The organism is Pedobacter sp. UYEF25, assembly GCF_054061655.1.
Genome location: NZ_JBSSEL010000007.1, coordinates 57,672 through 173,014 on the forward strand (window position 1 = coordinate 57,672; position 115,343 = coordinate 173,014).

Genomic DNA, 115,343 nt, shown 5'->3' on the forward strand with positions numbered 1-115,343 from the left:
TTGCGAACTAAAACAGGTATTATGTTAGGTTTAGGAGAAACAGAACAAGATGTATTTGAGGCCATGGAAGATTTAGTAGAAAATGGCGTTCATATTTTAACACTCGGACAATATCTACAACCAACAAAAAACCATCATCCTGTGGTAGACTGGATTCATCCTGATACATTTGCCATGTATAAAGAGGTTGGACTACAAAAAGGATTCAAATACGTAGAAAGCGGCCCTTTAGTGAGATCCTCTTATCACGCAGAAAAACACCTCTTCCATATCGACGGAATTTCCTAACTTTAGATTTTTGAGAACTTTTGATAGATTTTATTATCAGCGAGTTAGCTTGAAACAATACCATAACTTTTTTGTTAACTAAAAAGCTTACATACCTAATTAGTGAATTCTTTAAAAAAAACCATCCCCACCGAGTCAGAGCTCGTAATGGCACTCCAAGAGAGAAATCCCGAGGTGCTTAAGACAATATACGCCATGTATTCTGGTTCCCTCTATGGCGTAATTTCTCGTATCATAGTCCATGCTGAAGTCGCAGAAGATGTTTTGCAAGAAACCTTTGTAAAAATATGGCAGTCATCGTCCCAATACGATAGCAATAAAGGTCGTCTATTTACCTGGATGATGAACATTGCGCGTAATTTATCTATTGATAAACTCCGATCTAAAGATTTTAAGAATTCTTCCAAAAACCAAGATATTGAAAATAACGTAGGTTATATTGACAATCACAACAAGGTAACCTTTAATCCGGATACACTGGGTTTAAAGCAACTTGTAGAAAATCTGAAGCCTGATTTGCAGGCTGTTTTAAATCTGGTATACTACAATGGCTACACTCACGTAGAAACTGCAGAAAAACTAGCACTACCTCTAGGTACGGTTAAAACAAGGGTGAGATTGGCAATTATTGAACTTAGAAAGAATTTTAATTGAGCGTGGAAAATATAAAAGCATATATCGAAACCGGAGTACTTGAACAATATGTTCTTGGAGATTTGTCTCCAGGAGAAATGGTACAAGTAGAGACAATGGCTGTACAGCATAAGGAAATTAGAGATGAACTGGATGCTATAGAACAATCTTTAGAAAGATTTGCCAACAAAAATGCTGTTCAGCCTCCTGCAGATGTAGAAAAGAAATTATTTTTGAAACTTGGACTTAACGAATATTTAGTTGAGCAAGTTGAGGATTTTGCCGCGCCGAAGGAGCCTAAGACTGTCCCGCTAAAAGCAAGTAATACGCACGTTAGGTTATTGAGATTTGCCTTGGCAGCTTGCGTTGCGTTGTTGGTTGTTAGTGTGGCTGCGTTGTTTGTAACCTACAATAAATTAACTAATGCGCATGAACAAATTGCATCCTTAAATCAAAACAATCAAAAGTTTGCAGCTACAGTTAGTCAATTAGAATTTAAGAATGATGGTTTAAGCCAGGCCGTTGCGGTAAATTCTAGTAAAGATTGGGCCACTATTCGATTGGCCGGGGTAAAAGAGACTCCTTCAGCCAATATGGATGTGTATTGGAATAGGCAGAAAAAAGAAGTCGTAATTAATTATACAGCGATGAGTTTGCCTATTACTGATAAAGCACATCAATATCAGCTTTGGGCCTTGGTGAATGGAAAGCCTGTTAGTTTAGGTGTTTTTGGTGGGAAAGATGAACCGCAACATGCCACGTTAAAGATGGAGGGTATAGAGATTGCCCAAGCGTTTGCGGTAACTTTAGAGCCTATGGGTGGAAGCACATCGCCAACCATGGAAAAAATGATAGTTATGGGAAGTGTTTAAGATTTTTTAAAACAATAAAGTTTCTAAGGAATTAAATCCGAACTCCTCGAATAAAAAAGCTCTTGGTAAATTCAAGAGTTTTTTTGTTCGAGGTTTTTTTTTGAAAAATTAGGCCTGTTGTAATTTTCTAACCATTGACAGTATTATCTTTTTCGGAACGAATTTTACCATGTGCATCGCAAATCTCTGGCCGAATCCAAGCCCGGCCAAAACATTTAATTTTCCCAGCAGCATACCATTATAACCTTGTTCTGCCACTCTTTTAGCAGTCGCAGTTTTACTAAACATAACTGTTTTATCCATTCCAGAACGTTCGCCGAAGTTGCTTTCTGTGGCGCCGGGCATTAAATTTGTTACCGTAATTTTGGTATCGTGTAGTTCTTCGGCAATTGCATTACTAAAAGAAGTAACGTAGGCTTTGGTTGCAAAATAAACAGCCTGTCCCGGACCCGGCATTAAGCTAGCTGTAGAAGAAACATTTAGAATCCTACCTTCGTTGCGCGCTACGAAATCAACTAAAAAATAATGTGTTAGCTCTGTTAAAGTAAGCACATTGACTCCAACCATAGCTGAATCCTGAAGTATATCACGATCAGAAAATTTACCCATACCACCAAATCCTGCATTGTTAATTAAATAGTCCACCTTAATTTTAGCAGCTATCACTTCTTCATAAACTTCTTTTGCTGCGCCAATTATCGAGAGGTCTTTTTCAATAACGAAAACTTTAATAGTGTATTTCTCCTCCAACGTTGCTTTTAAAGCATTTAATTTTTCTTTACCTCTTGCAACAATAACAAGATCGCCCCCTCGAGATGCATGTATTTTAGCAAATTCTTTACCAATGCCGCTACTTGCCCCTGTAACTAATGCTGTCTTTTTCATCTTTATTTTTGAGTGATATACCTTAAATACTGGCGAGTTTTCTAATTTCTTTTGGAACGCTCTTTGCAACTGCAGAAGCCGAAACGACGAAGCTTTTTTTGCATAGAACGTCTCCTGCTTTTCCGTGAACATAACAGCCCATAATTGCTGATTGTTTAGCATTATAGCCCTGGGCGATAAATGCAGCAATTATTCCAGTTAAAATGTCTCCCATTCCACCTTGTGCCATAGCAGGATTGCCTGTCGGATTTATATGCGCAGTTCCATCTGGTAAACAAACAAAAGTAAACTGGTTCTTTAGCACGATAACCACGTTTAAATCGGCGGCTTTTTGTTTGGCAGTTTTAACCCGCGCCCACCAACTTTCATGTTCACCAAACAACCTGTCGAATTCTTTTACATGTGGAGTGATTACCGAATTTGCCGGAATCTTTGCCAACCATTCCTTTTCAGCTGCAAGCATATTTAAAGCGTCTGCGTCTATAACCATTGGCTTCTGTAAAGCAAATAAACGCTCCACTAGCTGTGTATTTTCTACAGAGACACCTAATCCAGGTCCAACAGCAATCACTTGATATTTGCTTGGGTCATCCACGCTAGTATATTCGTCTCGAGGCATCGCCATCACCTCCGGCAGCATCGTATTTAAAGCGGTAAGGCCGCTGTACGGGATGCAAGCTGTCGTGAGCCCTGCTCCTGCATTTAAACAAGCAGTGGAACATAACAAAGCAGCACCTAGGGTATTTTCATTCCCGGCGACAATTAGTACATGACCATAAGTCCCTTTATGGCTAAAAATTCTTCTCGGTTTCAACATTGATTTGATGTCCTTTCGCTCTGTTAAAAAAAAGGTCGTCGACACAGTTTTTAAGTATTTTTCGCTTAAACCAATGTCTACTGTACAAAAATATTGACTTGCGGTAACCGATTCGGGAAAGAAAAAATTAATTTTCGGACGTTGGAAACAGATGGTTTTATATGCGTTAATGCCGTTGTAATTTCTAGGCAACTCGCCATCTGCAAAAAATCCTGAGGGAATGTCAACCGAGTATATCTTGTTGGCTAGGTTATTAAGTTTACTCACCAGTAACTCAAAATCGCCCGTTAATGGTTTATTTAAACCCGAACCAAAGATGGCGTCGATAATGATCGCATTTCGATGTACGGAAAACTCATCAACGTTTGTTATGAAAAAAACATCTACATTTCTGGTTTTCAATCGTTCCAGATTGATCGTGAAATTCTCGCTTTGTTTTTCTGAAAAATCTACAACATTAACCGATATCTCGCTAAACCCTCTAGCAATAAAAGCCCTTGAAATTGCCAATCCATCACCCCCATTATTGCCTTTTCCACAAAAAACTGCAATAGGTGTATCCGTGGTTGGTCCATCTAGCAAAAACGAATCAACAAAAGCATTTGCAGCCCTCTCCATCAATTTTATAGATGTTGTGGGGACATTTAAAATGGTAAATTCATCTGCATTGCGCATCTGCGCTGATGTAAGCAAAGTTTTCATAATTGTAACGTATCTGAAAAGAATAGTAAGTACAAGGTTAACAATGAAAACCTATTTTAGATTTCTTTTTAAAAACAAATACCTCACTAAAAATTTTATAGGATTGCTTTAGATTGGGTCATTATAATCATTTTTTAATATCTTGCAGACGTACACCAACTTCAATTTTATAAACTTTCCTAGATGAAAATTTATTACTTAATTGCCCTAACTGCGCTCCTTTATACCGGTTCTAATGCGCAATCAATCATAAATGAAACCGAGCCTGGCGGAAATGAACTCGCTATCTCTAATAAGCTAATTGCCATTATTCCAGAACCTGTATCGATTGTAAAAAAACCGGGATTGTTTACGCTGCCAAGCAACGTAATTATCCATTCACCTGCATCTGTAAATCTTACGGAATGTGTCCAATTTTTAAAAGATCGAATAACTAATGCTACTGGAAGTTTCGTAGGGACGACTATTGGAAGTCAGCACGCCACTATCAATTTAATACTGAACAAACAACAGGATCCGCAACTTGGTACAGAAGGTTATAAACTAAATGTAACAACCACTACAGTAACAATTACTGCAAACCACGCTAACGGAATTTTTTATGGCATACAATCGTTTTTACAGCTTTTGCCTCCAGAAATAGAAAGCAATGAGATAGTTAAGAACATAAATTGGCAAGCACCTTGCGTATCGATCGTGGATTATCCAAAACTAGGTTGGCGTGGATTGATGTTAGATGTGTCGAGACATTTTTTTACAAAAGAGGAAGTTAAGCAATTTATTGACGGAATGGTTCGCTACAAATACAATGTTTTGCATTTGCACCTGACAGACGATGAAGGTTGGAGAATAGAAATTAAAGGATTTCCAAAATTGACCGACGTTGGTGCTTGGAATGTTAAAAAGATTGGCACATTCGGCAATTTTATTCCTCCGACAGCAGACGAACCTAAAGATTACGGAGGTTTTTATACGCAAGAAGACATTAAAGAACTGGTTGCTTATGCGCAAGAACGTTTTGTTAATATAATGCCAGAAATAGATGTACCGGGACATAGTTTAGCGGCAATTGCCTCTTATCCAGAGCTATCCTGCACCGCAGATGCCGTGAATTACAGAGTGCGCTCTGGTGAGGAAATAATGGATTGGAGCCATGGAGCACCGCCAATTGGGCTGGTAGATAACAGCCTTTGTCCGGCCAAAGAAAATACCTATGCGTTCTTAGATTCGGTCATTACACAAGTGGCAAAGCTGTTTCCTTTTGAATACATACACATGGGCGGAGACGAGGCCGCACATAATTTTTGGGAAAAAGATCCAATGATTAAAGAATTAATGAAACGCGAAGGCTTAAAAACTATTCCTCAAGTACAGGCTTATTTTGAAAAACGAGTTGAAAAAATTGTAAATGCAAAGGGCAAAAAATTTATGGGATGGGATGAGATTTTGGAAGGTGGCGTTTCACCCTCGGCATCTGTAATGAGTTGGAGGGGAAGTAAGTACGGAATAGATGCTTCTAAAGAAAAACACAATGTGGTAATGACCCCAACAGATTATTGTTATTTCGATTATATGCAGGGCGATGTAGTTACCGAACCAAAAGTTTATGCTTCATTAAGGCTGAACAAAGTGTATCAGTTTAATCCTATCCCGGAAGGCGCTGACCCAAAATATATTTTAGGAGGGCAAGCAAACTTATGGACTGAGCAGGTTTATAATCTTAGACAGGTGGAATACATGCTTTGGCCGCGTGGCTTCGCGATGGCAGAAGCTCTTTGGTCTCCGTTGGAGAAAAAAAATTGGACCTATTTTGTTGATAAGACGGAAGAGCAGTTTAAGCGATTAGATTTTAGAGAAACCAAATATTCTCCTGCCATGTTCGACCCGATTATAACTGTAAAAAAAGCAGCAGGTGGTCAACTTATGATTGATCTTGCGACGGAAGTAAACGGGCTAGACATTTATTATAGTTTTGACAATTCTACACCGGATTATTTTTATCCAAAATTTAAAGCGGCAGTTGCAGTACCTAAAGATGCGAGTTTAATGCGCATTATTACCTACCGAGGCAAAAAGCCAGTGGGTAGGCTATTAAGCATTACCGTGAACGATTTAAAGACCAGAACTAAATAACGCTTAAATAGCTTTCTAAAATTTCTAGGTAAGCCATTATTTTATGAAAATAAATTTTTGGCGCTTTAACGCGCGCTACACTATCTTTTCTCGTCAAAAAACTTAGAAAAGGGTGTCGCGATGATCGTTAACGCAATTAGAATTTGATTAAAAGAAAAATTGAAGCCAATGACCTATTTACAGGCGTTTGCCCTTCAACAGTTTGCAGCAACTTTTGAGCGAAATTTTTAAGTTTATATATTTGCCGTAGTATTCCAAACCAACTGTAATGGGAACAAATTAATTAGCTAGGTATTTGATAGCCATTTAGCTAGATGCTAGTCGATGGCTTTTATTTTTGTGACGATAAAAGTAACCAATAGTCCAAAACAGGCAATTAGCGCGTATGAATATCTGAGGTTGAACAATCCGGATACAAAGCCAATAAGTGGCGGCCCCATTAAAAACCCCAAATAGCTGATGCTGGACACCATTGCAAGCGCCATCCCAGAAGATACTTTTTTAGTATTACCGGCCACGCTATAAACCGTTGGCACAATACCCGAAACGCCAAGTCCAACGAGCATAAACCCGAAAGTTGCAGCGGGTAGATAAGGAAAAAATACAGAGATAAAAAGCCCAACAGATGCCGTGAGGCCACTGAATTGAAGTGTTTTCTTACGCCCAAATTTAGCAACAAATCTATCTCCGAAGAATCTGCCCAACGCCATCATAATCATAAAAGACGCGTAGCCCAGAATTACAATAGATTTGGGCGCCATTACTATCTTCTCAAAATAAATTCCGCTCCAATCAAACATCGCACCCTCTGTGGCCATGCTGCAAAATCCTATAATTCCTAACTGAAGCAATATGCCTTCGGGCTTTCTAAAAAACTTGGGCTTTCGCTCTGTCCTAGCTTCTCTTCCTGGAACGAGATATTTATGGTTTAGCAATATATTTATCCATATTAATACCGCAATAATCCAATAGTGGTAATAAGGTGAAATGCCTAAATTTATCATTAATAAGGCAATAAGCGCACCAGCAAAATTTGCCAAACTCCATGCGCCGTGGAAAGAGGTCATAATGGGCTTCATAAATAACTTCTCTGCCTCAATTCCTTGCGTATTTACAGAAATGTTGCACATATTTCCTATCACACCAAATAAAAACAAAAAAGCAGCCAACTGCCAATCTGCACTGGCTAAACCAAGGTTTGTAAGGGCGATGACATAAAGCGGCGCCGCGATGGTAAGTATCTTCCTACTGCCAAATTTAGTAACCAATTTCGCCGATATCGGCATGGTACATAACTGACCTGCCGGAAGTGCCAAAAGAAGCGCACCAAATTGTGCATCCGTTAAATGTAGATGTTCCTTTATTTCCGGAATGCGACTTGCCCAAGAAGCAAATGCAACGCCTTGCCCTACATAAAATAAAGAAACAGCCACCCGAATTCGGCTTATTGATACTTTTACGGGATCGGCGATGGGATTTATCAATACTATAAAGAAATTTTTTAATGAAGTAAATTTAGTAGCGAATAACTAATTAGGAGCAGTTACCAATCAGCGGTACAGATGGCCACGGATTAACTGCTGGAGTTCAAACAGATTTAAGAATGTTCATATTAAGCTTATTTAGGCATACTTCGTCGATTCAATCCTTAAGGAAGGATCTAATTGTTTCTCAGTTTGTTCGGTTACCATTCGTACGTTGCACTTGGCAATTGCTGCTGTTTTTTTCAGGATACTAAATATGTATCGCCCTATTGTCTGTTGCAGCCATCGCTGCCTCTCTAAACGCCTCGGTAAAAGTTGGATGCGCATGAGACACGCGAGCAATGTCTTCAGCCGAAGCTCTAAACTCCATGGCGAGTACCGCTTCTGCAATCATATCAGCAGCTCTCGGTCCAATCATATGAACACCCAAAATCTCATCTGTTTCTGTGTCGGCCAAAACCTTTATAAAACCGTCTGTATCCATACTTGCTTTTGCCCTGCCACTCGCCTTAAACGGAAATGAACCAGATTTATATTTAATGCCCTTTTCCTTTAACTGCTCTTCGGTTTGCCCGACCGAAGCGACCTCCGGCCAAGTGTAAACTACACCAGGAATTAGATTATAATCGATGTGGGGTTTTTGTCCGACAAGCTGTTCTGCAACCAAAGTTCCTTCATCCTCGGCTTTGTGCGCGAGCATTAGCCCATCAACCACATCTCCAATGGCATAAACACCTGGAACAGACGTTTCTAAATGTTCATTAACCGGAATTTTCCTACCTCTTTCTGTCACTATTATCCCAATTTTATCTAATCCTAAGCCATCCGTATAAGCTGTTCGTCCAACCGCAACAATACAATAATCGGCGGTAAGTTTCAATTCCTCACCCTTCGCATCGGCTGCAGTTACTGTAACTACTTTTCCCTTAACCGTAGCGCCAGTAACTTTGTGGTTCATGAAGAATTCCATGCCCAAAGATTTCTTCAATACCCGTTGGAGTTCCTTGCCCAAGCTAGCATCCATATTACTTATGATAGACGGTAAAAACTCTACAACAGAAACTTTAGTTCCCAAACGAGCGTAAACAGAACCTAGTTCTAAGCCAATTACGCCTCCGCCAATCACAACCATGGTTTTTGGCACTTCTTTAATATTTAGTGCTTCGGTCGAGGTGATAATCCTATCTTTATCTACGTTGATAAAAGGCAAAGTGGTAGGTTTAGAACCTGTAGCAATAATTACATTTTTTGCTGATAACTGTTCTGTAGATCCATCGTCTTTAGTTACTAACACAGTATTTTTATCGATAAAAGAGCCGATCCCTTGTACAGAATCTATCTTGTTCTTTTTAAACAGATAGGTAATTCCTGCGGTATTTTGCGCCACCACATCGTCTTTTCTGGCGATCATTTGTGGCATATTTACTTTTAAATTTTTAAGCTCGATGCCATGAGTGGCAAAAGTATGAGCCGCATTATGATAGTGCTCAGAAGAATCTAACAATGCCTTTGACGGAATACATCCCACATTTAAACAGGTGCCGCCAAAAGTTTTATGTTTTTCTACTACAGCTACTTTTAATCCAAGTTGTGCACAGCGAATTGCCGCTACATAACCACCCGGACCAGAACCAATAACTACCACATCGTACTGCATAATTTCTCTAATTTTACGCCGCAAAGTTAACGAAAAAACAGGCAACACAAAATAGAAGAGTAGGGAAAGCTCAAATTTATGAATGGATTAGTTAGGATGAAAGAACTACTTGTTCGACGATAAACGTTTACATCTATCTCGGCAATACCTCAAATAAGAACAATTGCTGCACCTGCGTTTTCGAAAAATTGTTATCCACACAAAAAATTAAACTCTTGTGTCCATTTGGTAAACTCGGGCCAAAAGTCATCCCCTCGAAATTATCTATATGCCTATTCAGACTATCAAAATCAAAAAGCAAGCGTTTTTTTAAAACTTTTGGTGGCTTATTCTTAAAAGATAGATTGGCCATTTGATTTTCTGCTCCTTTTGTGTCAACTATGTAAACTTTAATGAAACTATGGTCGACATTTCCTTTTGCCCAGGCCCTTTCCATCACCAATAATTTATCATCGTTAAGGGCGAGTATTTCGGAAATTCCGTTAACGTTCCAATCCATATCTACCGCTGGCTTAATGGGCAAAGCATCTAAATTATACGCATACTGGCTCGTATTTTTTTTACTCGCCACATCAAACTTTAGAATTCTAGTTAACGCTCCCGAAAATTCGAAACTTGCTTTTTCACTGTCCTCATACCGCGGTTCCTCCAAACTGACAAATAATGCCTGGTAATTGTTGGTATAACTCAATCCTTCAAAAACCGCATTTTTCCGAGGACCAGAATCAGTTTTCATAAAGTGATAACCGCGCGGTAAAGGGATAGTATCTAGAAAAAAGCCTTCACCGCTCATAAATGTTAAGGATGGTTGGACGATCACGTATCTAAAACTGAAAATCTCCTTTCTCCCTCGCTGCTCCATACAAAACTGTTTTTTCTCGGATTGTATCTAATTGATTCTGCATCAGGTTTTACCGTTTTATCTGTCCCAAGTTTTGGATAAGATTTACCATTGGGCTGGAGCAAATTCGTAACCTTTATAAACCCAACAGAATCTATCTTGTTACTCGAGATGAATATTTTTGCGGTATAAAATCGCGCCGGACTTCTTTGAGAAGGATCATCACTTATAATGTAATATTGATTTTTTTTCTCATCGTAATCTATCCCAGATAATCCACCAACAATTGTATTGTTATAATTTAGGTTGTACGGAACAACATATTCGCTCAAAAATTTAATCGAACTGATGTTATTTTTTTCACCTAGGTTAAGCCCAGCCTTTTTAAGGCTACAGGAACAGAAAGCCAGTGGCAATAGAAAAAGGGCAAAAGGTTTAGACGAATACTTTTTCAACACTTGGAATTTATTTTACAATGATAACAAAAAACCAGGTTTAAAGTATCTAGAACCATTCGCCATCTACTACTTTGCTCTTCCCACTACCTGGTAAGAAATATTATCCCCGTCAACAACCTGCTCGTAGTACACGCCATCTGGAGAAATGTACAAGGTTTCGTTTTTAATGGTAATTTCTTGGCTATCGGGAGGCAACTGCTTTACTATATCTCCAATTTGATGGGTATCAACCAAACCGTCACTTGTGTTTAAAACTCCATCCTTGCCTGCAACTACATAAACTGTTTGATTATCTGAATTAACTTTTTCGGTGTAATAAACGCCTTTATATTCGTAATAATCGGTACCGTTTATAGCTATTGATTTTGCACCAGATGGCAAGGTGGGAACATCAGCACCAACCGGAGGCACTACAACCTCATAACTGTTTTGGAATGGCCTATAAAACAACCCACCGTAATAATAATATTGTTGATCCCCATAATAGAATGGATAGTACCCGTATGGCAAAATATTCAATCTGAAACCAATAAATGGTCGATAAAAATTATAATAACCATAATATGCAGGACGATACCGATAAGATGGCCTATAATTTTGTCTATAACCCCTGTTTGAGTAACCGTAACTTGATCGCTGTACGCCATTATACGACCTACTAGATTGAATTCTCTGAGGCGCAGACCGAACCGATGGCGCTCTGGACACGCTTGCGCCACCTCGGCTACCGCCCCCTGACCTACTTGGGCGTTGTGCTGACGCATTATTATGCACTAAAAACGAAAAACTAAAAGTGAGGATTAAACCTACTATTACGGAGTTGAAAAGCCTTTTCATTGTCTTATTTATTTGCTTATAAAGACGTGATAAACCCAAAAAAGATTATAAAAATGAACACGGAATTTAAAAAAATGATAATTTAATGACTAGCCACAAATCTTTTAAAAATTTGATGGTTTATCTCCATATTAGTTTAGCATCCAAATGCATATATTTAGCAAATCTTGCAAAAAACCACATTCGATGAAGCCATTAAAAATTTTCGCACTAGCAGCTTTTACGTTAATTTCAATCCACCTTTCTGCCCAAGAAACAGATTCTGCCTATGTAAAGGCGCACTACACGAAAGTGGAAAAACAGATAACCATGCGAGATGGTATAAAGTTGTTTACCTCAATCTACATCCCCAAAGATAAAGGTGTAAAATATCCATTTCTTATTAACAGAACGCCTTATACAGTCTCACCTTATGGTGAAGAATATAAAAAAAGCTTAGGAAACTTTCCTGCAGAAATGAGGGAAGGATTTATTTTCGTTTATCAAGATGTAAGGGGAAAATGGATGAGTGAGGGAACTTTTGAGGACATTAGACCTCAAACAACCACCAAGAAAGGAACCGATGAAAGCACTGACACTTACGATACAATAGATTGGTTGGTAAAAAACGTTTCGAACAATAACGGCAAGGCGGGCATTTATGGTATTTCATATCCCGGTTTCTACTCTACTACTTCGTTGCCAAATGCCCACCCTGCATTAAAAGCAGTTTCTCCACAAGCACCCGTTACCGACTGGTTTAGAGGGGATGATTTTCATCATAAAGGTACCTTTTTTATGATGGATGCGTTTAGCTTCATGACGACATTTGGTGTTCCAAGACCAAAGCCCATCACACCAGACCAAGGGCCAAAAGGCTTTAAATTCCCAATAGAAGACAATTATAGGTTCTATTTAGAAACGGGTTCACTAAAAAATTTAAAAGACAAGTACATGGGCGATAGCATTAAGTTTATTAATGACCTATATGCGCATGCAAACTTAGACACTTTTTGGAAAGCTAGACTCATTTTACCACACTTAACCAACGTTAAACCGGCTGTTATGGTAGTGGGAGGATTTTTCGATGCGGAAGACGCTTACGGAACTTTTGCGACGTACAAAGCCATAGAAAAGCAAAACCCTACCGCTAAGAACATTCTTGTAGCGGGCCCATGGTTTCACGGGGGCTGGGTTCGTGGTACGGGAAGTAGTTTTGGAGATATCAATTTTCAACAACCGACGAGCACTTACTATCAAGAAAACATGGAATTGCCGTTCTTTAAATACTACTTGAAGAATGAAGGAGATTTCAATCCGGCAGAAGCGACCATCTTTGTTACGGGCAGCAACGAATGGAAGAAATTTAAAACTTGGCCGCCCGCTGATACAACTTCAAAAAATTTGTACCTCCAACCTCAGGGAAAAATGAGCTTTGACAAGGTTGGTAGAACCGACAGTTGGGATGAATACGTAAGTGACCCAAATCATCCAGTACCTTATCAAGAAGGTGTGCAAGCAAGACGCACCAGAGAATATATGATTGATGATCAGCGTTTTGCAGAACGCAGGCCTGATGTTATGACTTACCAGACAGCACCATTAACTGAAGACATTACTGTTACTGGACCTGTATCGGCCAATCTGTCTGTCTCTACAACCGGTACAGATGCAGATTATGTAGTAAAGTTGATAGACGTCTATCCAGAAGATACCCCTGCGCCAGATCCCAATCCAAAAAACATTATTATGGGTGGCTACGAAATGCTTGTAAGGGCAGAAATTATGCGCGGAAAATATCGCAATAGTTTCGAAAAACCTGAGCCTTTTATACCCAACCTAATTACTAAAGTTGCGTATCCACTGCCAGATGTTGCGCATACTTTTAAAAAAGGCCATAAAATTATGGTTCAAATTCAAAATTCATGGTTTCCGTTGGCAGATAGAAATCCACAGAAATTTATGGATATTTATAAGGCAGAACCATCAGATTTTCAAAAAGCAACTCAGAAAATCTATCACGATGTGTCAAACCAATCTTACATTACATTGCCGATTTTAAAATAGTCAAATGAAGTATCTAATTTTGTTGTCTGCTGCATTACTTACTAGTTTTTGTGCACAGGCGCAAATGCTAGGGAAGCATACTGAGAACACTCATGCAGACAGTTTACGTGGAACATTAACTCCATTACGGACCTGTTACGACATCAATTATTATCATTTAGATGTTAAAATAGACATCGACCAGAAATTTATTAGCGGTAGCAATGAGTTTCGATTTACAGCAACACAAGATTTCCAAAAACTACAATTTGACCTGTTTAGCAACCTGAAAGTTGAAAAAATTGTTTTCAAAGGTGAGGTGATTCCCTTTACAAGAGCGTTCGATGCTGTTTTTATAACTTTCCCAGAAATTCTTAAAGAAGGTAGTAAAAATGAGTTCATCGTATTTTATTCTGGTAATCCAATTGTTGGGAAAATGCCACCTTGGGATGGGGGATTCATTTTTAAGACAGATGCCGATGGCAATCCGTTCGTTTCTGTCGCATGCCAAGGTTTAGGAGCAAGCGTTTGGTGGCCAAATAAGGACCATCAAAGTGATGAGGTCGATAGTATGTTGATTAGTATTTCTGTCCCTGATACGTTAAATGAAATATCTAATGGGAGGTTGCGCAGCAAAGTTAAAAAAGCTGGTGGGTATACTCAACACAATTGGTTTGTTGCCAATCCAATAAACAATTATGATGTCACTTTTTATATTGGTAAATACGCACACTGGCAGGATAGTTTTGCAGGAGAAAAAGGAAACCTAAGTATCGATTATTGGGCACTGAAAAGGGATAGTGTGCAAGCTCGTCCACATTGGGATGCCGATGTGAAACGGATGCTAAAATGCTTCGAATACTGGTTTGGCCCTTATCCCTGGTATAAAGATGGCTATAAGCTTGTGGAAGCGCCACATTTGGGTATGGAGCATCAAAGCGCAGTGGCTTACGGCAATAAATTTAAAATGGGCTATTTAGGCAGAGACTTAAGCGGAACTGGTTACGGCTTATTATGGGATTTTATAACCATTCATGAAAGCGGGCATGAATGGTTTGGAAATAGCATCACTAGTAAAGATTTAGGTGATATGTGGATTCACGAAAGCTTTACCAATTATTCTGAAACGCTATTTGTAGACTATACTCAAGGTACGAAAGAAGGAAATGCTTACGTGATCGGATTAAGAAAAGGAATTAAAAACGACAAACCGATTATCGGGCCATACGGCGTAAATAAGGAAGGCTCCGGAGATATGTATAATAAGGGTGGAAATATCATTCACACCATCCGACAACTCATAGACGACGATGAAAAATTTAGGCAAATACTGCGCGGATTAAATAAAACTTTCTACCACCAGACCGTAATTAGTGCACAGATAGAGGGATATATTGCAAAGAAAAGTGGTTTGAAGTTAAGTAAGTTCTTTGATCAATATTTGAGACACAGTAAAATCCCTGTATTTGAGTATGATATAGCAAACGGATTGATGAGGTATAGATGGATCACGGATGTAAGTGGTTTTGAGATGCCAATCAAGGCAACTGTTGCAGGTGGAGAATTTACCTGGATCAACCCTACCAATAATTGGAAAACGATCAAAATTGCCTCAAACATAACAAAAAACACCTTCGAGCTTGATCCACAATTTTATGTAGATAGGAAGGAAGATTAAATATTTGGAATAATCCTGGGCTATGAATTTTGGTTAAAATGATAAACGAACAAAAATTTCATTCTCGCAGCATCATTGAAACTACCTTGGTTACGCTGCTATTGCTAGCTTTGATGGTAGCCACATTCGATGTATTAAGAGCTTTTTTCGGCATACTCACTTTTGCATTAATCTTCTCATTAAGTTTCGCTACACCCTATAAAAGAATGGTAAAACTATTGAACAATAGACGAAAATTAGCGGCAAGTATTTATGCAGTGTTGCTGATAGCTATAGTAACATTACCTTTTGTATTAATTATAACTACAATTGCAAATCACGTAAAAGAAGCTGAGGTTTTTATCTCCAATGCAAAATTAAATGGATTACCGCCTCTACCGAAATGGATTGCAAATTTACCACTTATTGGTAATCAACTTCAAAATTTTTGGGACAACGTTCCTTTCAATCCGCAAGAAACCATCGCACCTCATGCGCTACAACTAAAATCAGCGCTAAATCACGTGTTGACCGCCGGTACTGGAATGCTTGGTGCAACTATGCAACTCGTGCTGGGCATTATCATCTCCGCTTTTTTCTTGGCAAGTGGGGAAAAAATATTGTTACCTTTAAAAGCTGCTCTAAAACATCTTTTGGGGGCACGGGATGGCATCGAACTCTTAGAAGCAACTGGGCAAGCAGTAAAAGGCGTCTCTATTGGGGTGATGGGTACCGCATTTTTTGCAGCATTTATTTCTTGGATAGGTTTTGTAATTGCGGGAATTCCTTTTGCATTGGGACTCGCCGGACTTGTCTTTTTCGTAACTATCATTCAAATAGGACCGCTTTTAATATGGATTCCAGTAATTATTTGGTACTCAACTTTGGGACATACAGGCTACACTATATTTCTGATTATCTATGCAATAGGTGTTTTGATGATTGATGCTTTGGTAAAACCAATCTTAATTTCAAAAAGTGGTGGTCGTCTCCCTTTTTTGGTATTGTTTATCGGTGTTATAGGTGGTTTGACAGCTTGGGGATTTACCGGCATGTTCAAGGGCGCTATTGTAATGGCAATTGCATATACCGTCTTTACGAAATGGTTAGAAAACCGGAAAATAGAATTAGAATTACAAACAGTACATAATTTGGAAGAATAAATTAGGATGCATCATAAAATGACAACTACTTGAAAGATAAAGTCCCTTCTCTAGAACTATGTAATAGATATTTGAACATGCAAATGTGTTCTAGTTACGATGATTTGCAGAAAGTTTTAAAATCTGACTAAAACTGCACTCCAAAAACCCACATATTTTCTGTGTATTTTATGCTTTGACTAGCTTTATCTAGATCGTTAAACCCTGTGGTGTGTACTTTCAGCAAATTTGCATAACCAAGCTTAGTGGTATTTTGGATGTAAAAATGCTTCCACACATAAAACTTCAATCCCATTTTGGCAGAGAATCCATATCCTGCCACATTCCAATGATTATTTCTCCCAATCCCAAATAAGCGAACATCAGACCTCGGAACGAACATTCCGCCACCAAGACCCGTCTCTAAAGTAAGTGAGGTATTCCCTGCGGGCGCAACCCAAATATCGTCGTAGCGTTCTACCTCAATGTTTGCATAATTAAAGCCGTCGGTATGCTCATAAGTCAGTATGTCTTTATTGAGATTAATTTTTTCGCCGTTGTAGGTTCCCGCCAATTTTCCGGTAGGAGTATTGTCTTTCGAAATATTGGCGCCTATAGTGCCGTATATGGGTACTGTTTGAGGAATATCTACAACATATTTCATGTGATCCCAACCAATTGAAATGCTATAGTTATCTTTTATAAAAAACCCAAATCTAATGTCATACTGCGGCACACTAATTAAACCCGGGTTTAAATAGGCCCACGTTAATTTGGATTGCCTATCCTGCGCAACTACATCTTTTAGTTGAAAATTATAACCAGGCCCATTAAAAGAGATATCGCTTTTATCGTACCAAGAATGGTTATATCCCCAATGAAAAAAGAAATCACCTTTACGAGAAAAATTCCGTTTATGTTCAGGATTAAAGATACTTTTGGAAGAAATCGGAGCACTTTCGGCAGATTGCAAAACATTTTGGGCTTTAATCCCTTTACCGAAAAACAGCGCAAATAAAAAGAAAGGTATTTTTTTCACGGCGCAAATTCGTTAAAAACACCTGCTTTAGCAAAGTTTTATTTAGGCGACCCAATTTGTTCGTAAAAAAATGATTTTTAGACTTCAATCTTACGCACAAGCTGTTTCCTTTTTTAAGCAAAAAGTTTTTTAATTGTTGATGCAACATTTTAAAATTTGAAACGTCTCTATAAAGGATATTGGTTTTATATATAAATTTAGATAAAAACTCAAAAAAATGAAAATTATTTCTTCTTCGCTTTTGGTATTGTTGTTAGCTTCTTTGAGCTTTTTTTCAAAGGCACAGGACCAACCTCAGGTAAAAAACTTTTCTGCCATAGTGGCTGGCGGCCCGATAGATGTTGTGGTTACTTTAGGCAACTCTGAAAGCTGTAGATTTGAAGGGGATGCTGAAGCAATAGCCACATTACTTGCTCAGGTTGAAGGATCCACTCTGGTTATTCGTCCGCAAATGAGCTGGAAAAGCTGGGAACGTAAATATTCTGGTAAAAAAATAACAGCCTATGTAGCCGCAAAAAAATTGAGTAGCTTTACGATGAGCGGCTCTGGGAGTATGGAAGTTAAGGGAACGGTAAATGTAAGCGAACTTTCGGTTGTATTAAGTGGGTCCGGAAATTTAAGTCTATCTTCCAAATCAAAAAATATCAGTGCGGTATTAAGCGGCTCTGGAAAGCTCAACATCACGGGTGAAGCGAATGATGCAAGTATAACGCTAAGTGGCTCCACAATTTTTCAAGGTAAAGATTTTTCAGTAACAAATTTATCTGCCCAAATGAGTGGGTCGGGTGTTGTTAACATAGAGGTTAGCGACAATATTAACGCAGTAATCAGTGGATCTGCAAGTGTAAATTACACAGGCGACCCAACAGTTAAGCAAACCATTTTGGGTTCTGGAAAAGTTAGAAAGGTTTAAAAACCAACGTTGCAATTAAGCAACAAAGCGGCTTAAAATCATTTATGTAGGCAAAAAAGCTAGGTATTTTTCATTATTTGTGAAGATAAAGTACAGTTTGCATTATTAATTTGGCTAGTTTTGCCAAATATTAAGTCCTAACGTCTGACAAAATAAACTGTATGTACGACTATTTGGTTTTTTCTTTGACTGTTTTTACTGGCTTCTTCGCCATTATGAATCCTATCGCAAACGTGCCTATTTACTCATCGCTTGTAGAAGACGCCGATCTTAAAACAAAAAAAGACATTAATAAACGCGCCACGACGACTGCATTCATTATTGTATTTATCTTCATTGTTTTGGGAAAGTTTATTTTCGAGCTTTTCGGCATTACCATACCAGCGTTTAAAATTACCGGCGGAATTTTAGTCTTTTATGTAGGCTTTGAGATGCTTCAATCTCGAAAAGCTGGAGTGAAACAAATTAAAGAGCCAAATATTGATGAAAATATTGCCATTTCTCCATTGGCAATTCCGATTTTAGCAGGGCCTGGGACCATCGTTACTGCGATGAATTTTGTGGCAAGGGCATCATATATAGAAATTGCCATTACAATTGTTGTTTTTGCGTTAATGTGTTGGTTAAACTATATGGCTTTCAGTTTGAGCGAATATGTGGTAAAAAAAATAGGTACCAATGTGATAAAGGTGATCGGTAAAATTATGGGACTTATCATCGCAATCATAGGGACAAATATGGTCATAACAGGGTTAAAAACTGCCTTTAACATCTAATTCAAAATATAAACGGACGTAGCCAAGCAATTTAGAATTGTGGTTGATTAATTGCAAAACATTTTCCTTACAGCAAGGTTATCCTAATGCTTTGTACAATTTATTTCGGAGACAAATTATTGGTTTAGATTTCTTATCTTTGTGCAATTGGCAATAAAGTCGATCATAAAAACAAAAAACAGCGTAATATATGGCTAAATCTCAGGCGACATACAGTAAAAAAGAGAACGAAAAGAAAAGGTTGAAGAAGAAGAAGGATAAAGATGAGAAGAGAGAAGAGCGCAAAAACGACAACTTGAAAGGTTCTAAGCTGGAAGATATGATGGCCTACGTAGATGAAAATGGAAACATTTCTTCTACCCCACCAGACCCTAAAAAGAAAAAAATAATTAATACGGAAGACATTCAAATTGGTATTGCAAAGCAAGAAGATTTGATAGATGAAGATCCGATTAAAAAAGGAACAGTTACGTTCTTCAACGATAGTAAGGGTTATGGGTTTATAAGAAACTCGGACACGCAAGACAGCATTTTTGTGCACGTTAATGCATTGAAAGAACAGATAGGTGAAGGTGATAAAGTGAGCTACGAGATAGAAATGGGTCAAAAAGGGCCAACTGCTGTTCGTGTTAGCAAAACGCCCATAGTTAAAGCTGAGCCTAAACCGAGGCCGCAAGCTCAGGTACAGCCACCACTACAAACTCAACCTGCGGTTGAGCAAGACGATAAGGAGAAACCTGCTCCTAAAGATTAAATCATTAAAAAACCTTTTCAAATTGAGAAGGTTTTTTTTTCGATCAGCCACACCGTTTTATAAAACTTGATTCAGTAGCAAGTATAATTTAGCTAAGTTTGATCAGAAATTTGTTGTCGATAATGCTTGCGTTATTGGCGCACAAATATCAAAATTATCCACCGACAGTGATCGTGGTCGCGACATAGCACACCATTATTTTTAGACACAGAAAATCAGAGGCATCGAAGTGCGATTTGGTCACTTCAGACGCCTAAAGCAGCATTAATATATTTCGAAAAGCTTTAGAATCCGAGTTACTCCTCCAAATTCATACTTATAGCTGTATTCAACGTAGTCTCAAATCTATCCATCGCCAAGCTGCAGCTTTAGTCTCAGGTTTCGATTCAGATTGTCATTTTAAGCCTTTCGATGCCCTCTCATAAGTCTATTGGGCAAGTTGAGATTCAAAACAATAGGCCCTAACCATATCGGAGCAATTATTTTATGTATGTTGCTTTTCTAATAATACCAAACTTATCTAAAAGCAACTTTATATTACAGGTAGCATGCCTGGATATTAAAAATTTCTGAAAAAGCATAATCAAAAGACGTTTCATTCCTTTACACCTAGAAAGTGTACAATCAAGCTAAAGTCAATCAGCTGTTATCAAAAAAACCACTTTTAAATTTAAAAAAATTAAATAACGGTGTGGAATTTGATAGCAGCACGCATCATAACGGTACACACAAAAAAAACAAATATGAAAAAGCTAATTGCAATTGCACTGGTCACAGCGCTCGGACTGTCTACAGTTAAAGCCCAACAAGTAGATTTAAGAAAAAAGATTACGGTGAGCGGTGAAGCAGAGACCGAAGTTACCCCAGATATTATTTACATCGGAATTGCTTTAAAGGAGTATCTAAAAGACAACAGCAAGAAAAAAGTAGACCTCACTACTTTAGAGAACCAACTCTACTCTGCTATACAAAAAGCAGGAATAGCAAAGGAAAACTTAACAATTGATAACTTGAGCAGCTGGAATTATGCCACAGAAAAGAATAAAAACCCTGACTTCCTTGCCAGTAAACAATATCGGTTAAAGGTAAGCGACTTGAATAAATTTAATTCGATCATGGCATCAATCGATTCAAAAGGTATTGCAAGTACGAATATAGAAAGTTACGAATATTCTAAAACTGACAGCTTAAAAAAAGCATTGAAAATTAAAGCTCTACTAGCGGCAAAAGAAAAGGCGACTTATATGGTTGAAGCATTGGGAGGAAAGTTATGGCCAGTTATAGAAATTCAAGAAGGCAATGACAACACTCCCCAACCTGTATATAGGAATTTTATGATGAAGAGTTCAATGGCCGATGCAGAGAGCGCTCCCGAAATAGATTTTAAAAAAATAAAACTTAGCTTCACAGTTAATGTCGTTTTCGAAATAAAATAATCCGCATTTACATTGTTTTCAATAATTTTAATTCCTACCAATCTTTTGGTAGGTTTTTTGTTATGAGTTATATTTTACATTTCTAAACTTTATTTATGAAAAAATTAATTTACACCTTCGCCCTAATTTTTACTTTAGGAATTAGCGCTAATTCAGTTAATGCAACCGAGCGCACTGCTAAACCTGCTACAGAACTTACCACTGACCAACAAGCGAAATTAGACAGAATTACGAATCGCGTGGAGGAAATTAGAGAGATGGACAAATCTCAACTTAGTCGTTCAGAGAAAAGGGAATTGCGTAAAGAGCTTAAAGAGATGAAAAATCAAGCCAAAGCAATAGGTGGTGGAGTCTATCTTTCTGTTGGCGCAATTATCATTATTATTTTATTGTTGATCTTGATATTATAGAACAATTTAATTTTGCAAAAAAGCCCTCACAGAAAACTCTGTAAGGGCTTTTTTCTTATAAAATAAAGTCTAATCGATCCGATCAAAACCGGTATACTTAACGAGCACTTCAGGAATTTTTATTCCGTTTTCAGTCTGATAATTTTCCAGAATTGAGGCTACGATACGCGGCAGCGCCAGAGCACTTCCGTTTAGAGAATGAGCGAATTGGGTTCTGCCCTCTTTTCCTCTAAACCTAAGTTTTAAACGATTTGATTGAAAAGTTTCGCAATTAGAAACAGAAGACACCTCCAGCCAACGTTGTTGTGCCGCGCTCCAAACTTCCATATCATAAGTCATCGAAGCGGTAAAACCCATATCTCCGCCACACAATCTCAGCACACGATAATGTAAACCAAGCGCTAACAACAGTTCTTGCACATAACTACTCATTTGCTCAAGTGTTTCGTAACTTCTATCTGGATGCGTAATTTGCACAAGTTCCACTTTATCGAATTGATGAAGCCGATTTAATCCGCGAACATGCGCGCCGTAAGAACCAGCTTCCCGTCTAAAACATGGCGTGTAAGCAGTATTTTTTATAGGCAAATCTTCTTCTTTTAAAATGACATCTCTATATAAATTCGTAAGCGGAACCTCTGCTGTTGGTATCAAATAAAGATCATCTACCCCAACATGGTACATCTGACCTTCTTTATCGGGCAACTGCCCAGTTCCAAAACCCGATGTTGCATTGATCATGTGCGGAACTTGCATTTCTGTATATCCAGCAGCAATTGCTTTATCTAAAAAATAATTGATTAAAGCACGCTGTAGCCTGGCGCCTTTCCCTTTATAAACAGGAAAACCGGCACCAGTAATTTTAACGCCAAGCTCAAAATCGATGATGTTGTATTTTGCCGCCAATTCCCAATGGGGCAACGCAGCGTGGTTAAATTCTGCGGGACTTCCGTTTACCAAGACAACTTCGTTTTCCTCTGGCGTAGAACCTTTCGGAACTAAATCTCCAGGTAGATTTGGTAATTGAACAATCAAGTCAAATTGTGCTGTTTCTAGCGTTGCGTGTCGCTCACTTAAACTTTTAATTTGTTCTTTATACGCAGTAGTCGCTTGTTTAATAACATCGGCCTCGTCTCTCTTACCGTTCCGCATTAATTCGCCGATCTGCTTGGCAGCAACATTTGCCTCTGCGGAAATGCCATCTAACGAAGTTTGGGTAGAACGACGATCTTCATCTATTTTTAAAATTTGATCTACCAATTCGGGTTGGCTAAAATTACGAATAGCCAGCCGCTCTAAAACTTTCTCCCTATTCTCGCGGATATAATTAACTTGCAGCATTATTTTTTAATTTTTTCAAAGATAAAAAGAGTTACGTGTTATCCGTTATGAGTATGTATTTTTATAATGATACTCAAAACCAGCAATGCGTAAACCGCAACTTAATATGAATGGTAAATTATTCCTAGTACCAACGCCAATCGGCAACTTAGAAGACATGACTTTTAGGGCCATTCGTACATTAAAAGAGTGCGATTTAATTTTGGCTGAAGACACACGAACGAGCGCTCCGATGCTTAAACATTTCGAAATCGACAAGAAAGTTTTCTCACACCATCAGCACAATGAACACAAAGCCACTTCGGAGATTATTAAATTTTTAAAAGACGGACAAAAAATTGCCTTAATTTCTGATGCCGGAACACCTGCGATTTCTGATCCGGGATTTTTTCTCATCCGCGAAGCGATCAAAAACGACATAGCGATAGAATGTTTACCCGGTGCAACCGCATTTGTACCAGCATTAGTAAACTCTGGCCTACCGGCCGACGCCTTTGTTTTTGAAGGATTTTTACCAGTTAAAAAAGGGCGTCAAACGAAATTTAAAAAACTTTTAGAAGAAGACCGCACCATTATTCTTTACGAGAGTCCGCACAGGCTATTAAAAACGCTGGAAGAATTTGCACAATATTTTGGAGCAGATAGACAAGCATCCGTCAGCAGAGAATTGACCAAAATGTTTGAGGAAACTGTTCGAGGAACGTTGGAAGAAATAAAATCACATTTTGAAAACAATACTTTAAAAGGAGAATTTGTAATTTGCATTGCGGGTAAACCGAACGAGAAACATAAAAAAAGACATAGCGATATTGATGAAGACATCAGATAATAACTCGCAAATTTTACTAAACATGATTGAGATAGATAAGTTTTTGAGCGATGAGCAGGACGCCAAAGCAGTAGAAAAGATTATTGGTAAATTATCAGACCTTCTTACAACAGGCGAAGAGCTAATTTATATTGCGGTACAAAAAAAGCCTGCGGTAAACTTGCTTCCAGACAGTATTGTGGTAACCAATAAGCGTATTTTTTATTGCCAACCTAGCAATTTAGGACTTACAATGAATTTTAAGGATATTTCTTGGAAAAGCATAAAGGAGGTTTCTTTTAAAGAAGAAATTTTCGGCGCCAAATTTATTTGTGTCCCTTCACATGGCGAGAATATTGTGACAGACTACATTCCGAAAGTGCAAGCTAGAAAATTGAACCAAGCGGCAAACGAGCAGATCAACAATTACCACGACAGCCTATCACCGAAAAAAGCTGAGATAGAGCCCATGAAAGAGATTTTAGAGCCTGAAGCAGAAGTGCCTGAGTTTACACAACAGATAATCCAACAAAAAGATGAGAGCAATCTACCTTTCTTTACAGAGCCAGCAATAGAAGAGGAAGATGAGACTACCTTAAAACTAAGAAAGCTAAAAAATCTATTCGACAAACATTTGATAAGTCAGGAGGAGTACGATGCAAAAAAATCCAATATTTTAGACAATTTATAATGTCATTTATTTTCTCCTTAAGTAGCCTTAAAACTACTCCGCAGCGCAAGTTTTACCTATGAACGATAAACATAATTACTTACTCGCGTTGCTGAGCGCGTTTTTGCTGTGGTTGGGTTGGCCACCAATTCCTTATACGACTCCAATTCTGCTCATCGCGCTTGTCCCACTACTTATCGCCACAGATAACATTTCAAAAACGACTACAAGAAAAAAAGGCAAACGCGTCTTTTTAACTGCCGGATTAACCTTTTTAATTTGGAATACAGCATCAGTTTATTGGGTTTACAACGCTATAAAAGCTTATAATGGTGCAGCAGTGGCCATTCCGGTTTCACTTATTCCATTTTGCTTAGGTGCATTGTTGATGACTTTTGCGTTTTGGTTGTTTTACAGGCTTCAACAATTTGCACCAAAATACATCGCATACACAGGACTTATTTCTTTTTACATTGCGCTAGAGTACCTCCAACAAACATGGGATTTTGCGTTCCCGTGGATGACACTTGGAAATGGCTTATCTGGCATGCACCAGTTGGCGCAGTGGTATGATTATACTGGAGTTTATGGCGGTTCTCTTTGGATTTTGGCCAGCAATATTTTGGCTTTCGAAACCTACAATTACTTTAAATATGCCAATAAGATAGCTAAGGTTAAGCCGCCTTATATCTGGTTGGCCGTTGTGATTATACCTATTGGAATATCCTTAACTAAATACAATACGGCTACAGAAAAAGGCACTCCGAGCAACGTGGTAGTAGTACAGCCGAATATAGATCCTTATCAAAAACTAGAAATTATCTCTCCTGCAGATCAAATTAAGATATTAACACACCTCTCAGATTCCATCGGACAGGTAGATACCGAATATTTTATTTGGCCAGAAACAGCCATTCCGAATTATACAGATGAAGATAAAATTAGAGAGAGTTTAGATTTTTTAACGCTCCGTGATTTCCTATCTAAATACAAAAACGGAAATTTAATTACCGGAATAGAGACTGTAAAGTTTTATCAGACTAAAAAGACGGTTTCGGCAAAGCACGATGACCAAGGAAATAGATACTATGATAATTTTAATACCGCCATGCAGGTAGAGAATTCTGAAAACGTACAATTCTATCATAAATCTAAATTGGTTCCAGGGGCAGAAAAAATGCCTTTCCCTATGGTCTTCTCTTTTTTAGATGGCGTTTTTTCGCAATTAGGAGGTAGTGTTAGTGGTTGGGGTTGGCAAGAAGAACCGAGTGTGCTTTATGCGCAAAGCGGTATTGGTGCGGCTCCGGTAATCTGTTATGAAAGTTTATGGGGCGATTGGATTGGCCAACAAGTTAAACAGGGTGCACAATTTATTGCCATTATTACGAACGATGGTTGGTGGGGAAATACCTCGGGCAAAGACCAACATGCGCTGTATGCAAAGCTTAGGGCTATTGAAACGCATCGGGATATTGCGCAATCGGCAAATACCGGTATCTCTTGTTTTATCAATCAACGCGGCGACATTACACAGCGCACAAAATGGTGGACACGCACTGCCCTAAAAAGCGACATCCATTTAAACGATGAAATTACATTTTACGTAAAAAGTGGAGATCTAATTGCTAAGTTTTTCTCAATACTCTCCATTTTTCTAGCACTGGTTATCCCTTACAATACCTTTATCAAAAAGAAAAAATCTAAGGAAATATTAGGATAGTTATCCATTATGAAAACCCAAAAACACCTCCATTTTGCCGTCCTTATCTTCTTGTTGCTTTTGAATATTGGTTGCGACCAAGTTTCGAAACATATTGTACGAGATAGAATTAGCGATTACGAACACATTAGCATTATAAAAGACCATTTTACCCTAACCAAAGTGCAAAATAGCGGTGCTTTCTTAAGTTTGGGAGATGAAATGCCATATATATTTAGATTGATCATTTTAACAGGCATTCCCCTAATATTTCTTGTTTATGGCCTGTATTATCTTTTTGCAAACCGAAATCTACCTATCCCCATGCAAATTGCCTTATGCTTTTTAATCGGTGGAGGAATCGGTAATTTGTATGACCGAATTATGCATGGATCGGTAACCGATTTTATGCATATGAACTTTACCATCTTCCAAACCGGTGTATTTAATTTTGCAGATGTGTCGATTATGATTGGGGTAGGCATCCTGCTCATAAGGTCATTTTTTGGACCTAAACAACTGCCCATAAAGTCTTTAGAAAATGACTTTTAAACCTGATCGAATTAACCAATTTACATTGTACGAACAAACATTTGGTGCCTTCACTTGTTGCGTTCTTATAATCGTTGAATAAATAAAAAATAATGAAAAGAAATGCAACCGCCGTTTGGCAAGGATCTATTAAAGAAGGTAGTGGAAAAGTGTCTACCCAAAGTACGGTATTAAAAGATACGGCTTACTCTTTTAAAAGCCGTTTTGAAGAGGGTATTGGAACAAATCCTGAAGAGCTAATTGCAGCAGCGCATGCAAGTTGTTTCGCTATGAAACTTTCACTAAACATTAGTGAGGCAGGTTTTACTGCCGAAACGTTAGATGCAAAATGTGACATAAATTTAGATACCTCCAAAGGGGAAATTTCAGAATCGCACATTACTTTACAAGCCAAAGTACCGAACATTTCGAAAGAAAAATTTGATGAATTGGTGGCAGATGCCGAAAAAAATTGCCCAATTTCGAAATTGCTGAATGCCAAAATTACGGTGGATGCAACACTAGCTTAAGTATACTTTTAAAGCAATTAAAGAAAGCCGTTTCCTATTATTATGGAAGCGGCTTTTCTATTGTCAAATCTGCACATACAACTCTCAGTTATTTAGAAATCTAAATTTTGGTTTCTTATATACATGTTAAAGCAGGCTATGTTGATGCAATTTTTATTATCAAAAATTGAAAATCTGATTTGATTGATGGAATGGGTTTAGGAGAATTCTGAGAAAAGTTGAGGTTTGGGCAGGATCGAAATAAACATCTTTTGAAAACTTTTATAACTTTAGGTTTCTCGGGATTAAAACTAATTATTAAAAGAGGGAATAGTGATAGAAGTCACCGTTGCTTAGTTAACCTGTGGAAATGTTTTTTCTACTATTTTGATAATTTCAATAGTAGGTGGTATCCATTCATAGATTTTCCAATTCGCATCTTCTTTCTGCTGCTCCGCTAGGGACACTTGGTAACTATTATTCGGAGTGTATATGCTGAGTTTTTCATACGAAGTATGAACAGGAACCAGAGGAAAGAACTTTCCGTGAAACTTGTATCTTTTCATGCTTTTTAAATGATCCAAATTTGAAAAGAAACAATCGAAAATTTCACTGTTCACTTCTACAACTTTAATATTTGCATCGCTAACACAGGCTATTTCTTTTGAATAGTACCTATTGTTAAGTTTCCAGTATATCTTTCCCCTTTCAAATCCCTCGTAAACACATGGCGCGCCTACCTCCTCGCCTGGCTTAAGAAAGTATACTATTTCACAACCTACACAGAATTGTTCATAAATTATAATCGTATCAGAGCCTAGGTTTCTTATTTTCTTGTATTCTTCTCTTATAAAAGGATCTAAGTTTTTAGTAAATCTAACTTGCGCTGATGTGTTAAATGTCAAAGTAAAAAGCAGGAAAAACAGAAGTGATTTCAGGAAGGATGTTTTTGGTGTATCTACATGATGGGATACTTTAATGATTTCCATAAGTAAAGGGGGTTGTTAGAATATTTTGATTTGGCAAGACTTAGAGCAACCTAGGGTTTCTAGTGTAGATTATATCCACAGAAAGGAAAGATAATGAACAGCCTACATTACCAAAAAAGGGTGTGGTTTTCTGAGAATTCGCAAAGTATTCATTCTAAAATCCTTTATCCGCTATTTAATTATCCTCCCTTCAAATCATGTACTTTCCTACAATTGGCATCCGTCTACCCATGCCGAATGCCTTTGGAGAAACACGTAATATTGGTGGTGTTTGATAGCGCTTAAACTCTGCGCGATTTACCATCATCAGCACACGCTTCACTAACTCCGCATCAAAACCTTGCTGTATGATGGCTTCCGTACCTTTTTTCATCTCGATGTGCTGAAATAAAATTTTGTCTAAAACCTCATATTCTGGCAATGAATCAGAGTCTTTTTGGTCAGGACGAAGTTCTGCGGATGGTGGTTTGACAATCGAATTTATTGGGATGAGCACTTCATCTTTGTTGATGTATTTGGCCATTTCAAACACTTGCATTTTATATACATCACCGATTACGGCAATGGCACCGCACATATCGCCATATAATGTGCCATAACCAACGGCGCATTCACTTTTATTTGATGTATTTAGTAAAATGTACCCAAACTTATTGCTCATTGCCATTAACAAAGTTCCTCTAATACGTGCTTGAATATTTTCTTCGGTTAAGTTTTGAGGCTGATCTTTGAAAGCGTCGGAAAGCATATCATCAAAAGCATCTGCACCTTCCTTTATAGAGATTATGGTATGCTGGCACCCAAAATTCTCCACCAAGGCTAAGGCATCATCAACAGAATGATCAGAAGAATATTTAGAAGGCATTAACACTGCCATCACGTTTTCTGCACCGAGCGCTTTACACGCCAATGCACAAACCACGGCAGAATCTATTCCTCCAGACAAACCCAAAACTGCCTTTTTAAAACCCGACTTCTTGAAATAATCTGAAATTCCCAACACGAGCGCATCATGTATTTGGGCGATATCGCTAGGTCTTACAATATTCGGTATCGATTGTTTGTTTTCGAGTAAATTATCAAAATTGAATACTTCTAAATCTTCCTCGAAATACTTCATCTCTTTTTGCACCACTCCCGCAGCATTAATCAACATCGAACCACCATCAAAAATTAACTCTGTCTGTGCGCCAATCTGATTTACATAATAAATAGCCAAATTATACTTCTTTGCATTATCACTAAGCACCTTCATTCTATTTTCATCGTGCAAATAAGAAAAAGGAGAAGCGGCAATATTGATCATCAAATCTGGCTTTTCCTCCATGAGCACGTCCATTGGATTTGCGACATAAAGTGGATTGTCGTTGATGTTCCAAAGATCCTCACAAATGGTTAAGGCAATTTTTTTACCCATAAACTCAATACATCTAAAGTCGATTGCAGGCTCGAAATACCTGTACTCATCAAAAACATCATAGGTTGGTAACAGCGCTTTCTTTACGATTTGCTTTACCACTCCATCCTCGATAAAATAAGCAGCGTTGTATAAATCTTTCCCCTCCCTCACCGGATTTTTAATCGGCAAACCAACAATACAGGCTATCCCTTCACAATGCGCCGCGATTTCTGTCACTGCTTTTTCGCACAGCGCAATAAATTCGTCGAATTCTAAAAAATCTCTAGGCGGATAACCCGATACGGCCAACTCTGCAAAAACAACAAGGTCAGAAGCTTTGGATTTCGCACGCGCAATAGCGTCGACTATCTTCCTTGTATTCTGTTCGAAGTTACCTACGTGATAATTGAGTTGGGCCAAGGCTATTTTCATGCGAAATGAGGAATTTTTAATTTAAAGAAGTTAATTATCTAAGTTTGTAAGATATGGCATATCGTATAAAACCACTGCAAATTTATCTAATTTTTTTATGCTCTAGTGCACTTTTATCTTGTAATGACACAAGCAGGCCAGATGTAAGCAAAATAGCAGTTGATGTAAAAATTGACCGCTTTGATAAAGATCTGGCGCATGGAGCAGCAAGAAATCTAATATCAACTGACACACTTTTAAGCAAGAAATATGGCGTTTTCTATGACGACTATATCCATAAAATTGTAGGAAATCCATCAAGCCAAGGCATCGAAGTATTAGGTTTGCTATATAAGGATAAGGCATACAAAGACTTAAGCGAAGAAGTTGATAGTGTATTTCCGAATTTAAACGCTCAAGAAAAAGAGCTTACGGAAACTTTTAAATACATCAAGTACTATTACCCAAAAGCAAAAGTCCCCCATTTTGTCGCGTTCGTTTCGGGCTTTTCCTATCAAATACCCATCGGTGATAAATATTATGGAATTGGGTTAGATATGTTTTTGGGCAAAAACAGCAAGTTTTATCGCGGAATTGTTGAAAGCGTCCCAATGTATTTATCTGCGCAATTTACGCCAGAAAATATCGTACCACGGGTAGCAACTACTTACGCACATGAAGAACTTTTTCGAGAACCCGATGAAAATAAAACGTTGCTGTCTAAAATGATTTTTCAGGGGAAAATTTTATACTTTTTAGAAAAAGTATTGCCCAGGCGTGTCGGCGATTCGACGCTTTTGGGTTATACCCAAAAGCAATATGATTGGGCAAAACATTTTGAGGGCGATATTTGGGCATATATGCTACAGAATAATTTGCTATACGAATCTGATTATCAAAAAATACAGGTTTACCTTTCTGAGGGACCATTTACACCAGGTTTGGGAGAGAATAGAGAATCGGCACCAAAATTGGGCGTGTTTATGGGATTACAAATTGTGAAAAAATACATGACGGAAAATCCCAAGACTAACCTAGAAAAATTAATGGCCGATAACGATGCGCAAAGCATGCTGCAGGAGTCGAAATATAAACCGAAACAGCAATAGTTTAAGGGTTAAAAAAACTACTTTACAAAAAATTCAGCGAGAAAATATGAAAATAGGAATTGTCTTATCGGGAGGAGGAATACGTGGAATTTCGCATTTAGGCGTATTGAAAGCATTGAAGAATTTCGGGATTAAGCCAGATTACATCAGTGGGACAAGTGCAGGCGCGATAGTTGGGGCAACTTTAGCCTCAGGCATCGACCCTGAAAAAGCTTTTAACATTTATATGGATACTAAGCTTTGGCGTTTCTTCCGGCCAGCCTTGGGATCCCTAGGTTTAGTAAACATCGAATCCACTAACCTTCTTTTTAAAGAATATCTGCTCAAAGAAAACATAGAAGACCTCGAGATTCCTTTAACTATTACAGCTGTAAATTTTAGTGAGGGCAAGGCTGTTCAGTTTACAAAAGGGCCATTAATTAAGGCCATCCATGCTTCTTGCTGTATTCCCGGCATCTTTAAACCGGTGATGATTAATGATCAGATGTACGTAGACGGCGGCATAATTAACAATTTTCCTATTGAACCATTGATGGATAAATGTGATTTTATCATCGGTTCTTCCTGCAATCATCTTAATAAAGTAGACAAAATTACTGGGATTAGAAACCTTTTAAGTAGAGCAAGTGTGATGTCTATAAACCACGACATGGAACGGAAAGCGAAATATTGTAACCTCCTCATCGAGCCTAAAGGCTTGGGCGCGATTAGTACCTTCGATCTTAAACGTGCAGAAGATATTTATTGGATTGCGTATGAAGAAACACTTACTGTAATAAAAAATAACCCAGAAATTTATGCGCAAATGAAGGCGAAGTAATTATTGAATCAGATTGATCGAAGAAAGAGTGAAAAGAATAAAGGTTTTGAGCATTGAAAATCGAAGGCCAAGTTTTTATTAGCTAACTCACTAAAAATTAGACAATCAACCTTACCAGCTTCTCACCTTTTAATACAGGAATGGCTTCGCATATATTTTGCTGTAAACAAAAAACCACATCTTCCTCTATATTTAGTGCTTCTAGTCTGAAACTGTGAGAAGACTTTTTTAAATAGGTGCGAAGATCTTTTTTGGCAAGGAGGTAAAGGTCTTCTGCAATCACACTTGCATCATCGTATGTGGTACCGTTTTGGCGCAGCGCATTAACCACTGCACCTGCAAAAAGGGTGTCCTCTAGATTCACCTGATTTTTCCATCCTGCGCACAGGAGCAACACATTGCCGTGCAGGCTTTTTAAATAATCGCAAATGGCTTGGAGGTTTAGGAAAGAACCGATCAACACTTCTCTGGATTTTGCCGCGGCCAATTGTAACGCACCGGTTCCATTTGTAGTGGTTAACACGATGGTTTTTCCTGCTACTTTTTCCTTTGTATAACTAAAAGGAGAATTTCCGAAATCGTATCCCTCCACTACCTCTCCATTTCGCTCAGCGGCCAATAAAAAACCCCGATCTGCATATGCCGAACATTCTTCTATTTTGGATACAGGAATAATGGCCTCTGCGCCATTGTCTATTCCAAATGTAATGGATGAAGAAGCCCTCAAAATGTCTATTACGACTACCGTACTTTCATTTATATCGTGTAAATCGATCAACGCGGGAGTTAAACAAACCTCTATTTTTTTGGGCATGGGGGGAAGGTATATGGTTTTAGACATAAGGTGGAAGGAGTTTGGCGCAGAATCAAAACTTTTGCCTCTTAACTAACACCCCAAACCTTACTTGTAAAAAGGAAATTTAACAACGTTGGCTTTTACGGGAGTATTGCGAATGAGTATAAAAATTTCTGTATGCTCTTTTGAAAAAGCTTTTTCTACATAACCCATCCCAATCGCTTTCTGTAAAGATGGCGACTGCGTACCGGAAGTAACCTTTCCAATTGCATTCCCATCTGCGTCTACAATTTGATAATCATGCCTAGGAATACCACGTTCTGCCATTTCGAAACCCACTAGCTTCCGGTCCACTCCTACTTCCTTTTGCGCCAGTAGCTTTTCTGAATTTGTAAAAGATTTAGAGAATTTGGTAATCCAACCTAAGCCTGCCTCTATCGGCGATGTGCTGTCATCGATATCGTTCCCATACAAACAGAAACCCATTTCCAACCGGAGTGTATCTCGAGCGCCCAAACCAATTGGCTTGATGTTATAAGGTTTTCCGGCCTCAAAAATAGCATCCCAAATTTTATCTGCTTGACTATTTTCAAAATACAATTCAAAGCCGCCTGCACCCGTATAACCTGTGGCTGAAATAATTACATTTTCTACTCCTGCAAAAATCCCTCTCTTAAAGGTGTAGTAATCCATCGAAGCTAAATCTATGTCCGTTAAAGTCTGTAACGCATCAATTGCCTTCGGACCTTGAACTGCAAGAAGTGAGGTATGATCAGAAATGTTGTGCATTTCCACATGCTTGTTATTGAAATTAGCAATCCAATTCCAATCTTTTTCAATATTGGAAGCATTAACAACTAACATATAACTTTTTTCATCTAGTCGATAAACCAACAAATCGTCCACAATGCCGCCTGCCTCATTAGGAATACAAGAATATTGAATTTTTCCATCGTGCAATTTTGAAGCATCGTTGCTTGTAACACGTTGAATAAGATCTAGTGCATCTTCCCCTTTTAAAATAAACTCTCCCATATGGCTTACATCAAATACACCAACGCTTTTTCTCACTGTAGCGTGTTCTGCATTAATTCCCTCGGGGTAACTTACAGGCATATTGTAGCCAGCAAATGGAACCATTTTGGCTGCTAGGGCAATGTGTTTATCTGTTAAAGCGGTATTTTTCATGCTGGAATTTAGTTGCGGCAAAAGTAACAAGAAAAAGTTAATGTTTAGTCAACTAAGATTTTTAAGAAATGAGCAGTATAAACTACTTAAATCTGAGCAAATTGAGTAAATTTCATAATTAATTTTCCCTCAATTCCGTATAAATTTCCATAATTTGTGCACACATTGGCCTAATTCTATGGTGCTTCTCTACGGTTTGTCGCGCATTGTCTCCAATCTCCAGCCAACGTTTAGGGTTGATTATGCACTGTAAAATAGAGCGGTAGAATTCATCAGCGGTATCTGCTATCAAAATGTCATGACCGTTGGTATACTTTATTCCCTCTGCAGCAATTGTAGTGGCAATTATGCATTTTTTCATGGCCATTCCTTCAATAATTTTCACCCGCATTCCCGTACCAGAAAGTAGGGGAACAATCATTACGGCTTTGGAGTTCATAAAGTCAATTGCGTCGAAAACTTCTCCCTCCACAATTACGTTTTCAGAATCATAATCGAAAAAGTGTTTTTGCATATTCTTACCAGCGATATAAAAACGCAAGTCTTTGTTCAGTTTTTCTATATCTGGCCACACATCGTCTAGAAACCATTCCAAGCCTTCTTGGTTAGGCCTCCAATCCATTGCACCAAGGTGAAATAATGTTGGATAGCTCGTTTTACTTCTATCGGCCACATAATGATCTAGGTCTAACGCTACGGGAAAAACGGCAATAGGCACTTCACACCCAAACCGTAAAATATTCTGTCTATCTGGATCGCTAATGGTAAAAATATAATCGAACCGATTGATGTTTTCAGTTTCAAATGTTCTTAATCGGTGGGTTAAGAAAGAGAGATACCTGCGTCTTAAAAAAAATCCTGGCTGCCCGGATAGACGTTCCCATAGTAAAAACTCTATGTTGTGTGCCCGATAAATAACCTTTGCAAAGCTATACTGCTTTATTAAAGGGAGGTAAGGAACGGTGAAAATACTCTCCAATTGGATTACATCAAATGTATTCTCTCTTAAAATAATTTCTAACTTCTTGGCTGCTTCATCAGTATAGAACCTGGAAACATTATATGATGTTTTGCCGAAAAGATTAACTAGGGCATTAAACGCCTTGACTCTATTGTCTACCGTTTGAGTATAAAATTTTATGTGCTTAAAAACTGGATCATAGATGTCGTCGACTTCGATATTATTTCTAATTGGGTTCAAACTAAACAAAGAAATTTCCGCACCAAGATCTAACAAACCTTTTATAGTATTGTACACCACTATCGGATAGCCGCTTCTAGGTGGAAATGGAATTTGCTTTGTAACGAAAAGAATTTTCACAGAGCTCAAAATACAAATTTTATGGCATTTTTTCGAAAAGATTTAATTGTGGATCGCTCACATTAAAAGTTTTGCGGTGGTAAGGCGATAAACCTATTTCAATAACTGCCCTTCGATGGGCAACAGTTGGATACCCTTTGTTTTGCAGCCAATGATATTGAGGGTAATCTTCTGCCAAAGAACACATAAAAGCATCGCGGTGAGTTTTGGCGAGCACAGAGGCCGCAGCGATGTTTAAATATTTTCCATCGCCTTTAACAATGCATGTGTGCGTAATTTGATGATAGGCTTTAAACCTGTTGCCATCGATTGCTAAATGTTGAGGTTGGGTATTTAATTTTTCTATTGCCCGATGCATCGCTAAAAAAGAGGCGTTCAAAATATTTATTTGGTCTATTTCCTCATGGTCGCTGGATGCAACCGCCCAAGCAATGGCTTTTTCTTCTATAATTGGCCTGAGTTTCTCTCTTTGGACATGACTTAATTGCTTGGAATCGTTTAATTCCTCTAAATAGAAGTCTCTTGGTAATATTACTGCTGCGGCAAATACAGGACCAGCCAAACAACCTCTTCCCGCTTCATCGCACCCAGCTTCTAAAAATTCTTCTTGGTAACAGTTCAATAACATTCGTGCAAATTTACCAATTACTAAAGCTTCTTTCGATAGCAAGTTTTAAACATTTCACTTTTCACCAAAGGCGATGAGAAAGAAAATAAAAAAACTATGAATAAAGAATAAACGTAACTCAATTAAAATCCAGCTATGTTCCGACTCATTCTAATCATTTTCTTTTTCATTCTCTCGTTGGTTAACTTTATTCCGGCACAATCAAAAGAACTATGGTATCTAAGTATTCTCATTCCAGAATTTCCTTACTTCTTCTTCTTGGCAATGATTCCGCTTCTATTTTGGAGCTATAAAAAGAAAAAATATCGCTCAGTCTGTTTAACTTTTGGGATAGCTGCTTTTTTAATTTTCTGTTCGCCAGTAGTTAGGGCATATCAGGTTGGTAAAACTTTAAATGTTGAATTAGTGAAATCTTACGGAGAAAAAGTGAACAGTCTTACGGGATTTATGGAACAAGAACCTTTTAGTTTTTGGCAAATGTTTTTTGGCAACGGAGCAAAAAAAATTCCTTATAAAACGTATCAATATGCCATAAATGGCGGAGAGAAATTAAGTCTAAACTTTACGCCGTCGGCTATACACGGAATCAGGCCATGTTTGTTTGTGGTACACGGCGGTTCCTGGAAACGGGGAGACAATAGCGAAATTGAAGCCATGAACAATTATTTCGCAAATGCCGGTTATCAAGTTTCTACAATGAATTATCGGCTGGCTCCAAAATCTCACAGTCCTGCAACACAAGAGGACGTGAAATCGGCCTTTAAATGGTTGAAATTACATGCAGACCAATTAAAAATCGACACCACTAATTTTGTGATGCTCGGGAGATCTGCAGGAGGCCAGATTGTAGCTACCTCTGCTTACGTAAATACCGAGCGCGGGGTAAAAGGTGTGATGATTTTTTATGGCCCTAACGACATGTATTGGTCGTACAAACATCCAGACAACCCATTGATTATGGATTCTAAAATGGTACAACGAGATTTCTTGGGCGGAGGCCCGAGGCAAGTTCCTGACCGATATACGGCAGAATCTGCGTATCTATTTGTAAACCGAAATACGATGCCAACGCTGCAAGTTCACGGAATGATTGATGCCCATGTACATTATGAGCAGTCGCTAAGAATGGCGAAAAAATTAGATAAGTTTGGTGTGAAAAACTTTTTACTAAGCCTTCCTTGGGCCACTCATGGATGTGAATACAATTTAAATGGGCCATCTGGGCAACTTTCTGTGTACAGCATGGAGCGCTTTGCCTATTCTGTAACTCACCCTTAAACTGTGAAATTTTGAGTTTTAACATCGAAGGCATCTCTTAAACCAATCGCCAAAACATTAAATGCATACACAGTGAGCATTATGGCTATTCCCGGAAAAAATGCCAGATATGCAGCGTCCATGATGATGTAGCCGTAATGCTCTTTAATCATACTGCCCCAACTCGGCATGGGCGGCTGGGCGCCAAATCCTAAAAAACTGAGTCCTGTTTCTAGCAAAATAGCCGACGCAAAATTCGCCGAAGCAACGACTAAAATCGGACCTGCAATGTTAGGAAGAATATGTTTGATAATGATTCTCGAATCGCTGAAACCCAACGCTTTTGCGGCCTCTACAAATTCTATATTCTTTAGAACCATTACCTGTCCGCGGACTAGTCTAGCCACGTCGACCCAAGTAGACAAGCCGACTGCAATAAAAATTTGCCAAAATCCTTTTCCAAGGGCGAACGAAATTGCAATAACCAGCAGTAGAGATGGTAAAGACCATACAACATTCATAAACCAAGTAATTGCAGCATCAATTTTACCGCCATAATAACCAGAAATAGCGCCCAGCGAAATGCCAATAGAAAGGGAAATAAACACTGCGATTAATCCTACGGATAGCGAAACCCGAATGCCTAAAATCATCCTGCTTAATAAATCTCGCCCATAAATATCTGTTCCAAACCAAAAAGTTTTTTGATAGATGGTCTGACTTCTAAACGCCTCCGCTTTGGCTTTGTCTCCTAAGATGACTGAGCAACCTGTACAAATGGTTGCAAGATTAAACTTCCTTTCTTCCGATACCTCGTCATCGCCAATGTATTCTCTCACATAAACACTGCTGCCGTTAATTCTATAAGACGAAATAGGAATACTTTTGAAATCTGGCTCCTGCCCAAAAAGCATTTTTCGGAATAGACCCCGCTTTTTAACAAAACGATTTTTGCTAATTACCATAAAGGTAAAGGTACTGCCGGGTTTTTTATTGGTAATCTGCAAATGCATATTATTGGCAAATGGAGAATTATCTGGCATAATTAAATACCCTAAAACACCGGTAAACATCAACAGCACAATAAATATAAGGCCACCAAAAGCCAACCAATTTTTCCTTAATCGATACCAAACTTGCTGTGATGGAGTTCTGTCCATTATTTAACAATTCTATCTTTCCAGTTGTATTTTCCACTGTTACCGGCGATGCCAATATAAATCATGTAAAATATGTGTAAGATAGTTAAAAGCGGACTGAGGACCAGTAATCTTTTTCGACCAGCAAAAGAGGTAATCCATAGTAAAAAACACATTTCAACTGCAAACTTCGCCAACAGTTGATATCCTGCAACAAGAAAAAAGTGCGGGAAGAAGATGCCCATCAGCGCATTCGCAAAAATGCTTAGATTAAATGTCCAGATTAAAACACCAAGTAAGATAATAGCCTTATTCTTATACTTTGTGCTTTTAGATGCCCAACGTTTTCGCTGTTGAATAAATTCAACTAAATTTCTTTTGGCGTCTGTATAAACCATGGCTTCAATATTTTTTAAAAACCCAATTCCGTCTGGATATTTAGCCGCTATTTTGTGTAACAGCAATTCATCGTCGCCAGAAGCTAGGTCGTCTATCCCTTTGAACCCACCCACCTCAAAAAAAACCTCCTTTTGGTAGGCAAGATTTGCCCCATTGCAAGTAGATGGCATTTTATTTCCAATCGTCGACGCGCCCATACCAATTAAATACAAAAACTCTAATGTTTGCATTCGCTCAAACAAGTTCTTTTCTTCGAAAAACATAACGGGAGAAGAAATCATTTTAAAACCTTTTTCTTCATAAAATTGCACGATCGCAGAAAGCCAATTTATTCCCATACTACAATCGGCGTCGGTCGTTACAATTAAATCTCCATTACTTACCCCAATAGCTGTTTCAATTGCCTTTTTCTTATAACTGTTTAACTTTCTATCGAGGTTTAGTTGAATTAGTTTTATTCCTTTAACCGCGTAACTCGAAATAATTTCTGTCGTGCGGTCTGTGGAATGATCATCAACCAAAATAATCTCTGTCAATGCGCTCGGATAATTTTGAGCAAGCAAACATTCGATTGTTCTCATAATATTGGTTTCCTCGTTTCTCGCTGCGATAATAATAGAAACTTTTGTTTTAGGACGTTGGATGCCGAAGCTGAATATCGGAAGTTTAATCCACCCGATGATAAAGCTAAGTACTAGCATCACATAGATAACCGTTAAGGCGCAGGAAAGTAAATTAAGCAGGTTTAGTTCCAAAAAAGTTAAGTTTGAATACAAAATAGGTTCCCAACACCGCAGGAATGATGATGTTTACTAGCCAAATGCTCGCTGTGCAGGCAATTACCGCGACGTGCGCATCTGTAATGTGTTTAAACAACTCTACTGCGGTTATGCTCCTTACACCAACATCAAAAAGATCTAAAGAAGGCAATGCAGATTGAATAAAAAATAAAATACAGGTCATCATCAATACATCCAAATAATGTAATCCGGGAACCAACCACATAAATAGAAGGAAATATTGAGAGGTAAAAACGACGTAGCGCGCTAAACAGTACAGCAATATTTTTAAAAGCTCTAGCTTCCTGTAGCGCGCTAACACACTATAAAATTTACTGTATTTCCTTGTAAATTTAATCGATAATAAAATCCTGTTCAGCCATTTTATGTTGAAGTAAAAAACTAGAAAAAATAAACAAAATATGGTGACGATACTCATCAGCGCAAAGAGCATCAAATTGTTTGTGGCGTAAAATCGATAAACAAAAAAGCATCCTGCAACCGCACCGAAAATATTTGTTAACACCATTTGGCCGATATTGCCAACTGCCATTGCAACCACTCCAATAACCCGGCGCTTTGGCGATAAGAAAAAGACTCGTCCGCCATATTCACCTAACCGATTTGGGGTAAAAATGGCCAGAGTTAAGCCACAAAAAACCGATTCGATAGATTGCCAAAACGTTAGGCGTTCGATATGCATGACCAATCTTTTCCACTTAGCAGCCTCGAGAAACCAGTTAACGAACATAAGAAAAACTACTAAACCAATAAAGAATGCAATTTGCTTGGTAGGAAGATCGTTGAGTAGTCTCCAAAAATCTCCCAAATCTCTATTGGCAACTAACTTTTGATAGATAAACCAAAAGGCAAAAAATACAATGGCCGACTTTAGAACTAAGGAAAGGATTTTTTTATTTTTAGCAAGCAAAATGATCGTTCTTTTTTGCAAATATGCTTAATATTGCGTTAATGTTGGGTGAAAAAAAGGAAAGGATTATTTTAGGCATCGATCCAGGTACAGCGGTAATGGGTTACGGAGTGATTGTAGAAAAAGGAAATAAAGCGGAATTGCTAAGCTTGGGAGCTGTTAAAATGACTCATCTTAACGACCCATTTTTAAAACTCCAACGAATATTCGAAAAAACATTGGTGTTGATAGATCAGTATAATCCAGATGTTTTAGCAATTGAAGCCCCATTTTATGGTAAAAATATTCAAGTATTGCTAAAACTTAGCAGGGCGCAGGGAACGGCAATTGCTGCAGCACTTTCTAGAAACATCTCCGTAACAGAATATGCCCCTCGAAAGATAAAACAATCCATCACCGGAAACGGAAATGCTAGCAAAGAACAAGTGGCCGCAATGCTACAACGGTTACTTAATTTTAAAGAAACACCAGAATTTTTAGATGCTACAGATGGCCTTGCCGTTGCGCTTTGCCACTCATACCAAAAAATCGGTTCGGGAAATTCGGCGAAATCTTACTCTGGTTGGGAAGCTTTTGCAAGCGATAACAAAACAAAAGTGAAAGGCCTCTCTCCTAAATTAAAAAAATAAACTCCTTTAAAGGATGGCATGAGATGGACTCAATTTAAATTTTAAAAAATAAGTCCATTTGATCAGATCGTCTTAGTTAACTGCCTCCTTGTACTGCAGTATTTAATTCCAAAAATAACCGCTACAGAAATTAAAATAAGTACCCAAATATTAGCGAGCACGAGAATAAATTCTTTAAAAATCCCCCATCCGTCTAGCACATTTAACCAAAATCTGTTAAAAAAAGATGGTCGGAAATCCGCAAGACTATCGTTCGCAACTATAATTGTTTGGATCGTATTTTCTTGATAAAAAACAAGCTTAATGGTGCTAAATTTTACGCGTTGATTTATCTCCATATTTTCTATTTTTCTATCGACAAGGTGATCGCTTGATAGCGCCGACAACCTCAAAGCTGTGCTTTTCTTCTTTTCTGGCGCATTTATCTTTGCTGCTGTAGCTTCATAAATCTGCACCTTAAGTTTATTAGCCAAATAGTTTAAACTTTGGTCGTCCATTTTTAAAGATTGACTATTGATAAAAATTGCCAGCTTCGCTACCGAATTCGTAAAATTATCCAATTTATCTGAAGGTATTTTAGCCATTAGGCTCCCCTCTGTTCGATAGGCTGTAATTTCTTTTAAAGAATCTACAGACTGTTTTATTTTTTCGGTTTTCTAAACTTCACTCCGTATTTCAAAGCCAACCATTTGACCTCCTGATGCAATAATATTCTTGGCAAGTGCAATTTTAGTGGCCTGAACATTTTTGACCCTAAAGTTCATATCGGCAGTTTTAATGATTTTTAATACTGCAGATGTATCGTTTTGCGTCAAATCTGCACTCGCTAGAGATCCACTTTGAGATTGGTTCTCCGTTTTGTCGTTCTGACATCCGAAGACTGCGCACAGCAGACCCAAAGCAATTAAATTCCTTTTCATATTATTTGGTTAGAAGATTAGAATTTTAAAGAATTTTCTTCAAATGGCTACTAGAAAACGAAGCCGTTATAACTTTCGGCTTCTATGGTTTAATACGTTATTTCTAAATAAGTAACCCAACAAAAAAAATCTCTAAATTCTCTCACAACTCATACAAAGCAAAATCTTGAAAATTAGTCGTTTATAAAAAAGAAAGCCGAACTTGTTAACAAGTTCGGCTGGATAATATGTTTAACGCTAACGGTTTTATTAGGCGTTCAAAATTTTAAATACACTACGTATGGCAATGCCTGCGCCGATAAAAAGAAATATCCAAGAAATAAGTGAAATGGTAAAGCTATCATGCACAAACCTAAAAAAAGCACCAAATAAACCTACCACTACTCCAACAATTAACCAAACGTAAATGGCAGAATCATTTGCCGTTTTCATACTCTCTGTCTCGTATTTTAAATCCTCTTTCATAGCTCAATTTCTTTTGATGTTGCAAAAGTAATACTTATTGCTGATATTTTCTAGAAAGCTAATAAGTTTTTAACCGCTCCAAACGTTGCTTGGCCTTCTCATCTTCGCTTAGTTTTTTACCCTTATACAATGCCGATTCCCAATCGCCATACATAGGATTAGGAAGCATGATAAATGTTGTTCCAAATTGGGCCTGCCGCTGATTAACCTGTTCTTGCGCGTCTTTGCCTTCATGGTAAAAAACGTTACTAAAATCGCTCAAATTATCTCCACACATCAGCAAAATATTGTAACTTTTCGAAATGCTTTCTCTCCGTAGTTCTTTGTCCGATGAACCTGTCGAAATCATCAAATGTACCTCATCCGCAAAAGGAAAGCCGAATCTCTTTAGATTTTTTAGCGTTGCGACGTAATCTTTATTATTGCGGTTACTTACATAAAAAGTCTGGATATTTTTTGAGGCCGCGAACTTCAAAAAAGCCAGTGCGCCTGGCACCGTATCGGCCTTCGCCAAGTTCGTCCATTCCGTCCAATCTGCCGAAGTGTAACTTACTCCCTTTCTTATCTCATGACCCTGAAAAGCAGAATTGTCAAGCACGGTCTCATCAATGTCTACCACCACGCAATTTGTTTTTATACTTGTATCTGCCCATAAAGCCTCCTTTAAGGACAGCTTTGCAAAATTAAACGCTTGGAAACAAAGCGCCCTATACTCTCCAGAAGTTTGTTGCCAGAGCACCGCGTTGGTAAAATCTCTAGCAGAACTTTGTGCAAATAACGCTGGGGGCACAAGAAGCGTGAAAACTAAAAAAATAAACTTTTTCATCGGTTGAATTAAGCATCTAAAGATAGATAGAAAGCTTTAGGAGTTACAAATTTTTTACATATTTTGGGCGTTTTAACACGCTATCCGTTATATCTTTTATGGCTAAAACTAGCCGTAAAAGGGCATCACTGCTATCGTTAACGCGCATAATCCGTAAAAATCCTGATTCAAACACGAAAGGTGAAAAACTTTAAATTACTTGGCAATTACCACTTATCGCAGACTATAGTGATTTTAACAATAGAGCAACCCCTGATCAATAACTTTTGAAACTCAATCATAAACTAGCTGAATTCACTGTTCATTTTTGAATTATTATTTTCCACCTTTCTTCTTTTTAAAAAGTCGGCATACCATTTTCCAGAGGCTTTCACAATTCTCTTTTGCGTTTGAAAGTCTACATGTACCAAACCAAAACGAGGATGATAACCTTCTGCCCATTCAAAATTATCAAGAAACGTCCAAACAAAATATCCGACAACATTTACACCTTCATTCTTTGCCCGCAACATTTGAAAAATATTGTCTTTGAGGTATTGGGTACGGGCTGCATCATGTATTTGTTCGTCTTCTATGGCGTCGCTAAAAGCTGCGCCATTTTCAGTCACTATTAAAGAAGGCATGTTCTTATAACTGCTAAATTTTGTCAGCACTTCATAGATAGATTCGGGATATACTTCCCAATTCATGAGGGTCACTTGTACATTCCTTTTAGCAGCCTTAATAAGTTTTGCATTTAGATAAAGACTAAAAGCGCTATGTGCCACAACCTCTCTAGTGTAGTTTTGAATACCAATAAAATCCATATCAAAGACTAAATTTTTTTCATCATCGGATCTGATAAATTTTTCAATATGCCTCAATATTTTTAAATCTTCTGTCGGATAGCCTAACCCCAAAAGGGGTTCAATAAAAAAACGATTTAACAACGCATCTACCTTTTTCGCAGCCTTTACATCTTTATCTATGTTTCTGTATGGTTCGATATGTGCACAAGAAAAGGTAGTTCCAACACGGCTTTGCGGCTGAAGCGATTTTACAAGTGCACCACCTATCGATTGACATAGTGCTGCATGATGCGCGGAGGCTAAAAAATTATTTAGCCCCTTTTTTCCGGGCGCATGAACCCCCAAAAAATATCCGGCTCCCGTAAAAACCATTGGTTCGTTTAAAACCATCCAATTTTTTACACGATCTCCAAAACATTCCACACAACATGCCGTAAATTCAGAAAACCAGTTAATGATATCTCTATTAACCCATCCGCCTTTTTTTTGTAGCTCATTTGGTAAATCCCAATGATATAAAGTAATCCAAGGCGTGATGTTAAGCGACAGACAAAGATCAATGATACGGTTGTAAAAGTCAATTCCATCTTGACTTACAGACCCAATACCAAGCGGAAAAATCCGGCTCCAAGAAATGGAAAAACGATAATTTGGAATGTTTAACGTAGCCATCAGTGCAATATCTTCTTCATACCGATTGTAAAAATCACATGCAATATCTGCAGTGTGGCCACCGAAAATCTTTCCTCGTTTTTGTACGAACACGTCCCAGATAGATTGACCTTTATAACTGGAATTGCCTATACCCTCTATTTGATAGGCCGCTGTGGAAACTCCCCACGAAAAATCGCTTCCAAAAGCTTCTTTTAAGAACATGTTAACCTATTATTCGTTTTAGGAATTTGCCGAGACGTATTTTCCCCCCCTTGTTTACTTTCAAATAATTTAGTTCCTTAAACGGCGAATGACCAGTCTTTTCATTAAAATGGATATTGAAAACCGAATCGACTATCGCCTGAGTGATATTTGGATAATCAACCTGGGTAATAACACCATCTTCTACCCAAGCATTGATCTCTTTTAACCTTATTATCTTTAGCTTTTTCAATACAGGAATTCCCATTTGTTTCAAAGCAGCTGCATTGCATTGCTGCTCATACTGTCCTTTCATTGGTATCACCATTAACTTCTTTTTTAAAAACAATGCTTCGGCAGGAGTTTCAAACCCTGCCCCACAAAGTACTCCTGTAGAAGAAACTAAACTTTTTATAAAGGCTTCGTTATCTACCTTGCGTATGGTGATATTGCCCTCAGTGTATGACTTTTTTGTGTGCTTCGAAAAAACTTCCCACCTAATTTCTTTTATTTCTTTCAATACCCGAATAATCCGCTTATCATTATAAGCAGGTAAATAAACGGTGTAATGAGCAAGTTTAAGATTGTCTGCCTGGCGTATTTCTTCACGAATAACGGGCGTAAAAATATTTTTGTCGTAAGCTGCAAAATGATATCCGTACGTTTCTGTAACCGGCGCGTACTTCTTTAAAATTGCTTTCCCTACGATGTCTTTTTTATCTGGTTGAGGCGCTTTTTCATTAAGTGCAGCCGCTTGGTGACTAAGCCCAATGCATTGCTTTCGATCAAAGTAACAGGCCCAAGCGCTTACCGGTTCAAAATCATTGATAATAATGTCGTAATCTTTGACAGGAAGATTCTTAACTTCAACTAAAAATCTTCTTAGTCGAGCTTTTTTATAGGTCGAGATTAGATCAATTCCTCCCTTTTTACCAAAAACAAAACTCAATCCATTAAGTCTGTATTTGATTGGAAACCCCAGATCCACATCTGCTTCCGTACCGCTTACCAATACATCTACTTCACCTTTTTGTAGAAGCGCGGGAATGATGTCTCTTGCCCTACTTATATGCCCATTTCCAGTGCCTTGTATGGCGTACAAGATTCTCATGGTTCGATCATCAAATTAAATTCATCAAGCATGCTGTTAAAAAGTTCCTTATCGCCAGGCTCGTTGTCATTATCTTCTGTGCATCTGGGTAAATCTTCTTCGTTATATTTATAAAGTGTCCATTCGCCTCCATTGTATTCTAGTGCGCTAAGGTTTTCTATCCAATCTCCGGAATTTAAATAAAGAATAGATCCTTGCTCATTCTTAATCTCCCGCATTTCGGGATGATGGATGTGGCCGCAAACCACGTAGTCATACTTGTTGGAGATCCCGATATCTGCGGCAGTGGTTTCAAAATTATTGATGAATTTAACGGCACTTTTCACACTATTCTTAATTTTTTTTGAAAGCGATAACTTGCCTTTTTTAAATATTTTTTCTGAAATGAAATTTGCCAAGATGTTGATCACAATCAATGTGTCGTAACCGATTGCACCCAGTTTTGCCAGCCATTTAGAATGTTGCATGGTTACATCGAACACATCACCATGGAAAAACCAAGCCGTCTTATCTCCCGAAAGTGGCAAGACTACTTTATTCACAATGCAAAACGATCCCATTTTAAACCCAGAAAACTTCCTAAGCATCTCATCGTGGTTGCCTGTTACATAATAAATCTTAACACCTTTGACCATCCAGGCCATAATGTGCTTCACAATTTTCATGTGACTTTTAGGCCAATAGCGCTTACTGAATTGCCATACATCTATAATGTCGCCATTAAGGATCACCGTTTTTGGTTTGATGGAATTGAGGTAAGAAAAAAGCTGTTTGGCCTGACAACCATAAGTCCCCAAATGGACATCACTAAGGACCAACAAGTCAATCTTGCGTTTTCTCTCTTTTTGCATTTATGGGTAAATAGAATATTTAGCGCCAATTAGCGAAACAGTAGTGCATGCTGTAAAGTAAGGTTTTGCATGTGAGGAAAACATTAGGCAAGTATTAAGGGATTGTTAATATTTTTCAGAAAATGCTGCTAAATACTGAAAACTTGTAACTTAATTTAACCTATTTTGCAATTTTTTCACCAGTAAAAATGAATTTCAAGCTTTTGCTGTAACTACAAAAACGACGCTTTAAGTACGTAACGATGGATGTTAAATAAAATTAAATTTCTGAATTTGATGGATGTGTGCTCAAAAAGAAGTCGAGCATTTCCACTCCAATCACTTATGCAAAATACTAACTCCTAGGCTAACGATAGAAACTGAATTATTTTGGGCTTTTCCTGTCCAAAAAATAGAGCGAATGGCGTGTTAAAGCACCCAAATAATGATCAATCTAGCTGCAAAATTTAAGGTGTTCAAAGTGCTTTTTTGGGCGTTCCCCATAAAAAGGGGTCGAGCTTTCTGCTGCAATATTTTCACTCGTTCCTCGTAAAAAGAATTTCCGCTCCAACCGCTAACGCAGCGCTCAGACTTTTTGCGCTAACGACAGCAGCGGCATCTTTTTGGGCTTTTTCTGCACAAAAAATACAGCGGATGGCGTGTTAGAGCGCCCAAGTAATTATTAACGTTTATAAAGAATAAAATCATTTACAGCTTTTCTTGACATCCACAGTAGTGAAGATTTCTTGATAAATATGCCGTAAAAAAATAACGCCCGCTCGAAAGAATACAAAAAAAACCCACCTCATTTAAGAGACGGGTTTACATTTTCAGGGTTTATTTAACAAGTAAAATTATCCATTAAGTGCGGCTGCGCCACTTACAATCTCCGTCAACTCGGTGGTAATTGCCGCCTGACGCGCTTGGTTATAGGACAACTTCAATGCTTTCAACAAATCTCCAGCATTTTCAGTCGCTTTATCCATAGAGGTCATACGCGCGCCGTGCTCAGCCGCGTGCGAATCCAGAACGGCTTTATACAATTGAATCTTCACTGACTTAGGAATCAATTCCTCCACAATTTCATCTTGCGAAGGTTCCAAAATATAATCTACTGCAGTCCCTTTATTTTCTATCGCAGCAATATCCGCTTTTGGCAAAGGCAAAAGTTGTTCCGTAGTAATTACCTGAACCGCTGCGTTTTTAAACGCGTTGTAAACCAACTCTACCTTATCAAATTTGCCTTTCGCAAACGCAGACAAAATCGTCTCGGTAATGACAGTTATGTTTTCAAAACTTAAATCGTTATACACGTCATTATTGTTGCCAATAACGTTGTATTTTCGCTTCTCAAAAAAATCTTGCGTTTTTTTACCAATAGAAATAATGCTAACATCGCCACGTTGGAATTGCTCGCTGTATTTTTCATTGATCAATACGTTGGTCGCTTTGATCACATTTAAGTTAAACGCACCAGCCAAACCTCTGTTTGATGAGACGGTTACAATAAGCACTTTATTGGGCACGCGCTCCTGTATGTATGGCGAAGCAAAATCTTCCAAGGTGACTGAAAGGTTGGCTAAGATTTCTTTAAGCTTATTTGCATAAGGTCGCAAAGCGATAATGGCATTGGTGGCACGCTTCAATTTAGCTGCCGAAACCATTTTCATGGCTTTGGTAATCTGCTGTGTCGACTGCACCGACCCAATACGGTTTCTTACTTCTTTTAAATTGGCCATTCTTTATTAGATGTGAGATGTGAGATCTGAGACTTGAAACCTTTACGCCCAACGCTCATCTCTCATATCTCAAGACTCAAATCTTACTTATATTTTTCCGAAATCTCTTTCGCAACGGTTTCTAACACTCCTGTAATTTCGTCATCCAGTTTTCCCGCTTTTAAAGCTTTTAATGTATCTGGATAACGCATTTCTAATTGACTTAAATATTCGTTCTCGAATTCTTTCACCTTAGCTACGGGCACCGCACGCATTAAATTTTTTGTTCCAACATATACAATGGCCACTTGTTTTTCTACAGCCATTGGCGAAAATTGTGCTTGCTTAAGAATCTGCACGTTACGAGACCCTTTGTCTAATACAGATTTTGTTGCTGCATCTAAATCAGAACCAAATTTAGAAAACGCTTCTAGCTCGCGGTATTGTGCTTGATCTAATTTTAACGTACCTGCCACCTTTTTCATCGATTTGATCTGTGCGTTACCACCCACACGAGATACAGAAATACCTACGTTAATGGCGGGACGAATACCTGCATTGAACAAATTAGACTCTAAAAAAATCTGACCATCGGTAATGGAAATTACGTTGGTAGGAATGTAAGCGGATACGTCTCCAGCTTGAGTTTCGATAATCGGCAAAGCGGTTAAAGAACCTCCACCTTTTACAATGTCTTTGATAGAAGGCGGCAAATCGTTCATTGCTTGCGCAATTTCATCGTTTTGATTAATCTTAGCTGCACGTTCTAATAAACGACTGTGAAGGTAAAACACATCACCTGGATATGCCTCACGACCTGGAGGTCTACGCAACAATAAAGAAACCTCTCTATAAGCTACTGCCTGTTTTGATAAATCGTCATAAACGATCAACGCAGGTCTACCTGTATCTCTAAAAAACTCGCCGATTGCAGCGCCTGCGAATGGGGCATAAAACTGCAAAGGCGCAGGATCTGCTGCCGATGCTGCAACTACTACGGTATATGGCATTGCTCCGTTTTCTTCCAAAGTGCGGACTACGTTTGCAACGGTCGAATTTTTTTGTCCGATGGCCACGTAGATACAAAATACTGGTTGCCCAGCCTCGTAAAATTCTTTTTGATTGATGATGGTGTCTATACAAACCGCAGTTTTACCAATCTGTCTATCGCCAATAACCAACTCACGTTGCCCACGGCCAATTGGAATCATTGCATCAATTGCTTTGATACCAGTTTGTAAAGGTTCTGTAACCGGCTGACGGTAAATTACGCCAGGGGCTTTACGCTCCAAAGGCATTTCATAGGTTTGTCCTAAAATCGGGCCTTTACCATCCATCGGCTCGCCGAGCGTGTTCACCACTCTGCCCAGCATGCCTTCGCCCACGTTAATCGACGCAATTTTCTTAGTACGTTTAACCGTATCGCCTTCTGAAATTCCATCTGATGGGCCTAATAAAACCACCCCAACGTTGTCTTCTTCAAGATTTAGTACAATGCCCTGTAAACCGTTCTCAAATTCCACCAACTCTCCAGATTGTACTGCCGACAAACCGAAAACGCGCGCAATACCATCGCCTACCTGCAACACAGTACCTACTTCTTCCAATTCGGTTTCTGATTTGAAGCCCGCCAATTGCTGTCTGATGATGGCCGATACTTCGTCTGGTCTTACCTCTACCATAGTTATGTTTATATCTTTTTGTAAATGTTGTTCCTGTACTCTTATCCTGGTATTTCCCGCTATCCGCTGCAAGGCCAAGAAATTGGCGCTTTCCCGCTGCTATCGGGTTTATTTTTTTAAGGCTGTGGTTCTTCGGTAACACCTATCCACTGCCTGTAATGTTTTAATATAACTACACGCCAAGCTCTTTCCGCAGTTTATCTAAACCGTGGCTTATGCTTCCATCAAACTGCCTATCTCCCACCCTCAAAATAAACCCCCCGATTAAATCTGCATTTATTTTCTCTTCCAAAATTACCTCATTAGCAGAAAAATCTTTCTTCACCAAATCAATAATTTCTTGCTTTGCGGTATTGCTCAACGCAACTGCAGAAGTAACATGCGCAGTAAGTATACCTTTAATCTTGTTATACTGCCGCACAAACTGTTTAGAGGTTTCAAACAATATGGCCGAGCGTCCTTTGTTAATCACAATGTTTAAAAAAGAACCACTTACCTTACTTAGTTGACCGCTAAAGATCTCCTTCAAAATCCCCTTCTTTTTATCTAACGGTATAATTGGGTTTTTTAAAACCGCTTCTAACACTGGGTTGTCATCAACCACTTTTTCAAAAGCAACCATATCAGCATACGTAGCCTCCAAAGAATTGTTCTCTTCAGCTAAGTCTATTAAGGCTTTTGCGTATCTACTGGCAACTGTAATTTCTGACATACTTTTTGGGCTGTGCTAAGAGACATTAGATATGAGACATTAGCTCTGAGACGCATGTTCTCAAATCCCAAATCTCACCTCTCAAATCTCAATTCATATTAACGTCTTTCAACAAGCTTTCTACCAAGGTTTCTTGTTTTCCCTTATCATCTAATTGCTTGCGCAACACACGTTCTGCAATTTCTAAAGATAACGCAGAAACTTGATCTTTCACCTGCATCAAAGCTGCTTTCTTTTGATTCTCAATTTCTATTCTCGCTTTTGCAATAAGCTTAGCTCCTTCATCTTGTGCTTGCTTTTTGGCTTCATGCAAAATGCTGTCTTTTAAAATCTTTGCTTCTTTCAAAATCTCATCACGTTCTGCACGGGTTTGAAGCATCAACTCCTGATTTTGAGTTGTTAGCTTCGTCATTTGCAACTTAGCCAGCTCAGCCTTATTTAACGCTTCGTCTATATTGAGCTCGCGCTCGTGTATGGCGCCCATAATAGGTTTCCATGCAAACTTCCGCAATAAAATAAGTAGACAAACAAATGAAATTGTTGTCCAAAAAACCAGACCAATACTTGGGGTTACTAAATCCATTTTATATCTTCTTTTTACTAAGTCTTTTCAATAAAGCAGGATAAATAACCAATCGTTAAATATCCTGCCATTTTTTTCTCAATATTATGTGCCTAAGCCTAATAATGAAACAACCACACCGAATAAAGCAACACCCTCAATAAGAGCCGCTGCAATAATCATAGCAGTTTGAATTTTTGATGCAGCTTCTGGCTGACGAGCAATACCTTCCATTGCTTTACCACCTACTTGGCCGATACCTATACCTGCACCAATTACTGCTAAACCAGCACCAAGTGCTGCGATTGAACCTACCATAACTAATTTAATTATATAATTTGTAAAAAATAGTTTAAAATTTAATGATGTTCCTCAACTGCCATCCCAATAAAAAGGGCGGTAAGCAACGTAAATATAAAAGCCTGTAAAAATGCAACCAAAATTTCTAACACATCCATAAAAATAACGAATGCTACTGAAACAGGCGCCATAGCAACAGTTTCAAAAATAAATATTAAAGATATTAAACTCAATACGATAATATGTCCTGCCGTAATATTGGCAAACAAACGTATCATTAATGCAAACGGTTTAGAAATTACGCCTACGAGTTCTACAACAATCATTATCGGATACAACCAAAAAGGTACATCAGGTTTTAAAATATGTTTCCAGTAATACTTGTTTCCATTTATGTTAACCAAGATTAATGTTCCAACTGCCAACACAAAAGTAAGGGCAATGTTACCGGTTACATTCGCACTACCAGGAAAAATCGGCACCAAACCCATGATATTATTTATCAAAATGAAAAAGAACACGGTAAGCAAATAAGGCACAAATTTACCATACTTGTGCCCAATATTTGGCTTCGCAATATCATCTCTCACAAACACAAACACAGGTTCTAAGAAAGATTGCAATCCTTTAGGTGATTTGCCGAAGCGCCTTTTATAGGAATTTGCCACAGGAATGAAAACAAGTAAGAGCACTGCTACCGAAATAAACATGGCTGCAACATTCTTGGTAATCGAAAGATCAATTACCGCATCAGAAGCGGTTTCGTCAACCTTACCATCTGTCCCTACTACCTTTATGTTTTTGTTGAACATATTTTTGAACAGACTTTGCTCTAAGCCGGTAACCAAACGGTACTTGTTGTATTTACCTTGATAGTCTTCTTTTCCATGCTCGAAGTTACCTGAAGAAAAAAGCTCCATTCCCTGAGACGTATATAAAATTACAGGTAAAGGTAAAGTGGTATGACCCCACAAGTGCCAACCGTGCGAATCCGCAATGTGCTCCATAATCACCTTTGTAGGCTCAAATTTTTCTTCGCCCTGTTCTTCCGCCTTTTTTTCTCCTGCATATGCAGTACTGGCAGCAGCCACTACGCTGTCGACCGGCTTTTGAGTAGCCTCATTTTGAGCAAACGCTCTAACCTGATAAGAAAAAAGTGCCACGAAAAGCGTAAATACGACAGTTTGCCTTTTAACTTTAGATACAAAAACTCGGTTACAATCCATTTATTGGCAGTTTTTTACTTTGATTTTTGGTGGCGCAAGTTAAACAACAAACAGTAAATTTCAAAGGCCGAAAACAATAAATATGAAGAAAAAAAGTTCACAAGAAAAATAGTTGGATTTCCCGGCACTTTTAAAATGTAAACAAGAACGAAAGCCATACAGAAAAGCAACTTAACTGCATTCGCCCCCATAATGGCCATAACGCCCATTTGCGGATCACGCTTTATCCCTATATCAACCAGCGCATAAGCGATGTAGGTAATGCCCGCCAAAAATCCAAAAATCAGCCAAAATTGCTTTACAAACAGTTCGCTTCTACCAAACGTCCGCTCCAGCGCAATTACGACCCCTATTAAAATGCCGATAAAGATAAAATAAGCGCTCGTAAATTTTTGAAACGACATCGAAACGTGGGTTAGTTGGTTTAGCTGTTAGCCGGTTATTTGTTTATGGTTAGGAGTCGAGTGGGTATAGAAGTCAAGTCGCCAGGAAGTTGGTTCAATTCCTTATTCCTTGCTCCTTATTCCTTATTCTTCTATCCTTATTCCTTGCTCCTTATTCCTTGCTCCTTATTCTTCTATCCTTATTCCTTTTATTCCTTGCTCCTTGCTCCTTATTCCTTGCTCATTACTCTTTGCTCCTTGATTTTTATTCCTTATTCCTTCGTTGCCTGCCTAATGGCTTGGTAAAGCGCAATGGCGACACCGGCTAGGGCAAACATCGCTGTAATTATGGGTGATTTGCTTCCCCGATGCTCATCGATTTTGTATCCTATAAATGTTAAAAGTCCGATGGTAGCAATCATTTGAAAACCTATCGCAGAAAATTTAGCTATGTTTCCCATTTTATTGCCCTTATCTTCCTCCTTTTTGTTTTCCATTTTTAAATTCAATAATTACCTTAACTTTGAAAGGCTAGTTTTTCGACAAATTTATTCTTTTAAAAGTAAAAAAGACTGCTTCGAATATTAACAAAACCCATCAAACCTCTTGAAAAAAACTTCAAATATAACTATTCAGGCGATTTTGGTGATCGTTTTTCTCGTATTTTGCTTTGGATGTATTACGCCCAAAGATACTGCTGTTAGTAGAAGGTTGCAAAATTTAACTGCAAGATATAATTATATATATAACGCAAAAGTACTGCTTACTGATTATAATATCGGCTTACAGCAAAGTTATCAGGATAACTATCAAACTATTTTACCTGTTTATTTAGATCCGCCGCCGCAGAAAGAACTCATTCTTCTTCCAGATTTACCTAATAAGCAACTAGATGAGGTTATAAAGAAGGCTCAAGGGATCATCAATGAAAAAACGTACAGCAATTATGTAGATGATGCATATTTGCTTCTGGGTAAAGCAAGTTATTTAAAAGGCAATTATTTTTCCGCGTCTGCTTACTTCGATTATGTGGCAAAAACCTTTCAAGGAGATACAAAAATAGTGATTACTGCGCTGGATTGGAAAGCACGCTGTCAAATTGAATTGAACAACTTTTCTAAAGCCGATAAAATTTTAGACACCTTGTTTCTAATCGCAAAAGGATATAAAAAGAGTTTAGCAGAACCACAAGCGACTACCGCCCAATTAAGGATTTATCAACAGAGATACAATGAGGCTGCCGTGTTGCTTCAAGAGGCACTCCGCAAGGGAAGCGATCGTCTTTTAAACATTAGATGGCGATTTATACTGGCACAACTGCAACAAAAGCAAAATAATTTCCAAGATGCCTTTAAAAATTATACTAAAGTAGCGGGTAGCAATGGGCCGTTTGAAATGTATTTTCAGGCCAACCTTCAACGCATCAAATTAACGGCACAGCTTAGTGGACAGCAAATAAACGAGGAAAAAGAATTGCTTCGTCTAGTTAAGGACGACAAAAATGCAGACTATATCGACCAAATTTACGGTCAGATTGGCGAATTTTTTGCTGAAAAAGATGACTTGTCCAAAGCTGAGTTTTACTTTAAAAAATCGGTTCAAACTAGCACAACTAACCTCAATCAAAAAGCATTAGCCTATTTAAATATTGCAGATCTGAATTTTGCCAAGCTTAAAAACTATCGCAAGGCAAAACTTTATTACGACAGCACCATCAACATCCTACCAAAAAGCTTTCCTGACTATGTAAACATTGTTAAGAAGGCCGATAATCTAAGTTATTTGACAGATCGATATGAAATAATCGATTTGCAAGATACGCTACAATCAATAGCGAAATTGCCGCTAGGAGAAAGAGGAACAAAGATTAAAGAGTTTGTAAACCGCCGTATGGATACTTTAAGTCTTGGCTCAAGTAGTCCTTCCCAATCTTCCTCCTTGACTAATAATGCATTTCTACAAGTAGACCCTAGCCTTTCTACCAATAGTTTGGGCAATGGAAACACTTTTTACTTTAACAACCCTGCAGCCGTAAGCAAAGGATTTACAGATTTTAAAATTAGGTGGGGAAATAGGACTTTACAAGACAACTGGCGCCAAAGCGTCCGATCATCTGCACAACAGAATAATCAAATTTTGGCAGGTGGAGATGTGGCTGTTTCTGCTAAAACATTAAACGATTCTACCAGCTTAAGCGCTAAACCAAACGATTTAGAAACAGAATATCTGTCGGCCTTGCCGATAACAGACAGTTTGATTGCGCTTTCTAATCAGAAAATGATCGACGCCTACTATGAAATCGCCAGTTTTTATCAGCAGGAGCTCAATGACAAAGAGGAAGCCGATAAAGTTTACCAGATTTTGCTAGACAGATTTCCAGAGAACAACCATCGTCCAGCAGTTTTATATAGTTTATATCTAAGCAACAAGGGAACAGATGACCAAAAGGCAAATCGTTTAAAAGAGGAAGTTTTATTAAAATTTCCAAATTCCGATTATGCCAAAACCATTAAAGATCCTTTTTATGCAAGTAGACAGGACGCTTTGTTAGATAGTGCGAAAAAAAACTATGAATACCTCTATCAAAAGTTTGCAAATAAAGATTATTCCAGCGTAATCAGCTCAACTTCAAGTGTTATGGTAGAGCCTCAAAAAAGTGAAATTGATCCACAATTTGCTTATTTGCGCGCCTTAGCTATTGGAAGAACATCTAAAATTGCAGCGCTGATCAATGTTTTTAATAAGATTGATCAAAATTATCCCGATGATAAAATAGTAACTCCATTAGTGCGACAACAATTGGAATACATCAGTAAACATTTTGCCGATTTTGAAGAGAGACAAGTTGCGTTGGTAGATTTCGATGAAAACGCAACCGATCCATTGGCTCGATCAATGGTTTCAAACCCAACGCCGAGCGTTAATGCAAAGCCCATAAAAATTACCTCTGCGCAAATCATTCCAAAGGCCGATCTACCTGAGGTATCCAAACTGCCACCATTGGTGAAAAAAGATTCAATCACAACAAATTTATCTACAAAGAAACCGAGCATCTTTAGTACAGCGATTTCTACCGAGTATTTTTATGTGATCGACGTTCGAGATGCCACTTTAACGGTCAGTTCATCCCGTTTTGGCGTCGGGCAATTTAATAGAGGGAACTACCCAGATAATGATTTGGTGCATAAATTGATTGAGCTGAATGATGATCAATTGATCTATATAAATAGTTTTGTAGATTTGGAGGATGCAAAAATTTATCAAAATAGCATTAAAAATCAGTTGAATAAAATAATGAAAGTGCCAGATGATAAGTATAGAACTTTTATCATCACTAAAGAAAACTTTGATAAATTAGTAGACAGAAAGCGGATAGACGCTTATCTTGACTTTTACAAAGAAAATTATTAGTTGGCACTTTTAGCTTTGATTACCTTTACAGCCATTGGCAGATTTTATTAAAAATGATTAACAAACAAAAAAAAGATAATTTAACATCTTCGGACATCAGAAAATATAACTTCAGAATTTGGAAGTTATTGATCGGTTTTATTGCTTTATTTGCGCTTTTTATTACTTTAGTTGGAGTGGGTTTTTTCGGTACATTGCCCTCATTTAGAGACATTGAGCACCCAAAAAGCAATCAGGCTTCAGAAATCTTAGCGGAAAATGGAAAGACCATCGGCACTTATTTTGTTCAAAATAGGTCGAACGTATCTTATAAAGACATCTCTCCAAACGTAATCAATGCTTTAATCGCAACAGAAGACACCCGTTTTAAAGAGCATAGCGGCATCGACTTTAAGCGTACGTTCGCAATTATTTTTTACAACTTAATAGGTAAAAAACAAGGTGCGAGTACCATTACCCAACAATTGGCCTTAAATTTATTCTCAGAAAAAGGCAGAGAACGAAATTTCTTTAAAAGGGTAATGCAAAAATTTAAAGAATGGATAGTTGCAGTCAAATTAGAACGTAACTATACCAAGGAAGAAATTATTACCATGTACCTAAATACTGTAGATTTTGGAAACCAGGCTTATGGGATCAAGTCGGCTGCTCGGGTATATTTCAATACAGGAGCAGATCAATTAACAGTTCCGCAGGCGGCCACCTTGGTGGGAATGCAAAAAGGAATTACTATGTATTCTCCCACTCGCCACCCAGAAAGATCGTTGGCGAGGCGAAACACCGTAATGTCTTTGATGGTAAAAAACGGTACGCTTACCGCACAAGATTTCGATAAAAATAAACAACAGCGCTTAAATCTTGCCTTCAATGCGGCCACCGTAAATGATGGCGTCGCTCCTTACTTCAGAACAGTACTTAAAGGAGATATCAAAAAGATTTTTCAGGAACAAGCCATCAACAAATCGGACGGAAGTAGCTATGACCTTGACAGAGATGGTTTGAAAATTTACACTACGCTAAATTACGATATGCAAGTGTATGCTGAAGAGGCACAGAAAGAATATATGAAAGTGCTACAGCAGGAGTTTAACAAGAGCTGGGCTGGTCGGAATCCTTTTAAAGGCAAAGAAATGCAAATTCAACAGGGCGTTCAACGTTCCGATCGCTACAAAGAGGCAAAGCTGAATGGTAAAACGGATGAGGAAATTAAAAAAGACTTTAACACGCCCACGGAATTGAGTATTTTTACCTGGAAGGGCGACATTGATACTACCATGAAACCGATCGATTCGGTTCGTTACTACAAGATGCTGTTGCGCAATGCGATGATGTCTATGGATCCTGAAAATGGACATGTGAAAGCTTGGGTAGGCGGAATAAATTTCGAGCATTTTAAGTACGATCAAGTGCAAATGGGAACTAGACAGGTAGGTTCTACCGCTAAACCTTTTACTTATGCTGTTGCGATAGAAAATGGTTTCTCGCCTTGCTATACCGTTCCAAATGTGCCGGTAACAATAGAGGGTTATGGAGCGCCTTGGGTACCTAGATCTTCCGGAACCATTCCAGGAGTATTGACGTTACAAAAAGCGTTGGCCTTTTCTCAGAACTACATCACTGCTTATCTTATGAAACAGGTTGGCCCAGTGGCAGTTGCTAATTTAGCTACAAAAATGGGCATTCCAGATGTTCCTGCCTATCCTTCCATTGCATTAGGATCTTTCGATGCTTCCGTATTTAACATGGTTGGTGCTTATGGAACTTTCGCAAACAAAGGTTATTACACCAAACCAATCTATTTGTTAAAAGTGGAAGATAAAAACGGTGTAGTGCTCTATTCTCAAAAAGAAATACCCAAACCAGTTATGAGCGAAGAAGTGGCTTACGTAATGACAAGGATGTTACGCGGCGTGATAACCAATGGAACGGGATCTCGACTCAGTTATAGATACAAGGTAAATACGCCGATTGGTGGAAAAACCGGAACCACCCAAAACAATTCTGACGGTTGGTTTATGGCTATAACTCCCCAACTTGTTACGGGCGTTTGGACTGGCTGCGAAGACAGAGCGTTTCATTTTATCAGTACCCGACAAGGAGAAGGCGCAAATACTGCACTTCCAATATTCGCTGGGTTTATTAAACGTGTGTACGCAAATCCTGCTTTAAAAATCAGCAAAGCTGATTTCGAACCTCCAAAAAGTGGCGTTTCTATTATTTACGATTGCAGCGTTTATCAAAAACAAGAGGAAGCCCCCACAAGCGATTTGGATGAGCGACTGGGCTTTTAGAAAAAATTGATTAAAGCGCAAAGAAGACAAACAAAATGGTTTAGCCCTGCTGTTCGCTAATTCTTTGCTCCTTACTAATACCCTTCTACTTTCCTACCCTCAAAATTCACCTCTTAAAGCATTCCGCCGCAAACGGATATGGTTTGGCCTGTTACGTAAGCGCTCATATCTGAAGCAAGGAAAACGCACACATTGGCAACATCCTCAGTTTCTCCCGCCCTTTTTAAAGGAATGTCTTTTTCCCAACCTTCTACCACTTTTGGATCCAACACTTCCGTCATTTCTGTACGGATAAATCCCGGAGCAACTACATTTGCACGAATATTTCTAGAACCAAGTTCTTTGGCAATAGATTTTGTAAAGCCAATGATGCCAGCTTTAGATGCAGCATAGTTGGACTGGCCTGCGTTTCCTGTTACGCCAACCACAGAACTCATGTTTATAAAAACACCTTTCCGCGCTTTCATCATCACTTTCGATGCTGCTTTTGTAATGTTAAAAACCGATTTTAGGTTTACATTAATCACATCATCCCAGTTTTCTTCACTCATCCGCATCAACAAGCCATCTTTGGTGATGCCAGCGTTGTTTACGATAATGTCTATCCCGCCAAAATCGGCGACAATATCTGCTATTAATTTTTCTGCTTCGTCTAATTTAGAGGCATCAGAACGGTAACCTTTTACTTGAGCGCCATCTGCTTGAAGTTCTTTTTCCAATGCTTTGCCCTTTTCTACAGACGACAAGTAGGTGAAAGCTACATTTGCTCCATGAGCCGCAAATTTCTCTGCTATTTTCCTTCCAATACCTTTAGATGCGCCGGTTATTAATGCTGTTTTTCCTTGTAGTAATTTCATATTTCTTTTTCGTTTGTCAGTCTGAGCTTGTCGAAGACCAAGATATTTATATTTATCCTTTTAGATTAGATAATCTTACAATTTCTTTCCAATCGTCCTTAAACAAAGTTTCTTTTTTCTTTCTATTCCAACATTTTAACCTGCTTTTTAAAGGCGATTGCTTGTTGAATATGGTCAAAGCGCATATATTATTTAAGGGGTAAGCGGCGGCGACTAAAAGTGTAAGCTTTAATATCTTCTCCGTTATTATGTGTTGTTCAATTCTTATGTCCAAATCATTAGTTACACTTATATAGTAGCTATTATCGGCACATTCTAAAATATAGATAAAGTAACTATGGATATTCGGCATTCTAGAGTGATTAATATATTGAAATTGCAGAATAAAAGTCCTTCGAAAGGCTCAGGATAACAATCGGATTAAACTATCCGATAGGTTCCTGTTGACTCAAACAGTGAAAACTTCCTAATCCCCAAATAATATCTATCGAATTAATACCAACAACCTTTCTATCTTGAAAGCACATCTGAATAATTTCTAATGCTTTCTCATCATTCACATCATCAAAAATCGGCACAATTACCGCAGCGTTGCAGATATAGAAATTAGCGTAGGATGCAGGCAAACGTGTATCCTCATAAACAATCGGCGAAGGCATCGGCAGTTCAACAATATTTAAAGGCCGACCATCTTTTAGCTTCATTCCTCTTAGCGCTTCCAAGTTTTCTTGTAAAAGCACGTAATTTTCATCTAAAGGATTAGGTTCTACAACAGTCAGTACAGTATCTTCATTCACGAAACGGGTAATGTCGTCAATGTGGCCATCGGTATCATCGCCAACAATTCCATCGCCCAACCATAATACTTGCTCCTGTCCATAAAATTCCAAAAGATACCTTTCTATCTCTTCTTTAGTAAATGTGGGATTTCTATTTTCATTTAACAAACAAGCCGTTGTAGTCAAAATTGTTCCCGCTCCATTAAATTCTACCGAGCCGCCTTCCATTACAATATCTGGCAGAAATAGCGGCAAGTCGAATGTTTTGGCAATTTTTGTCGGGATCACATCATCCAAATCAAATGGTGGGTATTTATTTCCCCAAGCATTATAACCCCAATCTACCACCGCTTTTTGGTTTCCTTTTACCACAAAAGCAGGTCCGTGGTCTCTACACCAAGCATCGTTGGTTTGATGGAAATAGAACTCTATTTGCGCTAAATCTGCATTCACTTTTTCCAGCTCTGCTATTGCAAAGGCCTTCATTGCTTCATCTTTAACATTGATGCGCACTTTTTCTCCCTCAGCAACGATTTTTATAAATTGGCAATAAGCTCTATAGATCGATTCGATTTTGCCCGGCCAACTTTCTTCTTTGTGTGGCCAACTTAGCCAAGTAGCTTCATGTTTTGCCCATTCTGCAGGAAAAGTATACCCTTGTTGTTTTGGAGAATAATCAAACAAATTGGGTTTGAACGTAAATTTATTTGGTGGGAATATTGACATGATTGAAAATTAATTTAAAAGTCCGAAGTTGGAAGACATTAAAATAGTTAGAAAGTTGGGAGACCGAAAGTCGGAAGATATGGTTCGTCTCTAAAAGCCCGATAGACACAAGACCAAAGTCCGAAGATAAAGTGCTTAACATTTAATTGAGTGATTTGATTAAAGCAGAAATCATAATTAATATTTCTTCGCAGGATTGATAATGTTTATTAAAAACTTCTTCTGAAATGTAGCCTCGTCTTCTGGATAGATGTAAACAATTAACCACTTCTATATCCGATCTTAAAGCGTATCCTAGGAATCTTTTAAACTCTGGATTACTTTGTCCAGTGCTACCCTCAGCAATGTTCATTGAAATAGAATCCGCAGCTCGCTTAGCTTGAGACGTCAACACATAAACCTCTTCCCGAGGAAAGGTTCTAGTCATTTTATCTACTTCGTCTGCGAGGTCTAACGCTTTTTGCCAAACCTTAAGCTTCTCGAATTTAAAGGCCAATTTTAGTCAGGGGTTAGGAGACCGAAGTCCAATGAAATAATTTAGTCTCTACGGGAATTAATAATGCATATCACTTAAATTAAACAATAAAACTACAGGATCGCGCTTTTTGTCACTTTTGACCTCTGACTTCCGGACTTCTGACTCCCGACTATTTTTAATCCTCATCTATATATCTCTTCGTAATAGGTTGATAAGAATCAATCCGTCTATCCCGTAGAAATGGCCAATGTTTTCTAAAATAATCAGATTGTGTTAAATCCAGATTTACTACTTCAGTTTCTTCCTTATCGTGAGATGCTAAATAAAGCAACTTACCTTGCGCATTGGTTGCGAAACTTCCACCCCAAAACTTCATCGCACCATCTTGCTCAAAACCAACTCTATTTACTGCAATAACTGGCACTGCGTTCGCTACTGCATGCGAGCGCTGAATGGTTTGCCAAGCATCGTACTGATCTTTATTTGTTTCCTCATCTTGATTGGTATCCCAACCTATGGCAGTTGGATAGAAAAGTATATCAGCGCCCATCAAAGCTGTAATCCGCGCAGCTTCCGGATACCACTGATCCCAACAGATCAGCACTCCTATTTTAGCAAACTTGGTGTCGAAAACTTTATATCCTAAATCGCCTGGCGTAAAGTAAAATTTCTCATAAAACGCTGGATCATCTGGAATGTGCATTTTGCGGTATTTGCCCAAATATTTCCCATCTGCATCTAACACAGCAGTAGTATTGTGGTACAAACCTTCTGCACGTTTCTCAAATAGTGAAGCAATAATGACTATATTAAGTTCTGCAGCTATAACAGAAAGTGCATCGGTCGAAGGGCCAGGAATGGATTCAGCTAAATCAAAATTATCGTAGTCTTCTACATCGCAAAAATACAATGACGTAAATAATTCTTGCAGGCAAACAATCTGTGCACCTTTTTTAGCTGCATCACGTACCTTCTCTATGGCTTTATCTAAATTTTCTTGTTTGCTGCTGGTACAGCTCATCTGTACCAAACCAACTTTTACATTCTTCATTTATAAAATATAACGCTTTGAAATAAATAAAAATTAACTCGTGCTAAATCTTCTGCAAAGTTACTAAAAAAGGATAATTTTAAATATTAAGTAATGCTTCTCGAGTGTAAGATTTAATTCTTAGTGGCAGAAAAGATGCTCTTTTGCAGTTAAGTTATGAGCTGAATATTTTTTATTGAAAATCAAAGATAGTCGCCTTGTTTAAAGTCGTTCGGGCTAACCATTTTAGCCTAGCAAAAAAGCTTAGGCTGCCATTATTATCCCGTTTATGTACAACCGTCGCTGCAAGAAACTTGGGTTGCAGGCCGCCGATAAAACTTTGATCTAAAATATAAAAGGAATAATCCTGGCAGTTTGATTTTTGTAAGATTGGTATTCCGACCCGAAATGCGCTGTTAGCGCCTCTTCTTCAATTTTAATACGATAAATAAATACGCTCAAAATACTGACACAAATAATCGCCAAAGAAAACCAATTGTTCAATATAATTCCCATTCCGATAAACGACAACAATGAGGCTGCATAAGAAGGATGACGGACGTACTTGTACATTCCGTTTGTTTTCAGTTTGTGGTCGTTCCTAATCGTCACATCAACAGTAAAAAATCTTCCCAAAGAAAACACGGCAAAGTACCGCAGTAGGATACCAAAAATCAAAATGAAAACCCCAACATAGTTACCCATTATCGTATGGTAAATTGGCAAAGACACATTTTTAGAGATCAGCACAGCAACAGTAATACAAATTGCAATTACAATCCATATCATCTTCAACGAATTCTTATCCTGATTCTTTTTGTCGCTGCTCCCAGAACGCAACATTCTATTCAAATAAATTTCAGAAAATATCCAGACGATGTAAACAAATATCAAAACTGTTTCAGACATGCGGTGATTGGTTATTCCTTTAAAATTGTTCGTGATATTCCTTTTTTAATTCTCTTAAACAATTGGCACACAGGCAACCATCATAAGTTTCGCTAATGTACTGCATTTCATTAATGGTTAACTGTACAGTACTGCATTGACATTTTGTATATGCGTTCGCCTTACATTCCACAGAAACTCTGCACCGCTCGCAAGAAATGATTTCGTGTTTGGTGAAGGTGGGGTTTGGCATTACGTTTTGGGTGATAGGTAATTTTGGAAATCTTATGTAAAAATAAGAACAAATTTTCAATTGGACATAGCATAAGGGCTAATACCCCATTCACCATTCTTATCTTGAGCCGATTAAAACAGCGTATCCTCACAGGCAAAATAATCAGCTACAAGCGGCCCAAAAAGTACATTTCTATTAATAAAACTTCAAAAGCAACGGCAACCAGAGATCTACAATCGCTAAACGATTTGGGTATTTTTAAGGTAGAAGGCTCAGGACGATCTGTGAGGTATTTCTTGGAATTTTAAAAAATGCAAAATCTGCTTCTCTATTTATCGATATGGCGGAAGTGTTCACTTATGCCTAAAAATATATTGTCTTTTATTCTATCAACGCAAGCGGACGCTTGTGCTAGAGGGGTTAAAATATGAAAATACTTTGATCGAAGTGTTTATTCAGCGAGTGGTCCGTTCTTGTGATATGTCTCCAAAGGTCGAGATGACGTGGTGATCAAGCTCTGCGACAATCACTTCAACGCACAAGGTTTTTCAAAGCACAGAGACAGATTAACACAATGTTAGATTTTGCAACATCGACTATTAAAAAAGGTTTTGAGCGTTGGCCCAAAACCTTTTTTCATTCGATTATTTTATTCAGAAGAGATGAACTTTTCGTTTGAGATTGCTTCGTGCCTCGCAATGACGAAATCTAGCCAGCTTTCTGTTTGTTCTTTACTCTTTGTTCTTTGCTCCTTATTCTTCTTCCTACCCCGAACAACTGATACATCCTTCTTCCATGCTACAAACCGGCCCATCTACAATTTCTTCTGCAACTTGGTCTTGGGTCATCTCTGCAGGAATTACTGCTTCAATCGCTTTGCCTGCTTGGCTTTCTACGGTAAACTTAACCGCTTGAGATGCTGCTTGTGTACGTAAATAATACATTCCTGTCTTCAGCCCTTTTTCCCACGCGTAAAAATGCATAGAAGTAAGTTTTGAGGTATTTGGTGCATTTATAAACAGGTTTAACGACTGCGATTGACATATATAGGCACCACGATCTGCAGCCATATCGATTATGTTACGCATCTTTATTTCCCAAACTGTCTTGTACAATTCTTTAATATAATCTGGAATAGACGGTATGCCTTGAACAGATCCATTTGCCAAGATAATTTGATTCTTCATATCGTTATTCCAAAGGCCTAACGCTACCAGATCTTTTAACAGATGTTTGTTTACCACCACAAACTCTCCGCTCAATACTCGGCGCGTGTAAATGTTTGACGTATATGGCTCAAAACATTCGTTGTTCCCTAAAATTTGCGAAGTAGATGCTGTTGGCATTGGCGCAACCAAAAGAGAATTATACACTCCTTCTTCCACTACTTTTGTACGTAATGCTTCCCAATCCCAACGGTTGCTTTCTGGCTTAACATTCCATAAATCAAACTGAAACTTTCCCTGAGACAATGGCGAACCTTTAAAAGATTGATATGGACCATTCTCTCTCGCAAGATCGTTAGAAGCGGTCATTGAAGCAAAATAAATTGTCTCAAAAATCTCTTTGTTTAACCTTTTTGCTTCGTCACTTTCAAAAGGCAAACGCAATAAAATAAAAGCATCTGCCAAACCTTGCACACCCAAGCCAACCGGACGGTGGCGCATATTCGAGTTTTCTGCCTCGACTACAGGATAATAATTATGATCGATAATTTTATTTAAATTCAAAGTCGCCTGATACGTTACTTCATATAATTTTTGGTGGTCAAACTGACCGTCTATTACAAATCTCGGTAACGCTAACGAAGCTAAATTACAAACAGCAACCTCATCTTTAGCGGTATATTCGATGATTTCAGTACAAAGATTAGAACTTTTTATCGTGCCTAAATTCTGCTGATTAGATTTCGCATTTGCTGCATCTTTAAACAACATGTAAGGCGTACCTGTCTCTATCTGCGAATCTAAAATGGCAAACCAAAGTTCTTGTGCTTTAATGGTTCTACGTCCGCGTTTTTCGGCTTCGTATTTTGTATATAAAGCTTCAAATGCTGCACCATGGCAATCTGCTAACCCTGGCGCTTCATGCGGACAGAACAAGGTCCATTCGCCATTGTCTTTTACGCGTTGCATAAACAAATCGTTTATCCAAAGTGCGTAGAATAGATCTCGCGCACGCATTTCTTCTTTACCATGGTTTTTGCGCAGGTCTAAAAATTGAAAAACATCTGCATGCCATGGCTCTAAATAGATAGCGAAAGCACCTTTACGCTTTCCTCCACCTTGATCTACGTAACGGGCTGTATCATTAAATACACGCAACATAGGAATAATTCCATTGCTTGTACCGTTGGTTCCACCGATGTATGAGCCAGTTGCGCGGATATTATGTATACTCAAACCTATACCACCAGCACTTTGCGAGATTTTTGCCGTTTGCTTTAAGGTATCGTAAATCCCTTCAATGCTATCATCTTGCATGGTTAACAAGAAACACGAAGACATTTGTGGTTTTGGTGTAGCAGCATTAAATAGTGTTGGTGTAGCATGTGTAAACCAACGTTCGCTCATTAAATGATAGGTTTTTATTGCACTATCGATATCTGCCTTATGAATGCCGACTGCAACGCGCATAAATAAATGTTGCGGACGCTCTACAATTTCTCCATTGACCTTTAGCAGGTATGATTTCTCCAAAGTTTTAAATCCGAAATAATCGAAGCCAAAATCCCTGTCGTAAATGATGGTACTATCTAGAATATCTGCATTCTTATCGATGATTTCCATCACATCATCCGCTATAAGTGGAGCTGCTTTTTGTGCTTTGGGATCGAAATACTCATGCAACATTTTCATGGTTCCCGAAAACGACTTTGTCGTATTCTTATGAAGATTGGAGACCGCTATTCGCGATGCCAACAACGCATAATCTGGATGCTTTGTAGTTAAAGAGGCAGCAGTTTCGGCTGCTAGGTTGTCTAATTCTGACGTAGTGACGCCATCATATAAACCTTCAATCACCTTTTTTGCAACGTCGATAGAATCCACGAGATCTGCATTTAAACCGTAGCACAACTTTTGAATTCTAGCCGTGATTTTGTCGAATTTTACCGCTTCGCTGCGACCATCTCTTTTTAGTACAAACATATCTTTATTTAGTATCGCCTTTCAACCCTCCCCAAATGGGAGGATTTTCAAAGGTGTTTTTCTTCTTTTAGTATCAATTAGTGAGTATCAATTGTCAAGCTTTAAAACCATCAACCGTCTTGCTTCTACCCTTCAAATAGATTGCTTCATGGCTCGCAAAGACAAAGAACGGAAACCTTCAACCCTCAACTTTCCAGTCTTAAACCTTAGTTAAAAGTCATCATCTAAAGAAAAAGCTTGAGTTTTATTATCTGCCGACGTTAACACGCCACTTTTCTGATAATCGCCAACTCGTTTTTCGAAAAAATTAGTTTTACCTTGAAGTGAGATCATCTCCATAAAATCGAAAGGGTTGGTGGCATTGTAAATTTTATCATATCCTAGCTCCTGCAACCATCTATCAGCCACAAATTCTATATATTGACTCATCAACTTCGCATTCATTCCAATTAACGCAACTGGCAAAGCTTCGGTAATAAACTCTTTTTCAATTTCTACAGCATCGCTGATGATCCCGTGAACTTGCTCTTGACTTAACTTGTTTTCTAACATGCTATAAAGCAAACATGCAAACTCGCAGTGTGAACCCTCGTCTCTAGAGATCAACTCATTACTGAATGTTAGGCCTGGCATTAATCCGCGTTTTTTCAACCAAAAGATTGAGCAGAAGCTGCCACTAAAAAATATGCCTTCTACCGCAGCGAATGCAACCAAACGTTCTGCAAAACTTCCGTTTTCTATCCAACGCAATGCCCATTCTGCTTTCTTCTTTACAGCCGGCACTGTATCAATCGCGTGGAACAGACGATCTTTTTCTTCCGGGTCTTTAATGTAAGTATCGATCAAAAGCGCATAGGTTTCTGCGTGGATATTTTCCATCATAATCTGGAAACCGTAGAAGCAGCGCGCCTCTGGCAATTGAACCTCACTCATAAAGTTAACAGCAAGATTTTCATTTACGATACCATCACTTGCAGAGAAAAATGCCAAAATATGAGAGATGAAATGTCTTTCTCCATCGTTTAAATTATCCCAATGTTTTTGATCATCTGAAAGGTCTATTTCTTCAGCGGTCCAAAAACTGGCTTCGGTCTTCTTATACATCTCCCAAATTGCCGGGTATTTTATCGGCAATAACACAAATCTGTCTTTATTTTCTTGTAATAATAATTCCTGTTCCATTAGCTGATGTTTTATTTTTATTTAATTCAAAGTCGACAAAATTTTGCATCTGCTACTTTTGTATTAGCGATGGTCATTTCTTCAAATGAAAATATGTAATGCAAGTATTAACTTTTGATTTCACACAAAAACTTACCTTTTAGTTTTTGAAAATTGACGTTTAAATGCGGAAGACCCACATGTTATGTCACTAAAGATTAAGGCTTTGCAACGGTTGCGAAATCCATTTCGTTAAAGAACTTTGTTGAAACAAATATAAAGGACGGAGCTCTTTTTTTACTTGAAAGTTGTTAACATCAAAATGCTATTGGTGGATAAAGAGCGATGGAAATTTAATTTCAGCCGCAAAAAAAAGCTAAAGAGTTCTATTTTAGCACTAAGGAAATGAGTATTAATGTGGATAAGTTAAATACGCTATTTAGAAATTAAGGGAGTGCGTATTTTAGTGTCACTTTTGAAATGCCTTCATTGAAAATACCGATCAGCTTAGCTGCCCTTTCCGAAAGGTCTATGGCAATCCGTTTTACAAACGGGCCGCGGTCTGTAATTTTGACTTTTACAGATTTTCCATTTTCGGGATTCGTCACAGTAACAATAGTTCCAAATGGGAGACTTCTGTGCGCAGCGGTAAGTTTTTTTGCACGGTATCTGGTTCCACTTGAAGTACTTCGACCTTCGAATTTTGGATGGTAATAGGTAGCAAGCGCAGCTTTACGTACCGTATCTTGAACTTCAGAATCTTCGTTCGTTTGCGCACTGCTTTTGAAGAAGCAGAATAAAACAACCACAATCAACACATATTTCATAGGCAAGCTATTTTAACTGGGTTTGCAAATATAGGTATTTCAAATTTAACCGAATTTCTAAGGACTTATTAGGAGCGTTTCCACACAAAAAAAGCGTAAAACTTTCGTCTTACGCCCTTTCCTAAACCCCTTCTCCTTGGTTACTATTTTTTGTCAGGCACAAAGCTCATCGAAATAGAGTTTACGCAGTGCCTTGTATTCTTTGCAGTTAAACCCTCCCCAATAAACACATGACCAAGATGTGCACCGCAATTCGCACATTCAATTTCTGTACGCATTCCATCAGCATCCGGAAGCTTTTTTACTGCACCTTTAATCTCATCGTCAAATGCCGGCCAACCACAATGGGCATCGAATTTACTATCAGATCGGTACAACGGCGCATTGCACCGTTTGCAAATGTAAGTACCTTTCTCATTAAAATCATCGTATTTTCCAGTACCTGGACGTTCAGTGCCCTTATTAACAATTACGCGCTCCTCGTCGGTGGTCAATTTGTTCCAATTCATATTATTTTTTACTGAAGTTTCTTTCATCGGTGTCTTATCTTCTGGTTTGTTTTGAGCACAAGCAGAGAAACAGGTCGCGATTGCTATGATCCCAACAATCGAAAATGTGTTAACTAAATTTCTAAAATTTAACATTGAAAAGCTCTTTAAGTTTTATTTATCCGCTACAAAGTTCAAAGCTAGCGAATTGATGCAGTTCCTAGTGTTTTTCTTTGTAAAATGCTCGCCATAAAAAACATGTCCAATGTGCGCACCACAATTTGCACAGACTTCCTCTTCTCTTTGTCCGTCGGCGTCCTTATTGTATTTCACACCCCCTTTAATTTCGTCATCAAAACTCGGCCATCCAGTATGTGATTCGAATTTAGTCTCGGATCTAAAAAGAGGCTCATTGCATTGCTTACATAAATAAGTTCCCTTTTGTTTATTATGCAATAAACTTCCAGACCCTGGCGTTTCTGTCCCCTCGTGTAGCATAATTTGCGCCGAGGCGGCGTTTAATTTGTTATAATCGGCCTTATTTTTTATCACTGCAGGCAGTTTGCCGGTAGGATTTTGTGCACAGGCGGTTATTGTACCGATCAGCAAAAATGCTCCAAACACAATTAATTTATTTACTATCGTTTTCATAATACCATGTACGTTGGCTAATGAGGTTTGGTTTAAAGAATGACCTTAAAGGCTGAGTGTTTACAAAAAAATGAGAAATGAATTAAAAGCAAATGTTACCAACACATTCTTTTTACTTGTAGTTTGTAGACCTCAAGACTACCTAGAGTTCCAACATTGACCAGCGCCTTAATCCATTATAGAGTCACTGAGAACAGATACATCTCAGACTACTGCTTCGTTTGAATACCTTAATTCCTTATTTTCAATGAATTACATTTATAAAAAATAGGAATACTTGTTATGAATTGTAGAATTAAAATCATACCTTTGCGGCTTATTAAAAAAAAGACTAATGACAAACCCATTTAAAGAATTGGGGATAAGTGATGACGTCGTTAATGCCGTAAAAGACCTTGGATTTGAAAATCCAACGCCCATTCAGGAACAAAGTATTCCTGTACTGTTAGAAGGCACTAATGATTTTGTTGGTTTGGCCCAAACAGGAACAGGAAAAACAGCCGCATTCGGATTGCCGCTGTTAGAATTAATTGATTTTGAAGTAAATAAACCGCAAGCGTTAATTTTATGCCCAACGCGCGAACTCTGTTTACAAATTACGAACGACCTTAAAAGTTATGCCAAAAACAAGCCGCGTGCGCATGTTGTTGCCGTTTACGGTGGAGCAAGCATTATGCCGCAGCTACGCGAGATACGCCAAGGCGTACAGATTGTAGTGGCTACGCCCGGCCGTATGTTAGATATTCTTGGTCGTAAGGCCATCGATTTTTCTGACGTAAAATTTGTGGTGCTGGATGAAGCAGATGAAATGTTAAATATGGGCTTCCAGGAAGACATAAATGATATTTTGGCAACAACACCAGAAGAAAAGAAAACTTGGTTGTTCTCTGCAACCATGCCGAGTGAAGTGCGTCGTATAGCAAAAAAATATATGACCGACCCGGTGGAACTTACCATGGGCACAAAAAATTCAGGTAATGTTAACATAGAGCACGAATACTATATAGTGCGTGCCCGCGATAAATATGCTGCTCTTAAACGCATTGTAGATTTTAATCCTGATATTTTTGCAGTAGTATTTTGCAAAACTAAAATGGATACGCAAGATGTTGCCGAAAGACTAATTAAGGACGGTTACAACGCAGATGCCCTTCACGGCGATTTATCGCAACAGCAACGTGATAAAGTAATGCAACGTTTCCGCGAGCAGAACATGCAACTGCTTATCGCAACAGATGTTGCTGCGCGTGGAATTGATGTCAAAGAAATTACACACGTAATAAATTTCTCTTTACCAGACGAAATAGAAAGCTATACCCACCGTTCTGGCCGTACAGGTCGTGCAGGAAAAACCGGTATTTCTATCTGTATCATCAACTCTAAAGAAACTGGGAAAATCCGCCAGCTAGAACGCATTATTGGCAAGCAATTTACAAAAGCAGAATTACCTACAGGTTTTGATGTTTGCGAAAAGCAGTTGTTTTCTTTAGTTCATAGAGTGAACAGTGTAGAGGTAAACGAGGAGCAGATCGATCAATATATTCCAAGAATCATGGATGAGTTTGCCGAACTGACCAAGGAAGACGTAATTAAACGTTTTGCTTCTTTAGAGTTTAATAGGTTCTTAGACTATTATTCTAAAGCCCCAGACTTGAATGCTACTGATGAGCGCGGCGGCGATAGAGACCGTGGCGAACGTGGAGAACGCGGAGAACGTAGTGGTCGCAATAGAGGTAGCGAAGGTTTTACGCGTTTGTTTATTAATTTGGGCTCGGTTGATGAATTTACCCGTGGCGATATGCTGGGCTTTATTTGTAACCAGACTAAAATTAGCGGCAAAGAAGTTGGAAAAATTGATCTAAAAGGTGTTTTCTCTTTCTTTGAAGTGGAAGATGCTGTGGCAGATAAAGTTTTTGAAGGCTTTAAAAACGCAGAATATAACGGAAGAAGTGTACGGATCGAAAAAAGCGGCGAAGCACCTAGTGGTGGCGGAGAACGAGGAGAGCGTGAAGATCGCGGAAGACGTAGTGATAGAGGTGGATTTGGAGGTGAGCGCAGAAGTGGTGGTGGAAGCGGAGATCGCAGTAGAGGTGGAGAGCGTGGCGGAAGTCGTGGAAGTGGTTTCGGTGGGGGAAGTGGAAGACGTAGTTCGTCGTCAGACCGTAGCGGATCTGGTAGCGGCGAATTTAGAGATTTCTCTGGTCGTAAGCGCGAAGAACGTTCAGACAATGGAAGTGGCAGCGCTGATAGATCTGGCGGAGGCGAAAGCAAAGAACGTAGAAAAAGATGGTAAATCCGTCTAACACATAGATAAAAAGGCCGGTTTTGCTTTCGCAAAACCGGCCTTTTTCGTTGTCAGCCACCTATTACTCCCAAAAGCTAAGATATTTCTGAACGGACGATATCTAAAAAAAGCAACCGTACTAGAATACTTCGAGCTAGGTGAGTTGAAAGAAAAGATGGTTTAACCTTAACCTTTCATAATGGAATGACCCATCTTATCGCGCTTGGTAGACAAATATCTTTCGTTGTGAATATTGCTTTGTATCTCGATGGGAATATTTTCTACGGCCTCTAATCCGTAACCGATTAAACCCGCCCGCTTTGTTGGGTTATTTGTCATTAAACGCATTTTGGAAACGCCCTGCGACCTCAATATTTGTGCGCCAACACCATAATCACGCTCATCGCCTTTAAACCCTAACTTAATATTTGCTTCAACGGTATCAAAACCTTCATCTTGCAAATTGTATGAACGCAACTTATTAATCAGCCCGATGCCTCTACCCTCCTGATTCATGTAAACAACAATGCCTTTACCTTCTTGCTCTATCATTTCTAGCGCTTTGTGTAATTGCGGTCCACAATCGCACCTGCAGCTGCCAAAAATATCACCTGTAACGCAAGAACTGTGCACACGCACCAATATTGCCTCCTCTGTAGTCCATTCTCCTTTAGAGATAGCCAAATGGGTTGCTCCATTATCAAGCTGGGTATAAGCGGTCATTTTAAAGTTTCCCCAATCGGTTGGCAAATCTACCGTAACCTCCTGACGTATTAAACTTTCTACCTTTAACCTATAAGCGATTAAGTCTTCAATGGAAATAATTTTGAGTTTATGTTGTGCAGCAATCTTAAAAAGATCTGGCAAACGAGCCATTTCCCCATCCTCTTTTAGAATCTCTACCAATACTCCTGCAGACTTCATTCCTGCCAGGCGCGCTAAATCTACTGCAGCTTCTGTGTGTCCTGCCCTGCGTAAAACGCCTCCATCTTTTGCAATCAATGGAAAGATATGTCCGGGTCTCCCTAATTCTTCAGGTTGGGTATTGTCGTTAACCAACGCAAAAATCGTTTTAGACCTATCGCTCGCAGAAATACCGGTAGTACAACCATGCCCATTTAAATCAACCGAAACGGTAAAATTGGTTTCATAAGCAGCGGTATTTTTGCCTACCATTAAATTTAATTCCAACGCTTTACAACGGTCTTCAGTTAAAGGAGCACAGATTAATCCGCGACCGTACATTGCCATAAAATTAATAACTTCTGGCGTCGCATTTTCCGCAGCGGTCAAAAAATCTCCTTCGTTTTCCCGGCCTTCATCATCAACCACAATAATAACCTTACCAGCTTTTATATCGGCGATTGCCTCTTCAATGGTGTTTAGCTTGCTTTGCATGTGCCTTACCTAAAAATAAAGAAAATATGAGTGCCTTTCATAGGCTTTTGACAAAGGTACAATCTAAAAAAACAATTAAACGGTAATTTATATCATCTAGAAGTAAATGCTATTGGGATGCAGACAGCTGCTTTTTCCTAAATACTTTTAAAATCAACTCCTTATAATAGTTGATGTCAAATAGCGCTGAATCCCTTGATGCTTTGTAAGTTAAAAATGCGGCTAAGGGAGACAGCACGATTACCGCTATCCACATGGCTATTATCGGGTTTAGATCTCCCTGTTTTGCTGCTTTTTCAGCAACGGTAGTAAGAATGTGGTAAATGAGAAAAAATACTACCGCGACTACAACAGGCAACCCCATTCCTCCCTTTCTAATGATTGCACCTAGAGGTGCACCAATAAAAAATAACAAAATGCAAGAGGCTGCCAACGTAAACTTACGCTGATACTCTACTTGAGTGACAATTATTTCATTGGTTAACTCGGTCTGTCGAGTACCACCATTTGCCAAACTTTGCTCAATTCCTGCTACAATATTTGTTGCAGTGGTTATGCTTTGCTTTCTGGATCCGTTTGGAATATCAGCCAAAATAAGGTCATGTATCTTCTTTGGAACTGTTTCTAATTTGCTGTAACCTTTGGCCACGGTGTATGCTTTGAAACTACTTTTTAAGCTTTGATTTTGGCTTTTGTTTAACGTATCAAGTTGTCTTGTCAACAATTCCGACTTTTGCTTAATTCCACTTAGGTTAAGCATAATGGTATTCTGACCGAACGCATTTGGATCAGTATTTTGCATTTGAAAAGAAGATAAATCAAAAGTGGGTTGCGCCTCTTTAAATCGGCCACGCGTAAAAACTTGCCTAGGATTGTAGGCACCAGATTTACCTGCGGCTTCCTCATACTGAACGCCATCTTTTAGTTTAAATATCAGAAATTTCCCGTCGGTTGTTTTTTCCATGATGCCCTCTTTGGCCATGATGATTTTAGGGATACCTAAAGTTCCATCTGTTTGATACATCAAAATTCCAAACAATTTATCGCCGTCCTTCCGATCTACTCTAATAGAATAGTTGGGGATGCTGTTGTTGAAAATCCCTGGCTTTATCAAAAACGCCAATTTTTTATTGGTCACATCCCACAGCAAGGAATTAAACTTTAAATTGGCTTTTGGGAGGATAAAATTTGAAAAAATTAACGAGCTAGCGCTCAAGAGCAAAATAACAAAAAATAACGGGCGCATGGCCTTTTGAAGGGAAATACCCGCTGCTTTTATCGCAACAAGCTCATAATTCTCGCCAAGGTTGCCAAACGTCATAATAGAAGAAAGCAGCACCGAAAGCGGCAGAGCCATAGAAATTTGGACCAAAGCCTGGTAATACATCAATTCTAGGATGGTGTACCATTCAAACCCTTTTCCAATTAGATCGTCTACATACTTAAAAAGAAAAAACATGATTAAAATAAACATCACCACAAAAAAAGTGGCCATGAATGGTTTTAAAAACGACTTTAAAATTAAGATGTATAATTTTTTCACCTTACAAAGATACGCAAAGCGCTAAAATTTAAGCACCGATAACGCCAATCAAATAATCTATTTGATTGTCCCATATGGATTTCTTTTCAGCCAAAGTGTCATCGGTGGCGAAATCAGTAATGGAAAGGGCAACGTCGTTGGTGAGTTCGTCTTGGACTATCTCCATTTCAAAATAACACTGTGGCTCGTCTTCTAACCATTTAAACTTCACTAGTTTATTTTCTTTGATGGAAACTAATTTTGCTTTCTGTTCTTCGTCATCCCAGGTAAATGTATAAACCTGGTCTCTAAAGTTTACATCGTCGGCAAACCACTGCGAGAGGCCATTCGGCTCGCTAATGAAGGTGTACAATATTCTAGGTGAAGACTTTACCTCGTATTCAATTGTAAATTTCTTTTTTTCTGACATGCTAATTTAGTCACAAGGTAGATATCTGATTATTTTTTTCCTTTTATTTTTCTAAAGAAAGGTAATTTTTTCTATATTTGCAACTCTAAAAAAAGGCCACAATACAGAACACGTAAGATAGTAATTTTTTAGATGTTTAGTTGGAATAAATACGCAATCGGTTTATTCTAATTTTTATTAAAAACCAACCCTCGGCGGGGTAGCTCAGATGGTTAGAGCGCAGGATTCATAACCCTGAGGTCGGCAGTTCGATCCTGCTCCCCGCTACCATGAAGGGCAATTCAGATAAATTTGAGTTGCCCTCTTTTTTTGTTAAAAAATTTTAGTTTCGAAGCGTTATAAATCTAACCAATTGATTTTCATTTGTTTAGCCATCCAAAAAAATAGGTTAGCTAAAGTTACATTCATGATTAAATCTGATTAATAAGATTATTCTGCCATTGCATTTGCACCTCTCGAGTCTAGACCCTATTAACCAAGCATAATTTCAGTTTCAGCTAAAAACAGACCAGTTCAATTTTACACCCTGTAAACCTTCGTTGGGTAGATCAATGGATTTAATAAGGGTTAATTTGATTGCTGGCAGCAACGATGAATTCTAAACTTAACATTTTTAACACCAAAACAGCCTTCTCCAATCACTAGTTCATAAACCTAGAAGGTTCATGAAACCTTGAAGCGCTGATCCGGGAAACCTTAAAAGCTGGTTATAGGTCTGTTATATTTAGGTTTTCTTTGAGCAACAACTTCGTCCAATTATGGCGCCTTAAATAAGCGATGATTGTTTACGGTTTTCCTATATAAAAGTTATCTAATGAATTTAACGCCTGCCTGTAAACAACTTAGCAGCATTTCGATAATAACTTTGGCAAATTCTAGAAAAATTATTTTATAGAAATTCGAAAACTATCTAAATAGTAAAATAAAGTACCTCAAAACCGATGCGGTGGGGAGCAGAGTTTTCGATTTAAAATGCACCTTGTAGTGGTCTAGTTAAGGTCTCCTTAAGGTCTCCTTGTGTTCTGCTTTGGTTAAAGGGGGTATTACCACAACAAGACCACAACGATACCACAACAAAACCCATTGTTTTGACATTAAAACCTGTTTGGATCCGAGAAATCTTCGCTTGAGCAAATACTGTTTTCTAGACTAAATTAACTGCTTGCTGATTGCTAACAGATCTATACTAATTTGCAAAAAAAAATCTCCAGATTAGCCATGCTCACATTGCAATCTGAGCGTGAAGCAATGCTCAGAATTTCTGTTATTTCTAGTTAATCACCTTAAACCAACAAAACCTACAATGTCATCGATAAAATAAGGAGGAAATTAATCTTGCAAAAACCTCTAATTCTTCTAAAAATTGATTAAAGCGCTGTTTCTGTTGTAGCGCTCACGATTGAAATGACACCGTTAATTTGTTTTTTCATCAAAGGAACATAAAATGGAAAGCAGCCAACAGCACCAACAAAAAATCGCGCGAATCTTTGTTTAAGAAACTTGAGGGATTTTTCGTCCAGTTGCAAAAATTATAGATTTAATAGTCTTTGAACTAAGTTAAAAACCTGATAAAGGCTATCAGGATTCAATTTTAGATATCTCTTTCTCAGCTATCTCATTACTTAACTGACACTGAATTCTGAAGATTAAATTCATACGTAGAGCGCTTTTAATTAACCAAATACCTTTTACTGAGTCTTTTGGCGATTAAATGAAGCTGAGAAAACGGCTTCAGTTTATGAGTCGGTAAGAGGTCTCTGCTCTGCCAAGCATGGGTAAACGTCTCCTCCAAAATTTCCCTAGCTTCTTCTTCATTATTAACCCACCCTAAAATAACCCCGTAAAGCGGAGCTGCGTATGTTTTATACAATAATATAAAAGAGCTTTGATTTTCCATCAACTTGAATTCGTTTTTAAGAGCGCCGATATCGAAATACAATCAAGCAGACTGGTCGATGTGTTTAGGCTAGTTAGTTGTATTAACCAAAGCAACCTAAAAATTGTTTGACAGAAATGTAAAAAAGCACTTCTATTTAGAGTATATGAGCATAAAAAAAATAAAACTTTGGTATAAAAATTGATTTTTACAGGTGTTTGCTCAGCTCTTCAGCTACTGGATATGCGCCACTTGATTTTGGAATCTTGGCCAACCATGCACCAGCTTTCTCATAATTTTCTTCCCTAAGATAACTTAATGCCATAGAGTATTCGGCAAAAAATTTTAGATCATCATTGCTTGCAATAACAGATTCTAACAGCACACGGGCTTCATCTAAATGAGCAGTTTCAATCAATGTATTTGCATAAGCATAGGCGAGTTTGATCGCCTTGGGATTTTTAGCATATTGCGAAGCAAGTAGACGCCCGGCTAACAAATAATTGCCATCATTGTAGAGGTATATGGCTTTATACATGGCAGTAGTGTCGCCCGAAAAGTTTTTGGGTACGGCTATTTTTTGATAATAGGCATAAGTTCTATATAAGTTCACATTCCAGGGCGCCCAAAATAAAAAAATGGCCATAATGCCAACTCCGATCATCACAAACCACTTTAGGATGGGTTTAAAAGGAAAAATATCTGGGTCTTCTATGCGACAATGCTTCGAATTTTGCCCATTTTGAGAAAAAAAAGACTGCTGAACTGCGCTAAAAGGAAGTTGAATTTGGAAGCTCTCATGAATCTCCTTATAATCTTTTAAATGATCTTTTAAATCTGGCTCATTTTTTAAACGGAGCTCGTATTCTTGCTGCTCAAAAGAATCCATATCTCCCTCGACATAGCGAGCGGTCAATAAAATTTTATCTTCTTTTGTCATGTATAAAGATATATTAAACGAAGGATATTTTCTTTGGAATCAACTGATTTTAAACCAAAAATCGATACAAATGTTCTATTTTTTCCAAAGATTCTTTTCATATGACGCCCTGAAGTTTCTGAAATAAAAATCAAATTAAAATCGCAAAAGAAATCCAAATTGATACCTTCGCTCAAATTCTGTAGCATAAGACATTTCCCCGCCAAAACTAAAGCACCCAACTTTAGAAAAGTCAATGCTTAATTAGAACAAAATATAGCTACATTGTAAGACATACGGCACGTAGATTTTATTAAAATTTCACCAACCCATTTTTTTATTTGGATGTAGAGCAGTATACCAAGTATGGATAAAAGCAGTTTAGATCAACATCGTAGCGATTATCCAATCTTGAGCAGTCGCTTCGTATTAATGTCAATTCTATTTGCCATAATTTTTATTTCATTAAACTACTGTGCGCAAGCCCAATATGTTTTTAAAAATGGCGTTCACCCTGACGAGGTATCTATTTTAGAATACGCTTCTATTTTAAATACTGGACAAGAAGAACTGTCGTTTGCGCAAATACGAAAGACAGAAGACATACTTAAATTTAAAAAATTAAAGGGACCATATGGAAACCTTGGTTTTACGAGTTCAAACTATTGGTTAAAATTTCAACTTAAAAATGAATTAGAAACTCCTGTATTTTATTATTTAAGGACTGCAGAACCTACTACAGAAAATGTTGACTTATATCTGGTTGATAAAAATGGTCAGTTTTCCACTCAGAAAAGCGGTAATAATTTAGATTTTAGTGAAAGAAGCGTAAAGTACCGAAGAACATTGTTTGAAATCCATTTGGCTCCTGGGGAGACAAAATCAGCCTTTATGTTGCTTAAAAACGACGGCAGAAAGAACCGCCTTCCGTTGGAAATAATTAGTCAAAAACAGTTGTTGCAAACAGCCTATTCTAACCAATTCTTTTTCGGTTTTTTTTATGGAATTCTGTTCATTATTGTGCTTACCTACCTTTTCTTCTATGTGGCTTTAAAAGAAACATCGTTTCTGTATTATTCGCTTTATGTTTTTTTTGCTGCCTTATGCCAATTTTCACTTGATGGTTTCTACCATCAATACATTGCTACAGGGCACTCATGGCTGAGTTTAAATATGGTAATTTTATCTGCCATTTGTGGGTGCTTTTTCTTTGGAAAATACAGTCAATGGATTTTAGACGTTGAACACAAAAATCGCCTACTACATAAACTTTTCAATGGGTTCTACTTGGTTCTGGGTTTAATATTAATGTTGTTGCTGCTATTTCCGACGTTTTCGATCTACTCTTTTCCTATTGTAAGTGTATGGGTTATCGTTGGTGTTGTGCTACTTTATCTTGGCATCATCCTACTTATTCTTAAGAAGCAGCGGTTGGATTTCTTTTACATTTTGGGCATGTTAGTGCTCACCTTTACAATGATTTATGCTGTTTTAATGAATTTCAAGGTACTCCCAGCCTCATTTCTGATAGAAAATATTACCAAGCAAGGTATTTGCTTACAAATGATCGCATTTTCCCTTTCGATGGCAAACAGAATTAGACTAATGAAAAAGAAGGAGCAAATAACGCAAGAGTTGGCACTGCAAAGGTCTGAGGAGATGAACAATGTAAAATCTTATTTTCTCTCTAATATGAGTCATGAACTGAGGACGCCACTAAACGCCATATTGGGTCTGGCTGGCGTTATGGCGAAAGAAAATATTGACCCAGACCTGAAAAGAAATTATGAGTCAATCAGATATGCATCGCAAGGATTGATCTCCTCTGTGAATGACATCTTGGATTTTTCCAGAATGGAAGAAGGGACGCTAAAATTAGACCATTGGGAGTTCACTCCAAAAGATGTTATTACAAAGTTCTTAGAAAGTGCAGCCATCCAATGTGCAGATAAAAATCTAATTTTTGAAGAAAACGTTTCCTTAAACGACAGCACTGTTGTGTTAGGTGATGCTGTTAGACTTGAGCAAATTATTCACAATTTATTGGGCAATGCGATAAAGTTTACAAACAGTGGAAAAGTGACGTTAATTGTTACCTCGACAATTAAAGGGAGTGATTTAAATTTAAAGATCGTAGTTAAAGACACCGGCATCGGCATCGCAGAAAAAAAACTAGAAAGTATTTTCGGCATATTTTCGCAAACAGATTTCGACAATAAGCGCAAACATGGTGGTTTTGGAGTGGGCCTAAGTATTGCCAGAGCCCTTACAAACCTGCACAAGGGAACATTGAAAATAGATAGTAAAGTGAATGAGGGAACCGTTTGTGAATTAAACATTAAATATAAAATACCGGAAGTCGCGGCAGCGTTTGTAAACCATTTTCCAGATATTGATTTTGACTTATTAGGGACAACTGTTTTGGTAGTAGAAGACAATCCCCTAAATCAGATGGTTGTGCAAATGCTATTAGAAAGCTGGAAAGGAACAACTGTAGTGTTAGCGAATGATGGTTCTGAAGGCCTTAACATCTTAAAAACGCAAAACATAGATATTGTATTGATGGACTTACAAATGCCTGTAATGGATGGCTATGAAGCTATCGCTGCGATAAGAGGCAATTTGGCAGGAGAAAAAAATACAACCATTCCAATCATTGTAGTTACTGCAGACATTACCCAGCCAACAAAAGATAGAGTTTTTGACCTTGGCGCTGACGGTTACATGACCAAACCAGTAGATGAAAAAACGATGTATCAAAAAATAACAGTGTTGCTATCTATTTGTAGAAGCAAACAGATGCTGATCACTTAATTTCTCGGTTCGTTAGGCCAAAGTTTGGTCAAACATGGTGCGCGCATTAAATTTAATCGATACCCCCATCAATCTGAATATCCTAACGTTCGCACACCACTAAAAATTCTTGAAAGCAGCAATTATTATGGAAATGATGAATTTCCTTTAACGAAAAAGAAACTTATTCGTATCGTCGTGTTGAATTGTCGCTCCAAATTTTCTATGCGCTTTATCTAAGCAATAAAGCCTTCACCTGATTTCAAAAAAAAGCCGTCTCGAGGCTCAGAATAGCCTTTTAGCATCCTTGAAGAGTAGAACGCAAATATGGGCAAACAGTTAAATTGAATGGTCCGCAAAACAACGCTTTTAAATATTACCTGATAAAAGACCGGAGTTTTAAATACTCGCAAAAATTTTCAGATTGCTCCTAAAGATGGGTTTTCATACAGTAAAGAACTGTCCCAACCATTGTCTCAGCATAATTTTTTGATTGTTCGTGAAAGATTTAGCCGGTACTTGCGGAGCTAAGCGCTAATATTATTTTTACAAATGATATTGAGCGCTGATTATTTACTCTTAAAAATTGTAACCCCTAGCGGAGGTAAAGTCACGGTAATGGAAAATTCTTGATTGTTATAGTTTCCTTCTGTAGTATCTAAATCCCCGAGATTTAACCTTCCGCTTCCATAAAACAGCTCAGCATCGGTATTAAATAATTCCTTCCATTTGTTTTGGAAGGGTACCCCAATCTTATAATTTTCTCTCACAACCGGTGTAAAATTACAGGCAATGATTAACGTATCATTTGGGTTTTTTCCCTTGCGCATATAAACAAAAACAGATTCGCTAGTATTGTCGGCGTCTATCCATTCGAAACCCTCATAAGAATAATTTAATTCATATAGTGCTGGCTCTTTTCTGTACAAAAAATTTAGGGCTTTTACTGTTTCTTGAATCCCCTTGTGCGGTGCAAAATCTAATAGATGCCAATTCAACGACTTCCACAAATTCCATTCACTTGTATCTCCAAACTCATTGCCCATAAACAATAGCTTTGCCCCGGGGTGGGTAAACATATAGCCGTATAATGCGCGGACATTTGCGGCTTTTTGCCAATCATCGCCTGGCATTTTAAAAAGCATAGGCGACTTGCCATGCACCACCTCATCATGAGAAAAAGGAAGCATAAAGTTTTCTGAGAAAGCATAAGTCATGCTAAAACTTAAACTGTGGTGATTAAATTTTCTTGCAATAGGATCTAATTTGAAATACTTAAGGGTATCGTTCATCCAACCCATCATCCATTTCATTCCGAAGCCTAAACCTCCAGCATTTACCGGGGCAGTGACTCCTGGATAGGTGCTGCTTTCTTCTGCAATGGTTTGAACCCCCTCGAAGCTGCTATAAATGGATTCATTTAAATCCTGCAAAAATTTAATAGCGCCTAAATTTTCACAGCCACCAAATTCGTTTGTTCCGAAGTCTCCATCTTCTCTAGAGAAGTTGAAATAGAGCATTGATGCAACTGCATCTACCCGCAAGCCATCCGCATGGAACTGATCCATCCAAAACATGGCATTGCTGATTAAAAAAGATCTTATTTCATTTCTGTCGTAATTAAAAATATAAGATTTCCAGTCGGGGTGAAAGCCTTTGCGCATATCGGCATGTTCATATAAGTGAGTGCCGTCAAATTCAAACAGGCCATGTCTGTCTCCGGGGAAATGCGATGGAACCCAGTCTAAAATAACCGCAATGTCGGCTCTATGAAGTTCATCAATTAAAAATTTCAAGTCTTCCGGACTTCCATATCTAGAACTAGCGCCGAAATATCCGGTAATTTGATAGCCCCAACTTGGATAGTAGGGATATTCCATTACAGGCATAAGCTCTACATGCGTAAAGCCCATTTCTTTGACATAAGGAACTAGCGTTTTGGCAATCTCTCTACAATTTAAAACCAGCTCTGGATGCTCAGGACTTCTCTGCCAAGATCCCAGATGAATTTCGTACACTGAACATGGCTGATCCAAAGCATTTAGTTTTGGTCGTTTCTTTAGCCAAGAGGCATCGTTCCAATTGTAATCGCTTTGCCAAACCACTGAAGCAGTTCTTGGGGGGTGTTCCCACCGACGGGCATATGGATCTCCTTTTTCATATTCAGAACCATCAAAACCTTTTACAAAATATTTATAGATTTCTCCTTGGCCTACACCAGGAATAAATCCCTCCCAAATTCCAGACCTGTCCCAACGTTTATATAAAGCGTGGGCTCCTCTATCCCAACCGTTAAAATCGCCAACTACGCTTAAAAAAGTTGCGTTTGGAGCCCAAACGGCGAAATAAGTTCCCTCTATCCTGTCAACTGTCTGGAGTTGAGCACCCATTTTTTCGTACAATCGAAAATGCTTGCCAATTAAAAACAAATCTATGTCAAAAGCGGTAAATAGGCTAAAAATCCATACTGGTTTAGTTTTATCAATCGCGAGCAATTCCGATTCTGTAGAGGCACGTTCCTTAGTGGCTGCTTTTTTCTCGAGCGTCTTCCCAACTTTCACCTTAACTTTTACACCAACATTTTCTGTGTCTGTGTTGGATGAAGACGGTTTATTTACAGCCATAACTTAACGATTTAATTTAAAACCAGACCTTTATTTAATGTTTCGGGACGGTTACTAGTTGATTAGTATTTGCGAAAAGTTTTTGTTGCATTTAAAATTTAAGATTTTTTTATCATCAACAGAAAATTCCTTTATTTCCTCATTATCTACGATAATCTTATTTATTTTAAAATTTATACCCATTACGTCGCAATCATACCTCTCATAGTTTGGAGTGTATAAGCCCTCTATGTTTTGATGAATTGCCAAGCTATCGAAATTTCCCTTTAAGGTAAACTTTTTTTCCATATAAATGTCCTGCTCATAGGCAAAGGTATCGCCATGATCTTCAAACAAGAAAGAATTTACCTCATAACTGCTGTAATAAATGTTCAGTTGCAAGTCTGTAATAGGGATCTCGTTTACATATTGCATCACAGGATATTGCGGCAATACTGTCCCTGCCCTCACAAATATGGGCATGCTGTCTATTTGGGCGTCTATTGTGTGTTCGGTTTCCCCATCTAACACTTCTTGAGTCCAGAAATTATACCAAGTACCTTTTGGAAAATACACGATTCTAGATGTTGCTCCCTGTTCTAGCACCGGACAAATGAGTAATTTATCACCATAACAAAACTCATCTTGTCTATAATGATTCCCGATATTTTCTTGATCTAACATTACTAACGGGCGCAAAATTGGAAAACCATATCTATGATGTTCCCAGAAAACCGAGTACAAGTAAGGCATCATTTTATACCTAAGCTCGATAAATTTCCGATTGATGTCTTCATAAAACTGCCCAAAACTCCAGGGTTCTCTTTCTGCTGTATCTCCGGCAGAATGTGCGCGCATAAATGGAGAAAAAGTACCAAGTTGAATCCAGCGGCTAAACAATTCGCCATCTGGCTCACCACTAAAACCGCCTATATCTGTACCGCAGAAAGAAACGCCAGAAACGGCAAGTCTTTGGCATTGTATATTTCCAATTTTTAAATGTTCCCAAGAGGCAATATTATCTCCCGTCCAAACGCTGGCAAAACGCTGAACACCAGCGTAACCTGCCCGTGTTATGGTAAAAGGCCTTTTATTGCGCATTATTTTTTTCAAACCTTCATAGGTAGCCCTGACCATTTGCATACCATAAACATTATGTGCCTTACGGTGAGAACCCCGATAACCATCATAGTTATGTCTTACATCGTTTGGAAAAGTACCCGAACCAAACACAGCAGGTTCGTTCATATCGTTCCAGAAACCAGCAACGCCAATATCTACCAATTCTTTGTACAAATTTCCCCACCAGCTGCGTACTTCAGGATTTGTAAAATCTGGAAACTGGCATCTGCCCGGCCAAACATGCCCCTCCATAAAGTAGTCGTCACTTCTTCTACAGAAGTATTTATTTTCTTTACCTTCTTTAAAAACCCAATAATCATCATCTACCTTTATCCCGGGGTCTATCATCACTACGGTTTTAAAGCCATCATCTGCCAACTCCTTAATCATCCTTTTAGGATCTGGAAAGTATTTTTTGTTCCAGGTAAAGCATCGATAACCATCCATATAATCAATGTCGAGGTAAATGGCATCGCAAGGAATTTTTCTATCTCTAAATTGCTTTGCAATGTCTTTTATTTTTTCTTCGGGATAGTAACTCCAACGACATTGTTGATAACCTAATGTCCACTTTGGAGGCATTGGATGCGTACCTGTAAGAAGTGCATAGCGTTTTACCACATCCATCATATGTGGCCCATGAATGTAATAATATTGAAGCTCGCCACCGTCAGACCAGAAACTGGTTTTGTTAGAATCTTCTCTACCGAAATCGAAATAAGATTTGAAGGTATTGTCGAAAAAGATGCCATAGGCTGCTTTACTGTGTATGCCGATATAAAAAGGGATTGTCCTGTAGAGCGGATCCTGATCCCAAGCGTAAGAATATGCATCTGTATTCCAGTTTTCGAACCTGCGGCCACGTAAGTTAAAGTTTCCTGATTTATCTCCAAGACCAAAAAAGTTTTCTTCCGGGTTGCATTTTTTTGTTGCATACACATAGTATCCTCCAAACTCTATGTTTTCCTCCCAATGCATAGAATTTACCTCGTCTACCATAACTAGACTGGTCAGGTTGTCTAAAAAAGAGATGTGAAAAGTTGCTTTCTCTATTTTACAAGTTACTGCATGGGTAGAAATGGTATAACAGTCCTCATACTCATCCATTTTAAACACAGATACTTTTTGGTCTACCTCCGGGACTGCGTAAGAAAAATCGTCTAAAAAAACGCTATGCGGCGCTAACCGCACCCTAATAACTTCGTCGCTCACTACTCTAATTTCTACAGATGCGTTTCCATCTGAGAAATAAAACTTGTTACTATCCTTTTTGACCTCTATTACAGCGCCGAGGTATTGCTTCACAATGGGCTTTACAGATATGTCTACCGGATTATTAAGGTGCTGAATCTCTTTTTCTTTCTCTATTAATTCGTCAATTTCTTCCGGTGCTTTGTCTTCCAATTTCATCTAAATTAAGTGTAATACGTTCTCGAATAACGATTTTTAAAATACTATAATACAAATATTTTACAAAAATGCAGTAATAAATTCAAAAAAAATCCCCTTTGTAAAAAAATACAAAAGGGATAAGGTGCTGTGCTGTAATTGTTTTAGGGAAAGTGCTTATGGATTAAAAGTTATCGAAACATAATATATGGCACCGGCGTCCGGATTTCCGTAGGACGTGATGTAATATTTGTTTAAAATGTTAGATCCACCAATCTTAAAAATAGAATTTATCGAGGGTACTTTCAAATTCAATTGTGCATCGGCGGTTGAGAATGCAGGCACTGCTCCAGATACGAATGTAGAGTTCCAGTAAAATTTATCTTGCCAGCGATATTGAACATTGAAACCAACATTTTTGATAATTTCCTGACTACCTACTCCTAGATTAAACCTAATTTCTGGTGTATTGAAGGTGTTGATAATGTCTGCCGGCAATTCACTAAGCTTATTATATGAAACATTTCCGCTAAAATTAAGCTTGCGTACGAGGTACTCAAGTCCGAAGGCAGCGCCATAACTTTTCACATTTCCGGGCGTATTTGTGGCAACGCTAAACTTTACTGCATTTGTAGTTGGATTTTGATACAAATCTACCCCACCGATAAAATCTTTGTATATGTTGTAATACCCATAAGTATCTATCAATAAATTTTTGCTGACCAAGCCTTTATATCCCAGCTCTATTGCTTGTACGCTTTCTGGTTTCAATGCCTGTGCAGAAAAAGTATATTCTTTCAGCACGCCGGGGTTTGGGGTGCCGGAAGCAATAGTTGCCAAAAAAGCTCTGTAACTTTGCGCCGTAACACCTTTATTGTCGTATAGGTGATATTTGTTTAGCAACTCTGGCAAACCCCCTATTAGTCTTGTAGATCCGCCACCAACTGCTAAATCTATGTATTGATCTTGTGTAGTTGGATTTCTAAAGGCTGTTTGATAAGAAATGCGGATATTATTGTTTTTGGCAACGGTAAAAACACCTGTTACTCTAGGCGTAAAACGCCCCTCGAAGTTTTTGCTCTTGTCATATCTGCCGGAAACAGTAAGCTTAAATAAATCATTAAATTTACGTCCCACCTGTGCGAATGCACCGTACTCGGATATGACGATCGATCTAGTTGCATCATCAAAAATAGTTCCGTCAGAGTGTAAAAAGTAATCGCGATAAGAAGCGCCAACCTGAACATCGACCACATTATTTAACAAACTCGAAAAGTTGTACAACCCTTCGTAATGGTAAAGATTTGTTTTGTCATTAAACTTAGCCCCATTTTCTGGTCCGATAGATCTGCTAGTAATGGCATCTTTAGCAGTTTCAAACCCAGTACTTCCAGGCAAAAACCGACCGTTATCTGCCGCTGCTCTTGCCGCTCCATAAGAACCAGTTGCTAAGTAAGTGCCAATATATTGAGGAAACCAAGTAGTAGATGGTTTCCATGTCTCATTAATAAAAGTACCTAAAATGGTTGCATTATACGCTTTGCCAGAACGCTCTTGAGTGGTGTATGCACGCAAGAAAAAGTCATCCCCACGAAGTTCTAATTTATATTGACCGATGCTGAAATCTCTCAAAGAATACCTATCGGTACCAGTGTATACAGAAGTTCCTGTACCCCAATTGACTTGCGCTATTGCCTGTATGGTGGGCGTAAATTTGTAATAAACGGCACTAGATGTCTTCAACGATTTGGTATCGTAATCTACTAAATCACTCTCCGCATAACCTGTTCTAGAAACAAACTGATTTGGTATTAAATTATTACGCAGTCCATAGTAAAAAGGAAGATATCCGTTTAAAACCGTTGGCTGAAGCGCAGCAGGAATATTTGCATTTATAAAACCAACATAACTTGAGTAGGGTGCGTTTGCAGGCAGCAAATTAAGCGTATTCTGAATATTTAAGGCACCACCTGTTGCCGCCAAAATACCTGCCCTGGTTTTTGACTCTACACTCTGAGATACATTAATCATATTTTGGCTGATTTCGTCGCCATAAACATTTACGCCATCATAATTGGGGTCAGAGTTTCTATCACCAGGTTTGGCTGTTCTTCCAATTCTGTCAAAGTTACTGGTATTACTCGCCGACCAATCTCTAGCTTGCAAAAACGAAAAGGATGTTTTTATTCCAAATTTATTGTTCCAAGATTTTGCCAATCGAACGTCGAGCTGATTGTATGGTTTCGCACTTGTACTTCCATCGTTTACATGGTTAATTCCTGTCTTGTATTGAAAACTGGCCCCTTGATAACGAAAAGGATCTTTGGAAGTCATTAAAAGTGTTCCGCTAATGCCACCAGCACCGTAAAGTGCAGAAGATGCACCTGGCAATAGCTCTACATTATCTACATCAAGCTCAGTCATCCCTACAATATTTCCAACCGAAAAATTTAAACCTGGCGCCTGATTGTCCATTCCATCTACGTACTGGTTAAATCGAGTATTGCCATTACTATTAAAGCCGCGGGTATTTATAGATTTAAAGGTCAAGCTTTGCGTGCTTACCTCCACCCCTTTCAAATTGGCCAAACCATCGTAAAATGACGGCGCAGGAATTTCCTTAATTGCCTGAGCATTTATACGCTCTATTGTAACTGGCGATTCTAAAATTCTTTCAGGCGTTCTAGAAGCAGAAATAACTACATCACCACCAAGCGTAACAGAAGTTCCCAGTTCAAAAGAAATCCCTGTGGTACTTCCTATAATCTGTTTTTCCTGTCGGCCAAAACCAATGCTACTTGCCACTAGGGTAAAAGGCAGTTTTGCCGAAGTAGAAAAGATAAATACACCAGCGCTGTTGCTCGAAGTTCCGCCGGATTGGCCCAAAATAACAACGCTAGCGCCTACGATTGGCTGTTTAGTGTCTTTATCAATCACCGTTCCGCTAACGGTATGGGTTTGGGCACGCAGCGTAAACGCCGTGCCGAATAGCATCAATGCTACACAAGTCAGTTGGGTAAAAGTTCTTATCATAAATAGAAAATTTGGTTAGCAGTTTTTTGGTCTCATAAAACTAATCGGTTTTATCCAATTAAACAAATTATGCATGCATAATATTTATTTTAAATATTTTAATTTTGATTGCTGTCGCGTTTATAGTAATTTGCAAGATAATACAAGCTAATATTTCCAATTAAATTGTTTCACTACAAGCCGAATGAATAAAATTAAAGCCGCATGTTGTATTATCGTGCCGATTGTACTTGCATTTTTATTCAATACGAGTTTGGGTCCATTACCACCTTTGCTAAAATTCTTGAATCCTTTTATGGGTTTTTGGCAAAATGCGGAGAACAACCATTTTAATTTTAACCACACTATAAAAATAAAGGGAGCAAAAGAAGAGATCAATATATCTTTCGACGATAGAATGATTCCCCACATTTTTGCCAAAAACGATCACGATCTCTACCTCGCTCAGGGTTATGTTACGGCCATGCATCGCCTTTGGCAAATGGATTTCCAAACCATGTATGCTGCAGGTCGGTTATCAGAAGTTGTCGGTAAAAAAGCAGTAGAGGTAGATCGCTATCAGCGGCGGATGGGGATGGTTTATGGTGCAGAAAATACCTTGAAGGGAATGTTGGAAAACCCAACATCGAAGGAAATGGTGTTGGCTTATACAGATGGAATAAATGCGTATATCCAGAAGCTTTCAAAGGCAAACTATCCGATTGAATATAAGATTTTAGATTATAAACCAGAACCGTGGACGCCTATAAAGTGTGCGCTTTTATTAAAGCAAATGTCTTCGGTATTGGCCATGGGCTCTGACGAGTTTTACATGACCAACATTTTAAAAAAATATGGCCCAGATGTAGTAAAAAATCTATTCCCAGACTACCCATATAGAGAAGAACCGATTATTCCGGTAGGAACCCCTTGGAATTTTGACCCACTATCGATTCCAAAAACACCACATTCTTACGTAGATGCGACCACAGGAGACGTAAAAACGAAGCAAAAAATCGACGGTATTGGAAGTAATAATTGGGCATTATCGGGCTCTAAAACCGCTTCAGGTTACCCAATTTTAGCAAATGACCCGCATTTAGATTTGAGTTTACCTTCTATTTGGTATCAAATTCAACTTTCTGCACCTGGCATTAACACCTACGGCGTTTCTTTACCTGGCGCTCCCGGAGTTGTTATAGGCTTCAATAATAACATTGCTTGGGGCGTTACAAACGTTGCAGCAGATGTGCTAGACTTTTATCAAACTAAGTTTAAAGACAGCACCCATCAACAATTCTGGTATGATAACAAATGGAATGCTACAAAAATACGTCTCGAAAAAATAAAAATCAGGGGAGAGAAAGAGGAGATTGATACCGTTTTCTACACCAACCAAGGGCCAGTGGTTTACTTTCAAAAATCAAATTATGCCCGCGCCAACAATGTGCCAGTGGGCGATGCTTTGCGTTGGATTGCACACGATAAATCGGACGAACTGATGACCTTTTATTATTTAAATAGAGGGAAAAATTATGATGACTATCGAAAAGCGCTCACCTACTATACTGCGCCTGCGCAAAATTTTGCATTCGCTAGTGTCCAAGGCGATATCGCCATTACACCAAATGGAAAATTTCCATTGAAATGGCCCGATCAAGGAAAATTTATTTTAGACGGTAGTGACCCTGCATACGATTGGCACGGATTTATTCCGGCAGATCAAAATCCGACGGTAAAAAACCCACAGCGCGGATTTGTGAGTTCGGCAAACCAATCTTCAACAGACAAAACCTATCCCTATTTTATCAACTGGGAGTTTGGCAGTTACGAACGCGGCAAAAGGATTAATGATAAGTTAAGCGCTATGAAAAAAGCCACCTTAGATAGCATCAGGCAAATGCAAGGGGATAGTTATAGTATTTTAGCGCAAAACCTGTTGCCAAAGTTGTTGAGCCTGGTATCCACCGAAAAACTAAATGGCACGCAGAAGGAAGCGTTTATTGATTTGAGTAAATGGAATAAGCGCTACAATGCCCAAGAAATTGCTGCGAGCGTTTTCGACCTATGGAATGAGCGCCTGATAGACAATATATGGAAGGATGACTTTACCATTGCCGGCATTCCAATGCGCTATCCATCTAGAGATAGAACGGTTGAGATGGTTTTAAACGAACCGGATTCTAAATGGTATGACAATGTAAATACGCCCCAAAAAGAGACGCTTACTGATCTGGTAAATGAATCTTTAAAATATGCTTGCGACAGTTTAGAGAGAAGATTCGGCCCAATAGGCAAAACTTGGGAATGGGCAAATGTGAAGCAAACGCATGTTCCCCACTTGGCAAAAATACCGGGTTTTGGCTCTAAAACGCTGTACATTGGAGGCGCAAGAAGTACCATTAACGCCATCAGCGAAACCAACGGCCCTTCTTGGCGCATGGTGGTAGAACTTGGCAAAACACCAAAAGGTCACGGCGTATATCCGGGCGGACAATCAGGAAATCCCGGCAGTAAGTTCTACGATGATATGGTTGATACCTGGGCCAACGATCAGCTCTATGAACTCTATCTGATGAAATCTTCCGATGACAAATCTGCAAAAATCATCACCAAATTAACCATCCTATCTAAATAACATGGTATTTATCGCAATTGTAATTATATGCTTTTTACTCCAACTTATGTTGCCTTGGTGGATTATCGTAGTTATTGCTTTTGCAACTTGTGGCATTATTGGAAAGACAGGAAAAATTGCCTTTTGGCAATCCTTCTTTGCAATCTTTCTGCTGTGGATTGGTTATGCCCTTTTCAAAACGATTCCAAATGATAACATTTTGGCAAACAGAGTTGCAGTGATGTTGCAGGTAAATTTTTGGTGGCTTGTATTATTGCTGACCGGCTTGATCGGAGGCGTTGTAGCAGGAATTAGCGGATATTGCGGCTATCATTTCAGAATTGCGATGTTGGCGAAGAAAAAATCAGAAAATCTAAATTAGGCTTCGTATTTTTGCATGGTGAATTTTAACCCCGACAGCATTTTCGAGATTAAAAGCGCCGAAAGCTTTGAAGACTATGCATTAAAATTATTTCAGCATCAGGCTTTTGCCTGTGCCACCTATGAAAAATTTCTTTTTAACTTAGGTTGTGACGTTGGGAGGGTAACAGCGCTTTACAACATCCCATTTCTTCCGATTGAGTTTTTTAAGACCCAGCAAATTGTAAGTTCCAAGAAGCAGCCAGAAATCATATTCACAAGTTCAGGAACCACCGGTGCGGCGCAAAGTAAACACCTTGTAACGGACGTTTCTCTATACGAGAAAAGTTACCGCAAAGCTTTCAAACATTTCTACGGAGAGCTTACAGAATTTTGTTTTTTAGCGTTATTGCCTTCTTATCAACAAAGAAATGGCTCGTCCCTTATTTATATGGTGGATGACTTAATTGCTGAGAGCAATAATCTACACAGTGGATACTTTTTAAATAATGATGAAGGTTTGTTTGAGTTGCTTTTACAATTAAAAGCTTTAAAGCAAAAAACAGTATTGATTGGTGTTACATACGCGTTGCTAGATTTTATTGAAAAATATGCAGTAAACTTTCCAGAACTTATCATAATGGAAACGGGTGGTATGAAAGGAAAGCGAACGGAATTGGTAAGAGAAGCATTACACTTGCAACTTACCAAAGGATTTGGTGTAGAAAAAATACACAGCGAGTATGGAATGACTGAACTGTTATCTCAAGCATATTCTACTGGCGACGGCATATTTGTTTGTCCGCCTTGGATGAAAGTTCTTGTTAGAGATGTTAATGATCCTTTTACCTATGTAAGAAATGGAAAAACAGGGGGAATTAATGTAATTGATCTAGCCAATATCAACAGCTGTTCTTTTATTGCAACGCAAGATTTGGGTCGGCTAAATGAAAACAACAGTTTTGAGGTACTTGGCCGGTTTGATCACTCCGATATTAGAGGCTGCAATTTGTTGGTGCAGTAGGTTACGCTTTAAACCGCCGATCAAACTGAAAAGGACGGCGATCAATAAGTGTTACTTTCTTTGCCAAAGGATGTGCAGGATTTAATAGTACATTATATTCTTCCTCTAATATAGCAGACGGAGCTCGCATGGAGAGGTATTTTTTAGCCTTAATAAACTGGCTGCCAATTTTTTTCAATTCATCTGCTTGTGCCAAATCCTTCCAATTTTCTGCTAAATTATGCATGTCTATGGTAAGCACATCGGTGTCCGGCAATTCAAAAACTGCCAATACAAATTCTTTTGCAATCTGCTCCGGCCTCACATGCACCAAAACCTCCATCACCGCCATCGCTCTACTCGAGGCAAAATAAACCATAGAGATTCCTTTTTCGTTCCACCTGCCTCCATATTGTTTTGAGCCAGCTCCGCTTAAATCTTCAATATAAGTGGGCGAAGATATTCGATAAACCAGCATTAGCTAAAAATACCATGCTCAATGCGCCCAAGAACATCAAAAACCATTGTGAAGCCAATATGTGTATCTAACAATTGCAAGGGAATTTCGTTGCCTAGTGCATAATTTGGTGTTTTTACCCAGCTATTAAAAGCATTTTGACTACCCAGAACAGCTATGCCTCTTTCATACAAACGTGCTAATTCTATGGCTCTATCTGCGTACTCTGTCTTTACCAAAGTTGTTGGCTCATAGCGTTGCAAGGTACGCTCAGAAATATGAAGTACTTTAGCAATTTCTTCCAGCGTTAATGCAATCTGCTTGGCCAAAATTGTTAAGGTTTTTTTTGATATGCCCTTTCGCGCCAACTTTAAGAGATCAAAATCTGTAGCATCGGCGTAAGCAACCCCAAAAATTGAAGACATAGGGTTGTAAACCAAATTGGCACAACCAACTATTGGCTCGTCTAGTTTCGATATTTCTTTAACTTTTGTTTTCATAATCAGACAATAATACACAAATATATGTTTTTTGTCCGATTAATAAAATTATATCGATGGGTTTAAGAAAATTAGACTTAAACTGCAGAAATCAAAAAATAATTTTTTTTACCTTTTTGCACAATGATAAATTTATCATTAATCAAATCCATCTTATTAAACACTTGTAAAGCATCTAACACCTTTTCCTTGTTTACCGATAGTCCTCCTCCTTGAATAAATTTTTTGGCTTCTCCTTTCGATGAGAATACAAAAGATTTTTCCGCCAATAGAGTTACGGCGTCAATCCCATTTTCAAAATCATTTAAAGAAACATCAAATTGTGGTATTCCTTCAAAAATTTCAGATACTTGTTGGTCATTCAAAGTAGTTAAGAAGCCGAGCGGCTCATTGCCGAATAAAAAATTAGATGTCTTAATGGCAGTCTCTAGCGCCTCGGAGGAGTGGGCCATTATGGTGATGTCTGCTGCCAAGGCGTTCTGCAGCACGCGCAAATGAGGTGCTTTATCATGCTCCTCTTCAAGCCTTTCTATTTCAACTTGGTTTTTCAGCGTAAATATTCTGATCCATTTTTTAACATCATTGTCTGATGCGTTTAACCAAAATTGATAAAACTTATAGGGTGAAGTTTTTTCTGCATCTAACCAAACCGCTCCACTTTCTGTCTTACCAAATTTTGTTCCATCGGCTTTCTTAATCAATTGAGTAGTTAACGCGTAAGCAGTTCCAGAACCCTTTTTCCGAATCAGCTCGGTACCAGTAACGATATTTCCCCACTGGTCTGAGCCACCCATTTGCAGGCTACAATTGTGATTTTTCCACAGATAGTAAAAATCGTATCCTTGTACCAATTGATAGGTAAATTCTGTAAAGGACATCCCCGTTTCACCTTCTAATCGTTTTCTAACGCTGTCTTTGGCCATCATATAATTAACGGTAATGTACTTTCCCACATCTCTTACAAATTCCAGAAAGCCAAAATTCTTAAACCAATCGGCATTGTTTACCATCATTGCACCATTTCCTTCATCTTCAAAAGTTAGAAACTTTTCCAATTGCTTTTTTAACTGGTTGAGGTTGTGATTAAGCGTTTCATCATCAAGTAAATTTCGCTCTGCAGATTTACCAGACGGATCTCCAACCATTCCTGTAGCACCACCTACTAGTGCGTAAGGTTTGTGACCAGCTTTCTGAAAATGAATCAAGGTCATTATTTGGGTCAGGTGACCCACGTGTAAAGAATCTGCAGTTGGATCGAATCCGATATACCCAGAAGCCATTCCTTGTTTAAGTTTTTCTTCGGTTTCTGGCATTATATCATGCAACATTCCGCGCCACCGTAATTCCTCAACAAAATTTATCATTTAAAAAAAGCTTATTTAGGTGGCAAAGATAAAATTTTACTCCCGTTTATGGCAAGCTTTCGGGCGTTTTTGAAAACCAAGATTTAAAATCGGCAGCAGCCATTAAAAAATTTGGATGTCCAATAAGCGTATTGAGTTTAGAATCGCTTCTTACGGCTTGATTAGGAACACCTAAATTGTTCATCCAGTTATCACAAAGCTTCGTTATCAACGCTACTTCTGCGTCCTCTACGGCATCCATATCCATGTGATGCAAGGTTAGGAATTCCTCTTTATTGATTCCATTAGGCAGGTCCCAAAAATGATTATTTGAGTCCTCCTTCCAAATTGGTCGCAAATTTGGATTCATTCTTATAAAATCGACAGGTTTTGCGGGCATGTCTGGATTTAGAAACGTGTAAGCCACAAAGGTTGCCATATCCGGTGGATCATTTAAAATGCTCGTACCCATTTTACTAATGTCATTGATCAGTCCAGGATTTTCATATTTAGCTTTTAATTCAGCATATTTTGTAGGTGCTTCTTCATCTTGCTGAAGTTGCGAAGTAGTTGCTGTTCCAATAGACAATACTTGAATGCGATCGAACTGGTATTTGCTCACATTGCTTTTTGCTTCGACCACTGCTGCTAGTACGGGATTATTATTCCCAGTTACGGCTCCGTCCCAATAATATTTCGGTTTATGACCTACATTAAACATAGCAGGCTCATTAAAATAGTTTACCGGTGCCGTGCTAGATGCATGAACAGCTTCGATCAAAGATACCGTACAACCATCGGCTATTTTAGTTTGCGGAGGAAGGTTTTTTAACTTTCGTTCGATGTTTGACGTAGCGGCCAAACTATCGCAATCTGTTCTAAACATTTCTGCGCGATTTCTATAATAATCGTATCCAATTACCATTATATGCGTCTTCGCAACCCCATCTAATGCAATATATTTAGACACATCTTGCAAATCAACTTTCGAAATGTTTGGCAAAATATCCTTTAGAGCCTGATACTTACGTTTTGTAGAATACTTAGCGCCAATTTTAAAAATCCGCGCTGCACTAGACAGCAAGCTTTTTTCGAAGAACCCAAGTTTAGAAAACATTTTGGTTCTTAGATTTCTATCATAAAATATATTTTCGATGTCAGAAAGACGCAAATTTTCTGACATGGCAGCAGCAACCAAACTGCCTCCACTATTTGCAACAACCAAATCAAACAACGCAAGCACTTCGTGCCCAGTCGGATCGGGATTGTTAAATGTATCTGCGAAAAGCTTCCTTAAGCACTTCACCTGGATGATTGCCCAAGATCCGCCCCCATCAAGTGAAAGTATTTTGTAAGTGTTAATTCTCGGCATATTTTTAAAATCTTAAGCTAATGTATAGTACCTTGGTGTACAAATCAATAGCTAACAATAACTATCCATTTCATTTCGCCTTTCGATAATCAGACAGAAAAATATTATCTTGCAAAATGAACTTTCTATCACATTACTATTTTGATAGAGCTAGCGATAACAACTTTCAAATCATTGGCTCTGTATTACCAGATTTGGTTAAAAATGCGGTGCCAATTGCTAATTTGTTTCCAAATAGAGTGAAAGAAGTATATAATCTGCATGAAATGGAAATTTTAACAGGGTGGAACAAGCACTTGTTGATTGACAAAACGTTCCACTCCTCTATCTTTTTTCAGCAGCAAACGGCTAATTTGAAACCCTTACTCATTCCGCTTTTGAGCGATACGCAAATTCGCCCATCATTTCTGGCGCATATTGGTTTAGAACTTTTGTTAGACCACCTTTTGGTCGAGCAGAAAATAATAAATGTAAAAACGTTTTATAGTTCCCTAAATGATGTTGACAGCACCTTTCTTAGGTCTTTTTTAACCAAAGCGGGGCTAAAAGAAGTAGATGCTTTTCTTATCTTTTTCAACAAATTCCTAGCGAGCCAATATTTATTTAGCTATGAAAAATTAAAGAGCATAAGTTACGCGTTAAATCAAATTTGTTTAAGACTGTGGCCACTCGGCTTAGACAGCTTTCAACTAGAAAACCTTACAGAGATTTTAAGTGTTTTTAAACGAGACCTAAGCAAAGATTTCAACCAAATATTTGACCAAATTGACGCTAAATTAGTTCAACTGAGGTAAAAAGAATGCTTTCTTAATTTAAGCAATCTACTTGGAACCATCAAAAATTAGCCGAAATTGTCATTGCAATGGTTTATCAAATGCCTAAGTTTGTATCATGTCTCCCCTCCACATAAAAGAACAAATGGATGCGCTGGTTGCCGAGTTAAAGCAGCACAATTACAACTACTATGTTTTAGCAAATCCAAGCATCGAGGATTTTGAGTTTGATCAAAAACTTGCAGCACTTGCAAAACTAGAACAAGAAAACCCAAATTTTTTGTCTCAAAATTCTCCCACCATGCAGGTGGGAGGAGAAATCACAAAAACTTTTTTAAACGTAAAACACAAATATCCAATGTTATCGTTGGGCAACACGTATAACGAAAAAGATCTTCGCGATTTCGATGACCGCATAAGAAAAGCGATTGGAGACAATTTCGAATACGTTTGCGAACTGAAATTCGATGGACTTTCTATCAGTCTTACCTATCAAGATGGTAAACTTATTCGAGGTGTAACGCGAGGAGATGGGAAGCAAGGTGATGATGTTACGGCAAATGTAAAAACAATTCGGACCGTTCCTCATGCAATAAAGGCAGCAGATGCGCCGAAACATTTCGAGATAAGGGGTGAGATTTTTATGCACAAAGCGGCTTTTCTACGCCTAAATGCGCAGCGTGAAGAATTAGGCGAAATACAATATGCAAATCCACGTAATTTTGCGTCGGGCACCGTTAAAATGCAAGATAGCGCAGAGGTGGCAAAAAGGCCCTTAGATGGATTTATTTATTTCCTTTATACAGATCATCACGAATTTAAAACACATTGGGAAAGTTTAAATGCCGTTAAAAGCTGGGGATTTCAAGTTTGCGAGCATACCAAATTGGCGAAGAATATAGAGGAAGTTTATGATTTTATACATTTTTGGGAGACAGAACGGCATAAATTAAGCTATGACATCGACGGCATTGTGCTTAAAGTAAATGATTTTGCACAACAACAAGAATTGGGATTTACAGCAAAGTCGCCGCGTTGGGCCATTAGCTATAAATATAAAGCGGCAGAAGTAGAGACTATTTTAGACAAGGTCACTTACCAAGTGGGGCGAACGGGTGCGGTTACTCCTGTAGCGAATTTGAAACCGGTACAGTTGGCAGGAACGACCGTAAAGCGAGCTACTCTACACAATGCAAATGAGATAGAAAGACTAGACTTGCATGAAGGAGACACTGTTTTTGTAGAGAAAGGCGGCGAAATAATTCCGAAAGTTATCCAGGTAAACTTACAAAAGCGCAAACCAAATGCGCGTGCAATTATTTACCCAACACATTGCCCAGAATGTGGCACAGAACTTATTAGAGCAGAGGGAGAGGCCGTTCATTATTGCCCAAATGATGAAGGTTGTCCGCCACAAATAGTAGGCAGGATACAACATTTTATTTCGCGCAAAGCGATGAATATTGATGGTTTGGGAGACGAAACGATAGAGACTTTTTATCGCCATGGACTGGTAAAGCATATCAGCGACCTTTATTCTTTAAAAAACCAGGCTAAAGCGCTAAAGGAGCTTAATAGGTTTGGCGAGAGATCTATAGAAAACATGCTCCTTGGAATAGAAAAATCCAAAGAAATGCCATTTGAAAAGGTGTTGTTTGGTTTAGGCATACGTTACGTGGGCGAAACGGTCGCAAGGAAAGTTGCCTTAGGCGTTAAAAATATCGAAAACTTAGTGGCAGCCACTGCAGAAGAGCTAGTTATGATTGATGAGATTGGCGAAAGGATTGCAGAGAGTATTGTATTTTATTTCCGTAACCCAGCACATTTGGATCAAATAGCGCTATTAAAAGACGCAGGGTTACAATTTGAAGCGATCGAAACAATCATTTCCTTGGACAGCGATAAATTAATTGAAAAAACATTTGTAATTTCGGGCGTTTTCGAAAAGTTTAGTCGAGATGAATTAAAGAATCTTATCGAAGCGAATGGCGGGAAGATTTTGAGTGGAATTTCTGGCAAACTAGATTACCTCGTGGCGGGAGATAATATGGGACCATCGAAACTGGAAAAAGCCACAAAGCTGAAAATACCTATCATAAGCGATGAAGTACTTTTAAAAATGATACAGGCTTAAATTAAATAAAAATGATTTAGTGGATGGAATAAAACATCACCCAATCAAAAAAGAGACAAAATGAGTAAATTTAGTGGTAGTGGCGTTGCGTTGGTAACTCCTTTTGATGAAAATGGAGCTGTGGATTTTGGCGCACTAAGAAAACTGGTTGACCATGTCATTGACGGGGGAATAGATTATCTCGTGGTATTGGGCACCACTGGCGAAACCGCAACGATGACCGCAGAAGAAAAAACAAAAGTATTCGCTTTTGTTGCTGAGTACAACAACAATCGCGTGCCTTTGGTGGCAGGCATTGGCGGCAATGATACCTTAGCAATTGCCAAGTATATAAAAAACTTTTACACAAATGGTTACCATGCCATTCTTTCGGTAAGTCCATATTACAATAAACCTACGCAAGAAGGGATTTACCAGCATTACAAAATGCTTGCAGAAGTTTCTCCGTTGGATTTAATTTTGTATAATGTACCAGGAAGAACCGCGAGCAATATGAGCGCTGAAACCATTTGTAGACTAGCTACAGATTTTAACAATATTATTGGGGTAAAAGATGCTTGTGGTAACTTCGATCAGTTTAATCAAATTATGAGAGACAAACCAGAAGATTTTTTATTAATTTCTGGAGATGACCCCATTACATTGCCAATGATGGCGCTGGGGGCTTGTGGGATTATCTCAGTGGTCGGCAATGCCTTACCAAAACAAGTGGTAGATATGGTGAATTTTTGTAGCAAAGGAGATTTTAAAAGTGCCACGAAAATACATTTATCGCTTATTGAATTTATACATCTTGCGTTTTTAGAAGGAAATCCGGCGGGAGTAAAATCTGCACTTCAATATATGGGCGTATGTAGCAACACAGTAAGACTACCGTTGCTAAGAGCTTCATCATCTTTGCAGATGGCAATTATTAAAGCGTTAGAAAAATTAAGTTAATTTTTATAGAAAATATTTAAATTAGTTTTAATTAAATCTCGACCCTACTTTTTATGAAAAAAATAAAGAGCCAGACCTTTAATTATTGCTAACTTTAACTGTTGCAACAACTAGATTTAATAAGTGCTTAGTCGGTTAATTTTTCTGCTATAGCGCTTGCAGTCAGGCATACAAATAATCTTAATGGCAGCCAATGAAACAACTAAAACGTTTGATGTTGGTTTTTTTCAGTTTAAGTGTAATAGTGCTGCTATGTGCAAAGTGTTTGAATACAGAACCTAAACCGGCTATAACTAGATACACCAATGCTGATGAGAAAACTTGTATAAAATGCCATAATACTGTGGTTGATTCATATGTTGGAAATGCCCATCAAAACACTTCAGAAGCTATAACTCGGGGCTTTTTTATACATGGCGAAGACGCAAAAAATAAAGCTTTTAGTTTCAAAGACCTTACGAACGTTTCTATAGAAACTAGAAACGGCAGAAAATACCAGGTTGCTTACCGAGATGGTAAAGAAACTGCAGTCAAACGTTTTGATGTTGCGATAGGCTCAGGTTTAAAATCTTACTCTTACGCCTACTGGGAAAACAATAAACTTTTCCAGCTGCCCCTATCATACATAAACGGCATGAATGAATGGGTAAATAGTCCAGGATTTTCCATTGTTACCCCCAATTTCTCTAGATCGATAAGAACGCGATGTTTGGAATGCCACAGTTCTGGAGTAGAAACCGTACAAATTAATCCGGGATCCTTCAAAGAAGACACTGAGCTAAAGCCTAGCTCCATAATTTACGGCATCAACTGCCAGCGTTGTCATGGTCCGGCAGGCGATCATGTGACTTTCCAATTGGCAAATCCGGCAGAAAAACAGGGTAAGTATATTCCGTTATATAATTCGTTGACAAGACAACAAAAAATAGATGCTTGTGGGGTTTGCCATTCTGGAAACGATGTGAAAGTACTAAAATCTATTTTTGAGTTTAAACCAGGTGATAAACTTAACGACTATTATCAGCGAGATCCCTCGGTAGCACCTTCTCAACCCGATGTGCATGGCAATCAACTCGGGCTGCTTAAACAAAGCAAATGCTACCTTTCCAGCCAAATGACTTGTAACAGTTGTCACAACGTTCACGAATCAGAACATGGAAGCATTGCTTTTTATTCACAAAAATGCATCAGCTGCCATAAAACGCCCAATCATAGTAATGAAACTTTAGCGAAAGGTTTAATTAAAGCCAACTGCATCGATTGCCATATGCCGAGGGAGGCTTCTAAACTTATTTCTTTTGAAACAGCCACGGGCAGTAAGCCAATTCCTTATTTAATGAGGACACATCGAATAGCGATCTACAAAGATTGACATAAGAAAGCGGCTATCTCCTTTGGAGATAGCCGCTTTCTTATTAATAGCTTACTCGTTAGTAACCTGGGTTTTGAGTAATTGTAGCATTGGTACCAATTACTGCTTGAGGAATTGGCATTAAGTCTTTTCCCGTAGGAACAGTGATTCCATAAGTGTCTTTTACATATTTAATCTGCTCCCCAGACCGTCTGTATAAAAACCAAGTAGAGAATTCTCCTCCAAGCTCATGACGATATTCATTTAGGATGTTGGTAAGAACATCTCCTGTTAGGGCTGGTGCTGTACCTCCAAAAGCTCTGTTTCTAACAATCTGAAGAGTGGCTAAAGCCCCGGCCGAATCGCCACTTCTGAATTGACATTCTGCTTTACTCAACAATACTTCAGCATAACGCATCATAATGGCATTTTGATCACCGAATATGGTATTTGGGCTGTCATAACCACCACTTACATTCGGATCACGCCAAAACTTAACACCGTAATAACCTGAGCGTTGTCCGTCTGCACCTTTCCAAGGTTTATCAACCGTACCACAAGTATTCATCGTAACGCCATTGACAGTATAATTTTTTATTACTTTCTCATACATCGAGATTTTAATGGCAGGACTTGGATGGGTTTCGCCTGGGCCTATAACTGTTGCTCTTCTTCTCGTATCTCCTATCTCGAAGGAGTTGAAATATTTTGGATCCGCATAGTCATAACCAAAATTAGACACTTCTTCTGGCATTCCAAAAGTAGAAAGCCAAACAGAATCATTTGAGTGTCCCCAACTTTGATCAGAACCTGCAGGGACCTTAAATTGAATTTCGAAAATAGACTCTATTCCATTTTTGTTATTATACTCATTGACGTCAAGAAATTTCGGAGTTAATTGATATTTTCCATTTAATTGATTGAAAACACCTAAAGCTTCGGTGTATTTTTTCACCCACATCAATGCGCTTCCTTCATATGATAAAGCTGCTCCTTTAGTTGCTCTGCCAGCCTCGCTTGCTGGCAAATCTTCCTTCCAAGGAAGCAATCCTGCCGCAGTATTCATGTCGGATGCAATAGATGCGAACACCTCATCTTGAGTATTCCTTGGATGACGCCCATCGTCTGTCACCGTTTTTAATTCTAGTGGAACACCCCCAAAATTACAGGCCAAGTAATAATAGAAGACTCCTCTTAAAAAATAGGCCTCTCCGGTTAACCGATCTGCTAAAGCCTTATCAATAACACCTTCACTCAACATCTTTGCGACGATTGGAATCGCAGAGTTTGCGCGGGCAATACCTGTATAAGACCTAACCCAAACGGTATTTAAAGGATCAAAGGTAGTTGGAACTTCATAGGTTGTAAAAAAAGTATCCGCTCCATAATTCTTAAAATCTTGTGTTAAGAAATTGGCCTGATACCAAAGCCCTTTAGTCATAAAATCGACATTGTCGAACGTATCATAAATAGCATTTACAAGTCTTACACCATCTACTGGCGTTTTAAATAAGACGTCTTCTGTAACTTTAGTAGAATCGGTTTGATCTAAAAAGCCTTTTTTACAGGCAAATGGAAGGGAAAGGGCTAATCCCAATCCAACCATGCACAGATTTTTTTTATTTATTTTCATAACAAGTTATATTAAAAAGTAACATTCAATCCCAACGTATACAGCCTTGAAGAAGGATAAGTACCTACATCTATTCCAGAAGCTGTCACATCCCGAGCGCCACCGTTATCAGGATCACCAGGGATTCCTATTTCTGGGTCTAGACCTGAGTATTTGGTAAGGGTAAATAAATTTTGTGCACTGACATAAATACGCGCTCTAGAAACCGCAAATTTAGAGGATATAAGTGTTGGCAAGGTATACCCTATCTGCAAATTTCTAAGTCTCAGGTAATCACCATTTTCAACGTACACATCTGATGGGCGGGTATTGCCGTTTAAATCTCCCTTGGTTACCCGAGCGTAGCGATCTGATGGACGTGTTGGCGTCCAGCTGTTTAAATAATATGCTGTACTAACATTTTCGATACCTATACCACCTTGGGTTGCGCCAAAAGTCTCTTGAGTTCTTTCGGCATAGTTGAAAATCTTTCCACCAACAGAAGCATAAAAAAACAGGTTGATGTCGAAGTTTTTATAAGAGGCGTCTAAAGTTAATCCCGAGAAAAAAGTAGGTATTGGGCTGCCAAGTGCCTCTCTGTCTGCATCAGTTATTTTTCCATCTCCATTTAAGTCCTTAAATTTTCGATCGCCAGGTACGGTCGTTGCAAACTGATAAAATGAGCCAGTTCCTGCTTTTGCATTTAGGGCATCAATTTCGGCTTGTGATTGGAAGATTCCATCAGAGCGGAAGCCGTAGAATTCACCCACAGGGCCACCAATTTTCGATTGGCTAAAAGTTACCCATGTGCTACCGCCTACATTGGAAAATCCTAAACCGCCAAGGTTTGTAATCGCATCTTGTCCAGGCGCCAAACTCAATAACTTGTTGTTTATGGTCGTTAAGTTAAAATTAATTCCATATTTAAAAGGATTAGCAGATTCTCTGTAGCCCAAACTAAATTCAAAACCGCTGTTTCTAATGCTACCTGCGTTTAAGTCAGCATAAGCAAAACCTGTTTGCGGCGGAGTAGGTGTTCTCAATAGAAAATCTTTAGATTCTTTTGAATAGTAATCTACGGTTAAGTTTATCTTCCCACCTAAAAATCCTGCATCTAAACCAATGTCTGTTTGTCTAGATGTTTCCCATTTTAAGTTTGGATTGGGCAACGATGTTAACACGATACCTGATTGATATACGCCGCCGAAAGGATAACCAACATTATTGGCGCTAGTTTCTGGCCCACCACTACCATACTGACCCAGATATTTAAACAATCCAATATTTTGATTACCCACCTCGCCAAAGCCAGCTCTAATTTTTAGGTCTGAAATGGCGTTTACATCTTGCAAAAATTTCTCGCTTTTTACTCTCCATGCAGCAGATACTGAAGGGAAAACGCCATACTGATGGTCTTTTGCAAATCTAGAAGATCCATCACGTCTAACTGTTCCTGTAACTATATATTTGTCTTTGTACTTATAGTTCAATCTTGCGAATTGAGATGCCAATGAATAGGAAATCTGGTTTCCGTAGATGTTATTGATGGTGGTAACACTTCCCAAATCTCTAAGCCCATTACTAATTGAACCAACGCCACCTGCACCTATTTGACGATAAGTGTTTTCTTGTTCGGATATACCGCCAACAAAATCAATGTTATGGTCTCCAAAAGTTTTAGTGTAGGAAACCGTATTTTCCCATAAATATTCGAAGGTATTGTTAGCGCTCTGAGAATAATTAGATAATGTTTGCGTGCCTCCATAAGGAACACTTCGGCCATCTGCAGGCGTAAAATAATACCCCGAATAATCATTGGTATTTACGCCATAATTGGTCTTAATTTTTAAACCATCTATAATAGTGGCTTCTAAAGAGACATTTCCTAAAAAATAGTTTGTCAAGTTTTTCGAATCCTGGGTTTCCACCACATACAATGGGTTAGCCAAATATCCTATTACCTGGTCTTGGGGAGCATAAAATCCATAATTGCCATTCGCATCTTTCGCCAAATTTGTAGCAGGGTTTCCCGTAATGGTCGGCACTAATTTAGTTAACGAGCCAATTCCAAGCCCAGCATTTTGTCCTCCTGTACCAAACGGAATTTTATTGTCTGACCTTGTATATTTAAGATTTGCTGAGCCTTTTAACCATTTAAGAGGAGTATAATCTGAATTTAAACTCGCGTTAACTCGTTTAAAATAGGCTTCTTTAACAATTCCTGTTTGATCTAGATAGCCAACGGACAAAGCAGACTGCAATTTTTCACTACCACCGCGGATGGCAACATTATAGTTTTGTCTTGACCCAGTTTGGTACATGACGTCTTGCCAATTTACATTTTGGAGCGCCGCCGGATTTGACCACTCCGGTCTAGCAGCAAAATTATCTGGACCAGATCGCTCTACCGCTAATGTTGCAAATTGCTGTGCATTTAATACATCGTACTTTTTAGGCTGTGATTGCACTGAGCCTACGGCGTCGACAGATATCTGAACCTGTCCAATTTTTCCTCTTTTTGTGGTGATGATAACCACACCATTGGCTGCCCGGTTGCCATAAATGGCTGTGGCAGATGCGTCTTTCAAAATGTCTATGGAAGCTACGTCGTTTGGATTTATAGTATTTAAACCGCCAGTAATTGGATACCCATCAACCACGTAAAGAGGATCATTACTTCCAAAAGTACCTACACCGCGAATTTGAACTTGGATGCCAGCTCCTGGGGAGCCATCGTTACTTGTTATCTGAACCCCGGCAGATCTACCTTGTAATGCCTGGTCTAAAGTTGTTACAGGAACTTTTTCAATCTGCTCTGCACTTACAGAACTTACAGAACCCGTTAAATCTTTTCGCTTAACACTTCCATAACCAATTACCACCACTTGATCTAATGTCTTGACATCAGCACTTAGTGTTACATTTAAAATTGTTTTACCTGCAACAGACACTTCTTTTGTAGCATAACTAATGTAACTAATAACTAGGGTAGCGTTAGACGCCGCAGAGATGCTATAGTTTCCATTAGGATCCGTAGAGGTTGCTTTACTTGTTCCCTTAACCAAAACACTAGCCCCTGGAATTCCCGCTCCATCAGAACCTGTTACTTTTCCTTTAATTTGCAAGTCTTGAGCTTGCACCTGACTAATAAAAATAGTTAACAAAAAAGCCATCAAAAGCTTTTTGTAACCGTTCCATTTGTCAACTTGTAATTGTCTTTTCATTTTTTTGGGGTTTGTTTAAATGTAAATCTTAGGCATAGTGCTCCCCGTCTCAAATTAATGAAAGAAGCAGCCCGAAGTAATTGAAAAAATTACACCTTAGTTGTTTTGGTTTTGAATTTTGCAGGTGGGGCGCTATTGCAGCGTCTAGATGAACCTTTACACATGTCTCTTTTGGTTAGTAATTTCAACACTAAAATAAAATACCTCCAAGACGTAAACTAATACTATTCCAACAAAAAATAACTTTTATTTATCCATTTTTAACGAATTTCGAGTTTCAATTGAAAAATAACCATCGAATTCCAGCTATAATTTATTGATAATGAATATTTAAAAGATTTATCTGAACATTAATTTGATTTGATATTTACTATGGAAAACGTGCACGGTCTATTACAATTTTATCTTGCTTAAGATAAAATTGCCCACTTGGTTTCCTTGAGAAGCACCCATGTCCACACTGTTTTTATAATGAATTCCGCCATAAAAACGACTGATAGAAGCCTCATCTGAGGCTTGGATAAAGGATTTAAACTTCCGCTTCATTCCTATATATTTAAAATCGCTGTCGTCTTCAAAACTAAAATTATCTCCAAACAACCTGGTTAATACAACAGCCGCAGCACGGGTAATGGAACTATGGCCACTTGGATATTCTGGAAATGGCGGTGTTTGCAATATTGGAACCCAATTGGGGTCTAGGTCTGAGTTGATTACAGAAATTGGACGGATATATTTCGTTTTGTATTTGGTATCCCAACAACTAATAAAAGTATCAAACATCCCCACTGAAACCATCGTGTATGCCTGAGCAGATTTTACGGCATCTGCCTTCGATTTTTCGCAAGCGATTCTTGTAATTCCAATCCAATGACCGGCAGGCGTAATTTTTTTATTCGCAAACATTAAATGCCCCGAATGAACAGTAACAAATGGGTTATCATCCCAATAGGTAGCGATTTCTCTCTCCTTAGCTGTTTGACTTTTACTTTGATTATAAACGGTTAGGTTTTGCTTAAAATACTCACTTTTCTTATCCTTGCTAAATGCAGGCGGCGGTGGCAGTGAAAATTGAGCTGCAGAATCAAGAGAAAAGGTTTGCATTGTATTCCAGCACCATTCTACACCATCTAAATAATCTGGCGGGGTTGGATGCCATTTCCCATCTTCATTACTCCCTTGATATTTCGGTTTGCCTCTAGACTTGTCATAACCATCCATCGATGCTCGTTTAAGGATGACTTTGGCAACCTGTGTGCCAAATGCAATAGATCTTTCATAAGTCGCTGCATCCAAGTCCGATTTGTAATTTCCGTACAACTTATCCTCATAGGCTTTAAGCGAATCGACAGAAAATGTAACATGCCTTAACACTGTAAATAGAGCCTTACTCGCAGCAAGTGAAAAACTATACTTCTCATTTTTTTCCGGTTGTGGAATGGCATCAAAACCTTTAAGCTGAGCGGTAATTGATGGGTATTTTGAATTCTGAAATCTTAATGCCTCATAAGAAGCCAAAGAGGTATAACTGTATATTCTGCTTGCCACCGGCGGAGTGAATACATCATAAATGATCATTTGAGTGACCAGATCTTCATTTTTGTGAATCAAACGGCTTTCATCAGCACCAATCATCGATTTTTTTTGTGGGTGACAAGCCATAAAGACAGTGACAGTAAACAACAATAGCAATGTTTTATTGGCTACTCGCATAACTACTTAAGTAAAATTAATCTTCTTACGATGCCTTTGGCATTGGTAACATCGACACGAAGCACATTAGGGCCGACTTCTAGGTATCTACCAGATTGAGATAGAAAACTGGAGCCATAATAAAACTCTTGTTTGGTAATTGAACCGTTTTTATAGGTGATCAACGCATTAACATCGAAAGGTTGAACTGGGATCATTTTTATATTGTGTTTGAGCTGGAAAATCTGAACACTTCCTTTATTTTGGCTCGCTGCGAGCATATATTTTCCCGAGCTACTTTTAAAGCTTGCCAAAGCTTTGCCATTTCCTGGCAAGTAAATGCCGCTTTGTAAAATAGACTGAGGCATAAAATTTCCATATCCGTCTCCCTTAAGCATTAAACCATTTAACGCATCGTATCTACCCGTAGAAACGTCGGTACCATAGTCGTTTCCATTTATCAGCACATCTAAATTTCCATCCCCATCAAAATCTCCTGTTACCATTCCGTTTAACATAGAGAACTGAGCTTCTTTTGGCAATGGGATGATGTTAAATTTGCCATTTCCCAAATTTTTCAAGTAGCAAGATTGTAATCTATTTGCTTTTAACCTCAAAGCACCATCTAACTGTTGAGGGGTGAAAATGTCCTGCATGGTCGCATTTGCAAAAGATTTATAGTTGGTAAACTTCTTTTTCATGCTAATCATTTGCTTTAACAAATCTTCTCGGCCGAACACAGGGAACTCTCTCTTGACACCCTTTGCATCGGGAAAAAAAACAGAAGGTATTGCGGCATAACTTCCATTGTGATCGAAATCCTTGGCGGTAATATAGGTTGGGTATTTATCGCTCACTTGAAAAATAGTATTTAGCCCCGTATTTCCAACGATGTAATCCGTTAAACCTGAATGTCTAAAATCTCCTGCAACGATAGAATTCCACCAGCCGAGGTCATCGTTTAAACCTGTATTTTTCGTCACATTTTTATATATACCTCCTTGGTTTTTTAGAAAAGTAACTGGCATCCATTCCCCTGCCAATATCAAATCTGGCCAATTGTCGTTGTCGAAATCCGTAAACAGCGCATCACAAACGAGCCCAACATTTAATAAAGCGGGCGCTAATGACGCTGTAACATCTGTAAATTTCACCCTTCCGTTTCCACTATCATTTCGCAACAAGATGCTAGAAACTGCTTTTGGATAAGCCCATGGTTCTACTCTACCCGATACAAAAAGATCAAGTTTCCCGTCCTTGTTAAAATCAATCGCGCGAACACAGAGGGTACTCGTGAAATTTTTGGGAATCGCATTTACGTCTAGCTGGAAATTTCCTTTTCCATCATTTATGTAGAGCCTGTCTTGATAGGCACTAGAATTTGCGGCAGCGCGGTAACCTCCGCTGGTGATGTACAAATCGGGAAATCCATCGCCATTAGCATCGAAAAGTACCATTCCTGCATCTTGCGTGTCAACAGCAACGATGCCCAGCGGACCAAGTCCTTTTTGAATAAACCTCCCATTCTTTTGCTGCAAAAATACCTGCACTGGATCGTGGCCGTTTCCACCGATCACCACATCGTCAAGCCCATCTCCATTTACATCTGCAACAGATAACGCAGGACTGTATTCAGATAATTTGTGCGGAAGTAATTTCTGTATTTGAAAATCTGTAAAAGGAAATTCTTTGTGTGTATAATGAAATTTGACAGAATCGGTCACTTCCTTAAATAGCGCATTTTGGGCGTAAGTAGGATGCGGCCATACATAATGGGTTTTGGCGTCTGCAAAATTTACCTTTAAAATCTGATTTGTTTTTACTCGAGCAATCGTCTGCTTAAACCCTTCAGGCCATTTTACGACAACAGAGTCTATCATTTTTACATGGTTTAATCCAAAATGGCCGACTGCTTGTTGGGTTGAAACATAACCTCTGTAGGGATTATTCTCAAAAACCTGGTGCTTATTTACCTCATAAAAAATTTCGACCATTGCGCCAAGTCCCTGCCTATTTTTCTGGGACCCGGAAAAAGTGATTTCTATAAAATTTGAAATTGTTTTACTTTTATCTCTGACCGTGTTTCTATAAAGCAATGCTTTATCGTTAATATTGTTGACAACCAGATCCATCGCACCATCATTATCAAAATCTGCGTAAGCTGCGCCGTTGGAAAACGTGGGTTCATCTAAGCCCCAACTTTTTGTTGCGTTTGTAAATGTGAGATTTCCGTTGTTGTGAAAGCCATAGTTTGGAATTTTTATCTTCGGGATCTGCGCAAGCATCTCGCTTTTGGTCGAAACGGAATAGGCTTCCTCTCTATATGTAATAAAATCGTGGTCAGAAACGTCTCTGGGATAGCCATTTGCCACCATAATGTCTCGATAACCATCGTTGTCGAAATCCGTTACGAGTGGGCTCCAGCTCCAATCTGTCTGTGCTACACCACTTAAAAAAGCAATTTCACTAAATACAGGATGTTTAATAGAATCCAATTGGCCCAAGCTATTTCCCTGATTTAATTGCAGGGTGTTGCGCACATACTGATACTGGGAATGATAATAATCGAAATTAGTATACGTCACATCACTATTGGCGTTAAGCATCATTTTTTTCCTATAATTATCTTCAGGATTCATATCTAACTCGTAGAAATCTGCAAGTCCATCGTTATTTAGATCTACAATATCATGTCCCATAGCATTGAACGAGGTATGTTTAAAATAATCTTTCGAACGATCTGTAAATGTGCCATCGTGGTTGTTGATGTATAAAATATTTGAGGAAATATAGTCGTTAGATACGCTAATGTCCTTCCATCCATCTAAATTTACATCTGCAATAACGGTAGAGAGGCCATAACCTGGCGAAGTGATGCCCGCCGCTTCAGATACGTTACGAAAAACTGGATGACCCTTTGATGCATCCCAATCGTTGCGAAACAACTGACCCACACTAGGAATAGATTTATTTAAATTCGACGAGCCGAACACATTTGGATTTTGATTCGCATTAGACTCATTAACCGTGAGGTACATATCCAAATCCCCATCGTTGTCGTAATCGAAAAAATTAGCCATGGTAGATTGGCCCCCAATGTTGAGCCCATATTGTTCAGCCATGTCTTTAAAAATAGGAACCCCATTTTTATCCAAACCTTGATTAACATATAAAATATTGGTTGGATTGACTCCTTCATTAGAGGTGGTGTTACAGATGTAGATATCCATCAATCCATCATTATTTATATCTATGACTGCTACACCTCTACCCCATCTATGCATTCCGTCTACACCAGCTTCTTTGGTGATGTTGGCAAATTTAAAATCGCCTTTGTTTAGATATAACTCATTCGAGACTCGGTTGCCGGTAAAATAAATATCTTGTAAACCATCATTGTTAAAATCGCCAATACCCACTCCGCCGCCATGATAAAGATTTATCATGTCTAGAGGATTGACTTTATCGTCTTCTATTATTTTATTTTCGAACGTTATATTTGAATGAGTTGAGGAAATTCGTTGGAACAGCGTGTTCTTTTTACATGAAAAGAAGACGCAGATCACCGCGACAAAAAGACAACCTAACATTCGTTTCATGAGTGATAAAAGCCTGTGATACGCAAATCCTTAAATTAAAGAGATTATTTAAATAAAATTAAATACTACAAGCTAATGAAATGCAGCATTTTGTATTTGGCATCTCAAAAATATTTAAAATTAGACAAGAATGTTAGTACTTTTTTATCCTAATTTAATACAAAGACACCAACCGGTAGCCGAGTATTTGGTCAAAACTCCTTAATCTGCACTTTGCACTTCAATTAGCTTTTAACTAACCTTTAAAGTAAATTCCCAATTTCAAAAGAAACCGCTTGCGAAAGGTTTCGAAGATTTTGCATGTGAACTCTCAATCGATTTCCCGCAGTTCTATTTTTAGATAAGTAAAATTTTTTCGCATCAGCTTCTGCTTCGATCAGTAGTGCTTTTATTTTCTCAAACTTTTCCACTTGTATTTTCAGACTTGTTGTTCAAACTTAAATAAACTTAGTTTCTCAAATTAAAAAAGCCTCTTGATAAATCAAAAGGCTCCACAATTATTTATTTCCTAAAAAACTATGCTGGCTGGAACAAGTTTTCTTTATAATAGCCATCTTTCAGCTTTGCGGAAACCTCTCCAAACGCATCTAACGTTCTTTCAACATCGTCTAAACTATGCATTGCTGTTGGAATTAACCGCAACATAATTAGACCTTTAGGAATGACAGGATAAATTACGATGGAACAAAAGATGCCATAATTCTCTCTCAGATCAAAAGTAATTGCAGTTGCGTCTGATAATTCTCCCTTTAAAATTACAGGTGTAACCACGGAATTTGTGATGCCTATATCTAAACCTCTCTCTTTTAAACCGTTTTGTAATGTAGTAGCGATCTCCCAAAGTTTCTCTTTAAATTCTGGATGATTTTTTAACAGCTCTAAACGTTTTAGAAGACCTATAACCATTGGCATGGGTAGCGCCTTAGCAAAAGTCTGAGAACGCATGTTGTAACGCAAAAAATTGGTAATCTCTTCTGTTGAAGCGACAAAAGCACCGATTCCTGCCATTGATTTTGCAAAGGTTCCAAAATAGACGTCTACGCCATCTATGCAATCTTGTTCTTCATGTGTTCCTGCACCTGTTTTGCCCATGGTGCCAAATCCGTGAGCGTCATCAACCAAAAGTCTAAAGTTAAATCTAGATTTCATTGCAATGAGCTCTTTGATTTTTCCCTGCGCTCCGCTCATACCAAAAACACCCTCGGTAATTACTAATATACCTCCGCCTGTACTTTCTACCAGTTTTGTTGCACGTTCCAATTGCTTCTCAGCGCTCTCCATATCGTTGTGCTTGTAAACAAATCGCTTGCCCATGTGCAACCGTAATCCATCGAGAATACATGCATGAGATTCGGCATCGTAAACAATCACATCATTTCTATCCACCAAAGCATCGATAATGCTAACCATTCCCTGGTAACCATAATTTAACAAAAAAGCATCGGGCTTACCTACAAAAGCTGCTAATAACTGCTCTAACTGTTCGTGATATTTTGAGTTACCACTCATCATGCGCGCACCCATCGGGTAAGCCATGCCAAAATGTGCGGCTGCTTCTTCATCCGCTTTTCTAACTTCGGGGTGATTTGCCAGACCGAGATAATTGTTTAAGCTCCAAACCAAATGTTCCTTTCCCTTAAACTGCATATGAGGCGCGATTTCTCCTTCTAATTTTGGGAAAGAAAAATATCCGTGAGACCATTTCTGATGTTGCCCTAGGGGGCCCATATGCTTTGCTATCTTATCAAATATATCCAATGTACTGTTTTTTATATGCGTAGAAATCGAGGCAAATTTACCTCTTTTTTAGTTTATTATCAATAATTTTATACGGGTTGGTGTAAAATATACCACTCTGCTACAACCGTTTGAACAAATTATTAATTTTTTATTGAGCTCCATCTTCAACAAGAGATGATCTGTAGAAAACCATTTCTAATAAAAAAGCCTCGGAATTAACCGAGGCTTTTACCTAATATCTATACAATCTAATCTACGTTATCGTGTAGAAAAGAGTTGTTGGGCCTAATTTCTGTTGTGCCATCTTTATCGTTACTTAGCGTAAAACGACTAACCTGCGATTCTGACGAATGTTGAACCTCTTGCAATTGCATTTGCTTGCGCTTATAAGCAGGTTCGTTTTCTAATTCTTGCAATCCGTTGCTCGTTCTTAATTTCATGCTTAAATCCTTCAAACGCATAATACGCTCTTTAGATTTACGCAACTGCTCTTCCATAGAAGCGTCGTCCTTATCGTCATCTAATCCGGCTACTGGTTCTTCTAAAACGGGTATTCGCTGCACAGGCTCTTCTTCCACTTCTTGCTTACCTATGGGTTTATCAAATACATATTGTGTTTCAGCAACCTTTACTTCAAATTCAAATTCATCTATTTCAAGCCCATTGTCTTCTTGCGGCTTTTCCTCTTCTTTGAGCATGTGCCTAATCTCCTCGTTGTCTGCAACTTTAGTAACTTTTGCTTTGCTAAAAAAACCTCCAAACAGATCTGGCTGACCTGTTTCTTCTTTGGCTTTTAAAACTGGTTCATAAGTCGGCAC

General features: G+C 38.4%; 96 protein-coding genes and 1 tRNA gene (2 of these 97 cut by a window edge). 33 read left to right on the forward strand and 64 right to left on the reverse strand.

Features of this window, described 5'->3' with window-relative positions; genetic code table 11:
* The 3 genes from lipA to ACVWYG_RS08550 form a co-directional block, all read left to right on the forward strand.
* On the forward strand, nt 1–288 hold the final stretch of the coding sequence (gene lipA, locus ACVWYG_RS08540) for a lipoyl synthase (protein WP_457269770.1). Its footprint begins 606 nt before the window's first position; only the last 288 of its 894 coding nucleotides appear in the window; its start codon lies off the left edge, out of view; its stop codon occupies nt 286–288.
* A gap of 147 nt (nt 289–435) precedes the next feature.
* A complete protein-coding gene (locus ACVWYG_RS08545) occupies nt 436–942 on the forward strand; it encodes an RNA polymerase sigma factor (RefSeq protein WP_457269771.1) in 507 nt (168 codons plus the stop codon).
* A gap of 2 nt (nt 943–944) precedes the next feature.
* Complete coding sequence (locus ACVWYG_RS08550; RefSeq protein ID WP_457269772.1) at nt 945–1,793, forward strand: anti-sigma factor; 849 nt, start codon at nt 945–947, stop codon at nt 1,791–1,793.
* 108 nt (nt 1,794–1,901) lie between these two features.
* Here ACVWYG_RS08550 and ACVWYG_RS08555 read toward each other — a convergent pair whose 3' ends face one another.
* Entirely contained in the window at nt 1,902–2,678 is a 777-nt protein-coding gene (locus ACVWYG_RS08555; RefSeq protein ID WP_457269773.1) for an SDR family NAD(P)-dependent oxidoreductase, read from the reverse strand.
* Nucleotides 2,679–2,700: 22 nt separating this feature from the next.
* A complete protein-coding gene (locus tag ACVWYG_RS08560; protein ID WP_457269774.1) occupies nt 2,701–4,197 on the reverse strand; it encodes an NAD(P)H-hydrate dehydratase in 1,497 nt (498 codons plus the stop codon).
* A gap of 183 nt (nt 4,198–4,380) precedes the next feature.
* Here ACVWYG_RS08560 and ACVWYG_RS08565 point away from each other — a divergent pair, with 183 nt between their 5' ends.
* Nucleotides 4,381–6,330, forward strand: a complete 1,950-nt coding sequence (locus ACVWYG_RS08565) for a beta-N-acetylhexosaminidase (RefSeq protein WP_457269775.1) — start codon at nt 4,381–4,383, stop codon at nt 6,328–6,330.
* Between the two features lie 317 nt (nt 6,331–6,647).
* On the opposite strand, the gene ACVWYG_RS08570 is transcribed toward ACVWYG_RS08565, so the two are convergent.
* From ACVWYG_RS08570 to ACVWYG_RS08590, 5 genes are all read right to left on the reverse strand, one after another.
* Nucleotides 6,648–7,814: an MFS transporter gene (locus tag ACVWYG_RS08570; protein WP_457269776.1), complete on the reverse strand. Its 1,167-nt coding sequence runs from the start codon at nt 7,812–7,814 to the stop codon at nt 6,648–6,650.
* A 250-nt stretch (nt 7,815–8,064) separates the two neighbouring features.
* Nucleotides 8,065–9,483 carry a dihydrolipoyl dehydrogenase gene (lpdA, locus tag ACVWYG_RS08575; protein ID WP_457269886.1) on the reverse strand — a complete coding sequence of 473 codons (1,419 nt, stop codon included), beginning with the start codon at nt 9,481–9,483 and terminating at the stop codon, nt 8,065–8,067.
* Between the two features lie 121 nt (nt 9,484–9,604).
* Nucleotides 9,605–10,264, reverse strand: a complete 660-nt coding sequence (locus ACVWYG_RS08580; protein WP_457269777.1) for an esterase-like activity of phytase family protein — start codon at nt 10,262–10,264, stop codon at nt 9,605–9,607.
* Between the two features lie 23 nt (nt 10,265–10,287).
* Nucleotides 10,288–10,767 carry an esterase-like activity of phytase family protein gene (locus ACVWYG_RS08585; RefSeq protein WP_457269778.1) on the reverse strand — a complete coding sequence of 160 codons (480 nt, stop codon included), beginning with the start codon at nt 10,765–10,767 and terminating at the stop codon, nt 10,288–10,290.
* Nucleotides 10,768–10,836: 69 nt separating this feature from the next.
* The gene (locus tag ACVWYG_RS08590; RefSeq protein ID WP_457269779.1) at nt 10,837–11,607 is read right to left on the reverse strand and encodes a DUF6515 family protein; all 771 of its coding nucleotides are present in this window, start codon (nt 11,605–11,607) and stop codon (nt 10,837–10,839) included.
* A gap of 186 nt (nt 11,608–11,793) precedes the next feature.
* Here ACVWYG_RS08590 and ACVWYG_RS08595 point away from each other — a divergent pair, with 186 nt between their 5' ends.
* Genes ACVWYG_RS08595 through ACVWYG_RS08605 form a run of 3 tightly spaced genes read left to right on the forward strand, consistent with a single transcriptional unit; the run spans nt 11,794 to nt 16,452 of the window.
* Nucleotides 11,794–13,653, forward strand: coding sequence for a CocE/NonD family hydrolase (locus tag ACVWYG_RS08595; protein ID WP_457269780.1), 1,860 nt, complete (start codon nt 11,794–11,796; stop codon nt 13,651–13,653).
* A gap of 4 nt (nt 13,654–13,657) precedes the next feature.
* The gene (locus ACVWYG_RS08600) at nt 13,658–15,310 is read left to right on the forward strand and encodes a M1 family metallopeptidase (RefSeq protein WP_457269781.1); all 1,653 of its coding nucleotides are present in this window, start codon (nt 13,658–13,660) and stop codon (nt 15,308–15,310) included.
* A 38-nt stretch (nt 15,311–15,348) separates the two neighbouring features.
* The gene (locus tag ACVWYG_RS08605) at nt 15,349–16,452 is read left to right on the forward strand and encodes an AI-2E family transporter (RefSeq protein WP_457269782.1); all 1,104 of its coding nucleotides are present in this window, start codon (nt 15,349–15,351) and stop codon (nt 16,450–16,452) included.
* A 127-nt stretch (nt 16,453–16,579) separates the two neighbouring features.
* Here the strand turns inward: ACVWYG_RS08605 and ACVWYG_RS08610 are convergent, their stop codons facing one another.
* Complete coding sequence (locus ACVWYG_RS08610) at nt 16,580–17,470, reverse strand: hypothetical protein (RefSeq protein WP_457269783.1); 891 nt, start codon at nt 17,468–17,470, stop codon at nt 16,580–16,582.
* Nucleotides 17,471–17,687: 217 nt separating this feature from the next.
* Between ACVWYG_RS08610 and ACVWYG_RS08615 the strand changes: the two genes are divergently transcribed.
* From ACVWYG_RS08615 to ACVWYG_RS08635, 5 genes are all read left to right on the forward strand, one after another.
* A complete protein-coding gene (locus ACVWYG_RS08615) occupies nt 17,688–18,383 on the forward strand; it encodes a head GIN domain-containing protein (protein ID WP_457269785.1) in 696 nt (231 codons plus the stop codon).
* Between the two features lie 161 nt (nt 18,384–18,544).
* Nucleotides 18,545–19,159: a MarC family protein gene (locus tag ACVWYG_RS08620; protein WP_457269786.1), complete on the forward strand. Its 615-nt coding sequence runs from the start codon at nt 18,545–18,547 to the stop codon at nt 19,157–19,159.
* A 190-nt stretch (nt 19,160–19,349) separates the two neighbouring features.
* Nucleotides 19,350–19,913, forward strand: a complete 564-nt coding sequence (locus ACVWYG_RS08625; RefSeq protein ID WP_457269787.1) for a cold shock domain-containing protein — start codon at nt 19,350–19,352, stop codon at nt 19,911–19,913.
* A 743-nt stretch (nt 19,914–20,656) separates the two neighbouring features.
* A complete protein-coding gene (locus ACVWYG_RS08630) occupies nt 20,657–21,349 on the forward strand; it encodes an SIMPL domain-containing protein (protein WP_457269788.1) in 693 nt (230 codons plus the stop codon).
* A gap of 95 nt (nt 21,350–21,444) precedes the next feature.
* A complete protein-coding gene (locus ACVWYG_RS08635) occupies nt 21,445–21,759 on the forward strand; it encodes a hypothetical protein (protein ID WP_457269789.1) in 315 nt (104 codons plus the stop codon).
* A 69-nt stretch (nt 21,760–21,828) separates the two neighbouring features.
* Here the strand turns inward: ACVWYG_RS08635 and serS are convergent, their stop codons facing one another.
* Nucleotides 21,829–23,100: a serine--tRNA ligase gene (serS, locus tag ACVWYG_RS08640; protein WP_457269790.1), complete on the reverse strand. Its 1,272-nt coding sequence runs from the start codon at nt 23,098–23,100 to the stop codon at nt 21,829–21,831.
* A gap of 106 nt (nt 23,101–23,206) precedes the next feature.
* On the opposite strand from serS, the gene rsmI reads away from it, so the two are divergent.
* The 5 genes from rsmI (at nt 23,207) to ACVWYG_RS08665 (ending at nt 27,338) form a co-directional block, all read left to right on the forward strand.
* Complete coding sequence (rsmI, locus tag ACVWYG_RS08645) at nt 23,207–23,929, forward strand: 16S rRNA (cytidine(1402)-2'-O)-methyltransferase (protein ID WP_457269791.1); 723 nt, start codon at nt 23,207–23,209, stop codon at nt 23,927–23,929.
* Nucleotides 23,913–24,599 (forward strand): PH domain-containing protein, encoded by a 687-nt coding sequence (locus ACVWYG_RS08650; protein ID WP_457269792.1) that lies wholly within the window; start codon nt 23,913–23,915, stop codon nt 24,597–24,599. Before rsmI ends, ACVWYG_RS08650 begins: the two co-directional genes overlap by 17 nt.
* Nucleotides 24,600–24,657: 58 nt before the next feature.
* Nucleotides 24,658–26,298: an apolipoprotein N-acyltransferase gene (lnt, locus tag ACVWYG_RS08655; RefSeq protein ID WP_457269793.1), complete on the forward strand. Its 1,641-nt coding sequence runs from the start codon at nt 24,658–24,660 to the stop codon at nt 26,296–26,298.
* 9 nt (nt 26,299–26,307) lie between these two features.
* Nucleotides 26,308–26,829 carry a signal peptidase II gene (lspA, locus tag ACVWYG_RS08660; RefSeq protein WP_457269794.1) on the forward strand — a complete coding sequence of 174 codons (522 nt, stop codon included), beginning with the start codon at nt 26,308–26,310 and terminating at the stop codon, nt 26,827–26,829.
* 92 nt (nt 26,830–26,921) lie between these two features.
* Nucleotides 26,922–27,338 (forward strand): OsmC family protein, encoded by a 417-nt coding sequence (locus tag ACVWYG_RS08665; protein WP_457269795.1) that lies wholly within the window; start codon nt 26,922–26,924, stop codon nt 27,336–27,338.
* A gap of 332 nt (nt 27,339–27,670) precedes the next feature.
* On the opposite strand, the gene ACVWYG_RS08670 is transcribed toward ACVWYG_RS08665, so the two are convergent.
* Both ACVWYG_RS08670 and ACVWYG_RS08675 read right to left on the reverse strand, forming a co-directional pair.
* Nucleotides 27,671–28,306, reverse strand: coding sequence for a hypothetical protein (locus ACVWYG_RS08670; protein ID WP_457269796.1), 636 nt, complete (start codon nt 28,304–28,306; stop codon nt 27,671–27,673).
* 190 nt (nt 28,307–28,496) lie between these two features.
* Nucleotides 28,497–30,137, reverse strand: coding sequence for an NAD+ synthase (locus tag ACVWYG_RS08675; RefSeq protein ID WP_457269797.1), 1,641 nt, complete (start codon nt 30,135–30,137; stop codon nt 28,497–28,499).
* Nucleotides 30,138–30,190: 53 nt separating this feature from the next.
* Here ACVWYG_RS08675 and gldB point away from each other — a divergent pair, with 53 nt between their 5' ends.
* Together gldB and ACVWYG_RS08685 are read left to right on the forward strand one after the other, a co-directional pair.
* Nucleotides 30,191–31,225, forward strand: coding sequence for a gliding motility lipoprotein GldB (gldB, locus tag ACVWYG_RS08680; protein ID WP_457269798.1), 1,035 nt, complete (start codon nt 30,191–30,193; stop codon nt 31,223–31,225).
* 46 nt (nt 31,226–31,271) lie between these two features.
* Complete coding sequence (locus ACVWYG_RS08685; RefSeq protein WP_457269799.1) at nt 31,272–32,045, forward strand: patatin-like phospholipase family protein; 774 nt, start codon at nt 31,272–31,274, stop codon at nt 32,043–32,045.
* 97 nt (nt 32,046–32,142) lie between these two features.
* Here ACVWYG_RS08685 and ACVWYG_RS08690 read toward each other — a convergent pair whose 3' ends face one another.
* The 4 genes from ACVWYG_RS08690 to ACVWYG_RS08705 all read right to left on the reverse strand — a co-directional run bounded on the left by ACVWYG_RS08690 (nt 32,143) and on the right by ACVWYG_RS08705 (nt 35,978).
* The gene (locus ACVWYG_RS08690; protein ID WP_457269800.1) at nt 32,143–32,859 is read right to left on the reverse strand and encodes a 2-phosphosulfolactate phosphatase; all 717 of its coding nucleotides are present in this window, start codon (nt 32,857–32,859) and stop codon (nt 32,143–32,145) included.
* 87 nt (nt 32,860–32,946) lie between these two features.
* Nucleotides 32,947–34,029 carry a glycine cleavage system aminomethyltransferase GcvT gene (gcvT, locus tag ACVWYG_RS08695; protein WP_457269801.1) on the reverse strand — a complete coding sequence of 361 codons (1,083 nt, stop codon included), beginning with the start codon at nt 34,027–34,029 and terminating at the stop codon, nt 32,947–32,949.
* A 118-nt stretch (nt 34,030–34,147) separates the two neighbouring features.
* A complete protein-coding gene (locus tag ACVWYG_RS08700; RefSeq protein WP_457269802.1) occupies nt 34,148–35,350 on the reverse strand; it encodes a glycosyltransferase family 4 protein in 1,203 nt (400 codons plus the stop codon).
* A gap of 19 nt (nt 35,351–35,369) precedes the next feature.
* Entirely contained in the window at nt 35,370–35,978 is a 609-nt protein-coding gene (locus ACVWYG_RS08705) for a ribonuclease HII (RefSeq protein ID WP_457269803.1), read from the reverse strand.
* Nucleotides 35,979–36,113: 135 nt separating this feature from the next.
* Here ACVWYG_RS08705 and ACVWYG_RS08710 point away from each other — a divergent pair, with 135 nt between their 5' ends.
* On the forward strand, nt 36,114–37,256 hold the full coding sequence (locus ACVWYG_RS08710) for an alpha/beta hydrolase fold domain-containing protein (protein ID WP_457269804.1): 1,143 nt from the start codon (nt 36,114–36,116) through the stop codon (nt 37,254–37,256).
* On the opposite strand, the gene ACVWYG_RS08715 is transcribed toward ACVWYG_RS08710, so the two are convergent.
* Genes ACVWYG_RS08715 through ACVWYG_RS08725 form a run of 3 tightly spaced genes read right to left on the reverse strand, consistent with a single transcriptional unit; the run spans nt 37,253 to nt 40,483 of the window.
* On the reverse strand, nt 37,253–38,395 hold the full coding sequence (locus ACVWYG_RS08715) for an ABC transporter permease (RefSeq protein ID WP_457269805.1): 1,143 nt from the start codon (nt 38,393–38,395) through the stop codon (nt 37,253–37,255). The two genes, ACVWYG_RS08710 and ACVWYG_RS08715, sit on opposite strands and share 4 nt — an antisense overlap.
* Nucleotides 38,395–39,474: a glycosyltransferase family 2 protein gene (locus ACVWYG_RS08720; protein WP_457269806.1), complete on the reverse strand. Its 1,080-nt coding sequence runs from the start codon at nt 39,472–39,474 to the stop codon at nt 38,395–38,397. Before ACVWYG_RS08720 ends, ACVWYG_RS08715 begins: the two co-directional genes overlap by 1 nt.
* 34 nt (nt 39,475–39,508) lie before the next feature.
* A complete protein-coding gene (locus tag ACVWYG_RS08725; RefSeq protein ID WP_457269887.1) occupies nt 39,509–40,483 on the reverse strand; it encodes a hypothetical protein in 975 nt (324 codons plus the stop codon).
* A gap of 23 nt (nt 40,484–40,506) precedes the next feature.
* On the opposite strand from ACVWYG_RS08725, the gene ruvC reads away from it, so the two are divergent.
* Nucleotides 40,507–41,112 (forward strand): crossover junction endodeoxyribonuclease RuvC, encoded by a 606-nt coding sequence (gene ruvC / locus ACVWYG_RS08730; protein WP_457269807.1) that lies wholly within the window; start codon nt 40,507–40,509, stop codon nt 41,110–41,112.
* Nucleotides 41,113–41,174: 62 nt separating this feature from the next.
* Here the strand turns inward: ruvC and ACVWYG_RS08735 are convergent, their stop codons facing one another.
* The 15 genes from ACVWYG_RS08735 to ACVWYG_RS08805 form a co-directional block, all read right to left on the reverse strand.
* Nucleotides 41,175–41,696, reverse strand: a complete 522-nt coding sequence (locus ACVWYG_RS08735; RefSeq protein ID WP_457269808.1) for a hypothetical protein — start codon at nt 41,694–41,696, stop codon at nt 41,175–41,177.
* A gap of 72 nt (nt 41,697–41,768) precedes the next feature.
* On the reverse strand, nt 41,769–42,032 hold the full coding sequence (locus tag ACVWYG_RS08740) for a hypothetical protein (RefSeq protein WP_457269809.1): 264 nt from the start codon (nt 42,030–42,032) through the stop codon (nt 41,769–41,771).
* 249 nt (nt 42,033–42,281) lie between these two features.
* The gene (locus tag ACVWYG_RS08745; protein WP_457269810.1) at nt 42,282–42,497 is read right to left on the reverse strand and encodes a hypothetical protein; all 216 of its coding nucleotides are present in this window, start codon (nt 42,495–42,497) and stop codon (nt 42,282–42,284) included.
* A 58-nt stretch (nt 42,498–42,555) separates the two neighbouring features.
* Nucleotides 42,556–43,323, reverse strand: coding sequence for a 5'-nucleotidase, lipoprotein e(P4) family (locus ACVWYG_RS08750; protein WP_457269811.1), 768 nt, complete (start codon nt 43,321–43,323; stop codon nt 42,556–42,558).
* 284 nt (nt 43,324–43,607) lie between these two features.
* Nucleotides 43,608–44,987: a GH1 family beta-glucosidase gene (locus ACVWYG_RS08755; protein WP_457269812.1), complete on the reverse strand. Its 1,380-nt coding sequence runs from the start codon at nt 44,985–44,987 to the stop codon at nt 43,608–43,610.
* Nucleotide 44,988: 1 nt separating this feature from the next.
* On the reverse strand, nt 44,989–46,077 hold the full coding sequence (locus ACVWYG_RS08760; protein ID WP_457269813.1) for a glycosyltransferase family protein: 1,089 nt from the start codon (nt 46,075–46,077) through the stop codon (nt 44,989–44,991).
* Nucleotides 46,074–46,928: a UDP-2,3-diacylglucosamine diphosphatase gene (locus ACVWYG_RS08765; RefSeq protein WP_457269814.1), complete on the reverse strand. Its 855-nt coding sequence runs from the start codon at nt 46,926–46,928 to the stop codon at nt 46,074–46,076. The genes ACVWYG_RS08760 and ACVWYG_RS08765 overlap by 4 nt, the downstream gene beginning before the upstream one ends.
* An 833-nt stretch (nt 46,929–47,761) precedes the next feature.
* Entirely contained in the window at nt 47,762–48,646 is an 885-nt protein-coding gene (gene atpG / locus ACVWYG_RS08770) for an ATP synthase F1 subunit gamma (RefSeq protein ID WP_457269815.1), read from the reverse strand.
* Nucleotides 48,647–48,729: 83 nt separating this feature from the next.
* Nucleotides 48,730–50,307: a F0F1 ATP synthase subunit alpha gene (gene atpA, locus ACVWYG_RS08775; RefSeq protein WP_457269816.1), complete on the reverse strand. Its 1,578-nt coding sequence runs from the start codon at nt 50,305–50,307 to the stop codon at nt 48,730–48,732.
* Between the two features lie 172 nt (nt 50,308–50,479).
* Nucleotides 50,480–51,019, reverse strand: a complete 540-nt coding sequence (atpH, locus tag ACVWYG_RS08780; RefSeq protein WP_457269817.1) for an ATP synthase F1 subunit delta — start codon at nt 51,017–51,019, stop codon at nt 50,480–50,482.
* An 88-nt stretch (nt 51,020–51,107) separates the two neighbouring features.
* A complete protein-coding gene (gene atpF / locus ACVWYG_RS08785; protein ID WP_457269818.1) occupies nt 51,108–51,602 on the reverse strand; it encodes a F0F1 ATP synthase subunit B in 495 nt (164 codons plus the stop codon).
* An 84-nt stretch (nt 51,603–51,686) separates the two neighbouring features.
* Nucleotides 51,687–51,899, reverse strand: coding sequence for an ATP synthase F0 subunit C (gene atpE / locus ACVWYG_RS08790; protein WP_457269819.1), 213 nt, complete (start codon nt 51,897–51,899; stop codon nt 51,687–51,689).
* 41 nt (nt 51,900–51,940) lie between these two features.
* Nucleotides 51,941–53,107: a F0F1 ATP synthase subunit A gene (gene atpB / locus ACVWYG_RS08795; RefSeq protein WP_457269820.1), complete on the reverse strand. Its 1,167-nt coding sequence runs from the start codon at nt 53,105–53,107 to the stop codon at nt 51,941–51,943.
* A gap of 14 nt (nt 53,108–53,121) precedes the next feature.
* Nucleotides 53,122–53,511 (reverse strand): hypothetical protein, encoded by a 390-nt coding sequence (locus ACVWYG_RS08800; RefSeq protein ID WP_457269821.1) that lies wholly within the window; start codon nt 53,509–53,511, stop codon nt 53,122–53,124.
* Between the two features lie 251 nt (nt 53,512–53,762).
* Nucleotides 53,763–53,987, reverse strand: a complete 225-nt coding sequence (locus ACVWYG_RS08805) for an AtpZ/AtpI family protein (protein WP_457269822.1) — start codon at nt 53,985–53,987, stop codon at nt 53,763–53,765.
* 109 nt (nt 53,988–54,096) lie between these two features.
* Between ACVWYG_RS08805 and porW the strand changes: the two genes are divergently transcribed.
* Both porW and ACVWYG_RS08815 read left to right on the forward strand, forming a co-directional pair.
* Nucleotides 54,097–56,901, forward strand: a complete 2,805-nt coding sequence (gene porW / locus ACVWYG_RS08810; protein WP_457269823.1) for a type IX secretion system periplasmic lipoprotein PorW/SprE — start codon at nt 54,097–54,099, stop codon at nt 56,899–56,901.
* Nucleotides 56,902–56,954: 53 nt separating this feature from the next.
* Nucleotides 56,955–59,192, forward strand: coding sequence for a transglycosylase domain-containing protein (locus ACVWYG_RS08815; RefSeq protein ID WP_457269824.1), 2,238 nt, complete (start codon nt 56,955–56,957; stop codon nt 59,190–59,192).
* Nucleotides 59,193–59,305: 113 nt separating this feature from the next.
* On the opposite strand, the gene fabG is transcribed toward ACVWYG_RS08815, so the two are convergent.
* From fabG to ACVWYG_RS08875, 12 genes are all read right to left on the reverse strand, one after another.
* Nucleotides 59,306–60,049 (reverse strand): 3-oxoacyl-[acyl-carrier-protein] reductase, encoded by a 744-nt coding sequence (gene fabG, locus ACVWYG_RS08820; RefSeq protein WP_457269825.1) that lies wholly within the window; start codon nt 60,047–60,049, stop codon nt 59,306–59,308.
* Between the two features lie 52 nt (nt 60,050–60,101).
* Nucleotides 60,102–60,401 (reverse strand): GIY-YIG nuclease family protein, encoded by a 300-nt coding sequence (locus tag ACVWYG_RS08825; RefSeq protein WP_457269826.1) that lies wholly within the window; start codon nt 60,399–60,401, stop codon nt 60,102–60,104.
* 73 nt (nt 60,402–60,474) lie between these two features.
* Nucleotides 60,475–61,554 carry an agmatine deiminase family protein gene (locus ACVWYG_RS08830; RefSeq protein WP_457269827.1) on the reverse strand — a complete coding sequence of 360 codons (1,080 nt, stop codon included), beginning with the start codon at nt 61,552–61,554 and terminating at the stop codon, nt 60,475–60,477.
* A gap of 142 nt (nt 61,555–61,696) precedes the next feature.
* Entirely contained in the window at nt 61,697–62,050 is a 354-nt protein-coding gene (locus tag ACVWYG_RS08835) for a four helix bundle protein (RefSeq protein ID WP_457269828.1), read from the reverse strand.
* Between the two features lie 157 nt (nt 62,051–62,207).
* Entirely contained in the window at nt 62,208–63,083 is an 876-nt protein-coding gene (locus ACVWYG_RS08840) for a carbon-nitrogen hydrolase (RefSeq protein WP_457269829.1), read from the reverse strand.
* A 324-nt stretch (nt 63,084–63,407) separates the two neighbouring features.
* Entirely contained in the window at nt 63,408–63,971 is a 564-nt protein-coding gene (locus ACVWYG_RS08845; RefSeq protein ID WP_457269830.1) for a methyltransferase family protein, read from the reverse strand.
* A 19-nt stretch (nt 63,972–63,990) separates the two neighbouring features.
* Nucleotides 63,991–64,203: a cysteine-rich CWC family protein gene (locus ACVWYG_RS08850; protein ID WP_457269831.1), complete on the reverse strand. Its 213-nt coding sequence runs from the start codon at nt 64,201–64,203 to the stop codon at nt 63,991–63,993.
* A gap of 746 nt (nt 64,204–64,949) precedes the next feature.
* On the reverse strand, nt 64,950–67,334 hold the full coding sequence (locus tag ACVWYG_RS08855; RefSeq protein WP_457269832.1) for a ribonucleoside-diphosphate reductase subunit alpha: 2,385 nt from the start codon (nt 67,332–67,334) through the stop codon (nt 64,950–64,952).
* Between the two features lie 210 nt (nt 67,335–67,544).
* Entirely contained in the window at nt 67,545–68,516 is a 972-nt protein-coding gene (locus ACVWYG_RS08860) for a ribonucleoside-diphosphate reductase small subunit (protein ID WP_457269833.1), read from the reverse strand.
* 425 nt (nt 68,517–68,941) lie between these two features.
* The gene (locus ACVWYG_RS08865) at nt 68,942–69,322 is read right to left on the reverse strand and encodes a septal ring lytic transglycosylase RlpA family protein (protein WP_457269834.1); all 381 of its coding nucleotides are present in this window, start codon (nt 69,320–69,322) and stop codon (nt 68,942–68,944) included.
* 143 nt (nt 69,323–69,465) lie between these two features.
* On the reverse strand, nt 69,466–69,966 hold the full coding sequence (locus ACVWYG_RS08870; protein ID WP_457269835.1) for a methionine-R-sulfoxide reductase: 501 nt from the start codon (nt 69,964–69,966) through the stop codon (nt 69,466–69,468).
* Between the two features lie 18 nt (nt 69,967–69,984).
* On the reverse strand, nt 69,985–70,461 hold the full coding sequence (locus ACVWYG_RS08875) for a peptide-methionine (R)-S-oxide reductase (RefSeq protein WP_457269836.1): 477 nt from the start codon (nt 70,459–70,461) through the stop codon (nt 69,985–69,987).
* Nucleotides 70,462–70,795: 334 nt separating this feature from the next.
* Between ACVWYG_RS08875 and ACVWYG_RS08880 the strand changes: the two genes are divergently transcribed.
* On the forward strand, nt 70,796–72,754 hold the full coding sequence (locus ACVWYG_RS08880) for a DEAD/DEAH box helicase (protein ID WP_457269837.1): 1,959 nt from the start codon (nt 70,796–70,798) through the stop codon (nt 72,752–72,754).
* A gap of 177 nt (nt 72,755–72,931) precedes the next feature.
* On the opposite strand, the gene ACVWYG_RS08885 is transcribed toward ACVWYG_RS08880, so the two are convergent.
* The 3 genes from ACVWYG_RS08885 to ACVWYG_RS08895 form a co-directional block, all read right to left on the reverse strand.
* Entirely contained in the window at nt 72,932–74,143 is a 1,212-nt protein-coding gene (locus ACVWYG_RS08885) for a bifunctional 3,4-dihydroxy-2-butanone-4-phosphate synthase/GTP cyclohydrolase II (RefSeq protein ID WP_457269838.1), read from the reverse strand.
* A gap of 109 nt (nt 74,144–74,252) precedes the next feature.
* Nucleotides 74,253–75,686, reverse strand: a complete 1,434-nt coding sequence (locus ACVWYG_RS08890) for an LptF/LptG family permease (protein ID WP_457269839.1) — start codon at nt 75,684–75,686, stop codon at nt 74,253–74,255.
* A gap of 28 nt (nt 75,687–75,714) precedes the next feature.
* Entirely contained in the window at nt 75,715–76,095 is a 381-nt protein-coding gene (locus tag ACVWYG_RS08895; RefSeq protein WP_457269840.1) for an START-like domain-containing protein, read from the reverse strand.
* A gap of 193 nt (nt 76,096–76,288) precedes the next feature.
* Between ACVWYG_RS08895 and ACVWYG_RS08900 the strand changes: the two genes are divergently transcribed.
* A tRNA-Met gene (locus ACVWYG_RS08900) sits at nt 76,289–76,365 on the forward strand.
* Between the two features lie 1,399 nt (nt 76,366–77,764).
* Here ACVWYG_RS08900 and ACVWYG_RS08905 read toward each other — a convergent pair.
* Both ACVWYG_RS08905 and ACVWYG_RS08910 read right to left on the reverse strand, forming a co-directional pair.
* Nucleotides 77,765–77,992: a sigma factor gene (locus tag ACVWYG_RS08905; protein WP_457269841.1), complete on the reverse strand. Its 228-nt coding sequence runs from the start codon at nt 77,990–77,992 to the stop codon at nt 77,765–77,767.
* 187 nt (nt 77,993–78,179) lie between these two features.
* Nucleotides 78,180–78,911, reverse strand: coding sequence for a tetratricopeptide repeat protein (locus ACVWYG_RS08910; protein WP_457269842.1), 732 nt, complete (start codon nt 78,909–78,911; stop codon nt 78,180–78,182).
* Between the two features lie 345 nt (nt 78,912–79,256).
* On the opposite strand from ACVWYG_RS08910, the gene ACVWYG_RS08915 reads away from it, so the two are divergent.
* The gene (locus ACVWYG_RS08915) at nt 79,257–81,704 is read left to right on the forward strand and encodes a 7TM diverse intracellular signaling domain-containing protein (protein WP_457269843.1); all 2,448 of its coding nucleotides are present in this window, start codon (nt 79,257–79,259) and stop codon (nt 81,702–81,704) included.
* A gap of 548 nt (nt 81,705–82,252) precedes the next feature.
* Here the strand turns inward: ACVWYG_RS08915 and glgB are convergent.
* From glgB to ACVWYG_RS08930, 3 genes are all read right to left on the reverse strand, one after another.
* A complete protein-coding gene (gene glgB / locus ACVWYG_RS08920; protein ID WP_457269844.1) occupies nt 82,253–84,307 on the reverse strand; it encodes a 1,4-alpha-glucan branching protein GlgB in 2,055 nt (684 codons plus the stop codon).
* A 54-nt stretch (nt 84,308–84,361) separates the two neighbouring features.
* Nucleotides 84,362–86,818 (reverse strand): glycoside hydrolase family 31 protein, encoded by a 2,457-nt coding sequence (locus ACVWYG_RS08925; RefSeq protein WP_457269845.1) that lies wholly within the window; start codon nt 86,816–86,818, stop codon nt 84,362–84,364.
* A 156-nt stretch (nt 86,819–86,974) separates the two neighbouring features.
* Nucleotides 86,975–89,830, reverse strand: a complete 2,856-nt coding sequence (locus tag ACVWYG_RS08930) for a TonB-dependent receptor domain-containing protein (RefSeq protein ID WP_457269846.1) — start codon at nt 89,828–89,830, stop codon at nt 86,975–86,977.
* A gap of 184 nt (nt 89,831–90,014) precedes the next feature.
* Here ACVWYG_RS08930 and ACVWYG_RS08935 point away from each other — a divergent pair, with 184 nt between their 5' ends.
* Genes ACVWYG_RS08935 through ACVWYG_RS08945 form a run of 3 tightly spaced genes read left to right on the forward strand, consistent with a single transcriptional unit; the run spans nt 90,015 to nt 93,810 of the window.
* Complete coding sequence (locus tag ACVWYG_RS08935) at nt 90,015–92,447, forward strand: penicillin acylase family protein (RefSeq protein ID WP_457269847.1); 2,433 nt, start codon at nt 90,015–90,017, stop codon at nt 92,445–92,447.
* 1 nt (nt 92,448) lies between these two features.
* Nucleotides 92,449–92,808 (forward strand): hypothetical protein, encoded by a 360-nt coding sequence (locus ACVWYG_RS08940; protein ID WP_457269848.1) that lies wholly within the window; start codon nt 92,449–92,451, stop codon nt 92,806–92,808.
* Nucleotides 92,809–92,823: 15 nt separating this feature from the next.
* Nucleotides 92,824–93,810, forward strand: coding sequence for a LuxE/PaaK family acyltransferase (locus ACVWYG_RS08945; RefSeq protein ID WP_457269849.1), 987 nt, complete (start codon nt 92,824–92,826; stop codon nt 93,808–93,810).
* A 1-nt stretch (nt 93,811) separates the two neighbouring features.
* Here the strand turns inward: ACVWYG_RS08945 and ACVWYG_RS08950 are convergent, their stop codons facing one another.
* The 4 genes from ACVWYG_RS08950 to ACVWYG_RS08965 all read right to left on the reverse strand — a co-directional run bounded on the left by ACVWYG_RS08950 (nt 93,812) and on the right by ACVWYG_RS08965 (nt 97,461).
* Complete coding sequence (locus tag ACVWYG_RS08950) at nt 93,812–94,267, reverse strand: RES family NAD+ phosphorylase (RefSeq protein ID WP_457269850.1); 456 nt, start codon at nt 94,265–94,267, stop codon at nt 93,812–93,814.
* Nucleotides 94,267–94,746 (reverse strand): type II RES/Xre toxin-antitoxin system antitoxin, encoded by a 480-nt coding sequence (gene parS / locus ACVWYG_RS08955; protein WP_457269851.1) that lies wholly within the window; start codon nt 94,744–94,746, stop codon nt 94,267–94,269. The genes ACVWYG_RS08950 and parS overlap by 1 nt, the downstream gene beginning before the upstream one ends.
* Nucleotides 94,747–94,823: 77 nt before the next feature.
* Complete coding sequence (tyrS, locus tag ACVWYG_RS08960; protein ID WP_457269888.1) at nt 94,824–96,107, reverse strand: tyrosine--tRNA ligase; 1,284 nt, start codon at nt 96,105–96,107, stop codon at nt 94,824–94,826.
* Nucleotides 96,108–96,156: 49 nt separating this feature from the next.
* On the reverse strand, nt 96,157–97,461 hold the full coding sequence (locus ACVWYG_RS08965) for a patatin-like phospholipase family protein (protein ID WP_457269852.1): 1,305 nt from the start codon (nt 97,459–97,461) through the stop codon (nt 96,157–96,159).
* Between the two features lie 116 nt (nt 97,462–97,577).
* Here ACVWYG_RS08965 and ACVWYG_RS08970 point away from each other — a divergent pair, with 116 nt between their 5' ends.
* The 4 genes from ACVWYG_RS08970 (at nt 97,578) to ACVWYG_RS08985 (ending at nt 102,679) form a co-directional block, all read left to right on the forward strand.
* The gene (locus tag ACVWYG_RS08970; protein WP_457269853.1) at nt 97,578–98,255 is read left to right on the forward strand and encodes an ACP phosphodiesterase; all 678 of its coding nucleotides are present in this window, start codon (nt 97,578–97,580) and stop codon (nt 98,253–98,255) included.
* A 97-nt stretch (nt 98,256–98,352) separates the two neighbouring features.
* Complete coding sequence (gene ligA, locus ACVWYG_RS08975) at nt 98,353–100,368, forward strand: NAD-dependent DNA ligase LigA (RefSeq protein ID WP_457269854.1); 2,016 nt, start codon at nt 98,353–98,355, stop codon at nt 100,366–100,368.
* Nucleotides 100,369–100,428: 60 nt separating this feature from the next.
* Complete coding sequence (gene dapA, locus ACVWYG_RS08980; protein ID WP_457269855.1) at nt 100,429–101,307, forward strand: 4-hydroxy-tetrahydrodipicolinate synthase; 879 nt, start codon at nt 100,429–100,431, stop codon at nt 101,305–101,307.
* A gap of 193 nt (nt 101,308–101,500) precedes the next feature.
* The gene (locus ACVWYG_RS08985; protein ID WP_457269856.1) at nt 101,501–102,679 is read left to right on the forward strand and encodes a hypothetical protein; all 1,179 of its coding nucleotides are present in this window, start codon (nt 101,501–101,503) and stop codon (nt 102,677–102,679) included.
* Nucleotides 102,680–102,737: 58 nt separating this feature from the next.
* Here the strand turns inward: ACVWYG_RS08985 and ACVWYG_RS08990 are convergent, their stop codons facing one another.
* The 7 genes from ACVWYG_RS08990 to ftsZ form a co-directional block, all read right to left on the reverse strand.
* The gene (locus tag ACVWYG_RS08990; RefSeq protein ID WP_457269857.1) at nt 102,738–104,291 is read right to left on the reverse strand and encodes a RagB/SusD family nutrient uptake outer membrane protein; all 1,554 of its coding nucleotides are present in this window, start codon (nt 104,289–104,291) and stop codon (nt 102,738–102,740) included.
* 11 nt (nt 104,292–104,302) lie between these two features.
* Entirely contained in the window at nt 104,303–107,494 is a 3,192-nt protein-coding gene (locus ACVWYG_RS08995) for a SusC/RagA family TonB-linked outer membrane protein (RefSeq protein ID WP_457269858.1), read from the reverse strand.
* 393 nt (nt 107,495–107,887) lie between these two features.
* A complete protein-coding gene (locus ACVWYG_RS09000; protein ID WP_457269859.1) occupies nt 107,888–109,207 on the reverse strand; it encodes a vanadium-dependent haloperoxidase in 1,320 nt (439 codons plus the stop codon).
* 2 nt (nt 109,208–109,209) lie between these two features.
* Nucleotides 109,210–112,632 carry a VCBS repeat-containing protein gene (locus tag ACVWYG_RS09005; protein ID WP_457269860.1) on the reverse strand — a complete coding sequence of 1,141 codons (3,423 nt, stop codon included), beginning with the start codon at nt 112,630–112,632 and terminating at the stop codon, nt 109,210–109,212.
* A 395-nt stretch (nt 112,633–113,027) separates the two neighbouring features.
* Nucleotides 113,028–113,195 carry a histone H1 gene (locus ACVWYG_RS09010; protein WP_457269861.1) on the reverse strand — a complete coding sequence of 56 codons (168 nt, stop codon included), beginning with the start codon at nt 113,193–113,195 and terminating at the stop codon, nt 113,028–113,030.
* 106 nt (nt 113,196–113,301) lie between these two features.
* Nucleotides 113,302–114,543, reverse strand: a complete 1,242-nt coding sequence (locus ACVWYG_RS09015; RefSeq protein WP_457269862.1) for an aminotransferase class I/II-fold pyridoxal phosphate-dependent enzyme — start codon at nt 114,541–114,543, stop codon at nt 113,302–113,304.
* Between the two features lie 230 nt (nt 114,544–114,773).
* Nucleotides 114,774–115,343, reverse strand: partial view of a cell division protein FtsZ gene (gene ftsZ, locus ACVWYG_RS09020; RefSeq protein WP_457269863.1) — the end only. 1,071 nt of this gene lie beyond the right edge of the window; the window shows 570 of its 1,641 coding nt (coding positions 1,072–1,641); its start codon lies off the right edge, out of view — the gene reads right to left on this strand; the stop codon is at nt 114,774–114,776.

Coding starts and splice junctions, on each gene's coding strand:
- ACVWYG_RS08545 (WP_457269771.1), top strand. CDS start 436: ATGGCACTCCAAGAGAGAAATCCCGAGGTGCTTAAGACAATATACGCC.
- ACVWYG_RS08555 (WP_457269773.1), bottom strand. CDS start 2,678: ATGAAAAAGACAGCATTAGTTACAGGGGCAAGTAGCGGCATTGGTAAA.
- ACVWYG_RS08560 (WP_457269774.1), bottom strand. CDS start 4,197: ATGAAAACTTTGCTTACATCAGCGCAGATGCGCAATGCAGATGAATTT.
- ACVWYG_RS08565 (WP_457269775.1), top strand. CDS start 4,381: ATGAAAATTTATTACTTAATTGCCCTAACTGCGCTCCTTTATACCGGT.
- ACVWYG_RS08580 (WP_457269777.1), bottom strand. CDS start 10,264: ATGAGCGGTGAAGGCTTTTTTCTAGATACTATCCCTTTACCGCGCGGT.
- ACVWYG_RS08590 (WP_457269779.1), bottom strand. CDS start 11,607: ATGAAAAGGCTTTTCAACTCCGTAATAGTAGGTTTAATCCTCACTTTT.
- ACVWYG_RS08595 (WP_457269780.1), top strand. CDS start 11,794: ATGAAGCCATTAAAAATTTTCGCACTAGCAGCTTTTACGTTAATTTCA.
- ACVWYG_RS08600 (WP_457269781.1), top strand. CDS start 13,658: ATGAAGTATCTAATTTTGTTGTCTGCTGCATTACTTACTAGTTTTTGT.
- ACVWYG_RS08605 (WP_457269782.1), top strand. CDS start 15,349: ATGATAAACGAACAAAAATTTCATTCTCGCAGCATCATTGAAACTACC.
- ACVWYG_RS08615 (WP_457269785.1), top strand. CDS start 17,688: ATGAAAATTATTTCTTCTTCGCTTTTGGTATTGTTGTTAGCTTCTTTG.
- ACVWYG_RS08620 (WP_457269786.1), top strand. CDS start 18,545: ATGTACGACTATTTGGTTTTTTCTTTGACTGTTTTTACTGGCTTCTTC.
- ACVWYG_RS08625 (WP_457269787.1), top strand. CDS start 19,350: ATGGCTAAATCTCAGGCGACATACAGTAAAAAAGAGAACGAAAAGAAA.
- ACVWYG_RS08630 (WP_457269788.1), top strand. CDS start 20,657: ATGAAAAAGCTAATTGCAATTGCACTGGTCACAGCGCTCGGACTGTCT.
- ACVWYG_RS08635 (WP_457269789.1), top strand. CDS start 21,445: ATGAAAAAATTAATTTACACCTTCGCCCTAATTTTTACTTTAGGAATT.
- serS (WP_457269790.1), bottom strand. CDS start 23,100: ATGCTGCAAGTTAATTATATCCGCGAGAATAGGGAGAAAGTTTTAGAG.
- rsmI (WP_457269791.1), top strand. CDS start 23,207: ATGAATGGTAAATTATTCCTAGTACCAACGCCAATCGGCAACTTAGAA.
- ACVWYG_RS08650 (WP_457269792.1), top strand. CDS start 23,913: ATGAAGACATCAGATAATAACTCGCAAATTTTACTAAACATGATTGAG.
- lnt (WP_457269793.1), top strand. CDS start 24,658: ATGAACGATAAACATAATTACTTACTCGCGTTGCTGAGCGCGTTTTTG.
- lspA (WP_457269794.1), top strand. CDS start 26,308: ATGAAAACCCAAAAACACCTCCATTTTGCCGTCCTTATCTTCTTGTTG.
- ACVWYG_RS08665 (WP_457269795.1), top strand. CDS start 26,922: ATGAAAAGAAATGCAACCGCCGTTTGGCAAGGATCTATTAAAGAAGGT.
- ACVWYG_RS08670 (WP_457269796.1), bottom strand. CDS start 28,306: ATGGAAATCATTAAAGTATCCCATCATGTAGATACACCAAAAACATCC.
- ACVWYG_RS08675 (WP_457269797.1), bottom strand. CDS start 30,137: ATGAAAATAGCCTTGGCCCAACTCAATTATCACGTAGGTAACTTCGAA.
- gldB (WP_457269798.1), top strand. CDS start 30,191: ATGGCATATCGTATAAAACCACTGCAAATTTATCTAATTTTTTTATGC.
- ACVWYG_RS08685 (WP_457269799.1), top strand. CDS start 31,272: ATGAAAATAGGAATTGTCTTATCGGGAGGAGGAATACGTGGAATTTCG.
- ACVWYG_RS08690 (WP_457269800.1), bottom strand. CDS start 32,859: ATGCCCAAAAAAATAGAGGTTTGTTTAACTCCCGCGTTGATCGATTTA.
- gcvT (WP_457269801.1), bottom strand. CDS start 34,029: ATGAAAAATACCGCTTTAACAGATAAACACATTGCCCTAGCAGCCAAA.
- ACVWYG_RS08705 (WP_457269803.1), bottom strand. CDS start 35,978: ATGTTATTGAACTGTTACCAAGAAGAATTTTTAGAAGCTGGGTGCGAT.
- ACVWYG_RS08710 (WP_457269804.1), top strand. CDS start 36,114: ATGTTCCGACTCATTCTAATCATTTTCTTTTTCATTCTCTCGTTGGTT.
- ACVWYG_RS08715 (WP_457269805.1), bottom strand. CDS start 38,395: ATGGACAGAACTCCATCACAGCAAGTTTGGTATCGATTAAGGAAAAAT.
- ACVWYG_RS08720 (WP_457269806.1), bottom strand. CDS start 39,474: ATGCTAGTACTTAGCTTTATCATCGGGTGGATTAAACTTCCGATATTC.
- ruvC (WP_457269807.1), top strand. CDS start 40,507: ATGCTTAATATTGCGTTAATGTTGGGTGAAAAAAAGGAAAGGATTATT.
- ACVWYG_RS08735 (WP_457269808.1), bottom strand. CDS start 41,696: ATGGCTAAAATACCTTCAGATAAATTGGATAATTTTACGAATTCGGTA.
- ACVWYG_RS08740 (WP_457269809.1), bottom strand. CDS start 42,032: ATGAAAAGGAATTTAATTGCTTTGGGTCTGCTGTGCGCAGTCTTCGGA.
- ACVWYG_RS08745 (WP_457269810.1), bottom strand. CDS start 42,497: ATGAAAGAGGATTTAAAATACGAGACAGAGAGTATGAAAACGGCAAAT.
- ACVWYG_RS08750 (WP_457269811.1), bottom strand. CDS start 43,323: ATGAAAAAGTTTATTTTTTTAGTTTTCACGCTTCTTGTGCCCCCAGCG.
- ACVWYG_RS08755 (WP_457269812.1), bottom strand. CDS start 44,987: ATGTTCTTAAAAGAAGCTTTTGGAAGCGATTTTTCGTGGGGAGTTTCC.
- ACVWYG_RS08760 (WP_457269813.1), bottom strand. CDS start 46,077: ATGAGAATCTTGTACGCCATACAAGGCACTGGAAATGGGCATATAAGT.
- ACVWYG_RS08765 (WP_457269814.1), bottom strand. CDS start 46,928: ATGCAAAAAGAGAGAAAACGCAAGATTGACTTGTTGGTCCTTAGTGAT.
- atpG (WP_457269815.1), bottom strand. CDS start 48,646: ATGGCCAATTTAAAAGAAGTAAGAAACCGTATTGGGTCGGTGCAGTCG.
- atpA (WP_457269816.1), bottom strand. CDS start 50,307: ATGGTAGAGGTAAGACCAGACGAAGTATCGGCCATCATCAGACAGCAA.
- atpH (WP_457269817.1), bottom strand. CDS start 51,019: ATGTCAGAAATTACAGTTGCCAGTAGATACGCAAAAGCCTTAATAGAC.
- atpF (WP_457269818.1), bottom strand. CDS start 51,602: ATGGATTTAGTAACCCCAAGTATTGGTCTGGTTTTTTGGACAACAATT.
- atpE (WP_457269819.1), bottom strand. CDS start 51,899: ATGGTAGGTTCAATCGCAGCACTTGGTGCTGGTTTAGCAGTAATTGGT.
- atpB (WP_457269820.1), bottom strand. CDS start 53,107: ATGGATTGTAACCGAGTTTTTGTATCTAAAGTTAAAAGGCAAACTGTC.
- ACVWYG_RS08800 (WP_457269821.1), bottom strand. CDS start 53,511: ATGTCGTTTCAAAAATTTACGAGCGCTTATTTTATCTTTATCGGCATT.
- ACVWYG_RS08805 (WP_457269822.1), bottom strand. CDS start 53,987: ATGGAAAACAAAAAGGAGGAAGATAAGGGCAATAAAATGGGAAACATA.
- ACVWYG_RS08815 (WP_457269824.1), top strand. CDS start 56,955: ATGATTAACAAACAAAAAAAAGATAATTTAACATCTTCGGACATCAGA.
- fabG (WP_457269825.1), bottom strand. CDS start 60,049: ATGAAATTACTACAAGGAAAAACAGCATTAATAACCGGCGCATCTAAA.
- ACVWYG_RS08825 (WP_457269826.1), bottom strand. CDS start 60,401: ATGCCGAATATCCATAGTTACTTTATCTATATTTTAGAATGTGCCGAT.
- ACVWYG_RS08830 (WP_457269827.1), bottom strand. CDS start 61,554: ATGTCAATATTCCCACCAAATAAATTTACGTTCAAACCCAATTTGTTT.
- ACVWYG_RS08840 (WP_457269829.1), bottom strand. CDS start 63,083: ATGAAGAATGTAAAAGTTGGTTTGGTACAGATGAGCTGTACCAGCAGC.
- ACVWYG_RS08845 (WP_457269830.1), bottom strand. CDS start 63,971: ATGTCTGAAACAGTTTTGATATTTGTTTACATCGTCTGGATATTTTCT.
- ACVWYG_RS08850 (WP_457269831.1), bottom strand. CDS start 64,203: ATGCCAAACCCCACCTTCACCAAACACGAAATCATTTCTTGCGAGCGG.
- ACVWYG_RS08855 (WP_457269832.1), bottom strand. CDS start 67,334: ATGTTTGTACTAAAAAGAGATGGTCGCAGCGAAGCGGTAAAATTCGAC.
- ACVWYG_RS08860 (WP_457269833.1), bottom strand. CDS start 68,516: ATGGAACAGGAATTATTATTACAAGAAAATAAAGACAGATTTGTGTTA.
- ACVWYG_RS08865 (WP_457269834.1), bottom strand. CDS start 69,322: ATGAAATATGTGTTGATTGTGGTTGTTTTATTCTGCTTCTTCAAAAGC.
- ACVWYG_RS08870 (WP_457269835.1), bottom strand. CDS start 69,966: ATGTTAAATTTTAGAAATTTAGTTAACACATTTTCGATTGTTGGGATC.
- ACVWYG_RS08875 (WP_457269836.1), bottom strand. CDS start 70,461: ATGAAAACGATAGTAAATAAATTAATTGTGTTTGGAGCATTTTTGCTG.
- ACVWYG_RS08880 (WP_457269837.1), top strand. CDS start 70,796: ATGACAAACCCATTTAAAGAATTGGGGATAAGTGATGACGTCGTTAAT.
- ACVWYG_RS08885 (WP_457269838.1), bottom strand. CDS start 74,143: ATGCAAAGCAAGCTAAACACCATTGAAGAGGCAATCGCCGATATAAAA.
- ACVWYG_RS08895 (WP_457269840.1), bottom strand. CDS start 76,095: ATGTCAGAAAAAAAGAAATTTACAATTGAATACGAGGTAAAGTCTTCA.
- ACVWYG_RS08905 (WP_457269841.1), bottom strand. CDS start 77,992: ATGGAAAATCAAAGCTCTTTTATATTATTGTATAAAACATACGCAGCT.
- ACVWYG_RS08910 (WP_457269842.1), bottom strand. CDS start 78,911: ATGACAAAAGAAGATAAAATTTTATTGACCGCTCGCTATGTCGAGGGA.
- ACVWYG_RS08915 (WP_457269843.1), top strand. CDS start 79,257: ATGGATAAAAGCAGTTTAGATCAACATCGTAGCGATTATCCAATCTTG.
- glgB (WP_457269844.1), bottom strand. CDS start 84,307: ATGGCTGTAAATAAACCGTCTTCATCCAACACAGACACAGAAAATGTT.
- ACVWYG_RS08925 (WP_457269845.1), bottom strand. CDS start 86,818: ATGAAATTGGAAGACAAAGCACCGGAAGAAATTGACGAATTAATAGAG.
- ACVWYG_RS08930 (WP_457269846.1), bottom strand. CDS start 89,830: ATGATAAGAACTTTTACCCAACTGACTTGTGTAGCATTGATGCTATTC.
- ACVWYG_RS08935 (WP_457269847.1), top strand. CDS start 90,015: ATGAATAAAATTAAAGCCGCATGTTGTATTATCGTGCCGATTGTACTT.
- ACVWYG_RS08940 (WP_457269848.1), top strand. CDS start 92,449: ATGGTATTTATCGCAATTGTAATTATATGCTTTTTACTCCAACTTATG.
- ACVWYG_RS08945 (WP_457269849.1), top strand. CDS start 92,824: ATGGTGAATTTTAACCCCGACAGCATTTTCGAGATTAAAAGCGCCGAA.
- ACVWYG_RS08950 (WP_457269850.1), bottom strand. CDS start 94,267: ATGCTGGTTTATCGAATATCTTCGCCCACTTATATTGAAGATTTAAGC.
- parS (WP_457269851.1), bottom strand. CDS start 94,746: ATGAAAACAAAAGTTAAAGAAATATCGAAACTAGACGAGCCAATAGTT.
- ACVWYG_RS08965 (WP_457269852.1), bottom strand. CDS start 97,461: ATGCCGAGAATTAACACTTACAAAATACTTTCACTTGATGGGGGCGGA.
- ACVWYG_RS08970 (WP_457269853.1), top strand. CDS start 97,578: ATGAACTTTCTATCACATTACTATTTTGATAGAGCTAGCGATAACAAC.
- ligA (WP_457269854.1), top strand. CDS start 98,353: ATGTCTCCCCTCCACATAAAAGAACAAATGGATGCGCTGGTTGCCGAG.
- dapA (WP_457269855.1), top strand. CDS start 100,429: ATGAGTAAATTTAGTGGTAGTGGCGTTGCGTTGGTAACTCCTTTTGAT.
- ACVWYG_RS08985 (WP_457269856.1), top strand. CDS start 101,501: ATGAAACAACTAAAACGTTTGATGTTGGTTTTTTTCAGTTTAAGTGTA.
- ACVWYG_RS08990 (WP_457269857.1), bottom strand. CDS start 104,291: ATGAAAATAAATAAAAAAAATCTGTGCATGGTTGGATTGGGATTAGCC.
- ACVWYG_RS08995 (WP_457269858.1), bottom strand. CDS start 107,494: ATGAAAAGACAATTACAAGTTGACAAATGGAACGGTTACAAAAAGCTT.
- ACVWYG_RS09000 (WP_457269859.1), bottom strand. CDS start 109,207: ATGCGAGTAGCCAATAAAACATTGCTATTGTTGTTTACTGTCACTGTC.
- ACVWYG_RS09005 (WP_457269860.1), bottom strand. CDS start 112,632: ATGATAAATCTTTATCATGGCGGCGGAGTGGGTATTGGCGATTTTAAC.